The following is a 113,781-nucleotide window of genomic DNA, read 5'->3' as shown; positions in this document are numbered from 1 at the left end:
CGGCGGGCGTCACCTGTCGGCGTCGCGCCCGCCTTGCTCAGGGCTTTGTCGACGACCGGATCGGCGAGCTGGGGGATGTTGAACGAACCGTCGGAGGCGAAGTCGCTGTACAGGTACGCGGCCGGGTCGCCGGAATCGAGGACGGTGGCCCGGGAGAGGATGAACGCGTCGAACGCGCCCGCCAGAGCGTCGGACTCGATATTGGCGTACTCGCGGACCTCCAGCTTCACCCGGAACCCCGCCTTCTGCAGCTGCTGTTGCAGGGCGGCGGCCACCTCGGGCAGTTCCGCCCGGTCGGTGAACGTACCGATGGTGATGCTCTTGCCCGCCGGATCACCCGACTTCGCACGGCGCGCCGGCTCGCGCAGGTCGGCCGCCCACGGCAGCGCGGGCCCGAGCAGCCCCTCGGCCACGTCGGCTCGCCCCTCGTACACGCCCTTCACGATCGATTCGGCGTCGATCGCCTCGCGGGCCGCCGCCCGCAGCGCCGGGTCCTTGAATGCGCCCTTCCCCGTGTTGAGGTACAGCGTGTTCGTGCGCGGCATCGGGACCTCGGTGATCAGGTCCTTGTCCAGCAGTGCGGCCTGTGAGACCGGGACCGCCTCGACGATGTCGGCCTCGCCGCTGCGCAGGGCGGCGGCGCGGGCGGTGCCGTCGGGCACGAACGTCACGTCGATGCCGGAAGCCTTGGCCGTGCCGCCCCAGTAGTCGTCGTAGCGGTCGAGGGCGGCGGAAGAGGTGCCGTTGACCTTGATCAGCTCGAAGGGACCGGTGCCGGCACCGACCGGATTCACCGTCTTCCCTCCGTACGCCTTCGCCGCGAGGATCGACAACTGCGGGGAGCTGAGCCGCTGGGGGACCAACGGGTCCTCCTCGGCGGTCGTGACGATGACGGTGCCGGGGTCCCCTTCCTTCACGGTCAGCTCGACGCCGTCGAGAATGCGGGGCTTGGGGGAGGCGCCAGTGGCCTTGGTGAGGGAACGGACAACGGCCTCGGCGGTCAGCTCGGTGCCGTCGTGGAAGGTGACGTCCTTGCGGAGGGTGAAGGCCCAGTTCCGACCGGACCGCTTCCACCCGGTGGCAAGAGCGGGCTCGGCGTCGCCGTCCGCGTTCAGTCTCACGAGTGTTTCCGCCGTGGACCAACGGGACAGCTTGAACGCGTCGTCGGAGAGCGGAGACAAGCCCGAGCGGGGCGGCTGCATCATCGCGACACTGAGGCGCTCGCCCGAGCCGGTGCCGGTGGTTTCCGTGGACGCGAAGCAGCCGGTGAGCAGGACAGCGGCGGCGAGAACCGCGGGGAAGAGCAGGGGGCGGGACAGGACGCGCACGGGGTCACTCCGAGTAAAAGGCAGGTCAAAGGTTGAGCGTGCGACGACCGTAGCATGATGATAATCATTTTCAGAAAGGGCTCAGGTGTGCCGTTTGGAGGCGGCGGGTCGCAGGGGTGCCGCCGATGAGTTTGTCGTTGAGCGCCTCTCCGCTCGTCTCGTGGAGTTCGGCGGTGATCTTCGGCTCCGAGGTGCCGTCCGATTCCTGGTGCACCGCGCGTATCCGGGTGGCCGGCTTCGCGTCGGCCGCCGCGCCATGCGGCAACGGCGCCGCAGGACGTGCCTGTCGAGGCCGTGCCTCTGCCCGCTGCCGCGAGCGAGCCCCTGGCGCGGGTGCTCGGCAGCGGGCGAGTCGGGCCCTGGCTAAGGCACCTCGGTCTCCTCGGCCTCCCGGTCCACGGCGTGGTTGGCGCGGTCGATCTCGGCCATGTGCTCCTCCGCCCAGGTTCGCAGCCCTGCGAGCACGGCCTCCAGGGACAGCCCGAGCCCGGTGAGCCGGTAGAAGACCCGTGGCGGCACGGTCGGTTCGACCCGGCGCGACACCAGCCCGTCGCGGGTCAGGCTCCGCAACGTCACGGACAGCATCTTCTGCGAGACACCGGGCATCCGGCGCCTCAGCTCCGCGAAGCGCACCTCGTCCGGTGCGGCATCGGCGAGCGTCTTGACCGCCATGGACGTCCATTTCGTCCCCAGACGGTCCAGCAACTGCCGCGTCGGGCACTGGGGGTCGAACAGATCGCCGTGTACCCCACGCCCGGTGGCCCGGGGCTTCGAGGTGGTCACCTGTGGCTCACCACCTTCCCTGAAAGTGCCGTCTGGGCAACGACCAGACGGTTACCTATGGTTCTGAGGTCACCAATGGTAACCACCGCAAGGATCCGTCATGCCCGTCACCACCGCTCACCACCTGCGCCGCATCGCAACGAACGGCGTCGAACTCAACGTCGCCATCGCCGGGGACGGACCTGCGGTTCTCCTGCTGCACGGCTTCCCCCACACCTGGCGGCTCTGGAGCGGCATCATGGACCGGCTGTCCGGGCAGTACCGGGTCATCGCCCCCGACCTGCGAGGCTTCGGTGCCAGCGAACGTGCCGTCGACGGCTACGACGCGGGCACCCTTGCCGCCGACGCCGAAGGACTGCTCGACGCACTCGGTGAGACCTCGGCGGCAGTGGTCGGCATCGATGCGGGCACCGCCCCCGCCGCCCTGCTCGCGCTGCGCCGGCCCGGCCTCGTCCGGCGCCTGGTCGTGATGGAGGCGCTGCTCGGCCGTCTGCCCGGGGCGGAGAACGCTTTCGCGGGCGGTGCCCCGTGGTGGTTCGGCTTCCATGGGGTCCCCGGTCTCGCCGAGACCGTGCTGGCGGGCAACGAGGCCGCGTACATCGACTGGTTCCTCGACTCGGGCACGCTCGGACGGGGTGTACCCGACGACGTCCGTGCGGCCTTCCTCCACGCGTACACCGGGAGCGAGGCCCTGCGCTGTGCGTTCTCCTATTACCGGGCCCTGCCCACCAGCGCGCGGCAGCTCCAGGACGCCGTGGCGACGGCCCGGCTGACCATGCCCACGATGGCCGTCGGCTCGCACCCCGTCGGCACCGCGCTCGAACGCCAGCTCCGTCCGCTCGCCGACGACCTGGTCGGACACCGGCTCCAGGACTGCGGCCACATCATTCCCCTCGACCGCCCTGACGACTTGCTCGCGCTGCTTGCCCCCTTCCTCTCCGCCGATCTGCCGGGATGACCGGAGCGGGGCCGGGGAATCGGGGCCGGCGGTTCGGGTGCTCGTCCGGGCGGTGCGGTGGCCGGGCCGGCCGGCCGCGATGGCCCGGCCGCCCCGGCCCTCCTCGGGTACCGGTCAGTTCGCGGAAGCAGCCCAGCCGTTCGCCTCGATGCGCCGGGCGTCGGACGGCCGGCCCTCGTCGAAGACCGTACGTCCGCCGTCCTCGACCCTGATGGCGTCCACGTACACCCCACGGCCGACGTAGAGCTGATCCGTGGCGTACCGCCAGCGCAGCCGCAACGCCCCGCCGCCCCACTGGGCGAGGTCCGCGTCCAGCCGGTGCCAGACCCGGCCCGACCAGCCGGACACCGAGCCCGTCGGATGCGGTTCGGGCTGTTGCTGCCCGTTCGGCGAGGCCGGACCGGTGGTGAACGGGACCGGCTGCCAGGTGGTCCCGTCGTCCGTGGAGGCCTCCAGGAAGAGGAAGTCGGAAGCGGGCTCGGTGTCCCACCACAACGCGCAGCTCAGCCGGGCCCGCGACGACTTCAGGGCGAGCGGCGGGAGCGCCAGGGTGGCCGACGAGGCGCTTGCCAGGCCGGAGAACCATGCCGTACGGCCCCGGGCGGGCCGGACCGCGACCGCGCGGGCCATCTGGTTGGCGGCGGCGACACGCGGTGCGCTGCCGGAGCGCCAGCTGCGCACCGGATGGACCGAGTTGCCCAGCACGATCAGGAACGAGTCCGTGGTCGGGTCGAGCACCAGGCTGGTGCCCGTGAAGCCGGTGTGGCCCGCCGTGCGCGGGGTGGCCATCGCCCCCATGTACCAGTGCTGGTAGAGCTCGAAGCCGAGGCCGTGCGCGTCACCGGGGAACGCGGTGTTGAAGTCCGTGAACAGCAGGTCGACCGATGCCGCGGAGAGGATCCTCGCGCGGCCGTAGACCCCGCCGTTGAGCAGGGTGCGGGCGAGGACCGCCAGGTCCCAGGCGCAGGAGAAGACCCCGGCGTGGCCCGCGACGCCGTCCAGGCTGTACGCGTTCTCGTCGTGCACCTCGCCCCAGACCAGGCCGCGCTCCAGTCCGGACCAGGGGAGCCGGGCGTCCTCGGTCGCGGCGACCTTCGGCTTCCAGGAGGCCGGCGGGTTGTAGCGAGTGCGGTGCATCCCCAGCGGAGCGGTGATCTGCTCGCGGAGCAGTACGTCCTCGGTCTGTCCGGTGATCTTCTCCAGTACCAGCTGGAGCGAGATCAGGTTGAGGTCGGAGTAGAGATACGCGGTGCCGGGCGGGTTCGCCGGTACCTCGTTCCAGATCAGCTCCAGCTTTCCCTCACGGGTGGGCGCCTTGTAGAGCGGGATCCAGGCGCGGAATCCCGAGGTGTGCGTGAGCAGCTGACGGATGGTGATGTCCTGCTTGCCGCCCCCGGCGAAGTCGGGAAGGTAGGAGGCGACGGGTGCCTCCAGCTCCAGCCTGCCGCGTTCGATCTGCTGCACGGCCAGGATCGACGTGAACAGCTTCGACACCGACGCCAGGTCGAAGACGGTGTCCTCGGCCATGTCGATCTGCTGGTCGGCCGGGAACTCCACACCGGTGTCGGTCTTCTCGTCGTACGCCGCATAGCGCACCGCCTTGCCGATCGGCCGGTGCAGCGCCACGGTCCCGCCCCGTCCCGCGAGCAGGACGGCGCCCGCGTACCACGGGTGCTTGGGGGAGTCGGCGAGATATTTCTGCGCCTCGGTGACCAGTTGGTCGAGCGGCTCCTGAAGCAGTCCCGCACGGGCGGCGGACCCGCGCCGCAGGGTCGGTCCGCCCTGCCCCGAAGGCGTCCGCGCCGCAGTCCCTGTACTCATGTCCGACGACCCCGCCCCCGACTCCGTGGCAGACGCCGCCTTCGCGAACGGGATCGGCGCCAGGGCGAGTGCGCCGCCCAGGGCCAGCATCCCACCGCCCAGCCTCCGCCGGCCGATGCCCCCGCCCGCCGTGTCCTCGGTCATCCGGAACCCCTTCCCCATGCCGTGAAAGTAACTTTCGAAATCTCTTCCGAGTCTGAAACTTCCTGCCGAAGCAGAGAGTACTGTCACCCCCCGCCGTCCCGCAGGCCCCGGGATCAGAAAGAATCTGACACTGCATCAGAAAATCTCTTCCCTCGTCCGTCGGACTGCGGCATCCTGCCGCCCATGGAGACGGAGCTGAGTCAAAAACTGGGGATCGAGCACGCCATCTTCGGCTTCACGCCCTTCCCGGCGGTGGCCGCGGCCATCACCCGGGCCGGTGGATTCGGCGTACTCGGCGCGGTCCGCTACACCGCACCCGACGACCTCGCACGCGACCTCGACTGGATGCAGGAACACACCGACGGCAAGCCCTACGGCCTCGACGTCGTCATGCCGGCGAAGAAGGTGGAGGGTGTGAGCGAGGCCGATGTGGAGGCGATGATCCCGCCCGGCCACCGGCAGTTCGTCCAGGAGACCCTCGCCAGACACGGCGTCCCCGAACTCGCCGACGGCGAGGCGTCGGGCTGGCGCATCACGGGCTGGATGGAGGAAGTCGCCCGCAACCAGCTGGATGTGGCGTTCGACTACCCCATCAAGCTCCTCGCCAACGCGCTGGGCTCACCGCCCGCCGACGTCGTCGCCCGCGCCCACGACCAGGACGTCCTCGTCGCCGCCCTCGCCGGAAGCGCCCGGCACGCACGCCACCACGCGGACGCGGGCATCGACATCGTCGTCGCGCAGGGGTACGAGGCGGGCGGCCACACCGGCGAGATCGCCTCCATGGTCCTCGTCCCGGACGTGGTCGACGCCGTGGGGCCGCTCCCGGTCCTCGCCGCGGGAGGCATCGGCAGCGGTGAACAGATCGCCGCCGGACTCGCCCTGGGCGCCCAGGGCGTCTGGCTCGGCTCCCTCTGGCTGACCACCGAGGAGGCCGACATGCACTCCCGGGCCCTGACGGCCAAGCTCCTGGCCGCGGGCTCCGGCGACACCGTCCGCTCGCGCGCCCTCACCGGCAAACCCGCACGCCAGCTCCGTACCGAATGGACCGACGCCTGGGACGATCCGTCGGGTCCGGGCACCCTGCCCATGCCGCTTCAGGGACTCCTGGTCGCCGAGGCCGTATCCCGTATCCAGAAGTACGAGACGGGCGCCCTGCTCGGCACGCCCGTCGGCCAGATCGTCGGCCGGATGAACACCGAACGCAGCGTGCAGGCCGTCTTCGACGACCTGACCAGCGGCTTCGAACGAGCCATCGACCGGATCAACCGCATCGCCGGACGGAGCGCCTCATGAACCAGCCGCCCAACGGCTTCTGGGCCCAGGCCACCGCCGACCCCGACCGCACGGTCCTGATCGCGCCCGACGGCGGGACATGGACGGCGGGGCGGCTGCACGCCGAGGCCAACCGCATGGTCCACGGACTGCGCGCGGCCGGACTCGAAGAGGGCGACGCCTTCGCGGTCGTGCTGCCCAACGGCGTCGAGTTCCTCACCGCCTACCTCGCCGCCTCGCAGGCCGGCTTCTACCTCGTCCCCGTCAACCACCACCTCGTCGGGCCGGAGATCGCCTGGATCGTCTCCGACTCCGGCGCCAAGGTGCTCATCGCCCACGAACGCTTCACCGAGGCAGCGACCGCCGCCGCCGACGAGGCGAAACTGCCCACGAGCCACCGCTACGGCGTCGGTGCGGTCGACGGCTTCCGCCCGTACGCCGAACTGCTGGAGAACCGGCCGGTGTCGCCCCCGGAGGGCCGCACGCTGGGCTGGGTCATGAACTACACCTCCGGCACCACCGGCCGCCCGCGCGGCATCCGCCGCCCGCTGCCGGGCAAGCTTCCCGAGGAGAGCTACCTCGGCGGCTTCCTCGGCATCTTCGGCATCAAGCCGTTCGACGGCAACGTCCACCTGGTCTGCTCGCCGCTCTACCACACCGCCGTGCTCCAGTTCGCGGGCGCCGCCCTGCACATCGGCCACCCCCTCGTCCTGATGGACAAGTGGTCGCCCGAGGAGATGCTGCGGGCGATGGACACCCACCGCTGCACCCACACCCACATGGTCCCCACCCAGTTCCACCGCCTTCTCGCCCTCCCCGAAGGGGTCCGGCAGCGGTACGACGTCTCGGCGATGCGCCACGCCATCCACGGCGCCGCCCCCTGCCCCGACCACGTCAAACGGGCCATGATCGACTGGTGGGGCCGGTGCGTGGAGGAGTACTACGCGGCCAGCGAGGGAGGCGGCGCCTTCGCCACCGCCGACGACTGGCTGAAGAAGCCGGGCACCGTCGGCCGGGCCTGGCCGATCAGCGAACTCGCGGTCTTCGACGACGACGGCAACCGGCTCGGCCCGGGCGAGCTCGGCACCGTCTACATGAAGATGAGCACCGGCGGCTTCAGCTACCACAAGGACGAGGGCAAGACGAGGAAGAACCGCATCGGCGACTTCTTCACCGTCGGTGACCTCGGCGTGCTGGACGAGGACGGCTATCTCTTCCTCCGCGACCGCAAGATCGACATGATCATCTCCGGCGGGGTGAACATCTACCCCGCCGAGATCGAGAGCGCCCTGCTCAGTCACCCCGCCGTCGCCGACGCCGCCGTCTTCGGCATCCCGCACGCCGACTGGGGCGAGGAGGTCAGAGCGGTCGTCGAGGCCGCCGAGGGACACGAGGCGGGTGACGAGCTCGCAGCCGAGATCCTCGGGCACTGCGACGGCCTGCTCGCCGGGTACAAACGGCCCAAGACCCTCGGCTTCATCACGACGATGCCCCGCGACCCCAACGGCAAGCTGTACAAACGACGGTTGCGCGAGCCGTACTGGGAAGGGCACAGCTGACGGCCTGTCCGGGCGTCCCTCCCTGCGAGCGGGCACCGGCCGCTGCTCCGGGGGCGGCGTGCACCTGTCCGTCTTCGTCGCGTTCGTCTTCCTCGCGATCAGCCCCCGACCGGTCAACGGGCAGGGGCCGATCGCGGGCCACCGGGTCTCAGCGGTGCTCGTGCACCCGCACCACCTTCAGGGCGGGTGAACGCGCGATGTCCTCCTCGCAGAACCGCGACGTCACCCAGCGCTCACCCGAGTACAGCTCGGTCTGATCGCTGTAGTGCGGCGACGCCGGGTTCGACGACTGCGCGTAGGTGAGCAGGGTGCGCGCCACCGGACAGGGACCGCCGTCCCAGCCGACCGCCTGGATGTAGCTGGAACCGGTCGAGATGTCCGTGTACCCGCCGGCCGCCGCGTCCCACACACCCTCCGTCTTGTTCCAGATCCCCAGGGCCTCCGTCCCGCCGCCGATCGGGATACGCCGTTCACCCCGCAGTACGGACTGGTGCTCGCCCAGCGGTGCGTCCAGGGCGATGCCCGCACCCCTCAGCTCGGTCACCGCGTCGGCGAGGGCTGCGAGGACAGGCGGTGCCGAGGTGTTGAGCGTGTTCGGCGTGCCGACCGGGTCGGCCGGGGAGAACGGCACCTTCCACAGGTCGGACGCCGGCACGGCCACCGCCCGGCGCCAGAACCGGTCGAAGAGCAACGCGCCCCGGCTCCCCGTGTCGACCGTCCGGTCCCAGGCGCGCAGCACCGGGCAGGCCGCCGAGACGTCGACCGGTGTGCCCGTGCTCCCGGGAGTCGTGCCACCGGGCAGCGTCTCGCAGGCGCGTGCCAGACCGGATGCGGCCAGGTCACCGGCCGGCGCCCGGTTCGCGAACTGCTGGCGCTGCAGATCGGCGACGGTCAGCCGGCCCTGCTCCGCCATCGCCGAGACGTCCTCGACGGCGCCCCGCGTCCGCATGGAGCGCGGTGTGCCCACGTTCCCGAAGATGCGTTCGTACCCGGTCAGCGGGGCGTCGGCGTTCGTCAGCCAGGCGCTGTCGTTGGAGTTCTCGACGTACGGCGCGTTCTCCACGGTGGGCATCCGGCCCGGGCCGAAGATGCCGGGCTGCACCGCGTCCGGATCCGACCCCGGTACGCAGTCGCTCCGCGAGCCGTCGAGCACCGCGAGTCCCGACGTCGGATACGTGGCCCTGCCCAGCGGCGCCGAACAGCGCTGCACGAGCTCGTCCGTGATCCTCGGCAGCACCTGCGACTGCGAGAAGAGCGTGTGCCCGGCGGAGTCGGCCGCGATCGTGTTGACCCACGGCAGCCCCTGCGTACGTCGCAGCGCCTCCTTGATCCCGGCCGTGCTGCGGGCCTTGCTGAACCCGAGCGCGGTGTCTCCGGAGCGCAGGTTCACCGCGTTCGGGTCGCCCAGCGCGTACGCGGCCGTCTGCGTCCAGGGCAGCGGCAGACCCGCACCGAGCGAGGTGACGACGGGGCCGTACCGGGTCCACCACTGGGTGCGCGTCACCGACCCGCCGCCCTCGACCGCGACGGAGACCGTGCGCTTCGTCATCCGCTGCGGCTTCCCGTCCACCAGGTACGCGGTCGGATCGGCCGGATCGAGGGCCAGCTGATGCAGGTTGAGCGTGACGCCCGTGGCCACCGTGTGGCTCCACGCGACGTGCGCGTTGTGCCCGATGGACATCGTCGCGGAACCCAGCAGCGAACCGCCCGCCACATTCAGCTCACCCGGGATGGTCTGCTGGGACTGCCAGAACCGCCGCCCGCCCTGCCAGGGATAGTGCGGGTTGCCGAGCAGCAGCCCGCGCCCGTTCGCCGTCGTACTGCCGCGGAACGCGACGGCGTTGGACCCCATGTCCGCGTTCTGCGTCGACAGCAGCCGCGCCGCCGCGTCCGCCGCCTCGCCGGGCGCCGGGGGAGCGGGCGCCGGGGCGGCGGCGGGCGGCTGCGCGGCCGTGATGCCGTCGATGCCGCGGCCCTGGCCGCCGAGCACGGAGAGCGCGAAGGCCCGCTCCGCGACATCGAGCGTGGTCACCGGGCGCACCCAGCGGGCGCCCCGGCAGGCAGGGTCGGTGATCCGGTTCTGCGCCAGCCAGGCGTTGTAGCCGGCTGCCCAGCCGCGCTGGAGTTCCTTCGTCGCACGGCTCGGTCCGGCCGGGGCGGGCACCTTCAGCAGCTTCTCCACGGTGCGGCTGTCGCGTACCCCGCGGAAGTACAGGTCGCTGGACAGGTTCTTCGCCGCCGAGGACAGCGAGCCGTCCGGCGCCGCGTCCTGACCGAAGTACCGGGACCGCTCCCCGCGCAGCGTGACGAAGCCGTCGGCGAGCGTGCACACCTGGTCGGCGGCCTGCGCCCAGCCGTTGCCGAAGCCCAGATTCGCGTAGTCCTTCGCCACGATGTGCGGAATGCCGTACTCGGTGTAGCGGATCACGGCGGTCAGCCCGCCGCCCGACGGATGGTGAGTGCGGGTGGTGTGCGCCGAGGCCGGCGGCAGGGACGCCGACACGGTGAACAGCGCGAGACCGGATACGGCGAGAATCCTCAGACGGTTCCGGAGGGGCAACGTTCCTCCCAACTCTGCGGGTGCGAGAGACGGTTACTCAGGAGTTCGAGATGTCATGGGCCACTCAGCCAGCACGCCTGTACGTCTGTCAACATCCCGGTCGGTATCCAGACCTTGACCCCGCGGCCCCGGCCGCACAGGATCACGCCATGACCGGTGTACGCAGCAGCACAGTCGACGGCGTCGTGACCCGCAGCGCACGGCGCACCCCCGAGCGGACCGCCCTGCGGTACGCCGACCGGGCCTGGACCTACCGCGGGCTCGACGAGGCGGTCAGCACCGCGGCCGCCGTCCTCATGGACGGCCACGGACTGCACCCGGGGGACCGGGTCGCCTCCTACGCCCACAACTCCGACGCGTACCTGATCGCGTACCTCGCCTGCGCCCGCGCCGGACTCGTCCATGTGCCGGTCAACCAGAACCTCACGGGCGAGGACCTCGCGTACATCCTGAGCCAGTCAGGCAGCTCGCTGGTCCTCACCGACCCCGACCTCGCCGGCCGTGTCCCGCCGGGGCATGCCGTACGGCCGCTGCGCGACGCCCCCGGCTCGCTCCTGGCCGAACTCGGCACTCCGCGCCCCTTCACGTCCGCGCACGAACCGTCGGCGGACGACCTCGTGCAGCTGCTGTACACGTCCGGCACCACCGCCCTGCCCAAGGGCGCGATGATGACGCACGGCGCCCTCGTCCACGAGTACGTCAGTGCCGTCACCGCCCTCGATCTGCGCGCCGCCGACCGGCCCGTGCACGCCCTGCCGCTCTACCACTCGGCGCAGATGCACGTGTTCCTGCTGCCCTACCTCGCGGTCGGCGCCGAGAACACGATTCTCGACGCCCCGGACGCGGCCCGGATCTTCGGCCTCGTCGAGTCGGGGCAGGCCGACAGTCTCTTCGCCCCGCCCACCGTCTGGATCGGTCTTGCCAACCACCCGGACTTCGCGGTCCGCGACCTCGGCGGTCTGCGCAAGGCGTACTACGGGGCTTCGATCATGCCCGTCCCGGTACTGGAACGCCTGCGCGCACGCCTTCCGGAGCTCGCCTTCTACAACTGCTTCGGCCAGAGCGAGATCGGCCCCCTCGCCACCGTCCTGGGACCGGACGAGCACGAGGGCCGGATGGACTCCTGCGGCCGGCCCGTCCTCTTCGTCGAGGCGAAGGTCGTCGACGAGAACGGCAAGGACGTTCCCGACGGCACCGCGGGCGAGGTGGTCTACCGCTCGCCCCAGCTGTGCAGCGGCTACTGGGACAAGCCCGAGGAGAGTGCCGAGGCGTTCCGCGACGGCTGGTTCCACTCCGGCGACCTCGCCGTCCGTGACGCGGAGGGCTACTTCACCGTCGTCGACCGGGTGAAGGACGTCATCAACTCCGGCGGCGTCCTCGTCGCCTCCCGCCAGGTCGAGGACGCGCTCTACACCCACCCCGCCGTCGCCGAGGCGGCCGTCGTCGGACTGCCCGACGAGCGCTGGATCGAAGCCGTCACCGCCGTGGTGGTGCTGCGCGGGGAGGCCACCGAGGCCGAACTGATCGACCACGCCCGCGAGAAGCTCGCCCACTTCAAGGCCCCGAAGAGGGTCGTGTTCGTGGACGCTCTCCCGCGCAACGCCAGCGGAAAGATCCTCAAGCGCGAGCTCCGCGACCGCTTCGCCTGAGTCGAAGAGGGCGGCTACCGACGGACGAGGGCGACCCCGACATGGAGAAGCTGTCGGTGGCGTCCCTGGTCTCCGGGACGGCCGCGCCCGGGCGCGGGCGGAGCGCCGTGACCAGACGCGGGGCGGCTGTTGGGCCCCGACGTCAACTGCCCCGCTGCTCCCGCTCGTCCACGATCCTTCTGAACTTGCCGACGGACCTCTCCAGCGTCTCCGGATCGAGGATCTCGACCCCGACCGATACGCCGATCCCGTCCTTGACGGCCGCCGCGACCGAAGCGGCGGCCGCCTCCCGCTGCTCCGGTGTCGCTCCGGCCCGGGCCTCGGCCCGTACCGTCAGCACGTCCAGCCGCCCCTCCCGGGTCAGCCGCAGCTGGAAATGCGGCGAGACCCCCGGTGTACGGAGCACGATCTCCTCGATCTGCGTCGGGAAGAGGTTCACCCCGCGCAGGATCACCAGATCGTCGCTGCGCCCGGTGACCTTCTCCATGCGCCGGAAGACCCGGGCCGTGCCGGGCAGCAGCCTCGTCAGGTCGCGGGTCCGGTAGCGGATCACCGGCATGGCCTCCTTGGTGAGCGAGGTGAACACCAGCTCGCCCTCCGCCCCTTCGGGCAGCACCTCGCCGGTGAACGGGTCGACCACCTCCGGATAGAAGTGGTCCTCCCAGATGTGCAGCCCGTCCTTCGTCTCCACGCACTCCTGCGCCACCCCCGGACCCATCACCTCGGACAGCCCGTAGATGTCGACGGCGTCGATCGCGAACCGCTCCTCGATCTCGCGGCGCATCTCCTGAGTCCACGGCTCGGCGCCGAAGATCCCCACCTTCAGCGACGTCGTCCGTGGGTCGACGCCCTGTCGCTCGAACTCGTCCAGGAGCGTCAGCATGTAGGACGGCGTCACCATGATGATCTCGGGCCGGAAGTCCTGGATCAGCTGGACCTGCCGGGCCGTCATGCCGCCCGAGGCCGGAATGACCGTGCAGCCGAGCCGCTCCGCGCCGTAGTGCGCGCCCAGCCCGCCGGTGAACAGCCCGTACCCGTACGCGACATGGACCTTGTGCCCGGGGCGTCCGCCGGCCGCCCTGATCGAGCGGGCCACCACGTCGGCCCAGGTGTCCAGGTCCTTGTCCGTGTAGCCGACGACCGTCGGGCGGCCGGTCGTGCCACTGGAGGCGTGGATCCGCCGCACCTGCTCCTCGGGTACCGCGAACATCCCGAACGGGTAGTTGTCGCGCAGATCGGCCTTGGTGGTGAAGGGGAACCGGGCCAGATCGGCCAGCGAGCGGCAGTCGTCCGGATGCAGCCCCGCCCGGTCGAACGCCCGCCGGTAGTGACCGACCCGGTCGTACGCATGATGCAGGGTGGCCCGCAGCCGCTCCAGCTGCAGAGACGCCAGCTCCTCGCTGCTCATCCGTTCCGCAGCGTCCAGCAGAACCGCCATGCCGATCTCCCTCGTCCGTGCGCCGTGCAGACGACCGATCATTCGGTCGTTCCTTCCGGGAGCAGTAATTCAGGATCTTCCCCGGTGTGGCAAGAGGCGCGGCGTATCCGGAACGTGCCACCGATACGCCCCTACCGAACACGGCTGCATCACCCGGTCGGCCCTGTTTGGATGGGTCCATGCCGACCTTCCGCACGTACGACGGGACCGAGCTCGCCTATCACGTCATGGGGGAGGGCGAGCCGCTGATCTGCCTGCCGGGCGGTGCGATGAGAGCCGGCGCCTACCTCGGGGACCTCGGCGGGCTCTCCGCCGTACGGCAGTTGGTCGTCCTCGATCTGCGCGGCACGGGGGACTCCGCCGTACCGGACGACATCTCCACCTACCGGTGCGACCGGCTCGTCGAGGATATCGAGGCGTTGCGCCGGCACCTGGGGATCGACGGTGCCGACCTGCTCGCCCACTCGGCGGCCGGGGACCTCGCCGCGCTCTACGCGGCACGGTACCCGCAGGCGGTGCGGAGCCTGATCCTCGTCGCGCCCACCACCAGGGCGGTCGGCTTTCCGTTCGTCGAGCGCGAGGCCCGGGAGGCCGCCGCGCTGCGCAGCGCCGAACCCTGGTACGGGCAGGCGCTCCCGGCTCTGGAGGAGATCTGGGCAGGACGCATGACGGACGAGCTGCGCGCAGCGGCCAGGCCGTTCCTCTACGGGCGCTGGGACGCGGCCGCACAGGCTCATGCGGATCTGTCCGCGCGGCAGATCAACTCCGAGGCGGCGCAGGCCTATTACGGGCAAGGGGCGTTCGACCCGGCCGCGACGGTCGCCGCGCTGCGGACCCTTCCTTGCCCCGTGCTCGTCCTCGCAGGCGCGTACGACGGCGTGACCACGCCCGACCGCGCCGCCGAACTGGCCGCACTCTTCCCGGAATCGGAGTTCGCCGTGCAGCGCGGCGCCGGTCACTTCCCCTGGCTCGACGACCCGGGCGCCTTCGTCCGGACCGTCACCGCCTTCCTGGACCCGGACGTGCACAGCGTCCAGGCCGGCGGGGTCCGGCTCGCCCACCGCGTGTGGGGCGACCCGTCCGCACCTCCCGTCGTCCTCGTCCACGGACGGTGCGGTTCCAGCAACACCTGGACCACCGTCGCCGAACGGCTCGCCGCCCGGCACCGGGTGTACGCCTTCGACTTCCGCGGCCACGGACTCAGCGACTGGCCAGGCCGCTACTCCTTCGAGCTGTTCCGCGACGACCTGCACGCCTTCCTGGAAGTACGCAACCTCGCCGGTGCCACGGTCGTCGGACACTCCATGGGCGGCGCCGCGGCGTATCTGCTCGCCGAACGGCAGCCCGGACTCATCGGCCGCCTCGTCATCGAGGAGGCGCCGCCGCCCTTCCCGCTCGAAACGCCCCGAGCAGTCGCCGAACGCCCCGACGGGCAGCTGGACTTCGACTGGCCGCTGGTGCCCTCCATCGACGCCCAGCTGGGCGACCCGGATCCGGCAGGCCGTGAACTCCTCGGCCAGATCACCGCCCCCACCCTCGTCATCGGCGGTGGCCCCAGGAGCCGGATCGACCAGCAGGACATCGCCCGGATGGCCCGGCTGATTCCCGGCGCGCAGCACGTCACCATCGACGCGGGCCACCTCGTGCACACCGAACGACCGGAGGAATTCCTTGCGGCCCTCCGGTCGTTCGGTGTGGGCTGAGCCCGTTCAGCCGCGTCAGTCCCGGCGCAGCAGCGCCACCATGACCTCGTGCAGCGCCGCGTCGGCGTCCTCGACACCCGACTCCGCGCGCCAGGCGACGAACCCGTCGGGGCGCACCACCACGGCGCCCTCGGCGCTCGTCCCGTGCGCCTCGGCCCAGTCGGCACCCTCCTCCGGCTCCAGGTCCCCGCCCGGGCCCGTGCCGATCCCGAACGCGTCGAGCCGCACCCCCAGCCGTTCGCCGACCCGCGCGGCCGCACGGCGCCACGCCACGTCCGCCGCATCGGTCAGCAGCACGAACGACCGCTCGTACAGATCCAGCGTGGAGATTCGCTCACCGGCCCGGCGGACCCACAGGTGCGGTGCCCTGCTGCCCGGTTCACCCGCCAGCTGTACGCCCTCGGGCACCACGGGCCACTCCGGTCCGATGCCCAGCACCGCGCCGTCCACATAGCGGTAGCCCAGCGCCACGTTCAGCATCCCGCCGCGCTTCCCGCCACCCACGGTCGGCGGAGCCGCGTACCCCGGATGGCTGTGCTCACCCGAACGGGCCGAGGCCCGCTCGCTCGTCGCCCGGGCCACCGGCCGCCGCTCCGCCTCGTACGTGTCCAGCAGGCCAGGACCCGCCTCGTCGCGCAGCACGGCCGCGAGCTTCCACGCCAGGTTGTGTGCGTCCTGGATGCCCGTGTTGGAGCCGAACGCCCCGGTGGGCGACATCTCGTGCGCCGAGTCGCCGGCCAGGAAGACGCGGCCCCGTGAGTAGCGGTCGGCCACCCGCTCCGCGGCGTGCCACGGCGCCTTGCCGGTGATCTCGACGTCGATGTCCGGCGCCCCGACCGCCTTGCGGATGTGGGCCACGCACCGCTCGTCCGTGAAGTCCTCCAGCGTCTCGCCCCGGTCCGGCTGCCACGGCGCGTGGAACACCCACTCCTGCTCGTTGTCCACGGGCAGCAGCGCTCCGTCCGCCTCAGGGTTGGTCAGGTAGCACACGATGAAGCGCCGGTCGCCCAGCACCTCGGCGAGCTGCCGGGACCGGAAGGTGATGCTCACGTTGTGGAACAGGTCACCGGCACCCGAACGGCCGATGCGCAACTGCTCCCGGACCGGGCTGCGCGGGCCGTCGGCCGCGATCAGGTAGTCCGCCCGCACGGTGGTGTGCTCGCCCGTCTCCCGGTTCTTCAGGACCGCCCCGACGCCCGTCGCGTCCGGGTCGAACGAGAGCAGCTCGGTGGAGAAGCGCAGATCGCCGCCCTGCTCCCGGGCCCGGTCCAGGAGCACCGGCTCCAGGTCGTTCTGGCTGCACAGGCACCAGCCGCTCGGGCTGAAACGGGCCAGTGCGCCACCCGGGTCGATTTCCTTGAACAGCCACTCCTGGTCGTCACCGGTCAGTGAACCGGCTTGCAGAATGCCGTGGTTCTCCGCCAGGACGGACGCCGCCGCACGGATCTGCGGCTCCACTCCCGCCTTGCGGAAGATCTCCATCGTGCGGACGTTGTTGCCGCGGCCCCGCGGGTGTGTCGAAGTGGCGGCGTGCTTCTCGACCAGCAGGTGCTCGACGCCGAGCCGGCCGAGGAAGAGGGACGCGGAAAGGCCCACCAGGGAGCCGCCCACGATGAGGACCGGTACTTGGACGTCGACGTTCTCGTTCATGTGTTGCTCCTGCTCGGACGCCGTACAGATGCAGTGTCCATGCCCTTGTCGGAGCCTTGTCGGAGCGGTTCGGACGCCCGCTCACCTGAACGGTTCATAAATCTCGCGTCAGGCGGACCAGCGTTTCACGATCGGTCACGGAGACGTCGCCCACGGTCCGGGCGGACCGTGCGCATCCGCCGGGAGATTCCCCGCTCCGACCCCCCACTCGACGGTTCCCACCGGCCCGGCCGGCTCGCCTCGTCTCGAAGGAGTTCTCAAGATGACCACCACGCTCTCGGAACGGACCTCCCAGTCCGCCTTCGACGGATCAAGGCTGCGGGTCATCCTGCTGCTTGACCTGCACGACGGCGCCCAGAAGCAGTTCCTGGAGGCGTACGAGCACATGCGCAACCAGGTCGCCTCCATCCCCGGCCACATCAGTGACCAGCTGTGCCAGTCCATCGAGAACCCGTCGCAGTGGCTCATCACCAGCGAGTGGGAGAGCGCGCCGCCCTTCCTCGCCTGGGTCAACAGCGAGGACCACGTCGCCACGGTCCAGCCCCTGCACAGCTGCGTGCGCGACACCCGCTCGCTGCGCTTCAGCGTCCTGCGCGAGACCGGAGCGGCCTTCGAGGAGAGCTTCGAGCCCGTCAAGGGCGGTCTTCAGGCCGCGCCCCGTCTCGGGGACGGGGTGGTGCGCCATGCGCTGACCTTCACCGTCAAGCCGGGCACCGAGGAGATCGTCGCGAAGATCCTCGCCGACTACGACTCCCCGCAGGCCCGGGTCGACGAGCACACCCGGCTGCGCCGCACCTCGCTGTTCATGCACGGCAACCGGGTGGTGCGCGCGGTCGAGGTCGAGGGCGACCTCCTCGCGGCCCTGCGCCACGTCTCCCGGCAGCCCGAGGTCCGGGCCGTCGAGGAGGCCATCAACCCGTACCTGGAGCAGGACCGCGATCTGGCCGACCCCGACTCCGCGAGGATGTTCTTCACCCGGGCGGCCCTGCCCACCGTCCACCACGTGACGACAGGCCGCCACGCAGCCGGGGAGCGCAAGCGCCACGCGCTGTTCTACCAGGCCAAGGAGGGCTGCGGAATGGCGCTGGCCCGCCTCCTGGCCGAGCACGACGAGGAGGAGGCCGACAACACCGGCAGCCCCATCGAGAGCAGCACGATCTTCCAGCGCGACGACATCGTGGTCCGTCTGCTGGAGGTGGACGGTCCGCTCGACGCACAGCCCGCCAAGGCCCTCGGCATCCACGGCCCCGGCAAGGCCGCCCGGCTCGCCCGCCTCCTCGACGGCGAGGCGAACGCCGTGCCGGCGAGCGACGAGGACGCCGCACGCTTCCTGGCCCGGTCCGGGATGACGCTGATCACCGACCGGCGGGCCGCGGAGTCCTGAGCCGCGCAGCAGCACTCTGGGGGGTTCTCGCTCAACCCGTCGACACAACGCGCCATGCGCCAGGAGGAAAGCAGTCATGACCATGCACCGGCCACGCATCGTGGACCTCAGTGAGACCCAGCCCAACACCAGGCGCGGGGGTGACCTGCGCGCCCTTCTCACCCCGACGGCCGTGGGCGCCACCAGCGGCTTCATGGGGCTGGCCATCATTCAGCCCGGCGACCGCATCGCGGAGCACTACCACCCGTACTCCGAGGAGTTCGTCTACGTCGTGGACGGGCTGCTCGAAGTGGACCTGGACGGTGAGCCGTACGCGATGAGGCCGGACCAGGGACTGCTGATCCCCCTGAACGTACGCCACCGCTTCCGCAACGTCGGTGACGTCGAGGCGCGCATGGTCTTCCACCTCGGCCCGCTCGCGCCCCGCCCGGAACTCGGCCACGTCGACACCGAGGTCACCGAGCCGGCCGACCGGGGCGCGCCGCCAGAACGAACCGAGGCCGCCTCATGACCCGGCGTGTGGCCGTCACCGGCGTCGGCGTCGTCGCCCCGGGCGGCATCGGCACCCCGGCCTTCTGGGACCTCCTCTCCAACGGCCGCACCGCGACCCGGGGCATCACCCTCTTCGACCCGGCCGGCTTCCGGTCCCGGATCGCCGCCGAGTGCGACTTCGACCCGGCGGCCCACGGACTGGACGAGGAGGAGGTCGCCCGGGCGGACCGCTACGTGCAGTTCGCGATGGTGGCCGCCCGCGAGGCCCTCGCCGACGCGGGCCTCGACCCGGAGCGGACCGACCCGTGGCGCATGGGCGTCTCGCTCGGCACCGCGGTCGGCGGCACCACCCGGCTGGAGCACGACTACGTCGCCGTCAGCGGCAGCGGAGCACGCTGGGACGTCGACCACCGCCCGGCCGGGCCCCATCTGGAGCGCGCGTTCTCACCCAGTTCGCTGGCCGCGGCGGTCGCCGAACAGGTCGGCGCGCACGGCCCGGTGCAGACCGTCTCCACCGGCTGCACCTCCGGCCTGGACGCGATCGGCTACGCCTTCCACTCCATCGAGGAGGGCCGCGTCGACGTGTGCATCGCCGGGGCGTCGGACTCCCCGATCACCCCCATCACGGTGGCGTGCTTCGACGCGATCAAGGCGACCTCGGCCAACAACGAGGACCCGGAACACGCGTCCCGGCCCTTCGACTCCCGCCGCGACGGCTTCGTGATGGGTGAGGGCGGAGCCGTACTCGTCCTGGAGGAACTGGAGCACGCACGCGCCCGCGGCGCGACGGTGTACTGCGAGATCGCGGGCTACGCGACCTTCGGCAACGCGTACCACATGACCGGGCTGACCCCGGAGGGCCTGGAGATGGCCGAGGCCATCAACCGGGCACTCGGGCACGCCGGCATCGCCGCCGCGGACATCGACTACGTCAACGCGCACGGCTCGGGCACCAAGCAGAACGACCGGCACGAGACCGCTGCCGTGAAGCGGGCGCTCGGCGCACACGCCCATGACGTACCGATGAGTTCCATCAAGTCGATGGTGGGTCACTCGCTCGGGGCGATCGGCGCGATAGAGATCGCCGCGTGCGTACTCGCCCTGGTCCACCAGACCGTGCCGCCGACGGCGAACTACGAGTCCCCGGACCCCGAGTGCGACCTCGACTACGTGCCCCGCACCGCACGTCCCCTGAAACTGCGCAGCGTCCTGTCGGTCGGCAGCGGATTCGGCGGATTCCAGTCCGCGGTGGCCCTGACCAGAAGCGGTGGGAGGACACCATGAGCAAGGCCCGGCAGGCCAGGCAGACCGTAGTCACCGGTATCGGCGTCGTCGCCCCCAACGGCACGACCACCGAGGCCTTCTGGAAGCGGACGCAGGAAGGCATGAGCGTCCTGGACCGGGTCACCCGGGAAGGGTGCGAGGAGCTGCCCCTCCATGTGGCCGGCGAGGTCCGGGGCTTCGACCCGGTCTCGCTGATCGAGGAGCGCTACCTCGTGCAGACCGACCGGTTCACGCACTTCGCGATGGCCGCGGCCGACATGGCACTGGACGACGCCAGGCTGGGCCGCGCCGACTACGAGGACGCGCCGTACAGCGTGGGCGTGGTCACCGCCGCCGGTTCGGGCGGCGGCGAGTTCGGCCAGCGCGAGCTGCAGCGGCTGTGGGGCCAGGGTTCCAAGTACGTCGGCCCCTACCAGTCGATCGCCTGGTTCTACGCGGCCAGCACCGGCCAGATCTCCATCCGCGGCGGCTTCAAGGGGCCGTGCGCGGTGGTGGCCAGCGACGAGGCCGGCGGCCTCGACGCGCTGGCGCACGCCGACCGGTCCGTCCGGCGCGGCACCGACGCGGTGGTGGTCGGCGCGGCGGAGGCCCCGCTCGCGCCCTACTCCGTCGTCTGCCAGCTCGGCTACCGGGACCTCAGCGCCGCCGAGGAGCCGACGCGGGCCTACCGGCCGTTCACCTCGGACGCCTGCGGATTCGTGCCCGCCGAGGGTGGGGCGATGTTCGTGGTCGAGGAGGAGACGGCGGCCCGGGAGCGCGGCGCGCGGGTCCGGGCCGAGATCGCCGGTCACGCGGCCACGTTCACCACCGCGATGCGCTGGGAGGAGTCCCGCGAGGGCCTCGCCCACGCCATCGAGGGCGCCCTGCGCGAGGCCGGCTGCGCCCCCGAGGAGATCGACGTGGTCTTCGCGGACGCGCTCGGAGTCCCGGCGGCCGACCGGGCCGAGGCGCTGGCGCTGGCCGACGCGCTCGGCGCGCACGGCCGCCGCGTCCCGGTGACGGCACCCAAGACGGGTATCGGACGGGCCTACTGCGGAGCCCCCGTCCTGGACGCGGCCGCCGCCGTCCTCGCCATGGAGAACGGACTGATCCCGCCCACGCCGAACGTCTTCGAGGTGTGCCACGACCTCGACGTCGTCATGGGCAAGGCCCGCCCCGCCGAGCTGCGCACGGCCCTCGTGCTCAGCCGCGGCCTCATGGGCTCCAACGCGGCGATGGTGCTCCGGCGCCCCGTGTGAACCCACCGACACCCCCCGTGAGAAGGAGAAGCCCTCATGACCGACCGACTGACGTACGAAGAGCTCGCGTCCCTGATGAAGAAGGGCGCCGGACTGACCGTCGACCCCCGGGAGATGGAGAACCGGTCCGCCGCGGCCTTCGACGAGTTCGGCCTCGACTCGCTGGGCCTCCTCGGCATCGTCGGCGTACTGGAGAACCGGCACGGGCAGCCGCTGCCGGCCGACGCCGACCGCTGCAAGACCCCCCGCGAGTTCCTCGACCTCGTCAACAACAGCCTCATGACAGGAGCCTGAAGTGTCCGGACACACCGAGAACGAGATCATCATCGCCGCCCCCCTGGACCTCGTCTGGGACATGACGAACGACCTGGAGAACTGGCCCCAGCTGTTCAGCGAGTACGCCTCGGTCGAGGTCATCGAGCGCGACGGTGAGCGGACCACCTTCCGTCTGACCATGCACCCCGACGAGAACGACAAGGTGTGGAGCTGGGTCTCCGAGCGCACCACGGACCGCCTCGGACGCACCGTCCGTGCCCGCCGCGTCGAGCCCGGCCCGTTCCAGCACATGGACATCCACTGGGAGTACGCCGAGGCTCCCGGCGGCACGCGGATGCGGTGGACGCAGGACTTCGCCATGCGCCCCGACGCCCCGGTCGACGACGCGTGGATGACCGACAACATCAACCGCAACTCCCGTGTCCAGATGGAACTCATCCGGGACAAGATCGAGCAGCGCGACCGCGAGCGCCGTACGGCCGCCGTCCCGGCCAACTGACACACCGTCCGCCGACGGCGTCCGCCCGCCCGGCCTTCCCGGCCGGGCCCCGGACCGGGTACCAGAAAGGCACCACCTGATGCACCACGCTCTGATCGTCGCCCGGATGGCACCGGAATCGGCGCCGGACATCGCCGAGCTGTTCGCCGCCTCCGACAGCAGTGAGCTGCCGCACCTGGTGGGCGTCACCCGGCGCAAGCTGTTCCAGTTCGGCGACGTCTATCTGCACCTGATCGAGTCCGAGCGCCCGCCGGGCCCGGAGATCGCCAAGGTGACGGGTCATCCGGCGTTCAAGGACATCAGCGACCGGCTCACCGCCTTCGTCAGCCCCTACGACCCGCAGACCTGGCGGGGACCGAAGGACGCGATGGCGCAGGAGTTCTACCGCTGGGAGCGCGACTCCACGGCCTGACGGCATGACGGGGCCCCGGGCCCGGCCTTGCGGCCGGGCCCGGGGCCCCGTCATGTGCGGACGCGTCAGCCGGGGACCACGCACTCGAACGCGTGGAGGTACGGGTTGACCGGCCGGATCTCGCCGACGGCCAGTCCGGCGTCGGACAGCCGGTCGACCAGGCTCTGCCGGGTGTGCTTGGCACCGCCGACGTTCAGGAGCAGCAGCAGGTCCATGGCGGTGGTGAACCGCATCGACGGGGTGTCGTCGACGAGGTTCTCGATGACGACGACCCGGGCCCCGGGACGGGCCGCCGCGATGACGGCGCGCAGCGCCCGACGGGTGCTGTCGTCGTCCCACTCCAGGATGTTCTTGATGATGTAGAGATCGGCCGCCACCGGAATGCCCTCGCGGCAGTCACCGGCCACGATGGACGCCCGGCCCGCGAGCGAACCGCCGTCCCGCAGCCGCTCGTCGGCCCGTGCGATCACACCCGGCAGGTCCATCAGGGTGCCGCTGACCGAGGGGTGCTTCTCCAGCAGGCTCGCCAGCACATGCCCCTGGCCGCCGCCGATGTCGGCGACGACCGACACCCCGGAGAGGTCGAGCAGAGCGGCGACGTCCAGCGCGGACTGCACGCTGGACGTCGTCATCGCCCGGTTGAACACCTGGGCCGACTCGTGGGCGTCCTGGTGGAGGTAGTCGAAGAACTCCTTGCCGAACACGTCCTCGAAGACGTTGCCGCCGGAGCGCACCGCGTCGTCCAGCCGGGGCCAGACCTCCCACGTCCACGGCTCCGTGCACCACAGCGAGATGTCCCGCAGGCTGTGCGGGTCGTCCTCGCGCAGGAGCCGTGACATGTCGGTGTGGGCGAAGGTGCCGTCGGCGTTCTCGGCGAAGATGCCGTAGCAGGACAGGGCACGCAGCAGCCTTCGCAGCGGCCCCGGTTCGGTCTTCACCACGGCGGCGAGCTCGTCCGCGGTGGCCGGCTTCTCACCCAGCGCGTCCGCGACACGCAGTCGCGCCGCGGCGCGCACGGCCGCTGAGCGGGCCGCGCCGAACACGATCTCGCGCAGCCGCATGGCCGGCTGCGGGGTGGGAACCGGCTGGACGGGAGTGGTGGTGGGGGTGGTGCTCACGGTGGTCATACCGTCTCGCTTCTCCTCGTGCGGGGGGACACCGGTCAGCACATTCCGGCCGGTGCGGAGGTGGTGCAGCGATTGCCGGTGAATCGGTTGCCCGTGCCGGCGGTGTCCTGGTCGGCCAGGTCCGCCGGCTGGTTGCCCAGGACCGTGTTGTCGCTGATGGTGTTGTCGGTGTTCTTCGCTCCCACGAAGCTCTTGAACAGCACGACGCCGCCCGAGAGCGGGGTGGCGCCCACGTTGTCGCGGATCACGTTGGACCGCACCTCGGTGGACTCGGTCCCGGTGAGGACGATCCCGGAGCCCTGGATCGCCGGCAGCCGGTCGGTGGCGGCGCAGAACTTGTTGTTGCCGGTGATCCGGTTCGACCGGATGGTCATGGCGCCGGCCTGCGGCGTTCCCTCGTCGCCCACGACGAACACACCGCTGCAGTTGGCGGTGAAGGTGTTGCCGTTCACCATCAGGTTCCGCACGCGGCGGGCGGTGAACCCGATCCGGTTGTCGGTGAGGGTGTTGCCCCGGACCCGGGTCCCGCCGGTGTCGGTGGCGCCGCCCTCCTCGTCGACGCTGTTGGCGACGAAGATGCCGGCGTCCCCGTTGGAGCGGGCGGTGTTGTGCCGGAGGTCGGAGCGGGTGGACCGCTGCTGCGCGATGCCCCAGACGCCGTTGGACGCCGCGGTCACCGAACGGACCTCCAGCCGGTCCGTCCAGGACGCCCAGATACCGCTCCTGGTGAAGCCGGACACGGTCAGGGACCTGATGGACACGTCGTCCACGGTGTTCTGTGCCGTGCCCAGGACGCAGATCCCGTTGCCGGCCTTGGCGCAGGCGTTCTCGGTCCGGGCCGCGCTTGCGCCGGGCTTGATGACGGTACGGTCCCCGGAGCCGCGCAGGGTCAGTCCGGGGGTGGTGATCAGCACGCTCTCCCGGTAGGTGCCGGGCCGGACGACGATGGTGTCACCGGGCTGCGCGGCGTCCACCGCTGCCTGGATGGACTCGCCCGGACGCACCACGTGGCCGCCCGCGGCGGCGGCCGGGCCGGACGGGGCGAGGACGCCCAGTCCGGCGGCCGAGGCGGCGGCGATGCTCACGAGGCTGGTGATGTGTCGTTTCCTCATGAGCCGAAGCTATGGGCGATCACCCCCCGATGCCACGCAGGGTGCCCGGTTGCTCACGGGCCGTGCCCGAATGGCTTACGTCGTGGCGAAGGCCCCGCGTCCGTCGTGGACGCGGGGCCGGGCACTCGGGTGATTCGCCGCCTATCGGTCGGTGGCCGGGCGAGGTGCGACGACCGTGCGGGCCCACCGGTAGTCGGCCTTGCCGCTGGGGGAGCGCTGGATCTGCGGGGCGATGACCAGGTGGCGCGGGATCTTGTAGCCGGCCAGCCGGGTGCGGCAGTGCGCCTGTACGTCGTCGAGCGAGGGGGCCTCGGCGCCCTCGCGCAGCTGCACCACGGCCGCGACCCGGTTGCCCCACCGCTCGTCGGGGGCGCCCGCGACCAGCGCGTCGTACACGTCCGGATGGGACTTGAGAGCCTGCTCGACCTCCTCCGGATACACCTTCTCGCCCCCGGTGTTGATGCACTGCGAACCCCGGCCGAGCACGGTCACGATGCCCTCGGCGTCGACCGTCGCCATGTCGCCGAGCAGGACCCACCGCTCGTCACCCTTGCGGAAGAACGTCTCGGCGGTCTTGCCCGGGTCGTTGTAGTAGCCGAGCGGTACGTGACCGCGCTGGGCGATCCGCCCCGCCTCGCCCGGCACCACCGGTTCGTACGTCGCCGGGTCGACGACCGCGGTACGGGCGTTGACCCGGAGCCGGAAGCCGTTCTCCGGGCCGGAGTCGGCGGTCGCGGTGCCGTTGAAACCGGACTCGGAGGATCCGAAGTTGTTGAGCAGCATCACGTGGGGGACCAGTGCCTGGAACTCCGCCCGTACCGAGTCGGACATGATCGCGCCTGAGCTGGAGACGGAGAACAGCGCCGAACAGTCGGTGCCCTTCAGCGGTCCCTTCAGGGCGTCGATCAGCGGCCGCAGCATCGCGTCGCCCACCAGCGACACGCTCGTGACCTTCTCCTTCTCGATGGTGCGGAGCACCTCGTGCGGCACGTACTTGCGATGGACGACGACCCGCTGTCCGAAGTTGAAGCCGATGAACGCGGTGAGTGTCGAGGTGCCGTGCATCAGCGGGGGAGTGGGGAAGAAGGTGATGCCCTCCCCGCCGGCCGCCACCCGCTCGGCCAGCTCCTCGGGGGTCTTCACCGGGTCGCCCGTCGGGGCGCCGCCGCCCAGGCCGGAGAAGAACAGGTCCTCCTGGCGCCACATCACCCCCTTGGGCATGCCCGTGGTGCCCCCCGTGTAGATGATGAACTGGTCGTCGGCCGAGCGGGCCGGGAAGCCGCGCCCCGCCTCCCCGGCCGCCTCCGCCGCCGCGAACGCCACCGCGTCGGGCCCGGGCGTGCCGTCCGCCGACGCGCCCACCCGCACCAGATGGCGCAGCCTCGGTGCCTGCGGGGCGGCGGCGGCGACGCGCTCGTCGAACTCCGCGTCGAAGACGAGCGCCGCCAGATCCGCGTCACGGTAGAGGTAGACCAGCTCCTCCTCCACGTAGCGGTAGTTGACGTTGACGGGGACGATGCGTGCCTTCATGCAGGCCAGCACGGTCTGGAGGTACTCGATGCCGTTGTAGAGGTGCAGCCCGAGATGCTCGCCGGGGCCGATGCCCGCCTCGATGAGGTGATGGGCGATGCGGTTGGCCGCGGTGTCGAGCTCCGCGTACGTGAGCCTGCGTTCCGCACCTGTTCCGGGATGGTCGAGGTAGACGAGCGCCTCGCGTTCCGGGACAGCGTCGACGACCGATTCGAACAGGTCGGCAAGGTTGTACTCCACCGTTCCTCCTGACCCCGGTTGCTGAGTGGCCCGGCGGTCATTAGAGCGCCGACCGGCACAAGTGGGAAGGGGGTCCGGGAAGAAATCTGACTGACTGTCAGAAAACTATTGAACTGCCTCCCCGCTTACTGCAACCTGTTCCAGTGCCGCGTCAGCCGAGGTTCGCCCGGTAAGGAGCGGCGTCAGGTGCGTGCTCTCGGCGCCCCGGCCGGAAGCCCTCGTACTGGACGTACCCGGGCTTTCGGCCGGTGCGGCGAGAGTGCGTGCATGGCGTCGCGACGGGGCGAACCTCGGCTGACGCGGCACTGGCCTTGAGACGGGAGACAGACCATGGGCGGAACGGAACACCTCACCGTGCAGCGCGAAGGCGCCACACTGGTGCTCACCTTGAACCGGCCCGAGAGCAAGAACGCACTCTCGCTGCCGATGCTGGTCGGCCTGTACGACGGCTGGCTGGCCGCGGACGAGGACGAGGAGGTCCGCTCCGTCGTCCTCACCGGAGCCGGCGGCTGCTTCTGCGCCGGCATGGACCTGAAGGCACTCGCCGGCAAGGGAATGGAGGGCGAGCAGTACCGGGACCGGATGACGGCCGACCCCGATCTGCACTGGAAGGCCATGCTGCGCCACCACCGCCCCCGGAAGCCGGTCATCGCCGCCGTCGAGGGCCACTGCGTGGCCGGCGGCACCGAGATCCTGCAAGGCACCGACATCCGCATCGCCGGTGAGAGCGCCACGTTCGGACTCTTCGAGGTCCGCCGCGGCCTCTTCCCCATCGGTGGTTCCACCGTGCGGCTGCCGCGCCAGATCGCCCGCACCCACGCGCTCGAAATGCTGCTCACCGGCCGCCCCTACTCGGCGGACGAAGCGGCCCGGATCGGACTGATCGGCCGGGTCGTTCCCGACGGCACCGCCCTGGAGGCGGCCCTCGCCGTCGCCGAGCAGATCAACGCCTGCGGCCCGCTCGCCGTCGAGGAGGTCAAGGCCTCGGTGTACGAGACGGCGGAGATGACCGAGAGCGACGGCCTCGCTGCCGAACTCAAGCGCGGCTGGCCCGTCTTCGCCACCGCCGACGCCAAGGAGGGCGCCCGCGCCTTCGCCGAGAAGCGCCCGCCCGTGTACCGGCGGGCCTGACCGACGAGACACCCGCCCCAACCCAAGGAGGCAACCGTGCCCGAAGTCCTCAGCGCACCACTGGTGGTCGAATTCCCCTTCACCCGCTCCCTCGGCCCGGTCCAGAGCGCCTTCCTCACCGGACTGCGCGAACGCACCGTGCTCGGCGTCCGGACCGGCGACGGCAAGGTCCTGGTCCCGCCCGTCGAGTACGACCCCGTCACCGCCGAGGAGATCCGGGACCTGGTCGAGGTCGCGGCCACCGGAACCGTCACCACCTGGGCCTGGAACCCGGCCCCCCGCCGCGATCAGCCGCTCGACACCCCCTTCGCCTGGGTGCTCGTCCGCCTCGACGGCGCCGACACCGCGCTCCTGCACGTCCTGGACGCACCCGGACCCGACGCCGTCCACACCGGTATGCGCGTCCGCGTCCGCTGGGCCGGAACCCGCACCGGCGCCATCACGGACATCGCCTGCTTCGAGCCGTACGAAGGTGAGCCCGGCGGATCCGCCCCGCACGACGGCGAGTTCGCGGACCCGGTCACCGGCATCGTCACCCCCGCCCGCCTCGACTACACCTACTCGCCGGGCCGCGCGCAGAGCGCCTACCTCGAAGCGCTCGCGAGCCGGCGCGTCGTCGGGGAACGCTGCCCGTCCTGCCGCAAGGTGTACGTCCCGCCGCGAGGCGCCTGCCCCACCTGCGGGGTCGCCACCGACGAACAGGTCGAGGTCGGACCGCGCGGCACGGTCACCACCTTCTGCGTCGTCAACATCAAGGCGAAGAACCTCGACATCGAGGTCCCCTACGTCTACGCCCACATCGCCCTCGACGGCGCCGACCTCGCCCTGCACGCCCGGATCGGAGGCATCCCGTACGACCAGGTGCGGATGGGACTGCGGGTCGAACCCGTCTGGTCCGAGGGAAACCGCCACCCCGACCACTACCGGCCGACCGGTGAGCCCGACGCCGACTACGACGCGTACAAGGAGCTGGTCTAGATGCGAGACGTAGCGATCGTCGCCTTCGCGCAGACCGACCATCTGCGCCGCACCGACGAACTGTCCGAAGTCGAGATGCTGATGCCCGTCCTGCACCAGGTCCTCGACGCGACGGGCCTCAGGACGAGTGACATCGGATTCACCTGCTCCGGCTCCAGCGACTACCTCGCCGGCCGCGCCTTCTCCTTCACCATGGCGCTGGACGGGGTGGGGGCGCACCCGCCGATCTCCGAGTCCCATGTCGAGATGGACGGCGCCTGGGCCCTGTACGAGGCCTGGGTGAAGATCCAGACGGGCGAGGCGGACACCGCGCTCGTCTACGCGTACGGGAAGTCCTCGCCCGGCCAGGTTCGGGACGTCCTCACCCGTCAGCTCGACCCGTACTACACCGCCCCGCTGTGGCCCGACTCCGTCGCACTCGCCGCGCTCCAGGCGCAGGCGCTGATCGACGCGGGCGACACGGACGAGACCGCGCTCGCGGCCGTCGCCGCCCGCAGCCGCGCGGACGCCTCGGACAACCCGCACGCGCAGCTCAGCGGGCCGGTCCCGGCCGGTGACTACCTCGTTCAGCCGCTGCGGACCGGCGACTGCCCGCCCATCGGCGACGGCGCCGCCGCCGTGATCCTCGCCGCGGGGGACACCGCGCGAGCCCTGTGCGCCAGGCCCGCCTGGATCCGCGGCATCGACCACCGCATCGAGGCCCACGGCCTCGGAGTGCGCGAGCTCACCGAGTCTCCGTCGACCCGGCTCGCCGCCGAACGGGCCGGGGTCTTCGAACGACCCGTCGACACCGCCGAGTTGCACGCCCCGTTCAGCTCCCAGGAAGTGGTGCTGCGCAAGGCGCTCGGCCTGGGCGACGAGGTCAGGGTCAACCCGTCCGGCGGCGCGCTGGCCGCCAATCCGGTGATGGCAGCCGGGCTGATCCGCCTCGGTGAGGCCGCCGCCCGTATCCACCGCGGCGAGTCCGACCGGGCGCTCGCCCATGCCACGTCCGGGCCCTGCCTCCAGCAGAACCTGGTCGCCGTTCTCGAAGGGGAGAGTGCTCATGCCTAAGGAGCCCGTGGCCGTCGTGGGCGTCGGCCAGACCAAACACGTCGCCGCCCGCCACGACGTCTCCCTCGCCGGTCTCGTCCGCGAAGCCGCCGTGGCCGCCCTCCAGGACGCCGGGCTGACCTGGGCGGACATCGACGCCGTCGTCATCGGCAAGGCCCCCGACTTCTTCGAGGGCGTGATGATGCCGGAGCTCTACCTCGCCGACGCCCTCGGCGCGGTCGGCAAACCGATGCTCCGGGTCCACACCGCGGGCTCGGTCGGCGGCTCGACCGCACTCGTCGCCGCGAACCTCGTCGCGGCCCGTGTGCACCGCACCGTCCTCACCCTCGCCTTCGAGAAGCAGTCGGAGTCCAACGCCATGTGGGGCCTCTCGCTCCCCATCCCGTTCCAGCAGCCCCTGCTGGCCGGCGCGGGCGGCTTCTTCGCCCCGCATGTGCGGGCCTACATGCGCCGGACCGGGGCGCCGGACACCGTCGGCTCGCTCGTCGCGTACAAGGACCGGCGCAACGCGCTGAAGAACCCGTACGCGCACATCCACGACGCGGACATCACCCTGGAGAAGGTCCAGGCGGCGCCGATGCTCTGGGACCCCATCCGCTACTCGGAGACCTGCCCGTCCTCCGACGGGGCCTGCGCGATGATCCTCACCGACCGCGCGGGCGCCGAGCGTTCACCGCACCCGCCCGCCTGGGTGCACGGCGGTGCGATGCGCAGCGAACCGACCCTTTTCGCAGGCAAGGACTTCGTCTCGCCGCAGGCCGGGAAGGACTGCGCCGCCGACGTGTACCGGCAGGCAGGCATCAGCGACCCGCGTCGCGAGATCGACGCCGTCGAGATGTACGTCCCCTTCTCCTGGTACGAACCGATGTGGCTGGAGAACCTCGGCTTCGCGGCCGAGGGCGAGGGCTGGAAGCTCACCGAGGCCGGAGTCACCGAGCTCGACGGGGACCTGCCCGTGAACCCCTCGGGCGGCGTGCTCTCCACGAATCCCATCGGCGCCTCCGGAATGATCCGCTTCGCCGAGGCCGCACTCCAGGTGCGGGGGCAGGCGGGGGAGCACCAGGTGGACGGAGCCCGCCGTGCGCTCGGCCACGCCTACGGCGGCGGGGCGCAGTTCTTCTCCATGTGGCTCGTCGGCGCCGAGCCACCCACGGGCTGACCCGGCCGTCCCGGGCAGGCCGCCCACCGCACACCGCGGCCTGTTCGGGAACGCCCGCGGTGGCTAGGCTCTGTTCCGGCCGCAAGGACGAGCGGGAGGAGCCGACGTGGCACCCAGGACGACGCCCCAGCAGCACTTCGACCGCTGGGACAAGCCGGACCTCGACCTCAGCAACGCCCGGTGGCATTCCGGCAGTCAGGGCATCGGAGACGTCCAGATCGCCTTCGTCGAGGGATTCATCGCGATGCGCAACGCCGATCGCACCGGCAGCCCGCCGCTGGTCTTCACTCCCGCGGGATGGCGCACCTTCGTCGTGAACGCCCGGCACGGCGGGTTCGACCCGCGGTGACCCGCCCCTGAGGAGGGCCTGGGCCTCCCGGACCGGTCGTGGGGCCCCGGCCCCACGACCTCACGAGCCGCGGGGCGCGCACCTTGGGTAGCGTGGTGGCTGTGACCGGTGAGAGTGATCTTCGCGTCCTGCTGAGCGACCTGCGCCCGCAGCTGCACCCGGGGCGCTACGTCTACGCGACCGCGCCCGACGGACGGGTACCCGACGGTGCCGCCCCCGTCGTCACGGTCGGTGAGGCCGAAGGGCTCACGCTGGTGCTCCCCGAAGCCGAAGCCGTGGCGGCGGGGCTGCCGTACTCCTACGTGGCAGGCTGGATCACTCTCCGTGTGCACTCGGCCCTGGAGGCCGTCGGGCTGACCGCCGCCGTCTCGCTCGCCCTGACCGACGCGGGAATCAGCTGCAACGTGGTGGCCGGGTTCCACCACGACCACCTCTTCGTCCCGTACGAGCGGTCCGCCGAGGCCGTCGCCGTGCTGGAGGCCCTGGCCTCGGAGTCGGGCACGGGGTGACCGGGGTGTTGCCGGGGGCCGGGACGGCACAGGCCTGCCCGGGCCCGGCTCGGCGAGGCGGCCCCGGACACGTAACATGTCTGCATGTCCTTCCTCCGCCGCCGTAGCGCCGCCACACCCGCGGGCCCCGACTTCGACGTCCTGGCCATGGACCCGGGCGACTGGCCCGGAAACCTCGGCGCCGGCCTGCTGCCCGCTCCCGACGGCAGCTGTCAGGGCGTGTTCCTGCGCTACGACCTGTTCGGCGGCCGCGGCCCCGCGATGATCATCGGCAACCTCCCGGAGGGATCGCCCGCCCGCGAGACGGAGGAGGGCCAGGTCCCCTTCGAGGTCGCCCAGCTGCTGCTCGCACTGGAGAACGACGAGCCGGTCGAGGTCACCGCCACCGAGGACATGCCCGTGATGCAGGGCGACAACCTGCTGATCGTCCGCCGGGTGAAGCTCTCCGAGAGCCGCATCTCCTGCGTGCAGTTCGACCGCAGTGACGGTGTCCTCGTCACCATCGCCAGCTGGGACCGGCCGATCACCGACGATCTGTACACCCTCCTGAAGCCGCTGCCCGCCGAGCTCTTCCAGCAGGGCTAGGGCGGGTTTCGGAAGTCCCGTCTGCTGGGCGACGCCTGGCACTTCCCCGAGCTCTCGGCTTCGCTCGAGCAGGGGAGGCCCCTTGCTCGCCGCGTTGTCGGGATCACCCCGGTACCACCAGTATCGGGGCGACCCTCCGCCTTGCGACCGCACGCACCGGACGCCGCCGAGCCCGCCCTCCGGGCGGACGGCGCTCCTTCCGCAACACGCCTTAGGACCTCTCGTTCGGATCATGCCGGGCTTGCGGGGGCCGGCCTGATCCGATCGACCCCAACCCGCCCCGGCAGCCGTCCGGCCGCGCCATTTCCGTCCAAGTACACGCGGCCTCTGTCCAAGAGGCCGCTTTGTCATGCGTCTTGCCGGGTGAGTCATCGGACCTCTAGCGTCGTTCGGCATGACCTCCGGGATGACACGACGTACCACTGTGAAGACGGCCCTCGGTGTAACAGGGGCTCTGGCTTGGGGAGTTCCTGCTCTCTCCGGAACGGCAGCCGCCTCCGGTACCTCCGATGAATCGGAGCGTGCTGAACGACAGGCGGAGCTGCCGAACCCAGTGCTCCACTACCGGGCGCCCGCCGCCGACTGGGAGCGAGAATCGCTGCCCATCGGCGGCGGGGCCCTGGGCGCGAGCGTGCACGGGACGCTTGCCTCCGAACTCCTCACCCTCAACGAGAAGACGCTCTGGACCGGCGGACCCGGCTCGGCCCAGGGATACGACTTCGGCAACTGGACCGCCCCCAGGCCCGGCGCCCTCACCGGTGTGCAGGAGCGCCTCGACCGAGAGGGGGCCCTCGGTCCCGACGCGGTGGCCGCCGAACTCGGACAGCCGCGCCGGGGCTACGGCTCCTACCAGGTCCTCGGGGAGCTCCACCTCGACGTACCGACCGCGCCGGCCGCCCCCGACGCCTCCTACCGGCGGGCCCTGGACCTGCGCACCGCCCTGGCGTCCGTGACCTACACACACGAAGGGGTGGCCCACACCAGGGAGTTCTTCGTCTCCCACCCGAGTTCCGTCATCGTCGGACGGCTGGCGGCGGACAGCCCGGGGCACGTTTCCTTCACCCTGCGCTACACCTCGCCGCGCAGCGACTTCACGGCCTCCGCCGCCGGTGACCGGCTCACCGTCCGAGGCGCGCTCCAGGACAACGGACTGCGCTTCGAGGCCCAGATCAGAGTCCGCACCTCGGGCGGCGAGGTCACTGCCGGGGCGGACGGCAGTCTCACCGTCACCGGTGCCGACCACGCGTGGTTCTGCCTGGCGGCGGGCACCGACTACGCGGACACCTACCCCGCCTACCGGGGCGAGGACCCGCACCGCAAGGTCACGGCCGCCGTCGACACCGCCGCGGCCGCCTCGTACGAGAGCGTGCGCGCCGCCCATGTGAACGACCACCGCGCCCTCTTCGACCGGGTCGCCCTCGACATCGGCCAGGACCTCCCCGACCTGCCCACCGACCGGTTGCTGAGCTCCTACACCGGGTCGGCGAGCGCCGCGGACCGGGCCCTGGAAGCGCTCTTCTTCCAGTACGGCCGCTACCTGCTCATCGCCTCCTCACGGGCCGGCTCGCTGCCCGCCAACCTCCAGGGTGTGTGGAACAACGCGACCAACCCGCCCTGGTCCGCCGACTACCACACCAACATCAACCTCCAGATGAACTACTGGCTCGCCGAGGTCACCAACCTGGCCGAGACCACCGCCCCCTACGACCGCTACGTCGAGGCGATGCGCGAGCCCGGCCGCAGGACGGCGAAGGAGATGTTCGGCACCGCCGGCTGGGTCGTGCACAACGAGACCAATCCGTACGGCTTCACCGGGGTCCACGACTGGTCCACCGCCTTCTGGTTCCCCGAAGCGGCCGCCTGGCTCACCCAGCAGATGTACGAGCACTACCGCTTCAGCGGCTCCACCGGCTATCTGCGCTCCACCGCCTACCCGGCGATGAAGGAGGCCGCCGAGTTCTGGCTCGCCAATCTGCGCACGGACCCCCGCGACGGACTCCTCGTCGTCACCCCGAGCTACTCGCCCGAGCACGGGGACTTCACCGCAGGGGCCGCGATGTCCCAGCAGATCGTCCACGACCTCCTCACGAGCACGCTGGAGGCCGCCCGCACCCTCGGCGACGCCCCCGCCTTCCGCGACCGTCTCGAAACGGCCCTCGACCGCCTGGATCCCGGCCTGCGCACCGGGTCCTGGGGGCAGCTCCAGGAGTGGAAGACCGACCGTGACGACCCGGCCGACACCCACCGCCATGTCTCGCACCTCTTCGGCCTCCACCCCGGCCGGCAGATCGAGGCGGGGAGCAACTGGGCCGAGGCCGCCGCCGTCTCCCTGAAGGCCCGCGGGGACGGCGGCACCGGCTGGTCCAAGGCCTGGAAGATCAACTTCTGGGCGAGGCTGCGGGACGGCAGCCACGCCCACAAGATGCTCGCGGAACAGCTGAAGGGCTCCACCCTGCCCAACCTCTGGGACACCCACCCGCCTTTCCAGATCGACGGGAACTTCGGCGCCGCCTCCGGCATCGCGGAGATGCTGCTGCAGAGTCAGCACGACACCGTCGACATCCTGCCCGCACTGCCCGCCGCGTGGCCCGACGGCTCCGTGCGCGGACTGCGTGCCCGCGGGGGGTTCACCGTCGACATCGAATGGGCTGCCGGAAAGGCCCGCCGAGTGGTGATCACGGCGGGCCGCACCCGTGAAGTGACCGTACGCAGCACGCTGTTCCCGAGCGGCGAGAAGGTCATCAGGGCCCGGGCGGGACGCCGTTACACGCTGGCCCCCGAGAGCTGAGCGAACAACGAGGTCACCTGCGCCGCCGAGGTGCCGAGCCCCGTGGGACCGCTCAGGTGCCACGGGGCCGCGGTGCCCCGGCGCAGATCCTCCTCGCGGTAGCGCCGGCAGCCCCGGTGCCAGATCAGGATGCCCGCGATCCAGTGCTTCAGCTCCTGGACGTAACCGGCGAGGATCTCCCGCGCCTCGGCGTCCAGTTCGAAGTCGTCGTAGAGCACCGGAAGTTCGTGCTCGGCGACATGCAGGAACTGTCGCAGTCGGGACTTCATCAGGTCGTACAGGATCTCCACCCCGGTCGGGTAGTCCACCCCGAAGAAGTTCTGCACCACCAGCACACCGTTGTGCACCTCACCCTCGTACTCGATCTCCTTCTGGTACGAGAACAGGTCGTTGAGCAGCGCGGCGTAGTCGGCCGCCGCGTTCTCCAGGGAGCGCAGCGGGCCGCTCGCGTAGATCTCCGGCGGTACCTTCCTGCCGTGCCCCAGCCGGCACAGGCTCATCGTCAGGTCCGAGCCGAACGTCATGCGCCGCATCTCGACGTAGTCCACCGGGTCGGGGATCCGGTTCTGCGCCTGGTTCGCCAGCTCCCACAGCCAACTGGCCGTCATGTCCTCGATGGAGGTGCGGAACGCTCGCCTGCCACTGTCGTCCAAGGGGGTGGAGGTGCGCTCCCACAGGTCGGACAGGGCACGTTCCAGCGCGTTGACGGGCTCGGGCGGTGCGGCCCCGTCCAGCGGCATGAAGAGCGACAGCCGCTCGTTGGCCAGCCGGGCACCCGCCAGGTCACGGGCCCGCCCGTGCACCACCGGGAACCAGTCGTCCCCGTAGGTCCCCCACGCCAGCCACTGCGAGGACAGGTCGAGCGCGTCAGGGGTGGCGTCCGGGTGGATCCCCGCAGCGCACAGCGGGAGGTCGATCGCCAGCAGCCGCTCCTCGTCCCAGATGTGCGAACCGGGCACCCCGGGCTGTGCCTGGAGGATGCCCATCCGGTCCGCCCACTCGACGATGCGGAGCCGGGCCCCGTCCAGGTGCGGACTGAGCGTCGTACCGAACGGAAGATCGAAGTCGGGCAGCAGGGACGGGCCCACATGCTGGTACGGCAGATGGGCGTGGCTGCGCAGCCTGGCGGTTTCCGAGCGTGGGGTGAAGCGGATCGACGCGGCGGCCATCCCGAAGCCCGGCTCGGCCTGCCCGGCGCCGCCGTCGTTCATGTAGCGGCTGGAGCGCATGTGCCACTCATGGCCGCCGGACTGCCAGTCCTGCAGCCCTTTGACGTACGCGAGCACCGCCGCTGACTGCGCCGCGTCGAGGCCCTTCTCCGCGCAGAGCGGGCCCAGTTCGGTCAGTGCCGTGTTCTCGAACTGCTGGAGCCGGGACGTCAGCAGATCGTTGACCGCATCGGCGGCCTCCTGCGTCGAGCAGCCGAGGAAACGCTCAAGGACCAGGACGCCGTTGCTGTTCTCGCCCTCGTCCTCGACCTCCCGCTGGTACGAGAACAGGTCGTTGCGCAGGTGGACGCCGTCGGAGAACGCGTCACGCAGCACGCGCAGCGCCCGTTCGCCGGCCACCGCCTCCGGGACCTCGGTGCCCGCCGCGTATTCCACCAGCCCCGCTGACCAGGGGGCGCCGCCCACCTTCCGCCGCATCTCGATGTACTCGACCGGGTTCGCGATGCGGCCCTCGTTGATGTTGGCGAGCTCCCACAGCGACTCGTTCAGCAGGTTCTTCGTCGACTCCGCGAACCGAAGCCGCCACGCGTCCGACATGCCGGGCACCGTCCGCGCCCACAGATCCGCCAGCCCCGCCTCCACCGGGTTCTCCGGCTCGGGCGTCGGCGCACCCCGCTCCATCGGCATGAACGCGGGCAGCCGGTCCAGGTAGCGCTTGCCGCCCTCGCGGTCAGGGGTGCGCTTGAAGAGCTCCAGGAAGTGGTCGTCGAAGAAGAAGACCCACACGTACCAGTCGGTGACCAGGGACAGGGCCTCGGCCGAGCAGTCGGGATGCGTGTATGCGCACAGCAGCGCGTAGTCGTGGGAGTCGAGGTCCTTCTCCTCCCAGATGCCGGACCCCTCCAGCATCCCTATGGCCCGTGCCCACGTCTTCGTGTGCTGCCGTGCCTCCTCGACGTGCGGGTTGAGGCGCGCCGGATACGGAACATAGAAGTCCGGCAGGGTGAAGGGCTGTGCCATGTGCGTCCGGCCTTTCGGTGAGCCTCCGCGTGAGCGTCACGCGGTGCGGTCGTTCCGCGCCAGGACTACCCTTCGGCCGTTCGAGGCACGCACAGCCGCGATTAGTCACACAAGAAGTGCGCTCGTTCGAGGGACGGGCAGAGCCGTGCCGGCAGGCTCGGCCCCGCGTAAAACTCAGGTAACACGGCACCGCCACCCTCTCGTCGGCACCTTCCCTTCGCAGGTCAGAGCACCTGCCAGTGGTCTGGTCCACTGGCTCGACCCGCGGCCCCCACCACACCCTTGACGTGCCATCACCTCAGGTCGGAGAGTGTGCGCGCACAGCGGCACGCGAGATCGGAACACGCACACCTCTCGACACGCACGGCTCGGGAAACACCCAGCTCCAAGAAGGGTTGTCATGACGTCCAAGCAGAGGACCGGACGCGCACGCGCGCTGACCACCGTCGGCGCACTGAGTCTCGCGCTGCTCAGTCCCGCGGCACACGCGGGCGCGGACGGGGTACGGCCACAGTGCCCGCGCGGTCTGGACTGCGACTGGGTCCCGGCCGCCTACCAGCAGACCGGCGATCCGGCCGACAAGGAGACGTACGGCAACTACGACACCGCGGACCGGCCGCACAGCAACAAGATCAAGTTCATCGTCCTCCATGACACGGAGGAGGACTTCGACACCACCCTGAAGATCTTCCAGAACCCGCTGAAACAGACCTCGGCCCACTATGTCGTGCGATCCGGCGACGGACATGTCACGCAGATGGTGAAGAACGAGGACGTCGCCTGGCAGGCCGGCAACTGGTACGTCAACAGCCACTCGATCGGCATCGAGCAGGAGGGCGTCGCCACCGAGGGCGCGAAGTGGTACACCCCCGAGATGTACCGCTCGACGGCTGCGCTCGTGCGCTACCTCGCCGCCACGTACGACATCCCCCTCGACCGCCAGCACATCATCGGCCACGACGGGGTGCCGCCCACCAGCGCCGCCGGTACCAAGAACATGCACTGGGACCCGGGCACCTACTGGGACTGGAACCGCTTCATGGCGCTCCTCGGCAAGCCCACCGTGCCGACCGCCCGCAAGAGCAGCGAACTCATCACCGTCAGCCCGCGGTTCAAGGACAACCAGCAGGCCTTCCGTGACTGCGAGAAGGGCATCGACCTCCCCCTACAGGGCTCCAGCGCCGTGCCGCTGCACACGGAACCCTCCGAGGACGCACCGCTCTTCTCCGACCCGGGCCTGCACACGGACGGGTCGCCCGGCACCAACTGCGCCGCCGACTGGGGCAGCAAGATCAGCGCCACCCAGCAGGCGGTCGTCGCCGACCACGCACCCGGCTGGACAGCGATCTGGTGGTACGGCAAGAAGGCCTGGTTCAGCACGCCGGCCCGCACCCGCACCACCACCCCCACGTCCGGCTACGTGGTCAAGCCGAAGGCCGGCAGGACGGAGGTACCGGTGTACGGGGTCGCGTACCCGGAGAAGTCCGAGTACCCCGCCGACTTCGCGGACCGGCGGGTGGGCACGGCCCTGCAGTACACCATCAAGGCCGGTCAGTCCTATCCCGGTGGCGGAGAGGCCCCCACCGGCTTCTTCTACGCACCGACGATCGACTCCTCCTACCCCCTGGACCACGCCTACTTCCGTGGCAAGGAGAAGTACGTGACGGTCCAGATCGGCCACCGCATCGCCTTCGTGAAGGCATCCGACGTGGACATCGTCCGCGCACACTGAGCGGATACACCGCTCCGAGTGGTCAGGGCAGCACAACAGCGCGCTGCGGGCCCGGTGTGTCGGCACCGGACCCGCAGCGCGCATCCCCCGTCGGACAGGTCAGCGAGTGCCGACCGCGGCTCGGACCGCACTCCGCGCCATGGCGCAGTCGTCGTGCAGGCGGCGAAGCAGCAGCCGCTGCTCCTCACCCGAGGAGAGCGCGCCCGGACGCTCCTGCCCGGTCCGGGCCGGTGCACTGGTGTCCCGCATGGCCCGCTGCAGGGCCGTTTCGTACGTACGGATCTCCCGTGTCAGCACGAGCATCAGATTGACCAGGAACGCATCCCTCGCCGCGGGACCCGCGACCTGGGCCAGCTGGCTGATCTGACGCCGCGCCACCGGCGCATCGCCCAGGACCGCCCAGAGCGTCGCCAGGTCGTAGCCCGGCAGATACCAGCCGGCGTGTTCCCAGTCCACCAGTACCGGACCGGTGGGCGACAGCAGGATGTTGGAGAGCAGGGCGTCACCGTGGCAGAACTGCCCCATGCCCTGACGGCCCCCGGCGACGGCGAGGCCGTGCAGCAGCTTCTGCAGGTCTCCCAGATCGCGGTCGGTGAACAGACCGAGCTCGTGATAGCGAGCGATCCGTGCCGCGTAGTCCAGCGGGGCGTCGAACAGGCCGGACGGGGGTCGCCAGGCGTTGACCCGGCTGACCGCACCGAGTACCGCACGCAGATCCGCCCTCGGCGGAGCCTCCGAAGGGTGCCTCGTCAGCGCCGCCACCCGCCCGGGCATCCGCTCGATGACCAGGGTGCAGTTCTCCGGGTCCGCTGCGATGAGCCGGGGCACCCGGACCGGGGGGCGGTGCCGGACGAACGCCCGGTATGCCGCTATTTCGTGGCGGAACCGCTCCGACCACGCGGGGGAGTGGTCCAGTAAACACTTGGCGACAGCGGTCGCGCGGCCGGTGGAACCGACGAGGAGCACCGAACGGCCGCTGCGCCGCAGTACCTGTACCGGGTTGAACTCCGGGCAGATCCGGTGCACGGAGGCGATCGCCATCCTCAGCTGGGCACCCTGCGGACCGGACAGGTCCAGCCGTCCGCTGAGCGAGGGGGCGCCCGGCCCTGCCGCGCGCCGGGTCCGGCCGATGCCGGGCGCGGGCACGGCGGCGCGGGGGTCGAGATACGGTCCGCCACCCGCTCCCAGGGGACGCAGCGGCCGGGGCGGGGCGGACACGGAGGACGATGCTGTGTACATGGGCGAGACAGATCCCTTCGTGCGCCGACAAGTTGCGTGCGCCGCCCCGGCCGGCGGCCGTTCGGCACCCTGGGGAGTACCTAGGGCTGCCGGGCGGGGTGGCGCACTCCTACCTGACACCGGTGTGCCCGTGGCAGAGAACATGGCGACCCCTGGCGAAGCCTGGCGAATAGTCGCAGGGCATCTGACAGGGGGTTACTGTCAACACAGCCGAGAACCTGGGGGCTTGACGTGACCGGAGAACCCAACACCCGCCTTTCCGACCTGTTCGGCCTTGCCGGCTGGTCCAAGGGTGAACTCGCGAGAATGGTGAACAGGCAGGCGGCGGCCATGGGCCACCCCCAACTGGCCACCGACACCTCGCGCGTGAGGCGATGGATCGACATGGGGGAGTCCCCGCGCGATCCGGTGCCCGAAGTGCTGGCAGCCCTGTTCACCGAGCGGCTCGGTCGTGTCGTGACCATCGAGGACCTCGGGTTCGGCCGACGCGGGCGTGTGGGGAAGCGGCGAGAGGCCGGGACGGAAGCCAATCCCGACCAACTCCCGTGGGCGCCCGAGCGGACGGCAGCGGTCCTCACCGAATTCACGGGAATGGACCTCATGCTCAACCGACGCGGCTTGGTGAGCGCGGGCGCCGCGCTCGCCGCCGGCTCCACGATCGCCGGCCCCATGCACGACTGGCTGCACACCGACCCCGTACTGGCGGCCGACGCCCCACGTATCGACGACCCCGTGCACGCGGACCCGGCCGGCTACGACCGGTACGAGGCCGCGCCCATCGGCTCGGAGGAGATCGAGGCGCTGGAACGCTCCGTGGAGGTGTTCCGCGCCTGGGACGCCTCCCACGGCGGAGGCCTCCAGCGCAAGGCAGTGGTGGGCCAGCTGAACGAGGTGGGCGGCATGCTCGCCTACCGCCACCCCGACCACCTGCAGCGCCGCCTCTGGGGCGTCGCCGCCAACCTCGCCGTGCTCGCGGGCTGGATGTCCCATGACATCGGCCTCGAACCCACCGCGCAGAAGTACTTCGTCATCGCCGCGCACGCCGCGCGTGAAGGCGGTGACCGTCCGCGGGCGGGGGAGGCACTCTCCCGGGCAGCCCGGCAGATGGTCCACCTGGGCCGTCCCGACGATGCACTCGACCTCATGAAACTCGCCAAGTCCGGCTCGGGCGACATGGTCCTGCCGCGCACCCAGGCAATGCTGCACACCATCGAGGCCTGGGCACAGGCGTCCATGGGCCGGGGACAGGCCATGCGGCGCACCCTGGGCCGGGCGGAAGAACTCTTCATCTCCGACAAGGGCGATGTACCTCCGCCCAGTTGGATGCAGATGTTCGACGAGGCAGATTTGCACGGCATGCAGGCCCTGGCCTTTCGCACGCTGGCCGAGCACGACCCCTCGGCCGCCGTCACCGCCCAGCGCCACGCGAAGCAGGCGCTGGAACTGCGGCGCAACGGACGCCAGCGGTCGAAGATCTTCGACTACATCTCGCTCGCCTCGGCCTGCTTCATCGCCGACGACCCCGAACAGGCCGACCGCTACGCACGACTGGCCCTGGTGACGATGGGGGAGACCTCCTCCCACCGCACCTGGGACCGGCTGCGCGAAATGTACCGGCTGACGGGTCAGTTCGCGGGCTACGCGAAGATCGAGGACCTGCGTGAGGAGATCCAGCTCTCGCTGCCCCAGAGCTCCATCATCAAGAGGCCCAGGAGTTCGGAGATCTGACCCTTGGCGACACGAGGACGAGGTGCTGTCAACAAGAGGCGCCCCGTGGGAATGCCGTCGTCCCCTTCAGCGCCCGTTCTTCCCCGTCGCTGCGGCTACGCGCCGATGCGGGCGATCAGCACGCACGCATCGTCCAGTCGCTCGGTGCCGCCGAACTCCTCGGCGACCGTGCGTACGCACTCCTGCGCCGAGCGGGCCTCGGCGAAGCGCGGTGCGAGTCCGAGCAGCGTTTCCGTGCCCGGACGGAGACCGTTGTGCGCGCTCCCGGCGCCCCGGGCCAGCCCGTCGGTGTGGAGCACCAGCACATCACCGGGCAGCAGGTGTACTTCGTCCTGCTCGTACGCGACCCCGGACGCCGCTCCGAGGAGCACTCCGTCCGGCGGGGGGACCGGGCGCCCGACGCCGTTGCGGAAGAGCAGGGGCGCCGGGTGTCCGGCCTGCGCCCAGTCCAGCCTGCGGGTGGCGGGGTCGAACCGGCAGCACACCGCGCTGCCCAGTGCGGGCTGGATCGATGTCTCGAGTAACTGGTTGAGGTGCCCCATCAGGGCTCCGGGCTCGATACCGGCCACCGCCATGCCGCGCAGCGCACCCAGGATCATCGCCATGGTGGAGGTCGCCTGGATGCCGTGACCGGTCAGATCGCCGACCGTGAGCAGCGTCCGGCCGTCCGGAAGCTGCATCGCGTCGTACCAGCCGCCGCCGATCAGGGCGCTGGAATCCGACGGCAGGTAGTGGGCCGCGATGTCCAGCGAGCCGGGCCCCTGGCCGGGGAGGGTCAGCGAACCCCGCCACGGGGGAAGCACGGCCTCCTGCAGTTCCACGGCCATCCGGCGCTCGGTCCTTGCGATGTGCTGCTGTCGCTGGAGCGAGTCCTGGGTGCGGTGCACCACCTGCTGGCTGCGGCGCAGCGCGCTGACATCGCGCAGGACCGCCCACATGGAAGCCGTGCAGCCGTCAGCATCCAGGACGGGTTCACCCATCATGTGCAGGGTCCGCATCTGCCCGTCCGTGCGCAGGATGCGGAACTCGCCGTCTATCGGTTTGCCGTCGACCAGGCAGTCGGTCACCAGGGCCGTGAGCACGGGCTGGTCCTCGGGCAGGAGTACGGAAGGCAGGTCGTCCAGTGAGAGCGGCCCCGCCTCGGGTGTGCGGCCGAAGATCTGGAGCAGTTCGTCGGACCAGCTCACCTCGTCGGTCAGCAGATTCCATTCGGCGCTGCCCACCCTGCCGATCAGCGAACCCGGCTGCTCGCCGGGGGCCGGGACATGGCCGGCGGGGTGCGCCGCCCCGGCTGAGAACTGTTCCGCGGCCCCGGAGAGCAGTCCCTGCTTGAGCTGTCCCAGATGTGCGCCGAGATCATCGAGCTGATGGACCGCCAGGTCGCACAGTGCGCGCTGCCAGCGCAGCTGCGGGTCGTCCTCGTCGATGAGGACGGTGTCACGCCGCACCGCGTCCACGTCTCCGCGCAGCCGGTGCGTCCGGTTGATCAACGCGTCGACGGCATCACGTTCGGACGGCTGGGGGGCGGGGTGGTCCGCAGGCGGGTGGGGCGGCATGTCGTACTCCGATACAGGCGCGGTACAACCAGGTCTGAGGGTGGACCGGATACGACTGTGGCACAGCCGACACGAGCCCGTAAGTGGTTTGGCAACACTCGACGCGTTCTTGCATCCGGCATATGTCAGCGGCTGATCGGAACCCGATTCCATCGAACACCCTTGCTGTCTGCGGGCGTTGATGCAAGTCACCCGGCGCCCGATGGCTGTTGTGCGTCCGTGCGCGCCGTCCTCGCGCGGTGTGCGCGGGTCGCGTACGGGCATATGCGGGCGGAGCCCCCGCCTGGGCGGGGGCTCCGGGGTGATGCTTGTCTCCGTGGTGTCAGCAGAGGGCGATGCGGCCGTACGAGCCCATCTTCCACTTCCACTCGAGGGTCTCGCCGGGCGAGGTGGTCCAGCAACTCCTGTCGGGACCGTTGTTGATCACCAGCTGGATGTGCATGTTCCGGCCGCAGTTGTTGGTCGTCCAGGCCGTCTTGTTCTGCTTGATGACCTCGCGCGCCACGCAGGCGGGTGCCGTGTCGCCGGCGGCGGCCGCCGGGCCTGCCGCGGTCATGCAGGAGGCGGTGATCATCGCGGTGGCCGCGAGAGTGGTCAGGGTGTTCTTCAGGCGCATGGCTCACGTTCCTAGGGAGTCGGCTGAAGTGCCGGGCACAGCGATCAACGAGCGTCGAGGTCCCACGTGACGGCTGCCGAAGGGTGCTCGGGAGCCCCGCGGGAGGTGGTGGGCGGTCCGGGAATGCGCCGGTGTGCGCCCGCGTTACAGGAGCAGAACGAAAACGAATCCCATTGCCATCAAGGCGTGGGATCGGTACAGGAGCCGGAGGTGCCCATGGCCCGCAGTGAGACCCGTCCCGTCGTCACCCTTCGCTCGACCGCCGGAACCGGTCAGAGCTATGTGACGCGCAAGAACCGCCGCAACAACCCCGACCGTCTGGTGCTGCGCAAGTACGACCCCGCCGCAGGCCTGCACGTTCTGTTCCGCGAGGAACGCTGACCGTCGTTCGACCGCTGCCGGACGGCCCCTGTCGTCCAACCGATCTCGCACCAGGGAAGGAATGCCCATGAAGTCCCGAATCCACCCCGTCTCCCGTCCGGTGGTCTTCCGTGACCGCGCTGCCGGGGAGGCCTTCCTGACCCGTTCCACCGCGGACTCCGATCAGCGGGTGACGTGGGAGGACGGCCGGAGCTACCCGGTCATCGACGTGGAGACCTCGTCGGCGAGCCACCCGTTCTACACGGGGACCCGTCAGGTGCTGGACACGGCCGGCCGGATCGAGCAGTTCAACCGCCGTTACGGCAGCGGAGTGCCCGCCGCCGGTGAGTGATGCCGCGGTCCTCGTGGCCGGTGGGCGAAGCCGTGCCCACGCGGGCTGTGAACCGTGCCCTGGATCACAGCCCGGGCCGCGGATTCCCGGGAACACGGCCAGATGATTTATCGTTCACCTATACGTGGACGACGCGCTGAGCGCCCACACCAGAACCGCCCCGGCTGGAATCCCCCGATCCGGCCGGGGCTTCCCCTTGTCCGGGGCGTACCCGCCCTACGCCCGGACGGCCCGCCGCCCGGCGGCTTCCACGAGGAGCGCAGCGGCCGCCAGTCCCGCCGCAGCCACGGCACCGGACGCAGGCCACAGGCGCACCGTCAGCGCGGCCGCAGCAGCGCCCGCCACGACGGCGAGCAGCCGGCCGACCACCCAGCCGTCACCCGGACGCCACGACCCCAGGGCCAGCCGTCCGACGAGGGAGGTCAGCGTTCCGGTGAAGTAGTTCGTGGGCGTCGCCCGGACACGGCCCTGGATGCCCATCGCGAGCCCCATCACGACCAGGAGGCCCAGCCGGTCCGCGTCCGACGTGATCAGGCCGCACGCCCACAGCACGGCGCCGGCCGTGAGCAGCACCACCTCGACCAGCAGCATGACGGGCAGCCGCCACCACGTCCGCTCGCCCGTCACCGCGCCCCAGGCCACCCCGCACCCGTACGAGACCAGCGCGGTGATCACGCGCAGCGCGACTCCCTCCTCGCCCGCCCCCGCGGCCGCGGCGCCCAGCAGGACCAGGTTGCCCGTCATCACACCGGCGAAGACCTGGCCGACGCAGATGAAGACGAAGGCGTCCGCCGCCCCGGAGGCCGCCGACAGCAGCAACAGCGCCGCGTGGGCGCGGGGACCGTCCGCGGTGTCACGGGCGGCCGGTTCGGTGGATGCGGGGGAAGTCGGCACGACAGCATCCTCGCCGCCGTCCGTCCGGCCGTACGGTGTTGCTCCCGGCTCGGCGCGGCGGATGCGGCACCGGGGCCGGACGCCCGCACGGCCCTCAGTCCAGGCCCCGCGCCCTCCTGAAGCGGGCCAGCCCTTCCGTCAGCTCCACCACCGGTTGTGGGTAGTCCGGCCGGTCGTGCGCCGGCCCCCGTAGCTTCCACGGCTCGTGCACGGCGGCCCCGGCCACCGCGGCCAGCTCCGGCACCCAGCGCCGGACGTAGCTGCCGTCCGGGTCGTACCGCTTGCCCTGGACCACGGGGTTGAGCACCCGGTTGGGCCGGCTGTCCGTCCCGGTCCCGGCCATCCACTGCCAGTTCAGCTGGTTGTTGGCGACATCGCCGTCGACCAGCAGGTCCAGGAAGTGCTGTGCACCGATGCGCCAGTCCACGTACAGCGTCTTGGTGAGGAAGCCCGCGGCGAGGAGCCTGCCGCGGTTGTGCATCCATCCCTCGTGGCGCAGCTGGCGCATCGCCGCGTCGACCACCGGGAAGCCGGTGCGGCCCTGCTGCCAGGCCTCGATGTCCTGGCCCGCCTCCGCCCCGGAGCGCCAGTGGTCGTGCCGGGTGCGGTAGTCCTGGCGGGACGCGGCGGGCCGGGCCGCGAGGACCTGATGATGGAACTCGCGCCAGCACAGCTGCCGTACGAAGGCGTCTGCCCCCGCACCGCCGGCGGAGCGGGCCCGGTGGATGAGCTCGACGGGGGACAGGGTGCCGAAGTGGAGATGCGGCGAGAGCCGTGACGTGGCGTCTCCGGACAGGTCGTCGTGACCTTCCTCGTACCCCGCGAGCCCTTGGCGCCGCCATGCGGTCAGCTGCCTGCGGGCCTGCCGCTCACCGCCCTCGGCCAGGCCCTCCGACACCCCGGACACCGCGCTGCGGGCCGGCACCTCCTCGGACCCCGGGCCGTCCGGGACCCGCACGGTGCGTGGCGCGGCGAAGGCATCCCGTACCCGCTGTGCCGACCAGCGCCTGAAGTACGGCGTGAACACGGCGAAGTGGTCGGATCCCGCGGGAGTCACGGCACCGGGCGCGACGGCGGTCACCACGCCGTCGTGGACGTGCAGCCGCCGGCCGCCGGACTCCAGCGCCTCGCGCAGCCGCTCCTCACGCCGACGTGCGTAGGCGCTGACGCCGGCCGCGAGATGGACGTCCGCCGCACCCGTCTCCGAGACGATCCGGCCCACCTCCCCGACGACGTCGCCCGAGCGGATCACCAGCCGGCCGCCCCGCTCACGCAGCCCGGCGTCCAGATCCCGGAGACAGTCGGCGAGGAAGGCCAGACGGTTCGGGGCGGCGAACCCGGACTCCTCGATCCCGCTGTCACGGACGAACAGCGGCACGATCTCGTCCGAGGAGGCAAGGGCGGCTCGCAGGGGCGGGTGGTCGTGCAGCCGGAGGTCGGAAGTGAACAGGACGACCGCAACGGTCATGGCGCAACTCCTGGGGAGGCCGGGGACCTGCCATGCTGCCGTCCCCGGGACCGTCCGCGGACCCACCGGTCAGCGCGTCACCTCGGCGCTCGCCGGTTCGGGTGACGCCGCACCCGCCGCCGTACGGGCGATGTTGCGGGCCATCCCGCCGAAGACGAGGGAGTGGAAGGGCCACACGCTCCACCAGTACGTGTGACCGAGCAGCCCGCGCGGATGGAACAGGGCTCGCTGACGGTAACGCGCCCCGCCCCGGCCGTCGGGTTCCACGGACATCTCCAGCCACGCCAGGCCCGGCAGTCGCATCTCCGCGCGCAGCCTGAGCAGACGGCCCGGTTCGATCTCCTCGACGCGCCAGAAGTCCAGTGAGTCGCCCACCCGCAGCCGGTCGGTGTCCCGCCGTCCGCGTCGCAGACCCACCCCTCCCACCAGCCGGTCGAGCCACCCGCGCACCGCCCAGGCGAGCGGGAACGAATACCAGCCGTGCTCGCCGCCGATCCCCTCGACGACGCGCCACAGTGCCTCCGGGGACGTGTCGACGTCGCACCGGCGGACATCCGTGTACAGGCTTCCGCCGGCCCAGTCGGGGTCGGTGGGCAGCGGGTCGCTCGGCACCCCGGGAACCGACGCGGACGACCACCTCGTGGTCACCCGGGCCTCCCGGACCCGTTGCAGTGCCAGCCGCAGCGCCTTGTCGAGGCCGAAAGGCTGCCCCGGGCCGTCGGGAACGTACGCCGCGATGTCGTGCTCCCGGCACACGACCTCGTACCGCAGCGACTCGGCGAGCGGGCGGGCGATCGACCGCGGCACGGGTGTGACCAGGCCGATCCAGTGGCTGGACAACCGGGGGGTCAGCATCGGCACGGGCAGGATCAGCCGGTGCGGAAGGTCCGCGACCTCCGCGTACCGCTGCATCATCTCGCGGTACGTGACGATGTCGGGCCCGCCGATGTCGAAGGTGCGGTTCACCTCATGCGGCATCCGGGCACTGCCCACCAGGAGGCGCAGCACGTCCCGGACCGCGATCGGCTGGATCCGTGTGGACACCCAGCTCGGCGTCACCATGACGGGCAGCCGTTCCGTCAGATAGCGCAGCATTTCGAAGGAGGCCGATCCGGATCCGATGATGACGGCGGCCCGCAGCGCGGTGGTCGGGACGCCGGACGCCAGCAGGATCCTGCCGACCTCGGCCCGCGACCGCAGATGGGGTGACAGCTCCTCTTCCGGTACGTCGGACGGAATGAGGCCGCCGAGGTAGACGATGCGGCCGACCCGCGCGTCCCGCGCCTGCTCGCCGAAGACCGTGGCGGCCCTGCGGTCCGTCTCCTCGAAACCACCGCCGGACGTCAGGGCGTGAACCAGGTAATAGGCCACGTCGACGTCCCGCATCGCGGGGGCCAGCGACCGCGCGTCGGTGACGTCGCCGCGCACGATCTCCACCTCACCCGCCCACGGGTAGTCCCGCAGCTTCTCCGGGCTGCGCGCCAGGCAGCGCACCCGGTACCCCGCCGCGAGCAGTTCCGGGACCAGGCGCCCACCGATGTAACCGGTGGCGCCGGTGACCAGACAGTGCAGAGGCTGATTCCCGCGGTCGCTCGTCATGAGACCTCCGGATCGGTTTCGTCCCGTCGTGTCCGCCGGGCCGTATCCGTACCCGCACGTGCAGTCAGTCTGGCCCGCGCCCTTCCGCGCCGCACCACGCCGGTCCGAGCGGCCGGTGCGCAGACGTCAGGTGTGGTGCGGCCGCTCGGGGGCACCTGTCGCCCATGGACGCAGAGGCGGAAAGAGACGCGCGCAACGGGACACGGCACCGGGCATGGAGTCATGTGCTGCTTCAGGTCACCATTCTGGTGGCGGTGTTCCTGGCCATGGTCGGGTTCTCCGTCGTGCTGGCGAAGGTGACACTCACACCGTCGCCCGCCTCGCAGGATCTCGTCACGTCGAATCTCCGCCCGGGGCGTTCGCTGCGGCAGTACGCCGAGGACTACACCTTCCTCGCCGCGTGCAAGCAGGCCGGGGGCAACCTCGTGCTGGGCATGCCGTTCGGCGTGCTGCTGCCCGTGCTCGTGCCACGACGGCTGCGCATGGTCCGTATGGTCCTGCTGACCGTGCTGGTCATCGTCGTCGTCGAACTGGTCCAGGGAGCGCTGGTCGCGGGGCGGGCCTTCGACATCGACGACGTCATTCTCAACACGGCGGGTGCGCTGCTCGGCTATCTGGTGCTGGGGCGGCGTCTGAGCCACCGCTACCACGTGCTGGCCGCCGAACCGTGGCGCGAGACCGTCCCGGCCCCGGCCCGGCGGCAGAAGCCCGCACGTCCGAGGACCGCGAAGCCGACCGCGAAGCGAACCGGACGGGCTGCCACGTCCTGGACGAGGGCGCGGCAGGGAGTACGTACGCGTCTCACCCGCAGGCGCGGCCGTAAGCGCTGACCGGCGGCAGGGGGAAGGCCGGCGGGCACTCGATCGGCCCGTCGCCGATTGCGGGCCGTCCCGGGTGGTCCCAGCGTGAGATGACGCCGTATGGACCCGCCGGCGTACGGATCACCCGCCGAAGGGGAGCGACATGGCCGACGCGCAGTGGAGCCCGGGGCGCAGGGCCGGCGACGCCGATGAATTCCTGCCGGTGCTGGATGTCATCGAACCGGCCCGCCAGCGCCGCCTCACCGTGCTGTTCCGTCTCCTCCTGCTGGTCCCGCACTTCATCGTGCTGTTCTTCCTGGGGATCGCGGCGTTCTTCACCGTCGTGTTCGGCTGGTTCGCAGCCCTCGTCCTGGGACGGCTGCCCGAACCCGTCTTCCGCTTTCTCGCGGCGACCCTCGCCTACCGCACCCGGGTCGCCGCGAGCAGCATGCTCCTCGTCGACAGCTACCCGCCGTTCACGCTGACCCAGCCGTCTGCCTATCCGGTCCGGATCGATGTCCGGCCGACCCGGCTCAACCGGCTGGCCGTCTTCTTCCGGCTGATCCTGGTCATCCCCGCCGCCATCGTGCAGAGCCTCGCCACGTACGGCTGGTGGGCCCTGGCGATCGTGTGGTGGATCATCACGCTGGTTCTCGGACGTATGCCCCGCCCGCTCTTCGAAGCCACGGCGGCCACCCTCCGCTACGAGATGCGTGTGTCCGCCTACGTGACGATGCTCAGCCCCGCCTACCCCAAGGGCTTCTTCGGCGAGGACGCGCTCTCCGTTCCGGAACAGCAGGGGCGTTCCGCGACCAGGCCCCTGGTCATGAGCACCGCGGGCAAGGCGCTGCTGGTGCTCTTCCTGGTCCTCGGGCTCATCGGCAGCATCACGACCTCCGTGACCCGCTCGTCGTCCGACGAAACGGATTACGGGATGCAGGCGTAAAACAGTCGTGCGAACCGCGGGTCGACCGGCATGATCGTCGGATGACATGGACAGCACCTGAAGTCACCCGTACCGACGGTTCGCTCGTCGCCGCCGAGCGGGAGATGCTCACCGGGTACCTGGGATGGTTCCGCGCCACCCTTCTCCAGAAATGCGCCGGCCTGACCGGCGAGCAGCTCGCCGAGCGGACCACCCCGCCCTCGAACCTCTCCTTGCTCGGACTGCTCCGCCACATGGCCAAGGTCGAACGCACCTGGTTCCGGCAACGGTTCGCCGGCCAGGACCTCGCCCCCATGTACGACCCGGAGAAGGGCAAGGACGCGGACTTCGAGGACCTCGATCCGGCCCGGGCCGCCGAGGACTACGCCCGGCTGGTCGAGGAGTGCCGGCTGGCGGACGAGATCATCGCCGGTGCGTCGTTCGACGACACGTTCGTCCACAACGGCGAGGTCTTCTCGCTGCGCCTGGTGCACGTCCACATGATCGGCGAGTACGCACGCCACATCGGCCACGCCGATCTGGTGCGCGAGCGCCTCGACGGAGTGACCGGGGACTGAGGCGGGCCGCGGACGGAGGGCTTCCTCCTCAACGGGATGACCGGGGTGAGGGACTCCTGCCGGGGCCGCGGTATCGCCTTCGCCATGAAGACGTTCGGGATGCGGATCGCCACGGTGTGCGGGGGCGCAGGATCCGTACGTTCCGTCATCCGGCGAACGACAGCGCCATCGGAATGAACCGCGCCAGGGGGCGCACCGACACCGGATGAGCCGGGCCGGAGCGTTCGCGCGGACCGACACGTCGGGGGAGCGGAGTTTTCCGGCGGCCGGTGATGTTGAAGCCATGATGAAGGGACGCGGCCGATGAGCGCCGCGACCGGATGTCGACGACGGGACAACTGCCATGCCGCTTCAGGGCGAGTACGAACCGAGCCCCACCCCCCAGGTCCGTGACCAGGTCGAGCAGTACGAGAGCTCGGGCGGGACGGAGGGGACGACCATGCGGGGGATGCCGGTCATCGTCCTGACGACGCTCGGCGCCAGGAGCGGAAAGATCCGCAAGACGCCCCTGATGCGGGTCGAGCACCACGGCTCGTACGCAGTGGTCGCCTCACTGGGCGGGGCTCCGCGCCACCCGGTCTGGTACCACAACCTCACCGCCGACCCGCGTGCCGAACTGCAGGACGGCCCGGTGCGCCGGGACATGACCGCCCGTGAGGTGACCGGCGACGAGAAGGCGCTCTGGTGGGAGCGCGCCGTCGAGGCGTACCCCGACTACGCCGACTACCAGGAGAAGACCGACCGGGAGATCCCCGTTCTCGTACTGGAACCCGTGGACGCCGGCCACTGAAAACCAGGGGCACAGGCGGCCGGGCCGGGTGCATCAAGCGATACGGGTGCGGCCGGCCCGGAGGGTCCGTCCCGTCGTACGGGCGGTCCCGGGGCGGACAGGGCGACGGGATACGCTCCAGCACGGCTCCTGAGGCGTGGGGCCGAGCGGAAGGATGCACAACCACATGACAGACAACTCCGAGCTGGTCGCCTTCGTCCGGGCGCGCCTCGACGAGGAAGAAGACGCCGCACGTGCGGCCGGCGGCCAGGGGTGGCGGTGCCCGGCCGAGGTGCCCGGCGAGATCCACGACCGGACCGGCGCCATCGCGTTCACCCTGAGGACGCACGGCTACGACCGCCACATCGCTCTGCAGGACCCCGCGCGAACCCTCCAGCGCATCGAGACCAACAGAGTGCTCCTGGACGAGTACGCGGAGGTCGCCGCGCTGGACGTCGACCGCCCGCAGCGGGACTTCGCCTCGGGCAGGGCCTTCGGCCTGGGGTTCGTGGTCCGGCAGATGGCCGCGGAACACGCCGGGCACCCCGGTTACCAGGTGAAGTGGCTGCCCCGGTTCACGCAGTAGGCACGTCGTGCCGGGAGACGGCTCGCCTCTCCCGGCACGGGGAAGCGCCCGGGCCGACCGCTGCCGTCCACGAGCGGTCGTCGTCCGGTCAGAGCGGGTTCGTGCCGCCTTCGCCCTTGGTCGACACCTGATCGCTCCGCTCCTGGAGCCGGCGCGCCTTGTCCTCCAGACGCCGGCGCTCCTGCGGATCGGAGACCCGCTCGGCCGCCTCCTTCATCTCCTGCGCCTTGGCACGAATGCGCTCCGCTCGGCCGCCGGTTTCGTCCGCAACACTCATGATCACTCCTGGGTCTCGGGGGAGAGCCGACCCCACCAGCGAATCAGCGCGCCCACACACCTGCATCTCGAACGGTCACGCGTCGCTACGGAATGCGGTGCGACCTGTCCTGTCGGACAGTGGTATCCATCGACGACGGCACGGGAGCGCACCATGAACGCTCGCTTGAACCTGTTCGCCAACGCGGCCGGGGCCAAGTTCTTCAAGTACATCAACTCGGCGGACAAGGTGATCGTGGGCTCGACCCTGCCCGCCGCCACGCAGGAGCTGGTGAAGCTCCGTGCCAGTCAGATCAACGGCTGTGGTTTCTGTACCGACATGCACACCAAGGACGCCACACACGCCGGGGAGACCGCGATCCGTCTCCATCTGGTCGCCGCCTGGCGGGAGGCGACCGTGTTCACCGACGCCGAGCGCGCCGCGCTGGAGCTGGCGGAGCAGGGTACGCGCATCGCGGACGCGGCGGGAGGCGTCACGGACGAGGCCTGGGCGAACGCCGCCAAGCACTACGACGAGGACCAGCTCGCCGCCCTGGCGATGCTCATCGCCCTCATCAACGCCTACAACCGGGTGAACGTCATCGTCCAGCAGCCCGCGGGTGACTACCAGCCGGGCCAGTTCGGGTAGTCGGCACCGGTGATCCGGCACGGACGGAGGCCGGACGCCGCCGTCCGCTGAGGCATCATGGGGTCAGTGATCACCATTCATCTGAAGTACGAGATCGACCCCGACCGCATCGAGGACTTCGAGGAGTACGGCCGGAGATGGGTCGCCCTCGTGAACCGGTTCGGCGGCACCCACCACGGCTACTTCCTGCCCAGCGAGGGTGACAGCGACATCGCCTACGCGCTCTTCTCGTTCCCCGGCTTCGCCGCGTACGAGCGTTACCGCACGGACAGCGCCACCGATCCCGAATGCCAGGCCGCGTTCGAACTGGCTCGCCGCACCGGATGCATCCGCCGCTACGAACGCCGGTTCCTGCGTCCCCTGGACACGGGGACGGCGGAGGCCCCCGGTCTTGTCTCCTGACGGCAGGCCTTCCGCGCAGTAACGGTGCGGGCCGGCTCCGCGCTACTTGCCGAGCTTCTCGGCCAGGGCCGCGCGCCGGGCGAACAGCTCGTCCTTGGACGCCGCCATCTCGCGGAGGGCCGTCTTCCGATCCCGCTGGGCGAGCCGGTCCAGATACAGCCGGCCGCGAAGGTGATCGGTCTCGTGCTGGAGGCACCGCGCGAAGTATCCCCGGCCCTCGATGACCAGGGGCTCACCGTTCCTGTCCCGGCCGCGTACGACGGCGCGGTCGAGGCGGGGCACCATCCGGTAGGGCCCCGGGACCGACAGGCACCCTTCGGACTCCTCGATCAGGCGGCGCTGCCCGGCCGGAACCTCCACCAGGACCGGGTTGGCGATGTGCCCGACATGCCGCACCCCCCACTCGTCCGTGATGTCCCACACGAACAACTGCAGGTCCACGTCTACCTGGTTGGCGGCGAGACCCGCGCCTTCGGCCACCTGATTCGTGGCGAACATGTCGTCGATCAGGCGCGACAGCTCCGGCGTGCCGAACCGCGTGACCTCCCGGCAGCGGCGCCCCAGGATCTCCTCGCCGACGACGGTGATGCGGCGTACCGAACCCCGTGCTGCCTCCGGAGCGACCCGCGGGTACGCATCCACCGGCTCTCCCAGCAGCCGCACCCTGCGGTCCTGTGCAGTGTGGCCGAACCCAACCGCCATGGAGCATCAACGCCTTCCGTGCATGCCGCGGCCCGCCGGGGTCCGGGCCCCGGCCGGCCTGGCGCCACTTGACCGAATGCTTTGCAAAGTAGCACCCTTTGCAAAATGAGCGACGAGAACCGCCAAGTCCCCTGCGTGGACCCCCTGCTGCACCGCGCCCGCCCGCGCCTGCCCGACCACCCGGTGCGCGTGGCGCTCCTGGACCTGCTCGCCGAGGTCGGCACGGTCACGTCCACCCAGGCGGCCGCCCGGCTCGGCCACAGCTCCGGGCTGTGCTCCTTCCATCTGCGGCAGCTGGCCCGGCACGGCCTCATCGAGGAGGCGCCGCACAGCGGCGGTCGCGTGCGGCCGTGGCGGCTTCGCTGGGCGCCTGCGGAGGAGGGACCCGAGGAGTTCGCCGTGACGGCACGCGGACTGGAGGACGAGAGTTACCAGCACTGGCTGGCGCACCGGGACGATGCACCGGGCGAGTGGCGGCACGACGAGTCCTTCAGCGCCGTCGTCCACCTCACCCCGGCGGAGACGGCCGAACTCGCCGCCTCGATCCGCCGCCTGCTGGACGGCTACCGCGACCGGGACGAGGACCCCGCGGTTCGGCCCGCCGGTACGGTGCCCGTCGCCGCGATCACCCGGCTGTTCCCTCTCCTGGGCAGCTGAACTCCCGCGCTCGACCGCGCGGCGCGGCAGGTCCGGCGTGCGGGGTCATCATGAGGGTGGAGGTCTCAGGCTCCGCCCAGATCGGCGCTGAGCCAGTGCTCGGGCCGCAGGTGGATGACCACCTGCTCACCGTGCTCCCGCCACGCGAAGTCGACGTAGCCGTCGACCTTTTCCGGCGGGAGATAGCGTGACGAGATCTCCACCAGCTGCTCGCGGGTGGCGTCGCGGGTCGCGATGACACTGCCCTCGACGGAGACGTAGCGAACGGTCGGCGTGACCCGTTCGACCATCATGGAGAACCGGCCGGCCGCGGCGATCGAGATTCCCTTCAGGGAGTCGCGGCCCGTCATGATCCACAGGTCGCCACCGGGTTCGTACATGTACCAGATCGGCACGACGAGAGGCGCCCGGCCCTCCTTGGCGGAGGCCACGGCCAGCGCCGCCACATGCGGCTCGGCCAGGAACTGCTCGCGTTCTTCACGGGTCAGAGGCACGGGGAACTCCTTCTGGTTCGTACCGGTTCCTGTCCGGCTCCGCGGGGGCACCGCCTGCCGCCGTGTCGATGACGTCGTTCAGTACCTCGCGGGAGCGGAGGAGGTCGTCGATCATGCCGTCGATCCGGGTCCGCTCGGAGGTGAGCTCGTCGACCAGGGCGGGGGTGGCCCGCAGGGAGGGACCGCCGTCCTCGTCGCGCATGCAGGGCAGGATCCGCGCGATCTTCGTACTGTGCAGACCGGCCGCGTAGAGCTCCTGAATGCGGATCACCCGGTCGACGGCCCTCTCGGGGTAGTCGCGGTGACCGCCCGGTGTCCGGTCGGCTGCCAGCAGCCCCTGCTCCTCGTAGTAGCGCAGGGAACGCTCCCCGACACCGGTACGAGCCGCCAGCTCCCCGATCCGCATACGCACCCCAGGACTTGAATCTCACATCAATGTCAGGTTCTACGTTACCGGCATGACGTACACACGGCAGGAATCCTCCGCATCCCGACTCTTCGAACCTGCCCGGCTCGGTCGCATCGGACTGGCGAACCGGCTGGTCATGGCTCCGCTGACACGCAATCGCGCCGGGGCCGACGGCGTACCCGGCGAGCTGATGGCCACCCACTACGCGCAGCGCGCCTCGGCCGGTCTGATCATCGCCGAAGGCACGACCCCGAACGCCGTCGGACAGACCTATCCGCATATCCCGGGTATCCACAGCCCCGCGCAGATCGCCGGATGGCGTCGGGTGACCGACGCGGTGCGTGCGGCTTCCGGCGGGAGCCCGATGTTCCTCCAGTTGCAGCACGGCGGCCGGGTCGGTCACCCCGACACCAGCGGTCACCTCCCGCTCGCACCGTCCGTCGTGCGCTTCCCGGAGACGCTGCAGACACCGGGCGGGCTCCGGCAAGGCGTCGCACCCCGTGAGATGGCGGCGCGGGACATCAGGTCCACCATCGCCGACTTCGCCGCGGCGGCCCGCAACGCGGTCGAAGCAGGCTTCGCCGGAGTGGAGGTGCACTCCGCCAACGGTCATCTGCTGCACCAGTTCCTGGCCGGGAACACCAACCGCCGCACCGACGCGTGGGGCGGCCCGGCAGCGAACCGCATCCGCTTCACGGTCGAGGTGACGCGGGCCGTCGCGGAGGCCATCGGTCCGGAGCGGGTCGGCGTACGCATCTCGCCCGGAGCGGGCGTCAACAGCGTCGAGGAGGGCGACACCGAGGACCTCTACGCGGCCCTCCTGCCCGCACTCGCGCGCATCGCCCCCGTCTATCTGCACGTGGTCCACGCCGACCCGGACCAGCCCCTCTTCTCCCGGCTCCGCAAGGCCTGGCCGGGCACGCTGATCGCCAACCCGGCGCTGTCGCGGGAGGAGGCAGCGGCCGACGGCGGCATGGAGCGAGGGGAGCGGCTCCTGGGCGAGGGCGCCGAACTGATCGCCCTGGGACGCGGATTCCTCGCCAACCCCGACTTCGTCGAGCGACAGCGCACGGGCGCGCCGCTCAACGAGATCCGCCCCGAGTTCCTGATGCACGTCCACGGGGAGGAGGGGTACAACGACTATCCCGTGCTCGCACGGATCTGAACGGTACGAGCCGGGAGTCAGCCGGCCCGTACCGTTCCGGGAGTCAGCCGGCCCGTACCGTTCCGGGAGTCAGCCGGCCCATCCCGTTCCGGGCGGAGAGCGCGGCGTGCAGGCGTTCATCCAGTCCGGCCGCGATGAGCCGGCCGTCGCCCGCGGCCACCGGGAGCGTCTCCACCACCTGGCCCCGCTCACGGTCGGATGCCCGAAGTCCGGCCGTTCATCACGCCCTGAGGAGTCGTCGGCCGACGGCAGTTCACCCGTCAAGCCCGCATGCCGGCCCGGGGGCACGGGGCACCGCGACGTTGTCGATCGCGAATTGGGACAAGGCCTGGGCGGGCGACGGAGTCTGTGCCCGCATTCGGGAACTGCGGGCCGGATCAACGAAGTCGAAGGTGCTTCATCGGGCCGGCCCGTGCACCGTGTCCCGGGTTCCGGCCGCGGCACGCAGCAGGTCGCGCAGCTCCAGGGCGGCCGGGAGCGGGGTGGTGGGCAGTGCGACGTGCACGATCCGGCGCAGGGCGGGGTCGGTGAGCCGGCACAGGACCAGCGTGTCAGGGACCGCGCGGGCGGCCAGCGAAGGAACGAGTGCCACCCCCAGTCCCGCGGCCACGTAGCCGAACTTTCCGGTCCATTCCGCGATGCGAATGACCTTCCTGGGGGTGAAGCCCGCTCGGGCACAGGCGTCCGCGAGCATCGTGGGGCGGTCACCGTATGCGCTCTGCAACCATGCCTCGTCGCGTAGTTCGCGCAGGTCGAACGTTCCGGCTTCGGCCAGTCGGTGTCCCTGGGGCAGTACGACGAACAACTCGTCATCGCACAGCACCGTCGTGGTCACACCGTCGGTCTGCGGCAGACCGGACGGGTAGTCGCTGACGACGGCCAGGTCGAGGGCGCCGTCCGTGAGCCGCCGCATGAGGGTTTCGGTCGGGCCCTCGGATGCCGCGACCTCGACCCCTGGACGGGTATCCCGGAGCAGCCGCAGGGCGCCGGGTACCAGAGAGATGTTGGCGGTGGCGAACGCGCCGACGTGCAGCAGTCCGCCCTGCCCGGCGTGGAGCACGGCCAGTTCCCGCTCCGCCCTCACCAACCGGTCCAGTACTTCGGTGGCGTGCCGGTGCAGTGCGCGGCCGGCGGGAGTGAGCCTGACGCCCCGGGGCAGCCGGTCGAACAAGGGGCCGCCCGCCTGCTGCTCCAGCGCGGCGATCCGCCGGGACACCGCGGACTGCGTGTAGTTGAGCCGGACAGCCGCCTGCGTGAACGAACCACACTTCGCCACGGCCACGAGCAGCCGAAGCGCATCGTTCTCGAACACCCGCTCACCACCCCCAGTTGCCGACGACCTTGTCCGTCATTCTTGCTCTCCCATTCCTCGGACGCATGGCTTTCATGCAATCCAGTCGCTAGTGGTATGCCGGGCTCCGCCCTAACGTCGTTCGCACGGCGGTGTCGCAGCGGTCATACGTGCCCCGTCGCTCATCTGTGGTCCAAATAGCCCTAGGGAGACATGTGTTGACACACAGGAAAGTGATGACGGGGTGGTCCCGGTGACGGGGGAGGGAGTCCTCTCCCTGCCGACGATGCTGAGCGATGCGGAGACACTCGTACGGTGCGAGTCCTTCTCCTCCGACCTGGAGGCAGTGGCGCGCAGCGCGGGGGTGGTCGCCGCCCTCGGGACGAGGCTGCTGGGGGCCGCACCGGAACGGATCGTGATCGGGGGCGTGAGCCACCTGCGGTGGTCCTTCGGTGTCCCGAAGGTCCTGCTGGTCGGGCATCACGACACGGTGTGGCCCATGGGCTCGATCCGGACCCGTCCCTGGTCGGTGGCGGGCGGCAGAGCGCGCGGTCCCGGAGTTCTGGACATGAAGGCGGGGCTGGTGCAGATGTTCCACGCGCTGGCGTCCCTCCCCTCACCGGAAGGGGTGTGCGTCATCGTCAACGGAGACGAGGAGGTCGGCTCCACGACCTCCCGGAGGCTGATCGAGGAGTCCGCCGCGGGGTGCGCCGCCGCGTTCGTGCTGGAGGCATCGGCCGACGACGAGGGCGCGCTCAAGACCGCCCGCAAGGGCACGTCGCGCTACGAGATCGTGGTGCACGGCAAGGCCGCGCACGCGGGCCAGGAGCCCGAGAAGGGGGTCAACGCCACCATCGAGGCAGCTCACCAGGTGCTGTCCGTCGCCGGCCTGGGAGCATCGGCCGCCGCAGCTGCGGGCGGCGGCCCCCTGGGCGCGGCGACCATCACGCCCACCCTCCTGTCGGCGGGTAGCGCACGCAACACCGTTCCCGCACTGGCGCGGCTGACGGTCGACGTGCGGGCGCCCAGCGCGGAGGCGCAGGAGACGATCGATGTACTGGTACGAGGGATGACTCCCCGTGTTCCGGGTGCGCGACTGGAGGTACGGGGCGGAGGCCAGCGGCCGCCGATGGGCCCGGAGTCGTCCGCCGCCCTGTTCGCACTGGCGTCCCGGGTTGCCGCCGATCAGGGTCAGGAGCCGCTGAGGGGGATGGCTGTCGGCGGTGCCTCCGACGCCAACTACACCGCGGCGATGGGCTGTCCGACGCTGGACGGACTCGGGGCCGTGGGCGCCGGAGCCCACGCGGATTCCGAATACGTGGACGTCACCCGGATGGTTCCCCGGGCCCGGCTGCTGGCCGAACTCATCGCGCGCACGAGGCGATGACGTGCTGGAACGTACCGGCCGAATGGGCCGTGGCCTGATGGCCTTTCACCGCTTCGAGGTCGAGCGGCGAGGGGCCGGACGCCTGGCGTTTCTGGCCATGGGCACGCAACCCGCCCTGGTCGGACCTCTGCTGCGCCGGGCGGCTGCGAACGGCGTGCGGAGCTGACCCCGGCCTCGGGCGCGGTCCCGCGCCCCCTCCGGGCACCGTCGTCCGCTCAGCGGGCCAGGTTGCGCAGGAACCGTGCGGCGACCGGGCCCGCGTCGGCGCCGCCGGACCCCCCGTCCTCCAGGAGGACCGCCCACGCGAGGTCGGAGTCGCCCTGATAGCCGATCATCCAGGCGTGGGTGCGGGGCGGCTTCCCGGTTCCGAACTCGGCCGTTCCGGTCTTCGCGTGCGGGTGCCCGGGCAGGTCGCGCAACGCGCGGGCGGATCCCGAGGTCACCGTGGCACGCATCAGCTCGCGGAGCTGACGGGTGACCTCGGCATCGAGCGCCGCCGGAGCGGTGAACCTCTTCTTCACCGCGTCCGGCACCAGAACCGGCTGGCTGAAGGCGCCGTTCTTGACGGTGGCCGCGATGGAGGCCATGACCAGCGGCGATGTCTGGACCCGTGCTTGGCCGATGGTGGCCGCCGCCTTGTCGTTGTCGCTCGTCGTGACCGGCACACTGCCGTCGTACGTGGTCGTCCCCACGTCCCAGCTGCCCCCGATCCCGAACGCCTGGGCGGCATCCCGCAGATCGGTGGCGGAGAGCCGGCTGCGGGCGTTGACGAAGTAGGTGTTGCAGGACTGGGCGAAGACGTCGGTGAACGTCGAGCCGGCCGGGAGCGAGAACTGTCCCTGGTTCTCGAAGCGCTGGCCGTTGACGTGAGCGAACTTCGGGCAGGCCGCGCGGTCTGCCGGCCGGGTGCCGCCCTTCAGCAGAGCCGCCGTGGTGACCACCTTGAACGTGGAGCCGGGCGGGTAACGCCCTTCGAGGGCACGGTTGAGGCCGCCGGGCCGGTTGACCGCGGCCAGAATATGGCCGTTGCGCGGATCGATGGCGACGAGGGCCGCCTGGTGATCCGTCCCGGCCACGGCGTCGGCTGCCGCCGTCTGGATCCGTGAGTCGATGGTGGTACGGACCGGACGGCCCTCGGCGGACCCGGCTGTGCCGAGGTTCCTGAGAGCGAGTCCGCTCTGCCGGTCCGCCACCACGAGGGACTTGCCCGCCTTCCTGCCTCCGGAGAGCACCTTGTCGTACCGGGCCTCAAGACCCGAGGTTCCCTTGCCGCTGACCGGGTCGACGGTGCCCACGAGCGACGCGGCCCGCAACGGCCGGCCCCGGCTGTCGAGCACCTTCGCCCGGGTGTCGTCCGCCTTGAGCGCGAGTGTCTGCCCCGGCTTCAGCTCCGGGTGGATCATCGGCGAGGTGAACTCGACCTTCCATGTCCCGGAGATCCGGTTCACCTGTGCCCGGGAGCGCCAGGTGACCTCACCCGCACCGGGAACCTCCATGGCCACGGAGAAGGGGAAGCGGACCTTGCCGTCGCCCTCCTTCCGGCCGCTGTCGTTGACGATGGTGGTTCGCGAGGGCTTGAGGTTGGTCAGGACCGAGGTGAGCAGTGACGCGGCGTTGTCGGGCGTGTCCGTGTGGCCCGCGGCCCCCTTCGCGTCATGTCTCTCCCATGCCTCGAGGAACCCGGCCAAGGGCTTCCGGGCGGCGGCGACCTGCGGATCGTCCCCTTCCGTATCGCCGCCCCAGAGGCTGTAGGCGCCGTAGCCGCCTCCGGCGAGCAGGGCAAGGGCCACGAGGATGCCGAGCGGCCGCCGTCCGCGGCGCCTCGGCTCGTAGCCCGTGTACGTGTTCCGGCTGCGGGCACGCCTCAAGGTGCTCTCCGTTCCGATTCCGTCCGACCGCCGGCCGGGGTCCACCCCGGCGTCGGCGGGGGCACACATGTGCGGGCAGACCGTCAGCCGCCCCGCCGAAGCCCTCGTGGGCAACCCCCGCCGGGAGTCAAACCCGCCGCCTGGTCGTATGTCGAATACGCTCTCGGCATCAGGGTGATTCGCAGACCGTATCGCCGCACGTCAGGAGGGGCTGTGCTGACCGAACGGCATCTGGAAATCTTTGTCGCGCTGGCGGAGGAGGAGCACTTCGGTACAGCCGCTCAGCGTGTGGGCATCACGCAGCCACCACTGTCGCAGGGCCTGCGCCGGCTGGAGGCCCTGCTCGGAGTCCGCCTGTTCGACCGCGAGCGCGGGGTGTTCCTCACGGAGGAGGGGGCGCTGCTGCTGCCACACGCCCGCCGGGCCCTGGCCGCCCTCGCCGAGCTGCGGGAGACCGGTGCCCGTGAGCACGCGGACGGGCGGCGCCTGCGGCTCGGGCTGGCCCCCGAAGTGCCGGCACCCCTGGCAGCCGATGTGGCATCCGCGCCCGTCCGGGCCGGCGAACGGACCCGGATCGGGATGGTGACCGGGTCAACGGCCGCGCTGCTCAGTGATGTCGAGGCCGGGCGGCTCGACCTGGCGGTGATCCGGCACCCCTCCGTACTGCACGGGCTGGCCGCCGGTCGCGTGATCCTGCTGCCGACCTGGGTCCTTGCCCCCACCGGCCGCCAACAGGCAGGCGGTGGCGTGCCGTTGGACCTTCCCTTCGCTGTGCGTCCGCGCGCCGAGGCGCCGGCGGCCCACGACCTGTTCATCGACACGCTGGCCAGCCGCGGGCGCCGGGTGGACACCGTGGCGGTCGCCGATGAGCGTGCGGGTCTCGCCCTGGTCGCGTCGGGCCAGGCGGTGCTGGTCACGGCGGACGACGCGCTGACAGCCTCCGGGGTCGTGCGCCGGGCGGCGACGGATCCGCCACTGCCCCTGCGGCTGCGCGTGGCCTGGAACCCACGACGTTCCGGTTCGGACGAGACGGCCTCGACGGCGCGACTGCTCGAGGACGCCCTGGACCGGAAGGCGGCACGGTGACGGGCCTGCGGCGCGGCAGTGGCGTGGAGCGCACCATCCGCGGCATGTTCGACGACGCGGGAGTCCGCGGCTGGCTGCACGTGGCGGAACTGCACCGACCGTCGGCCGGAGTCACGATCGATCCCGACGTCCCACTGCCCATCGGATCCGTCTACAAGGTGCCGCTCATGGCCGCCTTCTGCCGGCTCACGGATGCGGGTCTGATCGACCCCCGCCGTCGGCTGACCCTGGATCCGGCGGACCGCGTCCCCGGCCCGACCGGCGTCTCGCTCCTGCGGGACCCGGTCACCATGTCACTGCGCGACCTCGTGACGCAGATGATGAGCATCTCCGACAACACCGCGGCCGCCGCCGTTCTCGGGGAGGTCGGCGCCGACGCGGTCGACGCCATGTGCCAGGAACTGGGCATGCCAGGCACCCATATCCACGGAGGCGTCGTCAGCACGTACAGCCGGCTCGTCGCCGAAACGGGCGCCCGGTCGCTGGACGCCGCGCTGGCACGGGTGAGCGACAACGACGCCGTCGTACCGGCGGGCGTGTACGACCCGGCGTTCAAGGCCTCCAGCACGGCGTCGGACATGGCACGCCTCCTGCGCGCGATCTGGACCGGACAGGCCGCCTCCGAGGACAGTTGCGCCTTCATGCGCGAGGTCATGCGCAGCCAGCCGTGGACGCACCGGCTCGCCTCCGGCTTCCCCTACGACGACGTCACCGTCTACGGGAAGACCGGCACCTTCGGCGCGTTGCGCCACGAGGCGGGCGTCGTCGAACTCGCGGACGGCAGCGCCTATACGGCGGTGGTGTTCACCCAGGCCGCCCGGGCCGACAACAAGCTGCCCCGCGCCGACGCCGTGATCGGCGCAGCGGCGCGGGCCGCCGTGGAGGAACTGCGGGGAACCCGGGGCACCTGAGCGGAGATCCCCCTCGTCGCTGTGGTGCCGGTGTGACGGAGCGATGGCCGCCGCCGGGCTTCCCCGGACACCGCGAACCGGGCTCCGAACGGCGTCAGGCGAACAGCCGGCTGGGGTGGGAAGCGCGACGGGCGGCCGTCAGCAGGGCGTGGATCCGGGGCGCGGCCTGGTTCATCCCGGTCACCGGCGTCGCGAACGGCAGCCGTACGTCGCGCCGCTTGCGGGGGTACTCGAGGCGCAGGGTGATGCCGTACCGGTCCAGCGCCACAGGGAGAGCGCGCAGCATGCTCCTGTCCGGCGCGGGGCGCACGAGGCGCAGCAGGAGCGGTACGAGTTCTGCATGACTGTCCATCAGGTGAGTCAGCATGTCCGCCTCGTGCGGGGCGACCGGATCAGGGGTGGCGGTCTGGAGAGCGGACAGCGGAACGAACGTGCGGCCCCCGCCGTCGTCGAGAACCGCCTGGCCGAACTCCATGCAGACGCTGCCGGCGGCTTCCGCGTCGTACGGTGCGGCCAGCAGCCCGGTCATCGTGACCCGGGCGCGCAGCCGGTCGCGTACGGGTGTGGGCGCGACATCCGTGAACTCCAGCCGGACCGGGACGGGTGCGGCCGGATGCGCGGGGCCGGTCCCGGACGGCTCGTGGAGGTGGACATGCCCCATCGCGGGCGTGCCGTCGAGGCGATGGACCTCGACGGGGTCGAGGCCGTCACTCACCACCGTCATCGAATGGGCGCCGGTGAGGATCGACAGCATGCGCTCGGCGGGAGTCGGCTGCGTGATGCGGGCGCTGAAAGGGCGCATCCAGGGTCTCCTGAGGGAGGGTGGCAGATCTTAGTAACTAAGGCATGCCTAACCTAACCTAAGTGATGGGGTTGCGGGGCAGGGGGAGGGGATATGGCCTGAACGCGACCGGGGGCGAAGGCGGGTCCGCGCGTGGGGGTGCTGACGTGCCGTGAGGGTCGCGCGGGTGCTGCTCCATTCGGCGCCGGCCCGGCAGGAGCCGAGTGGCGAGCCGTTCGGGCGGCGCTTAGCGTCACCCGGGCCGAGGGGCATTGCTCGCTTGTGAGGACAAAAGGCCCACAGCTGCTTCTCGAGAATCCGGAGAACCATCATGCGCGTGATACGTGTCGCTTCTGTCGCCCTGCTCGGTGCCGCCGCTCTGGGAGTCGCCGCTCCGGCGGCCCTTGCCGACGACGGGAACCACAACATCACGTCGTTCGGCTTCACCGTCTCCCCGTCGACGGTGGCCCCCGGCGGCACCGTGACCCTCAACGCGACCGGGTGCGAGGTCCCGTCCGTGACCGTCAGCTCGGGAGTGTTCGACACCGTCACCCTTGAGGAGGGTCACTCGGCCACCGCGCGCGTCGATGACGACGCCAAGCCCGGCGCCGAGTACGACGTGACCTTCGACTGCAAGGGGGAGAAGGGCACCACGCCGCTGACGATTCGCGAGGGATCGGGCCGCAACGACCACACGGGCCCGGTGATGCCGGGCAATGGCGTCCGGGCCGGAGCCGGCGGAAGCCTCTCCGCCATGAGCCCGGGTGAGATCGGCGCGGGAGCCGCCTTCGTCGCGGGCGCGCTCGGACTCGGTGCCTACAAGATGCGCCGCCGTTCCGGCAGCAACGCCTGACCGGGCGAGCGCTGAAGGACCGGGTCCTGCCGAGGGGCCCGGTCCGGGAACCACAGGACAGAAGGCGGAGAAGACGTGCACAGAGCCGTGTGGCACGAGTGGATCGAACCCGCCGAACCCCCGGAACCGGTACGCCAGGGCCTGTTCGGCCGCCGCAAGGCCGTGGAAGGCCGGGGTGGCGGGGACCGCGGGGCCGACGGGGCCGGCGAGGGCAGCCGGGACGGCAGCAAGAAGGACGGCGGTCGTAAGGTGCCGGGCTGGGGCACCCTCGTCATCGCCCTGTTGCTCGGTCTGTCGCTGATCCGGCAGGGCCTCGGCGGCGACGGCCCCCCGCAGCCCGCGTCGGCGGCAGGCGCCCGGTCCGGCGACTCGGCTGCGGGCACCTGGCCGGAAGGACCGCTTCCCGAGCCCCTCACCCGCTCCCTGCCCGAACGGATCACGATCCCCTTCCTGGACGTCGATGCTCCCGTCGGAAAGGTGGGTCTGAGCGCGGACGACTGGATCGACGCACCGCCCCTGGCGGACAACAACCTGGCAGCCTGGTACGACGGTTCCGTCACTCCCGGCGAGTCGGGCACCTCCGTGCTCGTGGGCCATGTGGACAACAAGGCGGGCCCTGCCGTCTTCTACGGACTCGGCGCACTCGAGAAGGGACGCCGCATCGAGATCGCCCGCACCGACGGCACCACAGCGGTCTTCTCCGTGTATGCCGTAGAGGTCGTCAGCAAGGCCGAATTCCCGGCCGACCGTGTCTACGCGAACACCTCGGATCCGGAACTGCGCGTACTCACCTGCGGCGGCGGCTTCTCGCCGAAGGCCGGATACGAGGGCAATGTCGTGGCCTACGCGCGCCTCACGTCCGTCCTGGAGAAGGGGCGGCAGGGAGCGCAAGGGCCCAGCCGCTAGAAGCGGCTGCGGCGTACACGCGGCGTCTTGGGGAGGACAGCCGCGCGGCGGCCTGGGTGCGGCCGGCCGAGTCCGTTTTCTTCAAGAAATGAGGGAAGCGACCCGATATTCTCGCCGCCATGAAGAGCACCGAACACGAATCGCGCCACATCAGTATCCATATCGCCGGCCCGGCCGAGACCGTTTACGCCTTCGCCTCCGACCCGGCCAACCTCCCTGCGTGGGCCCAGGGACTGGGAGGCTCCATCGAGCAGATCGACGGCCGATGGGTCGCGGAATCCTCACCCATGGGACGGGTCGTCGTCGCCTTCACGCCCCCCAATGACTTGGGCGTACTCGACCACGACGTCACGCTGCCGTCCGGGGAAACCGTGCACAATCCCGTCCGCGTCATCGCGGACGGCACCGGCAGCGAGGTCGTGTTCACCCTGCGCCGACGGCCGGGGACGAGCGATCCCGACTTCCGGCGCGACGCCGACATGGTCGCCGCCGACCTGGAGCGGCTCAAGGAACTGATGGAGTCTCCGCAGGGCTCGTGACCACCGGCGTGCCGTGCGGTGCGGACAGGACCGGGTGCCGCGTGCTGTCAGGCCCCTCCGTCCGGCCATGGTTCCGGCGCGAGTGCCCCGAGGTCGTACTGCGGGCACGGCGTCGTGAAGCACTGCTTGGGTGCGGGGACGCGCCGGCACCCCTGGCCGAACTGGCCCTGATCCGGCGCACCGCCCCCGCCCTGAGCGGGGCCTCCCAATCGGGCCCGCAGCGGAGGTCGGCGGCGGTGAACACCGCCATGATCGGGAACGAACCACTCCGTCGATCAGCGCGCCACAGGGCATACGCGTACCGGAGGCCGGCTTCTGCTGTTGTCAGCCGAACTGCTCAACCACGCTGTGCAGCGGCGTCGGTCACCAGCTGCCACATCTCATAGTTCCCGCATTCTGCCGTGATCCCAGCCGTCGCCTGAGCCGCGGCGAAGAAGTCGTCGGCCAGCGGCGAGGTGCGCGACGCTGCCATCGCGACGAATACCTGGTCGGGCGCCAGGTCCAGGACGGGCACGTACCTGATGTCCGGCCGTGAGTAGAACACGGTCTCCGAGCGCCCCACGAATGAGATGCCGCGGCCGGCCGCGACGTGCTCGAGTTTCTCCTCCACTCCGCGCACCCGGAGCCCGGAGTCGGGGTGCGGACGTCTGGTGGGCTGCGTGCTCGGGTCGGCATGCCAGATCAGCGGCTCACCGGCCAGGTCCGCCTCGGTGACCTCCTTCTCGCCGGCCAGCCGGTGGCCCGCGGGCAGCGCCACCATGAGCGGCTCGGTGTAGAGCGGCATCAGGCGCAGGCCGGTCTCGTCGATGGGCAGCCGCACGTAGCCGACGTCGACGCGGCCGTCAAGCAGCATAGGGACCTGGTCGTCCCATTCCATGCGCTGCACGTCCACGACCACGTGGGGATGGCGGCCACCGAACTCTCGCGCCGCGGGGATGACCGGGATCCCAGCCCGAAAACCGACCACCAGCCGCTGGCCGCCACGGGCAGCCGCCGTCACCCGGCGCCTGACTGCTTGCGCGGAGGCGAGCAACGGACCGGCGTCGTCCAGGAGTTGCCGGCCCGCGTCCGTCAGCGTGACGCCGTGGCTGTCCCTGGTGAACAGAGGGGCGCCGAGGTCCTGCTCCAGCGCGCGGATCTGCCGGCTGAGCGCCGGCTGCGCGATGTGCAGGTACTCGGCGGCGCGGCCGAAGTGCAGTCTGTCGGCGACGGCGACGAAGTAGCGCAACTTGCGGAGATCCAGATCCATGGGGCCCCTCCCGGTCCGGCAATGCCTTGAGGTTATCACCACGGTTGAAACGGGTCTTGGACACCCGCCCAGGCGAATGGCATCGTTCATGGGGCCGAGAGAATTCGGTACAAGAATTCAGACTCGGTAATTACTGATCATCAATTCAATGGAGTGATCGTGGGAAAGCTCGATGGCAAGGTAGCGGTAATTACCGGTGGATCCACCGGATTGGCACTGGCCGGGGCCAAGCTTTTCGTCGAGGAAGGAGCGCATGTCTTCATCCAGGCCCGGCGGCAGGAAGCACTGGACGAGGCCGTCGAACTGATCGGCCGCAACGTCACGGCCGTCCAGGGTGACGCGTCGGACCTTGACGACCTGGACCGCTTGTACGACACCGTCAAGCGGGAGAAGGGCTCGATCGACGTGCTGTGGGCCAGTGCCGGGACGGGTGAGCCCGCCATGCTCGGCGAGATCACCGAGGAACAGTTCCACCGCTCCTTCTCGCTCAACGCCCGCGGCACCCTGTTCACCGTGCAGAAGGCACTGCCGCTGATCAACGACCACGGATCGATCGTGATGACCGGATCCAACGCCTCCCTCGGCGCCTTCCCCGGCTGGAGCCTCTACGCGGGAAGCAAGGCCGTCCAGCAGGCCTTTGCCCGTGTCTGGCTCAACGAGCTCCGCGACCGCAAGATCCGGGTGAACGTCCTGACCCCCGGCCAGGTCGGCACGGCCAAGCAGGAAGAGCTGTTCGACGAGGCGACCAGGACTGCCTTCGAGTCCCTGATCCCCCGCGGAAAGATGGGCCGCCCCGAGGAGATCGCCACGATCGCCCTGTTCCTGGCCTCCGGCGACTCCAGCTACGTCAACGGTCTGGAGCTGGTCGCCGACGGCGGCACCACCGCTATCTGAACCACGCACGAACGCGACAGAGCGGTGCCCGGAGAAAAGGCGCCCCCGAGAACAGGAAGAGAGCACAGATCATGAGCAGCATCACCTTCATCGGTGCGGGGAACATGGCCCGCACGATCGGCGCGCTCGCGGTAGCGGGCGGCAACACCGTCGAGATCATGGCACGCGATCAGTCCAAGGCCGAGGGCCTGGCCAAGACGCTGGGCGGCGGCACGACGACGGGTGAGTGGGGCGCCGTCCCGGCCGGGGACATCGTCATCACGGCCATGTTGTACGACGGGGTCGTTCCGACCGTCGCCCAGTACGGGGACGCCCTCGCGGGCAAGACCATCGTCGATATCAGCAACCCGTTCAACACCACGGGCGATGGCCTGGCCCACAGCGAGGAGACCTCGATCGCGCAGGAGGTCGCCAAGGTGGCCCCGGCCGACGCCAACGTGTTCAAGGCCTTCAACACCATCTTCCGCGGCGTTCTGGAGAACGGCCGGCCCGATGTCTTCTTCGCCGGTGACGACCCGCAGGCCAAGGCGGATGTCGCGGCGTTCATCGAGAGCCTCGGACTGCGCCCGCTGGACGTCGGAGGCCTGAAAATGGCGCATTGGCTCGAAGGAGCGGGCGTTCTCACGGTAGGCCTCGCCGGTAACGGGATCGGCCACGGGAACTTCGCCCTGGGCGTCAACGAGTTTACGGACTGACCCCCGGGCCGGCTGACCAGGCAATCGGAAAGCAGGGCGCCGTGCGCTCTGGCTCATTGGTGGAACCACCGACTCGTCGATTTCAGATTTCAGAAGTCAGATGTCAATAGTGGCGAAATAGTTCGCCCGAGGAGGCCCAACGCAATGCAGCTCGGTGTGGTGATTCCCCTTGTCGGGCCTGCGATCAGCGACGCCCCCGCCCTGAGCGCTTTCGTCTGCGGACTCGAGGACCTCGGCTACGACACCCTGTGGGTCGGCGATCGCCTGGTCACGCCGGTTGATCTGGGCAACGGCTATCTGGACCGGGGGCCACAGATGGCCCGCTCCTTCGATCCGATGCTGCTGTTGACCGTCGCTGCGGCGGCGACCGACCGGGTGCGCCTGAACACCAGCACGCTCAGCACGTTCTACTACGAGCCGCCGCACCTGGCCCGGCAGTTGACCACGCTCGACGTGCTCAGCGGCGGCCGCCTCGGCGTTGGTGTGGGGGTGGGGTGGATGAAGCAGGAGTACGACGTCGCCCGCAGCGCGGACTGGAGCCGGCGCGGCAAGATGCTCGATGACATGCTGGCGTTCCTGCGGGCGTGGTGGACCACGAGTCCCGTGTCCTGGGACAGCGAGTTCTTCACCATGCCACCTGTACACGCCGACCTCCGTCCGGTCCAGGCGGGCGGGCCGCCCATCTGGATCGGTGGTGCCAGCGAGGCGGCGATGCGCCGGGTCGGCCGCAGCGGGGTCGGCTGGCTCGGGGTCGAAGGGCCGGCGCCCGCCGCGTCGGTCAGTAGTCAGGACGAGGGCGCAGGCCGCCTGTGGTCGATCGCGCGTCGAGCGGCGGAGGAGGCCGGCCGTGATCCCGACGCACTCAAGACGGCCATGCGGATCAACCTCGAGCCGGGCACATCCGTCGAATCGGTCGCGGACCAACTGAAGCGGTACGCCGAATCCGGTGTCGATGAGGCGTACTTCGATGCCTTCACGATGTTCGCCGGCCTTGACCAGCTGCTCGACTTCGCCGGCCAGGTGATCGAGCGTACCGGCCGGCTGTGACCACCGAAGAAACGACGGGCGGGCAAGCCGCTCGATTCGGATCAGAGGAAGAGAGTCTCACCATGAGCAGTATCAGTTTCATCGGTCTGGGGGGCATGACCCACGCCATCGCCTCACGTGCGGTAGCGGGCGGCAACTCCGTCGAGCTGATCGGCCGCGACGCCGCCAAGGCCAAGGGCCTGGCCGCCGAGCTCGGCGCCGGGGCCACGGTGGGGACCTTCGGCGCCGTCCCTGAGGGCGACATCGTTGTCCTCGCGGTGCCCTACACCAGCGCCGTTCCGGTCGTCGCCCAGTACGGGGATGCCTTGGCCGGCAAGGTCATCATCGACATCTCCAACACCTTCGACGCCGACGCCACCGGAGTGGTCACTCCCGAGGGCACGTCCGGTGCGCAGGAGATCGCCAAGGCGGCCCCGGCGAGCGCGCACGTGGTGAAGGCGTTCAACACAGTGTTCGGCCATGTCCTGGTCCAGGAGCGTCCGTTGGACGTGCTCTTCGCCGGAGACGACGCACGGGCCAAGGCCGACGTGTCGGCGTTCATCGCGAGCCTCGGACTGCGTCCCCTCGATGTCGGCGGCCTGGAGATGGCCCGCTGGCTGGAAGGGATCGGGCCGCTGCTGATGGGCCTGGCCCGGAACGGCGCGGGGACCTTCGACATCGCCCTCGGCGTCGACCTCCGCGGCTGAGCACACCCGCACCACCACCCCGCACCAGCACTTCGCGCACCACATCACTGACAAGGAGCAGTACCTTGCGTGTCTTCGTCACTGGCGGGACCGGCCATTCCGGGTCGTACATCATCCCCGAACTCATCGCCGCAGGACACGAGGTCACCGGCCTCGTCCGGTCGGACACGGCCGCCGCGGCACTGTCCGCGCTCGGCGCGAAGATACGCCGCGGCGACCTCCAGGACCTCGACGGGCTCAAGGAAGCGGCCGCGGACTCCGACGGCGTCATCCACGTCGCGCACCGGCAGGACCTGCTTCCGTCCGGCGGGATGGCGGCCGTGGCCGCCGCGGAGCTCCCGGTCATGCTCGCGTACGGCGAGGCCCTCGCGGGGACCGGTAAGCCGCTGGTCGCGGCGGGGAGCATCGGCTCGCCCGGGACCGGGACGTACCTGGGCCGGCCGGGTACCGAGGAGGACCCGGCACTGCCCGTCGGCGACGAGCACAAGGGCACCCTGCGGGCCCGTAACGTCGTGGAGTCCGCCGTCATCGGACTCGCCGAGCAGAAGGTACGGTCCTCGGTCGTGCGGATCGCCAACATCATGCACAGCACGACCGATCGTGGCTTTCTCCCCATGCTGATCGCGCTCGCGAAGGAGAAGGGCTTCGCCGGCTACCCCGGAGACGGCGCGAACCGGTGGAACGCCGTGCCCGCCCGCGATGCCGCCTCCCTGTTCCGACTGGCGCTGGAGAAGGGCCCGGCCGGCAGCTACTGGCACGCGGTCGAGGACGGGGGCGTCCCGTTCCGCGAGATCGCCGAGGCCATCGGCAGCCGCCTCGGCCTGCCCGCCGTGAGCGTTCCCCTGGACGAGCTGATCCTGCCGGCACATTTCGGCTTCCTTACGAACGTCGTCACGCAGAGCTACCCGACGTCCAACCTCATCACCCGCCGGACCCTCGGCTGGGAGCCGGCTCAGCCCCGCCTCCTCGCCGATCTGGACAACGGCCACTACTTCCCCGCCGGCTGACAGCAGGGGGCCCGGGTCGCGACGAGTCCGGCGCATGGCAAGAGCGAGGCTCTTACGACGAGGCTCGTACCAGGACAAGGTTCTTCCGGAAGGACGCCGAGAACATGATGACTGTGGGATTCATCGGAAGCGGATCCATCGGCAGCACCCTCGCGCGGCTCGCCGTCGAGGCCGGACATCAGGTCGTGCTCAGCAACTCGCGCGGTCCCGGGACGCTCGCGGACACGGTCGCGAGACTGGGTCCGGGGGCATCCGCGGCGACGAGCGAGGAAGCCGCGGCGGCCGGTGACATCGTCGTGGTCACCGTGCCGGTCGCGGCCTTCCCCGACCTTCCCGCCGCACCACTGGTGGGAAAGACGGTCATCGACACGTGCAACTACGGCCCCGAGCGTGACGGACACATTCCCGAGCTCGACAGTGGGTCGCTCACCTCGAGCGAACTGCTGCTGCGCCACGTCCCGGACGCCGGACTCGTGAAGGCGTTCAACACCATCTACTTCAAGCACCTGCTGTCACTCGCCCGCCCGGCGGGGGCGGCCGACCGGTCGTACCTGCCGATCGCCGGGGACTCGGTGCCGGCGAAGGCGGCGGTCACCGACTTCATCGACTCCATCGGGTACGGCGTGGTGGATGCGGGGCGGCTGGCCGACAGCTGGCGGCAGGCGACGGGCACACCGGTGTGGGGCAGCCCTTATGGGCCGTACTCGAACGAGAAGGGCCGGCCCGCCGGCGACGACGTCATCCGCGCGGCACTGGCCATCGCCACGCGGTGACCGCGAGTCGGCGACGGCGTCGACCAGGTCCAGGCGCTGTCGCACGACCAGCACATGAGCACGGCCAGGAGAGGCACATGACCGACCACCCGCCGCTGATCGCTGTGACCGATGAGGAACTCGAAGACCTGCGCGCGCGACTGCGCGCCACCCGGTGGCCCACCCGGTGGCCCGTCGACGGCTGGGAAGCGGGCGCCGACACCACTGAGGTGCGCCGCCTGGCGGAGTACTGGGCCGCAGGCTATGACTGGCGCGCCCACGAGGCGCGGATCAACGCCCTGCCGCACCACACGGCCGTCATCGGCGGCACACCCGTCCATTACCTCCGGTTCGACGGCGAGCGACCGGGCGCCCTGCCGATCGTGCTGAGCCACGGCTGGCCCAGCACCTTCCTGGAGCTCACCGACCTCGCCCGGCGTCTCGCGGAGCCGTCGCAGCACGGCGGCGACGCGTCCGACGCGTTCACGGTCGTCGTCCCCTCGCTGCCCGGCTACGGGTTCTCGCCGCAACGCCCGGACCTCCCGCCGACGCTCCAGACCCACCAGATCTGGCACCGGCTCATGCGGGACGAGCTCGGCTTCGACCGGTACGCCGCCCACGGCGGGGACCTGGGCGCGGGCATCACCTCGCGTCTGGGTGAGGCCTACCCGGAGTCGCTGGCCGGCATCCACCTGCTCGCCGTCGCCGCACCCGAGGAGTACGACGCCGCGGGCCTCACCCTGGACGAACAGGCCCACCTCGACCAGGTCGCCAACTGGAGCGCGGAGGAGGGCGGTTACCAGCACCAGCAGAACACCCGGCCCTCACCCTGGCCCACGCGCTGTCCGACTCTCCGGCCGGCCTGCTGGCCTGGATCGTGGAGAAGTACCGCGCCTGGAGCGACTCGGGCGGCGACCTGTCGTCCCGGTTCACCGACGACTTCGTCCTCACCCAGGCCTCCCTGTACTGGTTCACCGGCACGATCTCGACGTCGTTCCGGCCCTACTACGAGTACGCCCGCAATCTGACCCGGCGCGTCGAGAAGGTCGAAGTGCCCACCGCCGTCGCCGTCTTCCCCGCCGACCTCACCTGGCCCCCGCGCTCCTGGGCCGAACGCACCTACAACATCACCCGGTACACGTTGATGCCGCGCGGCGGACACTTCGCCGCCCACGAAGAGCCCGGACTGCTCGCCGACGACATCACCGAGTTCTTCCGCCAACTGCGCTGAGACCGACCCGGCAGCAGTCCAGGAGCGGGCCGGCCACCCTCAGGTCACCAGACCGCTGCGATAGACGTGGACCACCGCCCGCACACGGTCCCGCAGGCCGAACTTGGTCTGGATGCGCGACACGTACGTCCTGACGGTCTCCGGGGTGATCACCGGCGTTGCGGCGATCTCACCGTTCGAAGGGCCGTTGGCGATCAGGCGCAGCACCTCGAGCTCGCGGGGCGTCAGTCCGGTGTTGCCGGCCGGGCTCTCGGCGGGGCGGATCCGCGCCGCGTACCGGCCGATGACCCGCCGGGTCACCTCGGGCGCCAGCAGCGCCTCCCCGGTTGCGACCGTGCGGATGCCGTTCAGGAGCGACCACCTCGGGGCCGGGCTGGGCGTCGATGATCGTCGCGATTCCCGCCCGCGATCGACCCGCTCGGTCCGCCGAACGGATCGATCGCGGGCGGGGCCTCAGGGCGTGCGGAGCTTGAGAGCCCGCACCGAGGCGTAGAACGCGGCGACGTCCGCCGGCCGGAACAGGGAGCGGCCGGTGAGGCGGGAGACGCGGTCCAGCCGGTTGCGGACGGTGTTGCGGTGGCAGTACAGGGTCTCCGCGATCTCCGTGGTGGAACCGGAGTCGGAGTCCAGCCATGCGGTGAGCGTCTCCATGAGGTCCTTGCGGTCCGGCGCCGCCAGGACCGGGTCCAGGAGGGCGACGGCCAGCCGCAGCGCCAGATCGTGCCCGGCCGCGACCAGGGCCGCAGCCGGATCGTGATCGAGCGTGACCGCCCGGTGCGTGCCGACGGGCAGCGACGCCTGGGCCAGCGTGGCCAGCCGCAGCGCGTCGGCGCTCTCGCGCAGTCTCCCGTACGCAGGGCTGAGACCCGCACGCCCCATGACCGCGGCGCCGACGACTCCCAGCACGAGCGCCGGTCCCGGCACACGGGACGAACCGGAGACGACAGCCGGTTCCGGCAGCGCGACGATGCCCGCGAGGCCGTCGGGACGAGGGCGCCAGGCGGAGCGCACTCCGTTCCGTAGCAGCGCCTGTTCCATCGCGGTGACGTCGCTGTGCTCGGCGACGACGCAGATGTACGGCCCCTGTTCGGGCAGGCCCAGGGAGGCGCCGGTGCCACCGAGCATCGCCCAGTCGGCGGTCTTGCCGTTCAGGAGCGCGTCGAGCAGCAACAGCCGCTGCAGTTCATCGGCTCGCGCCAGCCCGACCAGCGTGTCCCGGTAGACGTCGTTGACCGTGTGCGACGCGGCGTCCAGCAGGGACCAGATCGACATGGAGGCCTGCGCGATGTCGTCCATCGTCGTGCCGGGCTGCCCCTTGGCGCAGTCGATGAGGGAATGCGCCAACAGGCGGTAGCCGATACGGAAGGCATGCAGGACCGCATCGACCGGAACGCCCTGCGTGGCCCGCCGCCTTACACACTGCCTGGTGGAGTCCGTACGTATCGGGCGGCGCTCGGCCATGCACGTCAGCTGCTCGTGCAGGTTGCGCTCGTTGAAGTCCCGTACGTCGGCCTGGACCTCCCGGCTCAACCGGGCGTAGGGAGGGATCTCGGCGGTGATCGTGCGGAACAGGTCGTCAGCGAGGACGTCGACCCGCTCCAGCAGCTCCGCGGCGCATACCGACAACAGCGGAGGAACGGTCAGACCGCCATCGGCGTGCTGCTCTGGCATGCCGGTCAGCATACGGTTCACCGCCCGGTCCGCAATTGTGCGGTCGCACAAGACGGAGGCCGTACCCGAGGTCGTCCGCCCACCGCTTACCGCGCCTGTTGTGCCTGAGCATTTCCTCACGAGCCGCTGAGGAGAACTGATGCTGAACCTGTCGTCCCTGCTGGAGCACAGCGCCCGGGAGCACCCCGGCCGAATCGCGCTGGTCCTCGGTGACACCCGCCTGACCTACGCCGAGCTGCTGGCACGATCCCAGGACATCGCCGGAGCGCTGCGGCTCCGCGGGATCGGCAAGGGCGACAAGGTGGCGCTGTCCTGCCCGAACGTGCCGGACTTCCCGGCCGCCTACTTCGGCATACTCAGCGTCGGAGCGGTCGTGGTGCCGCTCAATGTGCTGCTGCGGCCGCAGGAGGTCGCGTACCACCTCACCGACTCCGGAGCCAGGGCCCTCCTCTGCTTCGAGGACACCCCCCAGCTGCCCCTGGCCGAGGTGGGCAAGGCGGGATTCGACCAGGCGCCCGACTGCGAACACCTCCTCCCGCTGCACCGGATCGGGCACACGGGGACCGCCGACGCCGGGACCGCCGACGCGGTGGCCACGGCGGCGGAGGACACCGCGGTGATCCTCTACACCAGCGGCACGACGGGACGGCCCAAGGGCGCCGAACTCACCCACCGCAACATGGTGATGAACGCCATGGTCGCCGACCGGCTGTTCACGGCGGCCGACGACGAGGTGATGCTCGCAGCCCTCCCGCTGTTCCACGCCTTCGGCCAGAGCGCGGTGATGAACATGGGCCTGCTCAGGGGCGCCACGCTCGTTCTGCAGCCGCGCTTCGACGCCGAAGAGGCCCTCCGGCTGATGCACCGCGAGGGCGTCACCTTCTTCGCGGGCGTCCCGACGATGTACTGGGCCCTGCTCGGCGCGCTCGGCACCCAGCACGAGGCGGCGACACCCCCACGTCTGCGCACCGCCGTCTCCGGGGGAGCCGCGCTGCCCGTCGAGGTGCTCCAGCAGTTCGGGAAGACCTTCGGCGTGGGAGTGCAGGAAGGGTACGGCCTTTCGGAGACCTCGCCCGTGGCCTGCTTCAACCCGCCCGGAACGCCGCCGAGGCCCGGGTCGATCGGCCGGCCGGTGTGGGGCGTGCAGATGAAGCTCATCGACGATGCCTGGCAGGACGTTCCGGCGGACGGCCGGGGTGAGATCGCGATCCGCGGACACAACATCATGAAGGGCTACCACCGGCGGCCCGACGACACGGCCTCGGTGATGAACGACGGCTGGTTCCGTACCGGAGACATCGCCCGGCGTGACGCGGACGGCTACTACTACATCGTGGACCGGGTCAAAGACCTGATCATCCGAGGCGGGTTCAACGTCTACCCGCGCGAGATCGAAGAGGTACTGATCACGCATCCGGCCGTGAGCATGGCCGCCGTGGTGGGCGTACGACACGCCACACACGGCGAGGACGTCAAGGCGTTCGTCATCCCGGTGCCCGGCACGGAGCTGAGCGAGGCGGAACTGATCGCCTGGTGCCGCGAGCGCATGGCTGCCTACAAGTACCCGCGCAGCGTGGAGTTCCGCGACAGCCTTCCTCTGACGTCCACCGGCAAGATCCTCAAGCGCGGGCTGACGGCCGGGACCGCCGGGGAAGCCGGCCCGGCCTGATCAGCAGCCCGGGCGCAGAGACCGTGCACAGCCGCCCGGGCGCAGAGACCGTGCACAGCCGCCCGGGCGCGGAAGCCGTGCACAGCCGCCCGGCGCAGAGGCCGGCCGGTGGCAGGCGCGATCGCACAGAAACGGAAGGCCGGTCTCGCCCCAAGGACGTGCCATTGCGCACCGATTGTGATCCGGAAGAATCCCTCAGTTCGCCCCGACGTCAGGAGACGCCCATGTCGTGGAGAAGGAAACTGCTCGTCCCGTTGGCCGCACTCACCCTCGTCCTGTCCGCGTCGGCCGCTGCGGGCGCAGCGCCGGCCCCCCTGTCCACCGGTCCCGCCACGGCCACGAGTGCCTTCGGCGCCCCCGGGCCCTACGCCACCGCTGTGGAAGTCGGGCTGATCACCACCCTGTACTACCCGCGTGACATCGCGAGCAGCGAGCGTCGCCACCCCGTGATCGTGTGGGGCAACGGCACCAGCGGTATCCCCCTCGTCTACCGGGACCTGCTGCTCCACTGGGCAAGCCAGGGGTTCATCGTCGCCGCGGCCAACACTCCGCAGTCCAACCTCGGCATCTCCATGCGCGCAGGCATCGACATGCTCACCCACCGGAACGCCGACCCGGGCAGCATCTTCCACAACCGCGTCGACCTGGAACACATCGGCGCGTCGGGGCACTCCCAAGGGGGCGCTGCCGCCATAGTCGTGGGCGCGGACCCCCGCATCGACGCCATCCTGCCCATCCAGCCCGGCCCGCTCGCCGACATCGACGCCGTGCACGTCCCCGCACTCCTCCTGGCCGGTGAGAAGGACAGCATCGTCTTCCCCTTCCTGGTCAAGGCCTTCTACAACGCAGCCGATCACATCCCGGCTCTCTACGGAGAGCTGCGCGGGGCCGACCACTTCACGATCGTGGGCGACCCCGGCCCGTTCGCCGCGCCGACCACCGCCTGGTTCCGTGCCCAGCTCATGGGCGACGAGACTGCCCGCGCCCAGTTCTTCGGCCCCGGGTGCGGGATCTGCACCGATAGCACCACGTGGTCCGACGTCCGCCGCAACAGCCTGGCTCTGAGCATTCCGGCGACGACGACCCCGTAACGGGCTGCCGCCGCCCACCGGGCACCGCCCTGCCTGCGGTGCCCGGTCTCCCGTATCCGCCTCCCCCGTGCGCCTCCGGCGACGGGGGAGGCGGGCACATCTCGTGAAAGGACAGACATGGACGCCATCGCGACCACCTGCCGAGGCCGGGTCCGGGGCCGCGGCCGGGACGGAATCGCCACCTTCCTCGGCATTCCCTACGCCGCCGCCCCGTTCGGGCCCCATCGCTTTCGCGCCCCTGCGCCCGTCGAGCCGTGGGAAGGGCTGCGCGACGCGCTCGGCTACGGGCCGACCGCGCCGCAGCGCCCCTACCGTCCGCCCCTCGACCGGTTGATTCCCGACGTGGACATCCCGGGGGAGGAGTGCCTCAACCTCAACGTCTGGACGCCGGACCCGGGTGGGGGACCGCTGCCGGTGATGGTGTGGATCCACGGAGGGTCCCTGCGCAACGGCTCGGGGGCCCTGCCCCTGTACGACGGCCGGGCCTTCGCACGCGACGGCATCGTGCTGGTCACCGTCAACTACCGGCTCGGGGTGGAGGGGTTCGGGGTGTTCCCCGACGCACCCGACAACCGGGGCCTGCTGGACCAGATCGCGGCCCTGGGCTGGGTCAAGGAGAACATCGCGGCCTTCGGCGGGGACCCGGAGAACGTCACGGTGTGCGGCGAGTCAGCCGGGGCTGTCAGCATCGCCGCCCTGATGACCAGCCCGCGCGCGGCCGGCCTCTTCCACCGGGCCGTCCTGCAGAGCGGCCCGCCGCAGACGGTGTCACGCAGCCGGGGAGCGAAGACCGTGCGTGCGATGGCGAAGGCGCTGAGGGTGCCCGCCACGGCGGAGGCGTTCGCGGCGGTGGACCGCGAGTTGCTGCTGGACGTACAGACCGAAGTCGTCGGCAAGGCGGATCCGATCAGTGGGGGGCTCGGCTTCCACCTCGTGGTCGACGGCGACGTGGTTCCGGCCGAGCCGTCGCTGCCCACCGTCGATCTGCTGATGGGCTGCAACCGGGAGGAGTACCGGCTTTGGTTCGTGCCGAGCGGGATGGTGGACCGCGTCAACGCCCTCTCGCTCCGGCTGGCCCTCCTGAAGTTCCGGGTCCCGTGGAGCGTCGCCAGGCTGTACAAGGCCTCCAGGCCGGGCGCGAAGCCCGGGGTGATCCTCGGCGAGATGGCCACCGACCTGCTCGTGCGCGGACCGCTCAACCGACTGGCCGACTCGCGGCCGGCCCGGACGTTCCTGTACGAGTTCGCGTGGCCCTCGCCCGTACTCGGCCTGGGCGCCTGCCATGCACTGGAGATCGGCTTCGTCTTCGACAACCTCCACCACGGTGAAGCGCTCACCGGCCCGGATGCTCCTCAGCCGCTGGCCGACGCCATGCACCGGGCCTGGGTCGCGTTCGCTTCCTCGGGTGACCCGGGGTGGTCCGCCTGGGACGCGAGCCGGCCGGTGATGGTCTTCGGCCATCCCGAGGCGGGGGTGGCCCTCGCGCCGCGCCAGGAGGAACTGCGGGCCTGGCTCCAGCGGTGGGAACCGTCCGGACCCTGATCCACGGCACCGGGCCTGTCCGGCCCCTCGCGGCGTGTATCAGGGTCCGGACAGTTCCCGGAGGCGCTTCACCCGTCGGTTGACCCTGCCCAGGTCGATGCCGACCACCCGCGCCGCCTGCCCGAACGGGGTGCAGAGGACGGACCCGTCGGCCTGGCATGCTCCGGCCCAGTGCGATCGGACCGCCCACGATAGAACGCGCTTGCTCTCGTGGGATCACACGCTCGTGAGACGTTCCCGGCGACTTCGGTGCTCGCCGGATGTGCCGCTCATTCTCCTCTAAATCAAGCGAACATAGGGCAGTTGGCCAGTCAGTTGAAGCGCTTCACCCGGTGAGGGTGTCCAGAGCCTTGCCAGCCCAGCGCACGCAGTCCTATTCTCACAACGAGAAAGCGCTTTCCATTCAGTCAACCCCGTTCCGGTGGCAGTGGAGTCGTGGCAGGGCAGTTGCTGCGACCTCATGAACGAGCCGCCAGTGATCCGGAACGGGACTGCACTCACGGTGCCGGCACGTCATGGGGTCACGAACCACGCCATGGTGACGACGCATCGAGCCGTCCTTGGGGAGTTCGAGGGCGACGACCCTTTGCGGCAGCGGTGATCCCGCGGCCGGCGCCGACACAGCTTCAGGTCGCAAGAGCGCGGCCCGCCCCATCGCACCGACAAGAGCACGTGCCACCACGCCGATCGGGCCTGTCCAGTGAGAACGGCAGTCGACGGACGGACCGCCGAGATGACATGGGCATGCCATTTTGTATCCGGCATCGAAGACGAACAAGGAGATACCAGCGTGAAAAGACGAGTCGCACTGCGCCTGTACGCGGCGCTCACCACGGCCACCCTCGCCGCCGCGACCGGTGTCGTCGTGTCGATGCCGTCGGCATCGGCCGCGACCACCGGGGCCACCGGCTACGCGACGCAGAACGGCGGGACCACCGGCGGTGCGGGCGGACAGACGGTCCGGGCCACCACGGGCACCGCGATCCACCAGGCCCTGTGCAGCCGGGCCAGCAGCAGCACCCCCATCACCATCGAGGTCGAGGGGACGATCAACCACGCCAACACCGCCAAGGTGTCCGGCGACAGCTGCAACACCGCGGCCGGCGTGATCGAGCTCAAGCAGATCAGCAACGTCACGATCGTCGGAGTCGGCAGTGGGGCCGTGTTCGATCAACTGGGCATCCACATACGCCAGTCGAGCAACATCATCATCCAGAACGTGACCGTCCGGAACGTCAAGAAGTCGGGGTCGCCCACGTCCAACGGCGGTGACGCCATCGGCATGGAGAGCGACGTCCGCAACGTCTGGGTCGACCACAGCAGCCTGGAGGCGTCGGGAGGAGAGTCGGAAGGGTTCGACGGCCTCTTCGACATGAAGGACAACACGCAGTACGTGACGTTGTCCTACAGCACCCTGCGCAACTCCGGCCGCGGCGGACTCATCGGGTCGAGCGAGACCGAACTCTCCAACGGCTTCGTCACGTTCCACCACAACCTGTACGAGAACCTCGACTCCCGCACCCCCCTGTTGCGGGGTGGAATCGCCCACATCTACAACAACTACTACGTGAAGCTGAACGAGTCCGGGATCAACTCCCGTGCCGGGGCTCGCGCGAAGGTGGACAACAACTACTTCAAGGACTCCAAGGACGTCCTGGGCACCTTCTACACCGACGCGGCCGGATACTGGCAGGTCAGCGGGAACACGTTCGACAACGTGACCTGGTCCGCCCCCGGCAGTGAGAACAACCCGGCCGGTCCCGACCCGAAGTCCAACACCACGGTCAGCATCCCCTACGCCTACAGCCTCGACGCGGCATCCTGCGTGCCCGGCATCGTGGCCCAGACCGCGGGCGCCAACAAGGGGCTGAAGGTATCGGACGGCAACTGCTCGACGCAGACGCCGACCCCGGACCCGACCGACCCGACGCCCGACCCGACCGACCCCACCCCGGACCCGACCGACCCGACACCGGACCCGACCGGGACCAACCTCAGCATCGCCGCCGGCGCCGACGGGTCAAGCAAGGCCGACGGGACGAGCTACGGCAACGTACGGGACGGTGACCTGAGCACCTACTGGTCGCCCGCCGGGGCCACCGGCTCGGTCTCGGTCAAGTGGGGGACCGCGACCTCCGTCTCGTCCGTCAACATCCGGGAGGCTTCCGGTTCCGCCGGCAGCATCGGGACCTGGAAGGTGCTGAACGGGGACACCGGCGCGGTGCTGGCCACCGGAACCGGAGCGGGCGCCATCTCGATCCCGCGGACCTCGCTGCGCAAGATCACCTTCCAGATCACCGGCTCCACCGGCACCCCGAAGATCGCCGAGTTCGAGACCTACGCCGGATAGCGGCGCGCGCACCGTCCGTCCGGCTCCGGTGCCGATGGTTCCGGACGGACGGTGCGCGGCGGCAGTGTGCCGTCGGCATGACCGCCGCCGCGGGGGCCGTGCCGACGCCGTCACGGGCTGGTGAGGACGACAAGCCGCTGGGTCGCGCGGGTCATGGCCACATAGCGGTCGACCGCTCCTTCGATGCCCGTTCCGAATTGTTCCGGGTCGACGAGGACGACCAGGTCGAACTCGAGGCCCTTCGACAGCTCAGGGGTCAGCGAACGGACCCGGGGCCTCGCCCGGAACGTGGGATCGCCGATGACGCAGGCGATCCCTTCGGCGTGTGCGGCGAGCCATGTGTCGAGGACCGCGTCGAGCTCGTCAGCGGATCCGCGGACCACGGGAATGCCGCTGCTGCGGACGGAGGCCGGCACGTTGGCATCGGGCAGCGCGGCCCGGATGACCGGCTCGGCCTCCGACATGACCTCTTCCGGCGTCCGGTAGTTGATGCTCAGGGATGCCCGGTTGATCCGGTCGAACCCGACGCGTTCCAGTCGTTCCTGCCAGGACTCCGTGAATCCGTGCCTGGCCTGCGCGCGGTCCCCGACGATGGTGAAGCTCCGGGACGGGCAGCGGAGCAGCAGCATCTGCCATTCCGCGTCGGTCAGTTCCTGGGCCTCGTCCACGACGATGTGCGCGAACGGCCCGGCAAGCAGGTCCGGTTCACCGCCCACCCGTGCGGATCCGTCGACCAGGGTGTCCTTCAGGTCCTGGCCGTGCAGCATCGTGACCGCGCCTTCACCGTCGGCATCGGCTTCGAGCAGGGAGTCGATGACATGGGCCATGTGCTCACGCTCGGACGCGACCTCCGCGGCGTGCCGCCGTCTGCGCAGCGATGTCTCCGGGTCGCCGAGCCGCTGGCGTGCCGCGTCGAGCAGGGGCAGGTCGGACACCGTCCAGGCCCGGGCGTCCCCGCGCTGGAGCCGGGACACGTCGTCGCGGCTCAGCCAGGGAGCGCAGACGCGCAGATAGGCGGGTACCGACCACAGGTCCCCGACCAGATCGGCCGCGTCGACCAGCGGCCACGCACCGTCGAATTCCGCGAGCAGCTCCCGGTTCTGCAGAAGGGATTTCCGGAGCAGGTGCTCCGGAACGTCGCTGTTGTCCCGGTCCACCAGGATCGTGACCAGCTCCTCCAGGATCTGGTCACGCGCCTCGTTGTGCGGGATTCCGGGTGCCGATTCGAACGCCACCGCCCAGTCGGCCGCGCTCAGCCGGATGTCGGACCACTGGGTCGTGACCGTCATGCTCTTGGCGGGGGGATCCTCGTAGAACCTGACAGCGGCCTCGATGGCCTTCACCAGATCCGCGGACGACTTGAGCCGGGCCACGTCCGGGTCGGCCTCGACCCCTGCCGCGGCTCCCTCGGTGACCAGGTTGCGCAGGGTGCAGGTCTGCACGCCCTCCTCGCCGAGGCTCGGCAGGACGTCGGCCACGTAGCCGAGATACGGCTCGTGCGGACCGACGAACAGCACGCCGCCGCGGTGGTGGCCGAGGCGCGGATCGGAGTAGAGGAGGTACGCGGAACGGTGCAGGGCGACGACGGTCTTTCCGGTACCCGGGCCGCCGTCGACGACGAGTGCGCCGCGGGATCCCGCACGGATGACGGCGTCCTGGTCGGCCTGGATGGTGCCGAGCACATCGCGCATCCGTGCCGACCGGTTGCCGCCGAGCGTGGCGATGAAGGCGGACTGGTCGTCGAGCGCCGCGTGCCCGGCGCCCCCGTCCGGCGTGAACACCTCGTCCCAGAAGTCACTGACCCGGCCGCGGGTCCAGCGGTACCTGCGGCGGCTCGCCAGGCCCATCGGGTTGGCATGGGTGGCTCCGAAGAAGGGCTCGGCCGCGGGGGAGCGCCAGTCGGTCAGCAGGCGACGGCCCGTGCTGTCCGTGAGGCCCAGCCGCCCCACGTACACGGGCTCGGGATCGTCCGCGCCGACCATGTGCCCGAGACAGAGGTCCAGGCCGAACCGGCGCAGTGTACGCAGCCGGGCGGTCAGCCGGTGGATCTCGATGTCCCGGTCCATCGCCTGGCGGCCCATGCCGCCTGGCGACCTGCGTTCGGCATCGAGGCGTGCGGAGAGTTCGGCGACCGACTGTTCCAGGCACTCGGCGATGGCCGCGAAGTGCTCTTCGTCAGCGGCGATCAGATGGGGGTCGGCCTTGACGGCGAGCCGGTCGGGCAGATCGAACGCGCTGGTGCTCAAGGGGTTCATGCCATCAGCTCCGATCCGCGGTCGAGCCCGGGAACCGGGGCGGTGCGCATTCCCGCACCTCGTCGTGCGGTGCCCGCGACCGCACGCCGGGTTCCACCAACGGGTCGCCGTCGTGGCGCAACCCGTGAACCGGCACACACATATGCACTGAGTGAATCTCCTGTTTCCGCAGCTTCCGGCGTCACCGGCTTCGGACGCCGACGAGTGATTCTGCGGTACGGCGGGGGCCTTGCGGCAAGCCCCCCACTGCGCTATAAGTTAAAAGTGGCAAGAGGTGGAGCATCCCTCTTGCCTTCTCCCCGGGCAGTGTCCCGGCTGCACCGCAATCCCTCCTCAGGCCCCCGTGGTGGCGAGCCCGGCTGTCGCTGTCCGTGTCGCCTGTTCCGGCACCCATGGCGTCATGTCCGCCACGGTGCCGACGGCGCGCCGGCGGTAGGCGTGGGGCGGCATGCCCACCAGCTCGGTGAAGTGCCTGCGGAAGACACCCGGCGACGAACAGCCGACCATGCGGCGGATATCGGCGTCGTCGAGGTCGCGGTGGAGCAGCAGGCCGCCGGCACGCTCGATACGACGGGCCATCAGATACGCGTACGGGGACTTGCCGTAGGCCAGCCGGAACTGACGGCTGAGCTGCCCGGCCTGCATGGCGGCGCCGCGGGCGAGCGCTTCGACGTCCAGTGGCTGCGCGTACTCCCGGTCGATGCGGTCGCGTACGCGACGCAGGCGTGCGAGGTCGTTCAGGCGCTGTGCCGTGATGCGGGCACGCCCCCACGCGGGGAGACACATACGAGCTCCGTTTCGTCGGCTTCGGGTGCGTGCCTGGAGTGCGGCGTTGCCCCGTAGGGAGCGGGGCGGTCCGTCAGCCCGACGGTTCAGCGGAGCTCCTGAATGCGGACCAGGTTGCCTGCCGGGTCACGGAAGGCGCAGTCGCGGATGCCGTACGGCTGCTCGGTCGGCTCCTGGACCACCTCGGTATCGCTCGACTGCACCTTCTCGAACACGGAGTCGAGGTCCGGGGTGGCCAGCAGGATCCATCCGTAGGTGCCCTTGGCCATCATTTCGGTGATGGTGCGGCGCTCGTCCTCGGTGATGCCGGGGTCGACGGCCGGCGGCGCCAGCAGGATCGACGTGCTGGGCTGCCCGGCGGGCCCCACCGTGATCCAGCGCATCTTGCCCTGCCCGACGTCGCTGCGGACCTCGAAGCCGAGAACGTCGCGGTAGAAGGCCACGGACGCGTCCGGGTCGTCGTGCGGAAGGAAGCTCGTGTGAATGCTGATGTCCATGGCGATCATGCTAGATCCGCCCCTGCGACCCGCGCTTCTTGATTCCTGACCGATTCTGCCGGATCCTCCTTCCGCGCCCAGGCCGATGCGGCTGCTCCGCGCGAGGTCACGGGCGCCGCCCCCACGCGGAGATCATGGGAGCGGTGGCGAGGTCGAGGCGGCCGGTGGCGACGTTGGCCAGGTGGCGCTCGATCTCGTCGTCGGTGGCGAGCCCCTCCGACACCAGAAGGCCGCGGATCTGCCGCACGGTCGCGGCCTCCAGGACGGAACACGCAGGCGAGGTGATCGGGAAGTACGCGTCGGCCTGTACGTCCTCCAGGCCGGCTTCGCGCAGCAGCCTGGGCAGGGTCCGCCCGTACGTGAGGTCCGCGCCCCGGGCCGCCATCAGCGAGCGGAACCCGGAGCGCAGCCGGTTGGCGAGCCGCTGCTGCGGACCGGACTCGTCGGGGCAGAGCAGCGGCTGCAACCCCGGGTCGGCGTCCTCCAGGAGCAGTCGCCCGCCCGGCCGGAGCGCCTGGACCATGCGGCGCAGCGCCTCGGCCCGGTCGGTGACGTGCACCAGGACCAGCCTGGCGTGGACCAGGTCGAAACCGCCGGGAGGCGGCGGGTCGGCCGCCACGTCATGGCGCAGCACCTCGACCACGCCGTCGGTGACGCCCTCGGTCCACGACACGTCGATGTCGGTGGCGACCACCGCTCCGGTCGGGCCGACCCGCTCGGCCAGCCCCAGGGGTACGGAGAGAGAGCCGGCGCCGACCTCCCAGCACCGCATGCCGGTGGTGATGCCGAGCCGGTCGACATGCCGGAACGTCCCCGGATCGAAGAGCTCGCTGAGAGCCCCGAAACGGATGCCCGCCTCCGACTGCCGGTTGTCCAGAAGGTAGCCGCGCTCCGCGTCGTGTTCAGCCATGGCGCGATCCTGTCAGAGGCCGCAGTCCGGGCACGGGCTGCCCGGCCCGCGTCGGAGGTGCCCGCCGGCCCTGTCAGCCGAGGCGGGTCAGATCCGGTCGCAGCCGTTGCCAGACCGGATGGCGCAGCCGGCCGGCCCTGGTCCATTGCGTCGCGGTGACCTCCGCGACCAGCCGCGGCTCCACCCAGTGCGCGCCGGCCACGTCGACAGGGTCGGTGAACGGGGACGACGCTCGTGCGATGACCGCGAAGTACGCCGTGAGTTCGCTCTGTTCACGCTCGGACATTCCCGACCCCACCGATCCCGCGTACCGCAGACCGGTGGGCCCGGTGACGCCGACGAGTACTGCTCCCGGCACACCGGCCGCTGCGCCCCGTCGCTGGGTCCAGCCACCGATGACCACGTCCAGGGTCTCCACCCGCTTGGTCTTGCGCCAGTGAGCCGATCGGGTGCCGGGCAGGTACGGGGAGGAGAGCCTCTTCGCGACCACGCCCTCCAGGCCTTCACGGACCACGGCGTCCCACACCTGTGATCCGCGCCCGTGCACGTTCGACGGTGCCGACCAGTGCGCCCCGTTCAGACCGAGGGCGGACAGCATCTCGCGGCGCTCCCGGTACGTCGCACTCAGCAGACCGAGCCCGTCGACGTACATGACGTCGAAGATCATCAGATGGGCGGGACAGTCCAGCGCAAGGCGGCCGGCGCGCCGTGCGTCGGCCACGCCCATCCGGCTCTGGAGCAGGCCGAAGTCGGACCGTCCGGCCGCGTCGAGGGCCACGACTTCACCGTCCAGGACCACACCGCGCCCCCGCAGTTCGCCGCCCAGGGCCTGCAGCTCCGGATACGTCACCGTGATGTCGTTGCCCGCCCGCGAGGCCAGTCGCACCGATCCGTCACCCGTCGTGGTCAGGACGCAGCGGACACCGTCCCACTTGGTCTCGAACGCCCAGTCCGCATCGGGCTCGGGAAGCGGGCCCGGCACGGCCAGCATCGGGGCGATCGACGGCGGCGACCAGAGGGTGCCGGGAGGAATCGGAGCCATAGCCTCGATGATCGAACCTCCCGCAGAACCGCGCAGAACTATGCAGATCCACGCAGACCGGCCCGGCAGGCATCCGTCCGCAGGTGGTTGCGGGCACCGCCGCCCCGCCGCGATTCGGTACGTGGCGCTGAGCAGCACAAACAGCGGTGCGCGGGGGATGTCGGTGTGAGGACCGTTGACAAAAGCGTGACCTGCTAGAAACCTGTCACCGCAGCGCCGCAAAAAATGAATCAGATCGCTCAAAAAGCGAAGCTAGATGCGCGAGTTTCCGGCGGGCGGCCTGCTTTCCCTCCTGCCGGCGTCCCCGATCGCCCCCATCGGTGTACCGGCAGCCCGCAACCCGGCCTTGTCCCGCCGTACGACGCCGCGCGCGTCGTACGGCCGGCGACGCCTTCACGCGCGCTCCCGGTCCCGTGGCCCCACGGAACAGAGGACAGCATGAGATGGAAGCAACTGGGACGGCGGCTGGCCGTCGGCGCGGTGACCGCCGCGCTGATGACCGTCGGCCTTCTGCCGGTCGCCGCCTCGGCAGCCGTACAGGTCCCCGACCTCGCCCTCGGCAAGCAGGTGACGACCAGCGGTGCGCACGGCGCCTACCCGGCCGCCAACGTGGCCGACGGCAGCCAGCAGACGTACTGGGAGAGCACCGGCACACTCCCGCAGTGGGTTCGGATCGACCTCGGCAGCCGGTTCGACGTCGACCAGGTGGTGCTGAAGCTGCCGGCGACCTGGGAGGCCCGGGCCCAGACCATCGGGATCCAGGGCAGCACGGACGGGAGCACCTTCAGTACCCTGTCCGCCTCCGCGGCCCGGGAGTTCAGCCCGGCAGCGGGCAATACCGTGACCCTCGGATTCGCCGCGACGGAGGCCCGGTACATCCGTGTGCAGGTGACCGCCAACAGCGGCTGGAACGCCGCGCAGCTCTCCCAGGTCGAGGTCCGCGGTGAGGACACCGGGAGCGACCCCGGCCCGTCGCCCGCCGTCGGGTCCAACCTGGCGCTGAACAAGCCGATCGAGGCGTCGTCGTCCGTCCAGACGTACGTGGCGTCCAACGCCAACGACGACAAGACCGGCACGTACTGGGAATCCGGCGGCCACCCGGCCACGCTGACGGTGAAGCTCGGCGCAGACGCCGACATCGAGGCCGTCGTCGTCAAGCTCTCCCCGGACCAGGCCTGGGCGACACGTACCCAGAGCATGGAGGTGCTCGGCCGCGGCCAGTCCGCCACCGGCTTCACCCAGCTGAAGGCCCGGGCCGACTACGTCTTCGACCCTTCGGCGAACGAGAACACGGTCACGATCCCGGTTACCGGACGGTACGCGGACGTGCAGCTGAAGTTCTCCTCCAACTCGGGCGCCCCCGGCGCCCAGGCCGCCGAGATCCAGGTCGTCGGCACCGCCGCACCCAACCCGGACCTGACCGTGTCCGAGCTGACCTGGTCGCCCGCGTCGCCGTCCGAGAAGGACGACGTCACGGTCGACGCCACTGTACGCAACACGGGCACGGCGGCGGCCGCGGCGACGACCGTCGACGTCAGCCTGGAGGGCGCGGCCGCCGGCAGTGCGCCGGTGGCCGCCCTCGCCGCCGGCGCCTCGGCCACCGTACGGATCGACGTCGGCAGACGGGCCATGGGTGCCTACAGCGTCTCGGCGGTCGTCGACCCGGCCGACACGGTCGTCGAGCAGGACAACAGCAACAACAGCCGCACCGCTGCCACGAAGCTCGAGATCGGGCAGAGCCCGGGCCCCGACCTGGAGGTGCTCGGCATCACGTCCACCCCCTCCAACCCCGCGGTGGGCGCCCCGGTCACCTTCTCCGTTTCCGTGCGCAACCGCGGTACCACTGAGGTCGGTTCGCCCACCGTCACCCGCCTTCTCGCGGAGAGCACCACCCTGAACGGGGCCACGGGCGCGATCCCCGCCGGGGGCACGGTCACGGTGGCCGTCAGCGGGACCTGGACCGCGAAGAGCGGCGGCGCCAATCTGACCGCCACGGCCGACGCCACGGGTGTGGTCGCCGAGACCAACGAGAACAACAACGTCTTCTCGCGCGCCATCGTGGTCGGCCGCGGGGCCGCGGTCCCGTACACCGAGTACGAGGCGGAGGCAGGCGACTACCGGGGCACGCTGCTGACATCGGACCGTGAACGCACCTTCGGGCACACCAACTTCGCCACCGAGTCCTCCGGCCGGCAGTCCGTCCGGCTGGACTCCACCGGCCAGTTCGTCGAGGTCACCTCGACCGTGCCGTCGAACTCCCTCGTGGTGCGCAACTCCATACCCGACGCCCTCGGCGGCGGTGGGACACAGGCCACGATCAGCCTCTACGTCAACGGCACCTTCGCCCGGAAGCTGACGCTCTCCTCCAAGCACAGCTGGCTCTACGGCGACACGGACAGCCCGGAGGGCCTGACCAACACGCCGCAGGCGGACGCCCGCAGACTGTTCGACGAGTCCCACGCACTGCTCGGCCAGTCCTATCCCGCCGGAACGAAGTTCCGTCTCCAGCGCGACGCGGGCGACGCCGCATCCTTCTACGTCATCGACCTCGTCGACCTGGAGCAGGTGGCTCCCGCAGCCGCCCAGCCGGCCGGATGCACCTCGATCACCGCCTACGGGGCCGTCCCGAACGACGGGATCGACGACACGGACGCCATCCAGCGGGCGGTGACGGCCGACCAGAACGGTGACATCGGCTGCGTATGGATTCCGCCGGGGCAGTGGCGGCAGGAGCAGAAGATCCTGACCGACGACCCGCTGAACCGGGGGCAGTACAACCAGGTCGGCATCAGCGACGTCACGATCCGCGGCGCGGGCATGTGGCACTCGCAGCTGTACACGCTGACCGCGCCTCAGGACGCGGGCGGTATCAATCACCCGCACGAAGGGAACTTCGGCTTCGACATCGACGACAACACCAAGATCTCGGACCTGGCGATCTTCGGCTCCGGCACCATCCGGGGCGGAGACGGCAACGCCGAGGGCGGCGTCGGCCTGAACGGGCGCTTCGGCCAGCACACGGAGATCACGAACGTGTGGCTGGAGCACGCCAACGTGGGTGTGTGGGTCGGCCGGGACTACAGCAACATCCCGGAACTCTGGGGACCCGGTGACGATCTCCGGTTCACCGGCATGCGGATCCGCAACACCTACGCGGACGGCATCAACTTCGCCAACGGCACCCGCAATTCGACCGTGTTCAACTCGTCCTTCAGGAACACCGGAGATGACTCGCTGGCCGTGTGGTCGAGCAAGTACGTGAAGGACCCGTCGGTGGACATCGGCCACGACAACCACTTCCGCAACAACACGATCCAGTTGCCCTGGAGGGCCAACGGCATCGCGGTCTACGGCGGTTACGGCAACACGATCGAGAACAACATCATCTCCGACACCATGAACTACCCCGGCATCATGCTGGCCACGGACCACGATCCGCTGCCCTTCTCCGGGGAGACGCTGATCGCCAACAACGCGCTGCACCGCACGGGCGGAGCATTCTGGGGCGAGGCCCAGGAGTTCGGCGCCATCACCCTGTTCGCGGCCTCGCAGAACATCCCGGGCGTCACCATCCGCGACACCGACATCCACGACTCCACCTATGACGGAATCCAGTTCAAGTCGGGCGGGGGCTCCGTGCCGGGAGCGCAGATCAGCAACGTCCGCATCGAGAACTCCGTCAACGGGGCGGGAATCCTCGCCCACGGCGGCGCGCGCGGCAGCGCGACGCTGACCGATGTGACCATCACGGGTTCCGCCGACGGCGACGTGGTGGTCGAGCCCGGATCCCAGTTCGTCATCAACGGCAGCGCAGGGAAGGAGACGACCCGCAGGTAGCCGCCGCCACCCGCCGCCCGCGACCCCGCCACCGGTCTCCGTTCCGCAGCCACCGGACGGGAACACGGCGCGGCCACCCGACCCGGCCCCGCCGGCACGCCGTCCGGGCGTGCCGGCGGGGGAGCGGAGCGGGGTTCCGCCGGCCGCGAGCGGCGGATACGGACCCACGGTGCCCCGCGAGGCTGCACAATTCGGTGGTGATCAACGATGACCCGTACCTGTGGCTGGAAGACATCGAGGGCGAGGCCGCGCTCGCCTGGGTGGCGGAGCGCAACGCCGAGACGGACGCCGCTCTGGCATCCGGCGCGGCGTTCGCCTCGCTGAAGGAGCGCCTGCTGGAGGTGCTGGACGCCCCGGACCGGATTCCGTATGTCGCGCGCCACGGCGAGTTCCTCTACAACTTCTGGCGTGACGCCGGGCATGCGCGGGGTGTGTGGCGGCGCACGACGCCGGAGCAGTACCGGACGGACGCTCCCCGGTGGGAGATGCTCCTCGACGTCGACGCGCTCGCCGCCACGGAGGGAACGAAGTGGATATGGGCCGGCGCACGGGTACGCCACCCCGACTGCGGCCGCGCCCTGGTCAGCCTCTCGCGTGACGGCGGAGACGCCGTGGTGGTCCGCGAGTTCGACCTCGGCACCCGGACCTTCGTCGAGGACGGGTTCCAGGTGGCGGAGGCGAAGACCCGGATCGGATGGATCGACGCCGACACCGTGTTCGTCGGCACGGACTTCGGGCCGGGCTCCCTCACCGAATCCGGCTATCCGAGGACGGTTCGCCGATGGCGCCGCGGTACGCCCCTGGAGGATGCCGAGCCGGTCTTCGAGGGCGAGGCGCGGGACGTGGCGGCCGGCGGCTGGCACGACTCCACGCCAGGGTTCGAACGGGACTTCGTCGTCCGGTCGATGGACTTCCACCACAGCGAGATGTATCTCCTCACCCCGGAGGCCTCGCTCATCAGGATCGATGTCCCGGACGACGCCGACGCGTACGCCCATCGCGAGCACCTGATCGTCAGCCTGAAGTCCGACTGGCTCGGACACCGCGCGGGTTCCATGCTGGCCTTCGGCTTCGATTCCTTCCTGGCGGGCGACCGGACCCCGGAGGTGCTGTTCACACCGGACGCCCGGACCGCCCTGGCCGGGCACGCGTGGACCCGTCACCATCTGATCCTGGAGACGATGCACGACGTCAGCACCCGCATCGAGGTACTCACCCCCACCCCCGGCGCCGGGTGGGCGCGCGAGCCGCTCGCGGACGTCCCGGCGCTGTCCGCCGTCAGCGTCGTGGACACGGACCCGGACGTCTCCGACGAGTTCTTCCTCGACGTGTCGGGGTTCCTGCAGCCTTCCACGCTCTACCACGGGCGGGTCGGGGGCCAAACGGAGATCATCAAGCAGGCCCCGGCCCGCTTCGACGCGGCCGGGCTCGGAGTGGAGCAGTTCTTCGCCCTCTCGCAGGACTGCACGAAGGTGCCGTACTTCGTGATCGGCCCCCGCGACGCCTCCGCGGGCCCCGGCCCCGCCCTCCTCTACGGCTACGGCGGCTTCGAGGTCTCGCTCACCCCCTTCTACGGCGCGGTGACGGGCCGGGCCTGGCTGGAGCGCGGGGGCACCTATGTGATCGCGAACATCCGGGGCGGCGGCGAGTACGGCCCCGGCTGGCACCGGGCGGCACTCGGCGCGGACCGGGTACGGGCCTTCGAGGACTTCGCGGCCGTCGCCGCCGACCTCGTCCGACGAGGCATCACCACCCCGGCCATGCTGGGCGCGGCGGGCGGCAGCAACGGCGGACTGCTCATGGGCGCGATGGTCACCCGGTACCCGGAACTGTTCGGCGCCGTCGTCGCCCAGGTCCCCCTGCTGGACATGCTCCGCTTCCACGAACTCCTGGCCGGTGCGTCCTGGATCGCCGAGTACGGTGACCCGGACGACCGGGCCGATCGCGTGCACCTGAGCGCGCTGTCCCCGTACCACCGGCTCGCCGCGGACCGGTCCTATCCGCCCCTGCTCCTGACGACCTCCACCCGTGACGACCGGGTCCACCCCGGCCACGCCCGCAAGGCCGCCGCACGGCTGCGCGAACTCGGTCACCGGGTCCTGCTTCACGAGAACACCGGCGGCGGCCACGCGGGCGCGGGCGACAACGAGCAGGCCGCCCACAACAACGCCCTCATGCACACCTTCTTGTGGAGTCACCTCGCACGGCCTGCCCCGCCCGCCCCCGGCTGACCCGGCAGGCCACGCGTCCCGGGCGGAGCGGCGCCCGGGACGCGCTACGACGTGCAGGCTTCGGCGATCGACAGACTGTTCTCGTAGAGGTGGTGCCGGGTGACGCGGCCGTCCTCGACGGTGAGACGGAGAGCGAACGGGCCCGCGAAGGACTTGCCCGTCGCCCGTACGGTTCCCGAGAGATGCCCCATCAGGACGGCATCGGTGCCGTCGACGAGAAACGTGTCGACGGACGCCCGCGCGTCCTCCGGCACCGTGTGCGCCGCCAACTCCGCGGACTGGGCGGCGCATTCGGCGGCCGTGGACCGCGGTCGGATCCACGGGACCGCAGGGTTCGGCGCGAGCAGCCAGTCGACCTCGTCGGCGAACAGCGCGGCGATCTGCTCGGTGTCCCCGGCCAGCCGGGCCGCGAGGAACGCGTTCACGACGGCCCGGGTGGTCTCGGCGACGGAACGTGCGTCGCCGGCCGGAATCGGGTTGCCGGTAACGGGCTTGACGGCCATGGAGGGCTCCTTGCGGTCAGTGGGCTGCCGACGGGGTCCCCGTCGGTATGCCCGATCCTGCCGCGGGGGAGAGGAGCGGTCGATTACCCCGGAGGTAATCCGCGGGCGCGCACCCGTCGCGCAGCTCAGCCGACCTCCGCACCCAGCAGTTCCCGGAACGACTCGGCCCCCACCGGCGTCACCTTCACCGCCCGCCCGGAGCCGATCCGCCGCACCCACTGCCGCTCCAGCGACGTGGCGCACAGGGCCGCTCCCACCGCTCCGGCCAGATGCGACCGGCGCTCCGTCCAGTCCAGGCAGCTCCGCACCAAGGGCCGGCGCGCACCCGTGGGGTGCCGGTAACCCAGGGCGTCCGCCAGCCACTCCCGGCCCGCCGGGGTGACGGAGAGACCGGCGTCCTCGGAGACCAGGCCCCGGGAGATCATGGCATCGGCCAGCGCCACACCCAGCTCACCGGCCAGATGGTCATAGCACGTCCGGGCTCGCGCCTCGGCACCCGCCCGGCCGGACTGGCGCAGGTTCCGCGGGCGGGCGGAAGCGTCGGGGGCGTATGAGGCGACGGCCTCGATCAGGGCGGCGGCCTCCGGGCCCGCCAGCCGCACATAGCGGTGCCGGCCCTGCCGCTCCTCGGCCAGCAGGCCGCCGTCGATCAGTCGGGACAACTGCTCGCTGGCCGTGGACGCGCTGACCCCGGCGCTCCGTGCGAGCTCGCCCGCGGTCCAGGCCCGGCCGTCGAGCAGGGACTGGCAGAAGGTGGCCCGGGTGCGGTCGGCGAGCAGGGACGCGGTCTCGGCGATGGAGGACATGCAGCCATGATGCCGCCATGACGGTTCGGGCCGCGCCGAACCGTCGAGGCCCTAGCGTCGGAACCATGACGTACACGACGCACCACTTCGACCGCTTCGAGGACGTACGGTCGGCCCTCGCCGATCCGGCGCTCGTCCCGGAACGGCCGGCCGCGGCAGACGGCCCGCCCGGGGCGAGCGTTGCCTGGCTGCGCGCCACTGTGGCCCGGTTCAGCCACGGAGAGCCACACCGGCGGCGGCGCGCCCTGGTCGAGGCCGAGGTGGCCCGTCTCGCTCCGGAGTCGCTGCGCGAGGCCGCAGCCGTGGTGCCCGGCGAAGACACCCGGGTCACGGTGGTGCGTACGCTCGCCGGGGCCCTGGGGATGGCGCAGCCCGCAGCCGTGGCGCAGGCAGTGATCGCGGTGGCCGGGGTGTACTTCGGCGGGGAGGACGCAGCTGCCGACGAGGCGGTGGCGAGGCTGGTGAGGTGGCCGGCCGCTCCCACACAGGACGGCCCTGGCTCCACACAGGACGGACCTGGTTGTCCGTCGGACGAGCCTGTGTCCACACAGGGCGGACCTGGCACTCCGTCGGCCGGATCCGAGGCCGCCACCGAACCGGTGCGTCCTTCGGACGACGCCGCCCTGGAGTCCGCAGCCGGTCGCATCGGTCTGCTCGTCCAGGCATGCGAGGCGACGGCCGCGCTCGTCGAAACCGCAGCCGGCAACGAACGGCTTCCGCTGTCCCGGGTCCTGCGGGACCTGCCTCCCGTACGGAACATGCGTCGCGTCGCCGCCGGAGCCACCCGGGTCGCAGGCCGCGCGATCGCCGAGGGCGACGTGGTGCTCCTCGACCTGGCGGCCGCCAACCGCGCGCACCCGGTGCCTCTCACCTTCGGCGCCCCGCCCCGCATCTGCCCGGGCAGGGCCCACGCCCTCGCGCTGGCCGACGGACTGCTCCGGCGCCCGCTCACTCCGTTCGCCCGGCTGCACCACGGGGCGCACCCACTGCTGCTGCCCAACGCCTGGGACTGCGCCTCCGCCGCCGCGCTGGCCGAACAGGGCTTCGCCGCGGTCGGCACCACCAGCCTGGGTGTCGCCGCCGCGGCCGGTCTGCCGGACGGGGCAGCCGCCACGGCCGAGGCGACCGTGAGTCTGGCCCGTCGCCTCGGAACGGGCCGATTCCTGTTCACCGTCGATGCCGAAGGCGGGTTCAGCGACGACGTGGCGGAAGTGGCCGCACTGGCACGGGCCCTGTACGAGGCGGGCGCGGCCGGCATCAACCTGGAGGACGGCCGACCCGACGGCACACTCGCGCCGATGGAGCTGCACGCGGCGAAGATCGCCGCGGTCAAAGAGGTGGCACCCGCGCTGTTCGTCAACGCACGTACCGACACCCACTGGGCGTCCCGCCACGAGGACGAGACCGAGATGCGCCTGGCCCTCTACGAACAGTCCGGTGCCGACGGGGTGTTCGTGCCCGGGCTCTCGGATCCGGCCGCGATCGCCGAGCTGACCTCGGCGCTCGTCGTCCCGTTGAACATCCTGTACAACCCGGCCGGGCCCACGCTTGCCGAACTGGCCTCGCTGGGCGTGCGCAGGGTCAGCCTCGGCTCGCTGCTCTACCGCAGGGCACTGGCGGCGGCCGTCGGCGCGGCGACCGGCATCCGGGACGGGCGGCCGACGGATCCGGCCGCCCCGTCCTACGCCGAGGTCCAGGCACTGGCGTACGCCCGGCGGGTGCCCGATCCCGCTGAGGCGCCGTGAAGGACCTGCGGCCTTTCCGCAGGCGGGGGTTGCTCCGCAGCGCCAGGCGTCGCCGTGCGGGGCGTCCGGCCGGAAGGTACGGTGCCGGGACCGGCTAGGAGGAGGAACGGGACATGGCCAGTACGGTGACCGAGGGCCTGCAGCACATACGCGAGGACCTTGCCGACTTCTACCGGGACCTGCACAGCCACCCGGAGCTCTCGCTGCAGGAGACCCGGACTGCCGCGTTGCTGGCGCAGCGCCTGCGCAAGGGGGGCTTCGACGAGGTCGTCGAGCAGGTCGGCGTCACCGGCGTGGTCGGCGTCCTGCGTAACGGGGACGGCCCCGTGGTGATGCTGCGCGCGGACTTCGACGCGCTGCCGGTGGAGGAGAACACAGGACTGCCGTACGCCAGCACGGTCCGCGCCGTCGACGGCGACGGCCATGACGTGCCCGTGATGCACGCCTGCGGTCACGACATGCACGCCGTCTGCCTGACGGGTGCCGCAGACCTTCTCGCGCGGGCCCGCGAGCAGTGGAGCGGCACACTGCTGGTGGTGTTCCAGCCGGCCGAGGAACTGGCGGTCGGCGCCCGGGGCATGGTCGACGACGGCCTCTTCGAACGCTTTCCCAAGCCGGACATCGTCCTGGGCCAGCACGTCGGACCGCTGCCCGCCGGATTCATCGGTCACGGCAGCGGGCCGGTGATGGCGGCCGCCGACTCGGTGAACATCACCCTCCACGGCCGGGGCGGCCACGGATCCAGGCCGGAAGCGTCCATCGATCCGGTGCTCATGGCGGCCAACGTGGTCACTCGGCTCCAGGGCATCGTCGCCCGTGAGGTACCGCCGGCGGAGACGGCCGTGGTGACGGTGGGGCGCCTGAAGGCCGGTACGAAGGACAACATCATCCCGGAAACCGCCGAACTGGGCGTCAACATCCGCGCTTTCACGCCTGCCGTACGCGACCTGGTCCGCAGCGCGGTGGAGCGCATCGTGACGGGGGAGTCACGGACGAGCGGCGCGCCGAAGCCGCCGGACCTCGCCTGGTTCGCCGCCGCCCCCGCGCTCGTCAGCGATTCCGAGGCCACGAAGACGACGGTGGCGGCGTTCTCCGAGCACTTCGGCGCCCAGCGGCTGCTGCCGATGCCGCAGGTGAACGCGAGCGAGGACGTGGGTGTGTTCGGTGAGGCACTCGGCGTGCCCACGGTGTTCTGGTTCTGGGGCGGGCTGGAGGCGGAATCGGCGATCGCGGCGTTCAAGGAGGGACGCATGGACGAGCTGCCGAGCAACCACTCGTCGGCCTTCGCACCGGTCGTCGAGCCGACGCTGAGCACCGGCGTGGAAGCGCTGGTGGTCGCGGCGTTGACCTGGCTCGACACAGTGTGACGGCAGCGCACCCGCCCACCGGGCCGGGCGCTCATCGCGGAAAACCGGCTCGACCCGGCTGCCTCGGTTCAGAGATCCTTCGGTCATGGAGTTCCTCTGCTACCACCGCGACCGGCCCGGCTCCCTTCCGCTGCGGGAAGAGCTGCTGGAAGAACACTGGTCCTACATGGACCAATATGCGAAGGAGCTGATCGCCAGGGGCCCGACCTTCGCGCACGACAACGACGAGGTGCCCACCGGAAGCGTGCACATCGTCGACCTGCCCGGCCCCGCCGCCGCCCGCGCGTTCGCCTTCGACGAGCCGAACTACCAGGCGGGCGCTTACCGCGACGTGCTGCTGAGGAGGTGGCGCAACCTGCTGGGGCGCACCATGTGGGACTTCCCCGGTGGACACAGCGGCGGCAACCGGTACCTCGTGATCGGCCTCGGCGCGGGGGATCCCGCCGACCTCGCGGTGCCGGCCGGCCGGGACGACCTGATCGCTTACGGGCCGCTGCTCTCCGACGACGGTACGACCTGGCTGGGCACGGCGGCACTGGTAAGGGCGCCGGATCCGGACGCGGCACGCGCCGTCCTCACGCCGGACCGGTACGCCGGGATCGAAGTGCATGCCTGGGAGTTCGGCGGACGGCGCTGACAGCCCGCGGGCGCGGGCACCCCGCACCACGTCACAGCCCCGCGAGGGGCGGCGGCTGCGTGGTCTCGGCTGGATGGAGCAGGGCGACGGGCGGCTCGCGGAGCAGCGGGCGAAGCTGGATTCTCCACCGGGCTCACGTCTCAGGAGTACTTCCGTGCTGCTTCCAGGCCTCCCGCAGGTCCGCCTGCCCCTCGCCGCCCTGCTGGCCGCTGCCTGCGCGGCCGGGCCGATGCTTTCCCCCGCCCACGCCGCGGACGCCCCCGCCGACCACGACCGCGCGCTGCGCGTGCAGTTGCAGGAACTGACCGATGCGCCCGGCGGGCCGCCCGGCGTGATCGCCGTCCTCGAACGAGAGCACCGCACCGAGGTATTCCGGGCGGGTGTCGCCGACACCGGCACCGCCCGCCCGATCCGGACGACCGACCACATGCGTATCGCCAGCACGGCCAAGGCTTACAGCGGCGCGGTCTCCCTCCAACTCGTCGACCGGGGGAGGCTTCGGCTGGACGACACCATCGGCCGGGTGCTGCCCCGGCTGCCCCGCGCCTGGCACCGGGTCACACTGCGGCAACTGCTGAACCACACCAGCGGGCTGCCGGACTACAGCGCGGACCCGGAGTTCCTGTCCCTGGTGACCGCGGACCCCCGGCGCCGTTTCGACTCCCGGCGGCTGCTGGATTTCGTCGCCGCCGAGCCGCTGGCGTTCCGCCCCGGGACCCGGTACGCCTACTCCAACTCCGACAACATCGCCGTCGCGCTGATGGCGGAGGCGGTGACAGGTCGCCGCTACGAGGAGTTGCTCGCCCGACTCGTGTACCGCCCGCTCGGTATGCGCGGCACCAGCCTGCCGCAGGGCTACCGGATGCCCGAGCCGTACATGCACGGCTACGACGTCACCCCGCCGAACCCGCCCGAGGACGTCAGCGAGGTGCTCAGCGCCTCGGGTGTGTGGGCGTCGGGCGGGATCATCTCGACGCCGAAGGACATGACGTCGTTCATCCGCGGTTACGCCGGCGGGACGTTGATCTCCGACCGGACCCGGCGTCAGCAGCTGAACTGGGTGAACGGGGCCTCCGAGCCGGCGGGCCCGGGCGCGAACAAGGCAGGTCTGGCCCTCTTCCGGTACACGACCCGTTGCGGTGTGGTGTACGGCCACACGGGCAACTTTCCCGGCTATACGCAACTGGTCGCCGCCACACCGGACGGCAAACGGTCCCTGACCTTCTCCCTCACCACCCAGGTGAACAAGACGAACAAGCCGGAACTGCTGCAGCGGCTGCGCACCGTGGAGGAGAACTTCGTCTGCGCCCTCCTGCGCAAGCGGTGACCCGGGCGGGACGAGACCTCCCCGGCTCCCGTGAACGCACCCTGCGTCGGAACCCGCGGGCATACCCGGCACAACCATCCCTGCCGCCCGCGGGTCCTATCAAGTGGGAGCAAACCGCTCCTGGAGACACAAGGGGGATATATGAGAAGCCTGCGTAATGTCGCGGTCGTCGGGGCGGTGGGCGCGCTGGTGGCGGGTGCCACGGTCATGGGCGCCACGGCAGCCTCTGCCGCACCCAACGTCACACCTCAGGGCGTCTGCGGCAGTGCCTACAAGACCGTGAACTCGGTGCCCGTCGGCTCACTGGGCACCGTCTACCTGACGTACAACTCCACGAACGGGAGGAACTGCGTCGCGACCATCCGTACCAACCCCGGTACGGCCAAGGACATGTCCACGTACATCTACGTGCCCGACACCGACGAGTGGGCCGGCGACTCCGGGAACTACACGTCGTACGCGGGGCCGGCCTACGTCTACGGCAAGGGCCACTGCGTGAGCTGGGGCGGCAACATCGCCAACGTGTACGTGTCCGTGGACAACTCCAACTGCGCCGCGCGCACGGAACACCGGGTCACGGAAATCCGCTGACCCGGTCGTACGAAGGGGACGCTCCGGCCCACGGACGGTGCGGCTGATGCCCGCCTTCCCGCCGGGTCCCGGCCGCCGCCTCGCACCGTCCGGTCGACGGGATGCGAGGCGGCGGTCACGACCGGCGGACCGCCGCCTGCTGGAACCGCCGCTTACAGTTCGTCCCCGAAGGCCTCGGCCAGGGCGCGCCACTCGGCTCGCGGCAGGCCGGCGCCGCCCTGGCCGGCGGTGAGTACCTGGAGAGCGACGTGATCGGCACCGGCGTCGAGGTACTGCCTCGCCCGGGTCTTCACCTGCTCGGCGTCGCCCAGGGCGAACAGGGCGTCGAGGAGGCGAATGCTTCCGCCGTCCTCGAAGTCGCTCTCCGAGAACCCCAGCCGCAGCAGGTTGTCGGTGTAGTTCGGCAGCTGCAGGTACATCGCCAGCATGGTCCGCGCGGTGGTGCGCGCCCGGTCGAGGTCGGTGTCGAGCACGACGGAGAGTTCCGGGGCGAGCAGAGCGTCGGGGCCGAGCGCTTCGCGGGCCTCCGCCGTGTGCTCGGTGGTGACGAGATAGGGGTGGGCACCCAGCGCCCGCCCCGTCGCGAGCTTCAGCATCTTCGGGCCGAGCGCGGCCAGCACACGATGTCCGGCGTCCACCGGCAGGGTGGCGGAGTCCAGCGCGTCGAGGTAGGAGACCATCGCGCTGTACGGCTTCGAGTACTGCGGCACCATCGGACCGTGGCTGACACCCAGGCCGAGGACGAACCGCCCGCGGGCGGCCGCGTCGAGCCGCGCGATGCGTGCCGCCACATCCGCGGCGGGGTGGTCCCAGATACTGAGGATTCCCGTGGCGACGGTGATCGAACGGGTGGCCTCGACGACAGCGGCGGCATCGTCGGGCGAGGGACTGCCCCCGATCCAGAGCGTGCCGTACCCGAGGTCTTCGAGCTCGGTGACCGCCTCCGTGATGGCAGCCTTCCCCGCGTCGTCCGCCCGCGACCGGTGGAGGGCCCCGCTCCAGATGCCGATCTGCCCGAATGCGTCACGTGTGTCAGAAGTCATGCCGTGATCAACAGTGACTGGCGCCGACTATTCCCACAGGGTGTGCGATGTCGCCCGTTCGGCCGTCAGAGGGTGTTGTTGGCCAGGGCCAGAAGGCGGCCGCTGTCACCGCTGAACCGGTCGCGGTCCACCGCCCCGGAGACCCCGCCCACCGAACCGGAGTCGGTGTACTGCCAGAAGGTCCAGTACGGGAAGCCGCCCGGGATGGAGGGACTGGAAGCGCCGGTCCAGTGCGCGACGAACAGAGGGCTCCGGGCGGCCATGCCGCTCCACCCGCCCGTACAGGTGTTCCACCAGCTCGGGCCGGTGTAGATGACGACGTCACGTCCGGTCTTCGCCTTGTACGTGTTCGAGAAGTCCAGAATCCATGACCGCATGGCCGAGACCGATTTGCCGGAGCAGCCGCCTTCGAGATCGAGCATGCCGGGCAGCGTCAGGTTGTCCCGCGACCAGCCCCCGCCGTTGGCGGCGAAGTACGTCGCCTGCGCCGCGCCGCCGGACAGACCGGGACGGGCGAAGTGGTAGGCGCCTCGGATCACCTTCGCCTGGTGGGCGTGGAGGTAGTTGGCGCTGAACGTGGGGTCCTTGTACGTGGTCGACTCCGTGGCCTTGATGTAGGCGAACCCGATGCCGGCCGACTTCACCGACGGCCAGTTGATCGTTCCCTGGTAGTGGGAGACGTCGATGCCTGCCTGGGTGGCCCGAGTGGACGCGCTGCCCTCGGCACCGAACTCGATCTGCCGCGTGTCCGCCGTGAAGTTCTTTGCATCCGCAAGATATCCGGCCCCCATGTATCCGTCGCCGAGGGGGATGGTGTCGCCGGACGGCCGCGGTACTGCTGCCGCTGCGCCGGAAGGAACTCCTGGACCGAGGGCCATGACCAGGCTGAACGCGCCGGCCACCATCAGCTTGTGCCGCATGGATCCGGGGCGGTGGATTCGGGATGACAACGCAGTCCTCCTGGTGACGGCCGATTTCGGGGAGTCGTGCGCCGCGTGTTCTCGTCCTGCCGACGTCACGTCCTGATGCAAAGAGTTACGAACGAGGAGAGGTTCGTCCCCCGGCGCGCCGCGGACGGGCGCCCGACGTGGCATTCGGATGACCCGCGTGCGGGAGCGATGTGGGGGCACATGCGGAAGAACGGCGTTGCATCCCGGGTGCTTCGCAGGGATGCTGACTGGCCGGAGGCGATGAGGATGATCAGCGTGGAGTTGAAGCTGTCGGTGCGGGACCTGGTGCATGCGGACCTGGCGTCCTGCGGATGGGCGGGGTCCGCACACCACCTGGCGGGCGTCGCGGTGCAGCTGGAGCGTGCCCGGCTCGGCGAGGTCGACTACCTCGTGGTCTGCACCCCCACGGACGTTCCCGTCGCGAAGGCCGGCATCGACTACCGGGTCAAGGAGGGGGCCGGCACCCTCTGGCAGCTGGCGGTCCACCCGGCCCTGCAGTCGTGCGGGATCGGCACCTTCCTCGTCGAAGCCGCGGAACTCCGTATGAGGAACCGCGGCCTCCGCCACGCCGAGCTCGGCGTGGAGGAGAGCAACCCCCGGGCGCGGGCGCTGTACGAACGACTGGGGTATGTCGCCTACGACCGCAGTCCCGACACGTGGGACGAGCAGGCGCCGGACGGATCGCTGCGTCGCTACGAGACGATGTGCACGCTGATGCGCAAGGAGCTCTGTCAGGGCGTGTTTCGGACGTAGCGCCGGCCGCCCGGAGGGCGGGCTCAGCGCGTATGGTCTGTGCGCGTCCACGGCACCAGGCGTCGCTGGAGGCATGGAGAGGCCGAGTTCGCCTGTCCGTGTTGTGGTGAGGGCTGGGCTCGGGACAAGCTGCAAGAAGTTCTGCTCATGCTGCCGGCGAGCGCCGTTGCCGAGCTCCGGGTGCACGTCGAGCGCCTGGACGAGGTGCTGCTCGGGCGAACGCATCACGAGCCCATGGCAGATCCGGAGTCGTCGTGGTGGCATCGCAGATGCCGACCGTGTCGCTCACGGACGGCGCGCCAGGAACACGAACTCCCTTCCCGGCCGGTCGGGTGCATCGCGGACTTCATCCACCACGTACCCTCGTCCGATCAGGTCCTGCTCGACCTCCTCCCGCTCCCGGAAGCGCAACGTCGAATCCGAAGTGAGGACCTGCCCGTCCGCCGCGAACCCGTAGGTCCAGCGGAACGTCACCAGCGGCCCGCTGACCTCGACCAGCTCGACCCAGCTCTCGACCTGGCCGACGGCCGGAATCTCCGTCACGCGGTATGAGTGCTCGCGGGTCCACTCCTCCCAGGCCCGCCGGGCGGGATCGCGGGTCTCGAAGACCAGGCGGCCGCCGGGCCGGAGCGCTTCGTAGGCCCCCCGCAGCGTCCCCTCCCACGCCTCCGGGGCCACGATGGCCTGGGCGACGTTCGCGGTCATCGTCGCGAGATCTGCCTGGAGCGGGGGGAGACCCGTCGCGTCGCCATGGATCCATCCCACCCGTGCACTGCCCTGCTTGGCCCGGGCGACTTCAAGCGAGGCCAGGGCGGGATCGACGCCGACGACGTCGATCCCGCGGCCGGCCAGGAGAAGTGCGAACACCCCGGTTCCGCAGCCGATGTCCAGGACACGGCGTGCCTCGGACTCCTCCGCGATCCTGAGGTATGCGGCGAGATCGGTGCGGTCCGGATCGAGTGCATCGTAGATCGCGGCGAGTCGTGGATGCGCGAAGCCGTCGTCAGCCATGCGTGCGAACGTACGCAGAACAGGGCCCGGACGGCCACCGGGTTTCGCCCGGGCGACGACGGCCCGGCGCACCCGATCAGGACAGCCGGTCGGTCCCGGGAGACGTGCGGGCGAACCAGGCCCGGGTCTCGTCCGCGCCCAGGACACGGATGAGCTCGGCCTTGCCCGGCAGATGCGGGAAGAACCGGTCGGCGTTCCAACTGCGCCGGTACGCCGGCTCGTCGAGCACGAGCAGGCGGTGGCCCTCCACCACGGGGATGTCGTCGGGCAGTCCTTCGTTCCAGATGGGCGTGCCGTCCGGGGCGAGGAGTTCGAAGGATCCGGTTGCCACGGTCCGGGTACGCCCGGCGGCGGGCTCGGGATCCGTGGCCAGGCGCACGCTCTCCACGGACGGCGTGGTGCCGGCCACGTGGCCGCCGCCCACGAGGACGTGGGCCAGCAGTGTGTGCAACTGGAAATTGTCCCCGATGCCGCCGATGCGTACTTCGAACCCCGTTCCGGTCGGCCTGTGCAGCACGATCACGGGCTCGTCGTCCAGAACCGCCAGCGCGTGGGAAAGACACTTCAGGTCGTGCCGCTCCAGGGCCTCCAACGCGCGGTGTCTGGACGCTGTCGCGGTGATCGCGCCGACGGTCCGACCGCAACACTCCGTCAATCTCTGGTGGCAGCGGGCTTCGGCATGTAGCGTCTTTTCCAGATGCCGTGGTTCCCCAGCTGCCCGCGCTCCGCCGCGGGCGCTTTGCTGTGCGGGGCCAGGGCATTCGCGGGTCCGTGTGGTGCGGATCCTGGAACGAACGAGAGGCACCGGCATGGCCAGCGGAACCGTCAAGTGGTTCAACGCCGAAAAGGGTTTCGGCTTCATTCAGCAGGACGGCGGCGGGCCGGACGTCTTCGCGCACTACTCGAACATCAACGCCACCGGCTTCCGTGAGCTTCAGGAAGGCCAGGCGGTGACCTTCGACATCACGCAGGGCCAGAAGGGCCCGCAGGCGGAGAACATCACGTCCGCCTGACCTCAGGGGTGACACGCGGGCCGCCGGAGCACGCTCCGGCGGCCCGTCAGGCGTTCCGGAGTACTTTCACGTAGGACGCTCGCCGTCGACGGTCCTTGAGTTGGAGCGCGATCCAGCACCCGGCGTCACCGCCATGACGACACCTCAGCACAAGATCGGGTCGGGTTCCGGTGCTAGCGGCACACCCGGGCAGGATCCTCACCCTCTTCAGCGCTCACCTCGCCAAGGCGGACATGGCGGACGCGGACCGGACCGACGAACACGGAAACCCGACCGGTCCCACCTTCACGAGGGAAGCGGAGAGCCCCGAACGGCCGTCGATATGATCACGGCCATGACCGCACCGGAACCCACGATCCTCGCCACCTCCGGCGGACACCGTGCCGGAGGACGTACCAGCGTGATGTTCGATGCCCTCGTACATCACGCCGTCGACCTCTCCGGGGCACACGGCCGGCGCCCGCGTGTCATGTACGTCGGCACCGCGATCGGGGACGCCGAACACTTCACCGCCCGCATGGGGGAGGCCGGCCGGACCGCAGGCTTCGATCTGACGCCACTGAACCTGTTCCCCATGCCCAACATGGAGGACGTCGAGGGTGCGGTTCTCGATCACGATGTCGTCTGGGTCATGGGCGGCTCGGTGGCCAACCTGCTCGCGGTGTGGCGGGTGCATGGCCTGGACCGGATCATGTACCGGGCCTGGCAGGCCGGCGTCGTACTGAGCGGGGTCAGCGCGGGATCCATCTGCTGGTTCGAAGGGGGCGCGACCGACTCGTTCGGGCCGGAACTGCGCCCCCTCACGAACGCTCTGGGATTTCTTCCCTACGGCAACGGGGTGCACTACGACGTGGACGAGGGCCGGCGCCCGCTGATCCACCGGCTCGTGGCGGACGGCACCTTGCCGACCTCTCACTGCACCGATGACGGAGTGGGTCTGGTCTACCGCGGAACGGAACTGGTGGAGGCGGTGACCGAGGTCCCGGGCAAGGGCGCGTACGTGGTCGGGCGCGAGGGTGACAAGGCGGTGGAGGCGCGCGTCGAGCCCCGCAGGCTGCCCGCTGTCGCCCGTTGACGCATGCGCCCGGGTCCCCTCGGTGTACGCCAAACGCTCGAACAATGTGCGGCTAAAGTTCGTTTGGGGAGTGCTTTGGTGTAGCGTCCGAGAGTGATCGGGGAGGTTTCTGGTGTCTGAACTGTTCGATGCGGTCGATGCTCTCATCGCGGACCACTCACCTCTGCCGCCGCCGCAGGAACGGGAGCGTCTGCGCAAGGCTCACGGTCTGACACAGGAACAGGTGGCCGCCGCACTGGGCGTGCGCAGGGCGACCGTGGTGAGCTGGGAGAACGGCAGGACGGAACCGCGCCCGCCGCAACGCGAGGCCTACGCCCGACTGGTGAACAAGCTTGCCGAGCTGTACCCCGAGATGCCTGCCCCGCCGACGGCACCGGCGGCCGTCCCGGAAGCACCGGGAGCACCGGCACCCGAACTGCTGTCTCCGACGGCACCCGCACCCCCGCCCGAAGCGCCCTCCCCGCCCGCGCCCACGCCCCCGCCCGAAGTGCCCTCTCCGGCCGCACCCGCGCCCGAAGTGCAGTCTCCTCCTGCCCCCGGCCGGACCGCGGCGACGCGCACGGCCCCGCGACGTCCGGTGCCCGCGAAGACCGCCACACCACCGGCGGAGACCGATCCGCGTTTCGCGAACGGCCCCCTGGCCGTCATCGACGTCGAGGACGGGCACGCTGCGGCGTACTGCGTCGGCGGCCTCGTCCTGGACGTGCCCGCCAAATCCGCCCCTGCCCTCGTCGAGTGGGTTCTGAGCGAAGCGAAGCTGGGCGCTCCCCGGCTGAGCCGCAACGGCAAGGACGCCGACCCCCTGATCGTCCTGACGCCCGCCGCGTGCGAACGCTACGGTCTGCCCCCGCAGCTCAGCGAGGAGGAACGCACGGCAGGGCGGCTCCCCGAAGGCCACCGGGTGATCCAGCAGCTGTCCCGGGCGAACTGGCAGCTCACCCGCCGGGGGTTCGGCCCGTGGGCCCGAATCTACCGCCCCGCCCAGGGCGGCAACCGCGCCTGCGTCCAGCTGTGCATTCCGTCATGGAACGCGCTCGACGCCCGCAGCTGGGGCAGTGCCGGGCAGCTTCCGGCCCCCGAACTCGCACGCCTCCTCGGCACCTACGCGACTCGTGTGATCACCCCCCGCGGTTCGACGGCGGTCACCGGCCTGGAGCTGATGACGGCGCTGCACCCGCCCACCCGGGCGAGCGAACCCGACCGCGCCGGCAAGCGGCACAGCGAGCACAACCCCGGCTCCCTCGGCAACGACCCCGTGGACTGCGCCCCGTGCGAAGCACCCGACGGGCACCCGCTCCTGGCCGATCTGCCGCGCTTCCATCAGCGCACCCCGGATCAGATGCTCATGGAAGAGGCGTACGACTGGGCGCGCCCGCTCACCGACGAGGAGTGCACCAGGCGGTACGTGGTCGGCATCGACGTCAACATGGCGTTCGCCGCAGCCGCCAACGGCACCACGGTGGGCCTCGGTGCACCCACTCACCTCCATCACCCCGCCTTCGACCCGAAACTGCCAGGCTCCTGGCTCGTCGACCTCTCGCACATCGAGCTGGACGACCGCCTTCCCTCACCCTTCACGCCCCGGGGTGATCGCCCCACCGGGCCTGCCTGGTACGCGACGCCGACCGTGGCCTACGCCGTCGAACTCGGCTACCGGGTCGCCCCGGCGGAGGCCTACGTCCGTCACGACAACGGCCGCTACCTCGACGCCTGGTACAACCGCCTTCGCGACGCCTACATCGCGACGATGGCCGACCTCGGCGTCACCACCGCCCTCTCCCCGGCCGACTTCCTCACAGCGATGGACGGTTACTGGGAGCACGACCCGCAGATGGCGACCGTCCTGACCGCGGTGAAGGCCACCGTCAAGGGCGGCCTCGGCAAGCTCCGTGAACGCCCCCGCGGCGAAGGCTGGAAGCCGGGCCGACCCTGGCGGGCCCTGTCCCGCCCCACCTGGCGTCCCGACATCCGTGCTGCCGTCATCTCCAAGGCCCGCACCAACATGCACCGCAAGATGCTCAAACTCGCCGACGCCACGGGCCAGTACCCGATCGCGGTCCTTTCCGACTGCGCCGTCTACGCCAGCGACGGCCCCGGCCCCCTCGACTTCCTCCCCTACGAGGGCGGCAAACCGCTGCCGGGCGGCTTCCGGCTCGGCGTCAGCCCCGGCATGGTCAAGCACGAAGGCACCCAGACCACCCTGTGGGCCGAGAGCGTCCACGAGGAACACGGCCGGGACGAGAACCTCGCCCGGTACATCAAGGACGGCCATGTCACCCGCACCGACAACGGGGAGTAACCGATGGGAAAGCTCGCCGACGGCCTCGACAAGGCCGTTCACGAAGCGTTCACGCGCCCGATCCCCAAGTCGGCCGGGGCGCGCATGCGTTACCTCGTCAGACAGCTGAAATCCACCAGAGCCGCCGCCCGCCAGCTGGGGATCAGCCAGCGCACCGTCGAGCGATACGTCAAGGACCAGATCAGAACACCACGCAAAGAACTCGCCGCACGCCTGGAACGTCAGGTCGCCGCACGATGGCAGCCCCAGATCCGCGCGCAGGCCAAGCGGAGGGCCGCCACCACCGACGGAATCGTGATCGACACCCGCGCACGCTTCGGCTACACCGCCGCCCCCGGCTCCACCGACGACGCCCGGCTGCGCCATCTCACCGTGGCGCTCCCGCCCGCCTACGCAGCCCGCCTCTTCGACGCACGCGACCAGGGCGCCACCGACGAACAACTCCAGAACATCGCGGCCGAAGCACTGCAGGAGACCTACTTCAAGGACGGCGGCCGCCGGGCGTCCGGGCTCCTGGTGGAGTACACCGACGTCGAGCACATCGAGTTCGGTCTGTAGGTCTGTAGGTACGGCCGCCGCGCGGTACAACCGGATCCTCGTCCGGGGCGCGCCCCGGCTCACGTCCCTCTCGGCACCTCGATGTCGTGGACCAGCGCGTACACGATGTCGCGGGCCTGGCGCAGGTCGTAGCCCGTCGCGTCCAGGATCACCTTGAGCGCCCGCATGGTGTCGCCGCCCAGCATGAACATGCGCGCGTCGGCCTGTGTCTCGGCCGGAACCGGCAGACTGCGGGCCCGTCGCGGATCCACGCTCCGCGGGATCTTCGGCAGCCCGCCCTCCTTCTTCCTGCCCCCGAACACTCCGGTCCCCAACTCCTCATGCGTACGACCTGTTTGTGGAGCCCATTCTATGCGGTCGGGCCCTCGGGCAGATTCGGCTTCCCCCGAAGACGACAGAGGCGGTTGCGTCAGGAAGACACGAGTGAACGCGGAATTACGGGGCACGAGGATGGTCGCGACAGGAACCTTATGGCTGTCAATTCCAGCTCAGCCAGGTAGTACCGGTCGAGTGCGAAGGAGCCGCTGCGGAGCGACGTCCTCGTAATCGCCTAAGAGACTTGATGATGGGAACTGACATGATTCTTCTCGGTGCGATACTGCTCATTATCGGCCTGCTGGTCGGCATGTCCTTGCTGACGACCATCGGCGGTGTGCTGGTCGTGGTGGGTGCCGTTCTGTGGATCCTTGGTGCCAGCGGGCGCAAGGTCGGCGGACGCAGGCACTACTTCTGATCCCCTCCTGCCGGCAAGCAAAGGCTGAAGGCAGTGGCGTGCGGCTGGGCCGCGACGGCGAATCGTCGCGGCCCAGCCGCACGCCACCGGTCATTGTCCCGGAATGAGTGAAGCAGAATTGCTTATGGCCGCGCGATCAAAAGTCGCTCATCGAGGAAGAGGTGCGTAGTGAGCCTCTTCCTCTCGTCGCCGGCGGTCACACCATCGTCTCCGCACCGATCAAGGGTTCCTTCGGCCGGACCATCACGTTCGCCGACCCCGACGGCCACCAGGTCACTCATCACGACCGCACCTGATGGACCGCGACGACACCGGACTCCGTCACCCGTTCACGCAGGCCCGGCAGCCGCCTCACCGACGGCGATGCCCAGTTGCCCGGCCACGGTCGTCAGGGCCGCTCCGAGCGGGAGCGCGATGCGGGTGACGGCATGCCGATCGCCCCGGGTGAGGTCCTGGTTGACGATCAGTACGGGTTTGCCTTCCTGGGCTGCGTAGCGGACGAACCGGAGCCCGGACATCACGGTCAGGGAGGATCCCAGGACCAGCAGCGAGGCCGCTTCACGGACCAGACCGCGGCAGTGCTCGACGCGCTGTGGGGGCACGGCTTCGCCGAAGAACACCACGTCCGGTTTGAGGATGCCGCCGCAGTCCGTGCAGGACACCACGTGGAAGTCCCCGACCTGATCGTCGGTGAGGTCGGCGTCACCATCCGGATTGATCGCTGCGGCCACCGGCTCGAACCCCGCATTGGCTTCCTCCAGCCGCCGGGCGAGGTCGCGGCGCAGGCTCACAGCGCCGCAGGACAGGCATACGACCCGTTCCAGGCTTCCGTGGAGTTCCACCGCGTCCTCGCTGCCCGCGGCCTGGTGCAGTCCGTCGACGTTCTGGGTGATCACACCCGAGAGCAGGCCGTGCCGCTCGAACGCGGCCACGGCCCGGTGCCCGGCGTTCGGGCGGGCCCGGCCGAACGTACGCCAGCCGAGGTGGCTGCGTGCCCAGTACCTGCGACGGGCCTGGGCACCGGCGGTGAAGTCCTGGTACGTCATCGGAGTGTGCCGGCTCAGGCTCCCGCCCTCGCCCCGGTAGTCGGGGATGCCCGACTCCGTGGAGATTCCCGCCCCGCTGAGCACCAGCACACCGCCGGTGCGGAGCGCATCGGCGACCGGCTCCAGGTCGGTGGTGGCGGGAGGCAGGTCTTCGGTGGGGGCCCAGCTCAGGGTGGGGCGCATACGCATCTCTTCAGGGTACGGAAAAGGAGGCGGCACTCGCTGGCCCGCCCAGCGGCCCCCTCCTCCCCGCCCGCCCGACCACCGGCAGGCGTGACAGCGCGTACACGGTCCATTGCCCGGTGTGCGCAAGGGGTGCTCCGCGGTCCGACGCGGCGCGCCTCAGCCGGGTCGGCGGCCACAGAGGGAGGATCGGCAGGGTCGGAGGGCCCGGCAACTTCGGGACGGGCCGCCCGGACCACCCCACCCCATGAAGAGGTCATGCCTTGAAATCATCGAGCGACCCGCTGCTCCAGCCCCTCACCGCCCGGGCGCCGGGACTCATCGAGGACGACCCGGCCGGACGGGCGGAGGCGTGACCGGCACGCCCCGCGGGGCTGCGGCAGGCGACGGCCGCTACGGGGAGGCGTTCTTCCGTCCCGAACAGGCGGGGGAGGGGGAGCGCATCGACTTCGGAGCCCTCGCCTACGACGACATCACCATGGCGCGCCTGAGGGCCGTCGGGGCCGGCGCGGGCTGGCGCTGCCTCGACGTCGGTGCCGGTACCGGCACGGTGTCCTGCCGGCTGCTGCAGGAGGCCGGGGTGGCGAGCGTGCTCGCCGTGGACCGCGACGTACGGTTCCTCGGAGACCGCTCCCTGCCCGGGCTCGACGTACGGGAGGCCGACATCACACTCCCTGACTTCGCCTCCGGCCCGTTCCAGCTCGTCCACGCACGCTTCGTGCTGATGCACCTGCCCGAGCACGACCGCATGATCACGGCATTGGCCGAACTCGTCGCGCCCGGGGGAGTGCTGGTGCTCAGCGACGCGGTCGACCTGACGTGTGACCGGACGCCCGGCACGCCGTACACCTCGGTGATGCGCGCCATGTGGCAGGGCCTGAAGACCGCGATCGGCACCGATATCTCCTGGGTTCCGTCGTACCCGCAGCTGCTGCGCGGGGCGGGTCTCGAGTCCGTCGCCGCCGAGATCCACGTGCCACCGCTGCTGCCGGGCAGTGCCATCAGCCGCTTCTGGGAGGACACCTGGGAGCGCAGCAGGGCCGCGATGCTCGCCACCGGTCTGGTCGACGACGCGGCCGTCGACGCCGCGGTCCGCTACGTGAGGTCGGACGAGTGTGCCGCCTTGTCCGCCGGCATGCTCACGGCCTGGGGGCGGAAACCCGGGCAGGGCGCGGCATGAGGCGCCCGACGTCGCGCCGCCGACTGCCGCTCGCGGTCGGAGTGCGCGGGTGTGCTGCCTCGGGACGCGGGTAGTCGGAACGACGTCCGGAACTCGGACGCCCGCGAAGCAGGAGGAGGAAGGCCATGGCAGTGCCGAAGACGAGCGTGCTGGTGCTGGACTGCGCGGAGCCGAAGGAACTGGCCGACTTCTACGCCATGTTGCTCAACGCGGAAGTCCGCGTCGGCAACGATCCCGATTTCGTCGAGGTCGTGGGTCACCGGGGGGTGCATCTCGCGATCCGCAGGGACCACGGTTACGCGCCGCCGAGCTGGCCGCGGCCCGATGATTCCCAGCAGGCTCACCTGCGCATCCTGGTGGCACGGGAGGATCTCGACGAGGCGGAGCGCGAGGCCGTCGGCCTGGGCGCGCGTCCCCTGGGCGCGAAGGACAACGAGGGCGCCCGTGACGCGCGCCTCTATTCCGATCCGGCCGGACACGCGTTCACGCTCGCCCCACCCGGCTGATCCTCCCGGGCAGGCCCCGAGCGCTGCTGACGAACCCGCGAACCCACGAACCCCGAACCCCGAACCTCGAACCCACGAAGGAGTCCGCATGTCCTCGTCGATCGTCGAGACCGTAGATATGAAGGCCCCGGTGGCCATCAGCTGGGCACTGTGGAGTGATGTGACGCAGTGGCCCACATTCCTGAGCCATGTCCAGCGTGTCGATCCGCTGGACGACCGCCGGTTCGCCTGGCAGCTCGCCCTGCCAGGGGTCGAC

At 70.7% G+C, this 113,781-nt stretch carries 105 protein-coding genes and 4 pseudogenes (2 of these 109 cut by a window edge); 68 read left to right on the top strand and 41 right to left on the bottom strand.

Going from position 1 to position 113,781, the window contains the following annotated elements:
* The 3 genes from OG446_RS00805 to OG446_RS00795 form a co-directional block, all read right to left on the bottom strand.
* Positions 1-1,328, bottom strand: the 5' portion of a protein-coding gene (locus OG446_RS00805) for an ABC transporter substrate-binding protein (RefSeq protein ID WP_328892146.1). It extends 160 nt beyond the left edge of the window; 1,328 of the gene's 1,488 nt are visible here — the first part of the coding sequence; it begins with the start codon at positions 1,326-1,328; its stop codon lies beyond the left edge, outside the window.
* Positions 1,329-1,398: 70 nt separating this feature from the next.
* Complete coding sequence (locus OG446_RS00800) at positions 1,399-1,542, bottom strand: hypothetical protein (protein ID WP_328892145.1); 144 nt, start codon at positions 1,540-1,542, stop codon at positions 1,399-1,401.
* A gap of 149 nt (positions 1,543-1,691) precedes the next feature.
* On the bottom strand, positions 1,692-2,111 hold the full coding sequence (locus tag OG446_RS00795; RefSeq protein ID WP_328892144.1) for a winged helix-turn-helix transcriptional regulator: 420 nt from the start codon (positions 2,109-2,111) through the stop codon (positions 1,692-1,694).
* Positions 2,112-2,211: 100 nt separating this feature from the next.
* Between OG446_RS00795 and OG446_RS00790 the strand changes: the two genes are divergently transcribed.
* Positions 2,212-3,069 (top strand): alpha/beta fold hydrolase, encoded by an 858-nt coding sequence (locus OG446_RS00790; protein ID WP_328892143.1) that lies wholly within the window; start codon positions 2,212-2,214, stop codon positions 3,067-3,069.
* 114 nt (positions 3,070-3,183) lie between these two features.
* On the opposite strand, the gene OG446_RS00785 is transcribed toward OG446_RS00790, so the two are convergent.
* A complete protein-coding gene (locus tag OG446_RS00785; protein ID WP_328892142.1) occupies positions 3,184-5,034 on the bottom strand; it encodes a serine hydrolase in 1,851 nt (616 codons plus the stop codon).
* 183 nt (positions 5,035-5,217) lie between these two features.
* Between OG446_RS00785 and OG446_RS00780 the strand changes: the two genes are divergently transcribed.
* Together OG446_RS00780 and OG446_RS00775 are read left to right on the top strand one after the other, a co-directional pair.
* Positions 5,218-6,327: an NAD(P)H-dependent flavin oxidoreductase gene (locus tag OG446_RS00780; RefSeq protein ID WP_328892141.1), complete on the top strand. Its 1,110-nt coding sequence runs from the start codon at positions 5,218-5,220 to the stop codon at positions 6,325-6,327.
* On the top strand, positions 6,324-7,865 hold the full coding sequence (locus tag OG446_RS00775; RefSeq protein ID WP_328892140.1) for an acyl-CoA synthetase: 1,542 nt from the start codon (positions 6,324-6,326) through the stop codon (positions 7,863-7,865). Before OG446_RS00780 ends, OG446_RS00775 begins: the two co-directional genes overlap by 4 nt.
* 148 nt (positions 7,866-8,013) lie before the next feature.
* On the opposite strand, the gene OG446_RS00770 is transcribed toward OG446_RS00775, so the two are convergent.
* On the bottom strand, positions 8,014-10,425 hold the full coding sequence (locus OG446_RS00770) for a penicillin acylase family protein (protein WP_328892139.1): 2,412 nt from the start codon (positions 10,423-10,425) through the stop codon (positions 8,014-8,016).
* A 149-nt stretch (positions 10,426-10,574) separates the two neighbouring features.
* On the opposite strand from OG446_RS00770, the gene OG446_RS00765 reads away from it, so the two are divergent.
* The gene (locus tag OG446_RS00765) at positions 10,575-12,074 is read left to right on the top strand and encodes an acyl-CoA synthetase (RefSeq protein WP_328892138.1); all 1,500 of its coding nucleotides are present in this window, start codon (positions 10,575-10,577) and stop codon (positions 12,072-12,074) included.
* A 142-nt stretch (positions 12,075-12,216) separates the two neighbouring features.
* On the opposite strand, the gene paaK is transcribed toward OG446_RS00765, so the two are convergent.
* A complete protein-coding gene (gene paaK, locus OG446_RS00760) occupies positions 12,217-13,512 on the bottom strand; it encodes a phenylacetate--CoA ligase PaaK (protein ID WP_328898163.1) in 1,296 nt (431 codons plus the stop codon).
* A 179-nt stretch (positions 13,513-13,691) separates the two neighbouring features.
* On the opposite strand from paaK, the gene OG446_RS00755 reads away from it, so the two are divergent.
* Entirely contained in the window at positions 13,692-15,215 is a 1,524-nt protein-coding gene (locus tag OG446_RS00755; RefSeq protein ID WP_328892137.1) for an alpha/beta fold hydrolase, read from the top strand.
* Between the two features lie 15 nt (positions 15,216-15,230).
* On the opposite strand, the gene OG446_RS00750 is transcribed toward OG446_RS00755, so the two are convergent.
* Positions 15,231-16,865 (bottom strand): FAD-dependent oxidoreductase, encoded by a 1,635-nt coding sequence (locus OG446_RS00750; RefSeq protein WP_328892136.1) that lies wholly within the window; start codon positions 16,863-16,865, stop codon positions 15,231-15,233.
* 262 nt (positions 16,866-17,127) lie between these two features.
* Here OG446_RS00750 and OG446_RS00745 point away from each other — a divergent pair, with 262 nt between their 5' ends.
* From OG446_RS00745 to OG446_RS00715, 7 genes are all read left to right on the top strand, one after another.
* Positions 17,128-18,249, top strand: coding sequence for a SchA/CurD-like domain-containing protein (locus OG446_RS00745; RefSeq protein WP_328892135.1), 1,122 nt, complete (start codon positions 17,128-17,130; stop codon positions 18,247-18,249).
* A 76-nt stretch (positions 18,250-18,325) separates the two neighbouring features.
* Positions 18,326-18,760, top strand: a complete 435-nt coding sequence (locus tag OG446_RS00740) for a cupin domain-containing protein (protein WP_148018245.1) — start codon at positions 18,326-18,328, stop codon at positions 18,758-18,760.
* Positions 18,757-20,025 (top strand): beta-ketoacyl-[acyl-carrier-protein] synthase family protein, encoded by a 1,269-nt coding sequence (locus OG446_RS00735; RefSeq protein ID WP_328892134.1) that lies wholly within the window; start codon positions 18,757-18,759, stop codon positions 20,023-20,025. Before OG446_RS00740 ends, OG446_RS00735 begins: the two co-directional genes overlap by 4 nt.
* The gene (locus tag OG446_RS00730; RefSeq protein WP_328892133.1) at positions 20,022-21,263 is read left to right on the top strand and encodes a beta-ketoacyl synthase N-terminal-like domain-containing protein; all 1,242 of its coding nucleotides are present in this window, start codon (positions 20,022-20,024) and stop codon (positions 21,261-21,263) included. Before OG446_RS00735 ends, OG446_RS00730 begins: the two co-directional genes overlap by 4 nt.
* 36 nt (positions 21,264-21,299) lie before the next feature.
* The gene (locus OG446_RS00725) at positions 21,300-21,557 is read left to right on the top strand and encodes an acyl carrier protein (RefSeq protein ID WP_328892132.1); all 258 of its coding nucleotides are present in this window, start codon (positions 21,300-21,302) and stop codon (positions 21,555-21,557) included.
* A 1-nt stretch (position 21,558) separates the two neighbouring features.
* Positions 21,559-22,038 (top strand): SRPBCC family protein, encoded by a 480-nt coding sequence (locus OG446_RS00720; protein ID WP_328892131.1) that lies wholly within the window; start codon positions 21,559-21,561, stop codon positions 22,036-22,038.
* Between the two features lie 79 nt (positions 22,039-22,117).
* A complete protein-coding gene (locus OG446_RS00715) occupies positions 22,118-22,450 on the top strand; it encodes a TcmI family type II polyketide cyclase (RefSeq protein ID WP_148018250.1) in 333 nt (110 codons plus the stop codon).
* A gap of 65 nt (positions 22,451-22,515) precedes the next feature.
* On the opposite strand, the gene OG446_RS00710 is transcribed toward OG446_RS00715, so the two are convergent.
* The 3 genes from OG446_RS00710 to OG446_RS00700 form a co-directional block, all read right to left on the bottom strand.
* Entirely contained in the window at positions 22,516-23,577 is a 1,062-nt protein-coding gene (locus tag OG446_RS00710) for a methyltransferase (protein WP_328892130.1), read from the bottom strand.
* A gap of 35 nt (positions 23,578-23,612) precedes the next feature.
* On the bottom strand, positions 23,613-24,689 hold the full coding sequence (locus tag OG446_RS00705) for a right-handed parallel beta-helix repeat-containing protein (RefSeq protein WP_328892129.1): 1,077 nt from the start codon (positions 24,687-24,689) through the stop codon (positions 23,613-23,615).
* A 141-nt stretch (positions 24,690-24,830) separates the two neighbouring features.
* Positions 24,831-26,459 carry an acyl-CoA synthetase gene (locus tag OG446_RS00700; protein WP_328892128.1) on the bottom strand — a complete coding sequence of 543 codons (1,629 nt, stop codon included), beginning with the start codon at positions 26,457-26,459 and terminating at the stop codon, positions 24,831-24,833.
* A gap of 330 nt (positions 26,460-26,789) precedes the next feature.
* Between OG446_RS00700 and OG446_RS00695 the strand changes: the two genes are divergently transcribed.
* The 8 genes from OG446_RS00695 (at position 26,790) to OG446_RS00660 (ending at position 35,011) form a co-directional block, all read left to right on the top strand.
* Positions 26,790-27,590, top strand: coding sequence for a crotonase/enoyl-CoA hydratase family protein (locus OG446_RS00695; RefSeq protein ID WP_328892127.1), 801 nt, complete (start codon positions 26,790-26,792; stop codon positions 27,588-27,590).
* Between the two features lie 36 nt (positions 27,591-27,626).
* Positions 27,627-28,568: a Zn-ribbon domain-containing OB-fold protein gene (locus tag OG446_RS00690; protein WP_328892126.1), complete on the top strand. Its 942-nt coding sequence runs from the start codon at positions 27,627-27,629 to the stop codon at positions 28,566-28,568.
* Positions 28,569-29,621 carry a thiolase domain-containing protein gene (locus OG446_RS00685; protein WP_328892125.1) on the top strand — a complete coding sequence of 351 codons (1,053 nt, stop codon included), beginning with the start codon at positions 28,569-28,571 and terminating at the stop codon, positions 29,619-29,621.
* Positions 29,614-30,780, top strand: coding sequence for a thiolase domain-containing protein (locus tag OG446_RS00680; protein ID WP_328892124.1), 1,167 nt, complete (start codon positions 29,614-29,616; stop codon positions 30,778-30,780). Before OG446_RS00685 ends, OG446_RS00680 begins: the two co-directional genes overlap by 8 nt.
* A gap of 106 nt (positions 30,781-30,886) precedes the next feature.
* Complete coding sequence (locus OG446_RS00675) at positions 30,887-31,129, top strand: DUF397 domain-containing protein (RefSeq protein ID WP_328892123.1); 243 nt, start codon at positions 30,887-30,889, stop codon at positions 31,127-31,129.
* Between the two features lie 101 nt (positions 31,130-31,230).
* Entirely contained in the window at positions 31,231-31,638 is a 408-nt protein-coding gene (locus OG446_RS00670; protein WP_328892122.1) for an ACT domain-containing protein, read from the top strand.
* Between the two features lie 84 nt (positions 31,639-31,722).
* Positions 31,723-32,223, top strand: a complete 501-nt coding sequence (locus OG446_RS00665) for a hypothetical protein (protein WP_018524499.1) — start codon at positions 31,723-31,725, stop codon at positions 32,221-32,223.
* A gap of 553 nt (positions 32,224-32,776) precedes the next feature.
* Positions 32,777-35,011, top strand: coding sequence for a glycoside hydrolase family 95 protein (locus OG446_RS00660; protein WP_328892121.1), 2,235 nt, complete (start codon positions 32,777-32,779; stop codon positions 35,009-35,011).
* Here the strand turns inward: OG446_RS00660 and OG446_RS00655 are convergent.
* Positions 34,987-37,200, bottom strand: coding sequence for a terpene synthase family protein (locus OG446_RS00655; RefSeq protein ID WP_328892120.1), 2,214 nt, complete (start codon positions 37,198-37,200; stop codon positions 34,987-34,989). The genes OG446_RS00660 and OG446_RS00655 overlap by 25 nt on opposite strands.
* A 400-nt stretch (positions 37,201-37,600) precedes the next feature.
* On the opposite strand from OG446_RS00655, the gene OG446_RS00650 reads away from it, so the two are divergent.
* Positions 37,601-38,932: an N-acetylmuramoyl-L-alanine amidase gene (locus OG446_RS00650; protein WP_328892119.1), complete on the top strand. Its 1,332-nt coding sequence runs from the start codon at positions 37,601-37,603 to the stop codon at positions 38,930-38,932.
* A 99-nt stretch (positions 38,933-39,031) separates the two neighbouring features.
* Here OG446_RS00650 and OG446_RS00645 read toward each other — a convergent pair whose 3' ends face one another.
* Positions 39,032-40,171 (bottom strand): aminoglycoside phosphotransferase family protein, encoded by a 1,140-nt coding sequence (locus OG446_RS00645; RefSeq protein WP_328892118.1) that lies wholly within the window; start codon positions 40,169-40,171, stop codon positions 39,032-39,034.
* A gap of 231 nt (positions 40,172-40,402) precedes the next feature.
* Here OG446_RS00645 and OG446_RS00640 point away from each other — a divergent pair, with 231 nt between their 5' ends.
* Entirely contained in the window at positions 40,403-41,899 is a 1,497-nt protein-coding gene (locus tag OG446_RS00640) for a DNA-binding protein NsdB (protein WP_328892117.1), read from the top strand.
* A gap of 95 nt (positions 41,900-41,994) precedes the next feature.
* Here OG446_RS00640 and OG446_RS00635 read toward each other — a convergent pair whose 3' ends face one another.
* Both OG446_RS00635 and OG446_RS00630 read right to left on the bottom strand, forming a co-directional pair.
* Positions 41,995-43,455, bottom strand: coding sequence for a PP2C family protein-serine/threonine phosphatase (locus OG446_RS00635; RefSeq protein ID WP_328892116.1), 1,461 nt, complete (start codon positions 43,453-43,455; stop codon positions 41,995-41,997).
* 322 nt (positions 43,456-43,777) lie between these two features.
* On the bottom strand, positions 43,778-44,071 hold the full coding sequence (locus tag OG446_RS00630) for a hypothetical protein (RefSeq protein ID WP_328892115.1): 294 nt from the start codon (positions 44,069-44,071) through the stop codon (positions 43,778-43,780).
* Between the two features lie 216 nt (positions 44,072-44,287).
* On the opposite strand from OG446_RS00630, the gene rpmG reads away from it, so the two are divergent.
* Together rpmG and OG446_RS00620 are read left to right on the top strand one after the other, a co-directional pair.
* Positions 44,288-44,452: a 50S ribosomal protein L33 gene (gene rpmG, locus OG446_RS00625; RefSeq protein ID WP_328898162.1), complete on the top strand. Its 165-nt coding sequence runs from the start codon at positions 44,288-44,290 to the stop codon at positions 44,450-44,452.
* A 67-nt stretch (positions 44,453-44,519) separates the two neighbouring features.
* On the top strand, positions 44,520-44,783 hold the full coding sequence (locus OG446_RS00620) for a type B 50S ribosomal protein L31 (protein ID WP_328892114.1): 264 nt from the start codon (positions 44,520-44,522) through the stop codon (positions 44,781-44,783).
* Between the two features lie 114 nt (positions 44,784-44,897).
* On the opposite strand, the pseudogene OG446_RS00615 reads toward OG446_RS00620, so the two are convergent.
* From OG446_RS00615 to OG446_RS00605, 3 genes and pseudogenes are all read right to left on the bottom strand, one after another.
* Positions 44,898-45,602: pseudogene (locus OG446_RS00615) on the bottom strand (DUF1275 family protein).
* Between the two features lie 169 nt (positions 45,603-45,771).
* Positions 45,772-47,145, bottom strand: coding sequence for a cryptochrome/photolyase family protein (locus tag OG446_RS00610; RefSeq protein ID WP_328892113.1), 1,374 nt, complete (start codon positions 47,143-47,145; stop codon positions 45,772-45,774).
* 69 nt (positions 47,146-47,214) lie between these two features.
* A complete protein-coding gene (locus OG446_RS00605; RefSeq protein WP_328892112.1) occupies positions 47,215-48,744 on the bottom strand; it encodes an SDR family oxidoreductase in 1,530 nt (509 codons plus the stop codon).
* A gap of 224 nt (positions 48,745-48,968) precedes the next feature.
* Between OG446_RS00605 and OG446_RS00600 the strand changes: the two genes are divergently transcribed.
* From OG446_RS00600 to OG446_RS00580, 5 genes are all read left to right on the top strand, one after another.
* Positions 48,969-49,574, top strand: a complete 606-nt coding sequence (locus OG446_RS00600) for a VanZ family protein (RefSeq protein ID WP_443050014.1) — start codon at positions 48,969-48,971, stop codon at positions 49,572-49,574.
* A 133-nt stretch (positions 49,575-49,707) separates the two neighbouring features.
* A complete protein-coding gene (locus OG446_RS00595) occupies positions 49,708-50,490 on the top strand; it encodes a DUF4389 domain-containing protein (RefSeq protein WP_328892110.1) in 783 nt (260 codons plus the stop codon).
* A gap of 41 nt (positions 50,491-50,531) precedes the next feature.
* On the top strand, positions 50,532-51,047 hold the full coding sequence (locus tag OG446_RS00590; RefSeq protein WP_328892109.1) for a DinB family protein: 516 nt from the start codon (positions 50,532-50,534) through the stop codon (positions 51,045-51,047).
* A 343-nt stretch (positions 51,048-51,390) separates the two neighbouring features.
* The gene (locus OG446_RS00585; protein WP_328892108.1) at positions 51,391-51,837 is read left to right on the top strand and encodes a nitroreductase family deazaflavin-dependent oxidoreductase; all 447 of its coding nucleotides are present in this window, start codon (positions 51,391-51,393) and stop codon (positions 51,835-51,837) included.
* Positions 51,838-52,003: 166 nt separating this feature from the next.
* Entirely contained in the window at positions 52,004-52,402 is a 399-nt protein-coding gene (locus OG446_RS00580) for a DUF6221 family protein (RefSeq protein WP_328892107.1), read from the top strand.
* Between the two features lie 88 nt (positions 52,403-52,490).
* On the opposite strand, the gene OG446_RS00575 is transcribed toward OG446_RS00580, so the two are convergent.
* Positions 52,491-52,679, bottom strand: coding sequence for a DUF6381 family protein (locus tag OG446_RS00575; RefSeq protein WP_219566791.1), 189 nt, complete (start codon positions 52,677-52,679; stop codon positions 52,491-52,493).
* A gap of 153 nt (positions 52,680-52,832) precedes the next feature.
* Here OG446_RS00575 and OG446_RS00570 point away from each other — a divergent pair, with 153 nt between their 5' ends.
* The gene (locus OG446_RS00570) at positions 52,833-53,306 is read left to right on the top strand and encodes a carboxymuconolactone decarboxylase family protein (RefSeq protein ID WP_328892106.1); all 474 of its coding nucleotides are present in this window, start codon (positions 52,833-52,835) and stop codon (positions 53,304-53,306) included.
* A gap of 66 nt (positions 53,307-53,372) precedes the next feature.
* A complete protein-coding gene (locus tag OG446_RS00565; RefSeq protein WP_328892105.1) occupies positions 53,373-53,708 on the top strand; it encodes an NIPSNAP family protein in 336 nt (111 codons plus the stop codon).
* A 42-nt stretch (positions 53,709-53,750) separates the two neighbouring features.
* On the opposite strand, the gene def is transcribed toward OG446_RS00565, so the two are convergent.
* Positions 53,751-54,365, bottom strand: a complete 615-nt coding sequence (def, locus tag OG446_RS00560) for a peptide deformylase (RefSeq protein ID WP_389257168.1) — start codon at positions 54,363-54,365, stop codon at positions 53,751-53,753.
* Between the two features lie 150 nt (positions 54,366-54,515).
* Between def and OG446_RS00555 the strand changes: the two genes are divergently transcribed.
* Complete coding sequence (locus OG446_RS00555) at positions 54,516-55,067, top strand: ArsR/SmtB family transcription factor (protein WP_328892103.1); 552 nt, start codon at positions 54,516-54,518, stop codon at positions 55,065-55,067.
* Positions 55,068-55,132: 65 nt separating this feature from the next.
* Here OG446_RS00555 and OG446_RS00550 read toward each other — a convergent pair whose 3' ends face one another.
* Positions 55,133-55,561 (bottom strand): pyridoxamine 5'-phosphate oxidase family protein, encoded by a 429-nt coding sequence (locus OG446_RS00550; RefSeq protein WP_328892102.1) that lies wholly within the window; start codon positions 55,559-55,561, stop codon positions 55,133-55,135.
* The gene (locus OG446_RS00545) at positions 55,545-55,967 is read right to left on the bottom strand and encodes a MerR family transcriptional regulator (protein ID WP_328898161.1); all 423 of its coding nucleotides are present in this window, start codon (positions 55,965-55,967) and stop codon (positions 55,545-55,547) included. Before OG446_RS00545 ends, OG446_RS00550 begins: the two co-directional genes overlap by 17 nt.
* Before the next feature lie 52 nt (positions 55,968-56,019).
* On the opposite strand from OG446_RS00545, the gene OG446_RS00540 reads away from it, so the two are divergent.
* Positions 56,020-57,135, top strand: coding sequence for an oxidoreductase (locus tag OG446_RS00540; protein ID WP_328892101.1), 1,116 nt, complete (start codon positions 56,020-56,022; stop codon positions 57,133-57,135).
* A 43-nt stretch (positions 57,136-57,178) separates the two neighbouring features.
* Here OG446_RS00540 and OG446_RS00535 read toward each other — a convergent pair.
* A pseudogene (locus tag OG446_RS00535) lies at positions 57,179-57,331 on the bottom strand (DUF1707 domain-containing protein); the annotation flags it as partial.
* Positions 57,332-57,532: 201 nt separating this feature from the next.
* Positions 57,533-58,447, bottom strand: a complete 915-nt coding sequence (locus OG446_RS00530; RefSeq protein ID WP_328892100.1) for a LysR family transcriptional regulator — start codon at positions 58,445-58,447, stop codon at positions 57,533-57,535.
* Between the two features lie 265 nt (positions 58,448-58,712).
* Here OG446_RS00530 and OG446_RS00525 point away from each other — a divergent pair, with 265 nt between their 5' ends.
* The gene (locus tag OG446_RS00525) at positions 58,713-59,813 is read left to right on the top strand and encodes a M20 family metallopeptidase (RefSeq protein ID WP_328898160.1); all 1,101 of its coding nucleotides are present in this window, start codon (positions 58,713-58,715) and stop codon (positions 59,811-59,813) included.
* A gap of 215 nt (positions 59,814-60,028) precedes the next feature.
* Here OG446_RS00525 and OG446_RS00520 read toward each other — a convergent pair whose 3' ends face one another.
* Entirely contained in the window at positions 60,029-61,681 is a 1,653-nt protein-coding gene (locus tag OG446_RS00520) for a penicillin-binding transpeptidase domain-containing protein (RefSeq protein ID WP_328892099.1), read from the bottom strand.
* Between the two features lie 213 nt (positions 61,682-61,894).
* Between OG446_RS00520 and OG446_RS00515 the strand changes: the two genes are divergently transcribed.
* On the top strand, positions 61,895-62,767 hold the full coding sequence (locus OG446_RS00515) for a LysR family transcriptional regulator (RefSeq protein WP_328892098.1): 873 nt from the start codon (positions 61,895-61,897) through the stop codon (positions 62,765-62,767).
* The gene (locus OG446_RS00510) at positions 62,764-63,678 is read left to right on the top strand and encodes a serine hydrolase (protein ID WP_328892097.1); all 915 of its coding nucleotides are present in this window, start codon (positions 62,764-62,766) and stop codon (positions 63,676-63,678) included. The genes OG446_RS00515 and OG446_RS00510 overlap by 4 nt, the downstream gene beginning before the upstream one ends.
* A 94-nt stretch (positions 63,679-63,772) precedes the next feature.
* Here OG446_RS00510 and OG446_RS00505 read toward each other — a convergent pair whose 3' ends face one another.
* Positions 63,773-64,480, bottom strand: a complete 708-nt coding sequence (locus OG446_RS00505; RefSeq protein WP_328892096.1) for a DUF2470 domain-containing protein — start codon at positions 64,478-64,480, stop codon at positions 63,773-63,775.
* A 310-nt stretch (positions 64,481-64,790) separates the two neighbouring features.
* On the opposite strand from OG446_RS00505, the gene OG446_RS00500 reads away from it, so the two are divergent.
* The 3 genes from OG446_RS00500 (at position 64,791) to OG446_RS00490 (ending at position 66,757) form a co-directional block, all read left to right on the top strand.
* The gene (locus tag OG446_RS00500) at positions 64,791-65,312 is read left to right on the top strand and encodes a hypothetical protein (protein ID WP_328892095.1); all 522 of its coding nucleotides are present in this window, start codon (positions 64,791-64,793) and stop codon (positions 65,310-65,312) included.
* A 249-nt stretch (positions 65,313-65,561) separates the two neighbouring features.
* A complete protein-coding gene (locus OG446_RS00495) occupies positions 65,562-66,218 on the top strand; it encodes a class F sortase (RefSeq protein WP_328898159.1) in 657 nt (218 codons plus the stop codon).
* Positions 66,219-66,337: 119 nt separating this feature from the next.
* Positions 66,338-66,757, top strand: a complete 420-nt coding sequence (locus OG446_RS00490) for an SRPBCC family protein (protein WP_328892094.1) — start codon at positions 66,338-66,340, stop codon at positions 66,755-66,757.
* A gap of 337 nt (positions 66,758-67,094) precedes the next feature.
* On the opposite strand, the gene OG446_RS00485 is transcribed toward OG446_RS00490, so the two are convergent.
* Positions 67,095-68,006, bottom strand: a complete 912-nt coding sequence (locus OG446_RS00485) for a LysR substrate-binding domain-containing protein (RefSeq protein WP_328892093.1) — start codon at positions 68,004-68,006, stop codon at positions 67,095-67,097.
* Positions 68,007-68,165: 159 nt separating this feature from the next.
* On the opposite strand from OG446_RS00485, the gene OG446_RS00480 reads away from it, so the two are divergent.
* From OG446_RS00480 to OG446_RS00445, 8 genes are all read left to right on the top strand, one after another.
* A complete protein-coding gene (locus OG446_RS00480; RefSeq protein WP_328892092.1) occupies positions 68,166-68,900 on the top strand; it encodes an SDR family NAD(P)-dependent oxidoreductase in 735 nt (244 codons plus the stop codon).
* A gap of 71 nt (positions 68,901-68,971) precedes the next feature.
* The gene (locus OG446_RS00475; RefSeq protein ID WP_328892091.1) at positions 68,972-69,595 is read left to right on the top strand and encodes an NADPH-dependent F420 reductase; all 624 of its coding nucleotides are present in this window, start codon (positions 68,972-68,974) and stop codon (positions 69,593-69,595) included.
* Between the two features lie 144 nt (positions 69,596-69,739).
* Positions 69,740-70,642 carry a TIGR03619 family F420-dependent LLM class oxidoreductase gene (locus tag OG446_RS00470; protein WP_328892090.1) on the top strand — a complete coding sequence of 301 codons (903 nt, stop codon included), beginning with the start codon at positions 69,740-69,742 and terminating at the stop codon, positions 70,640-70,642.
* 62 nt (positions 70,643-70,704) lie between these two features.
* Positions 70,705-71,328 (top strand): NADPH-dependent F420 reductase, encoded by a 624-nt coding sequence (locus OG446_RS00465; RefSeq protein WP_328892089.1) that lies wholly within the window; start codon positions 70,705-70,707, stop codon positions 71,326-71,328.
* A gap of 65 nt (positions 71,329-71,393) precedes the next feature.
* Positions 71,394-72,335 carry an SDR family oxidoreductase gene (locus OG446_RS00460; RefSeq protein ID WP_328892088.1) on the top strand — a complete coding sequence of 314 codons (942 nt, stop codon included), beginning with the start codon at positions 71,394-71,396 and terminating at the stop codon, positions 72,333-72,335.
* A 104-nt stretch (positions 72,336-72,439) separates the two neighbouring features.
* Positions 72,440-73,108: an NADPH-dependent F420 reductase gene (locus OG446_RS00455; protein WP_389257146.1), complete on the top strand. Its 669-nt coding sequence runs from the start codon at positions 72,440-72,442 to the stop codon at positions 73,106-73,108.
* A 77-nt stretch (positions 73,109-73,185) separates the two neighbouring features.
* Complete coding sequence (locus OG446_RS00450; protein WP_328892087.1) at positions 73,186-74,115, top strand: epoxide hydrolase family protein; 930 nt, start codon at positions 73,186-73,188, stop codon at positions 74,113-74,115.
* A 23-nt stretch (positions 74,116-74,138) separates the two neighbouring features.
* Positions 74,139-74,318, top strand: a complete 180-nt coding sequence (locus tag OG446_RS00445) for an alpha/beta fold hydrolase (protein WP_328892086.1) — start codon at positions 74,139-74,141, stop codon at positions 74,316-74,318.
* 39 nt (positions 74,319-74,357) lie between these two features.
* Here the strand turns inward: OG446_RS00445 and OG446_RS00440 are convergent.
* Positions 74,358-74,687: pseudogene (locus OG446_RS00440) on the bottom strand (response regulator transcription factor); the annotation flags it as partial.
* Positions 74,688-74,771: 84 nt separating this feature from the next.
* Positions 74,772-75,989, bottom strand: a complete 1,218-nt coding sequence (locus OG446_RS00435; protein ID WP_328892085.1) for a PucR family transcriptional regulator — start codon at positions 75,987-75,989, stop codon at positions 74,772-74,774.
* 139 nt (positions 75,990-76,128) lie between these two features.
* On the opposite strand from OG446_RS00435, the gene OG446_RS00430 reads away from it, so the two are divergent.
* The 4 genes from OG446_RS00430 to OG446_RS00415 all read left to right on the top strand — a co-directional run bounded on the left by OG446_RS00430 (position 76,129) and on the right by OG446_RS00415 (position 82,641).
* The gene (locus OG446_RS00430) at positions 76,129-77,658 is read left to right on the top strand and encodes a long-chain-fatty-acid--CoA ligase (protein WP_328892084.1); all 1,530 of its coding nucleotides are present in this window, start codon (positions 76,129-76,131) and stop codon (positions 77,656-77,658) included.
* A gap of 224 nt (positions 77,659-77,882) precedes the next feature.
* Complete coding sequence (locus tag OG446_RS00425; protein WP_328892083.1) at positions 77,883-78,749, top strand: alpha/beta hydrolase family protein; 867 nt, start codon at positions 77,883-77,885, stop codon at positions 78,747-78,749.
* Positions 78,750-78,866: 117 nt separating this feature from the next.
* Positions 78,867-80,291 (top strand): carboxylesterase/lipase family protein, encoded by a 1,425-nt coding sequence (locus OG446_RS00420; protein ID WP_328892082.1) that lies wholly within the window; start codon positions 78,867-78,869, stop codon positions 80,289-80,291.
* A gap of 790 nt (positions 80,292-81,081) precedes the next feature.
* Positions 81,082-82,641: a pectate lyase family protein gene (locus OG446_RS00415; RefSeq protein WP_328892081.1), complete on the top strand. Its 1,560-nt coding sequence runs from the start codon at positions 81,082-81,084 to the stop codon at positions 82,639-82,641.
* Between the two features lie 110 nt (positions 82,642-82,751).
* On the opposite strand, the gene helR is transcribed toward OG446_RS00415, so the two are convergent.
* The 5 genes from helR to ligD all read right to left on the bottom strand — a co-directional run bounded on the left by helR (position 82,752) and on the right by ligD (position 88,131).
* Positions 82,752-84,896: an RNA polymerase recycling motor ATPase HelR gene (helR, locus tag OG446_RS00410; protein ID WP_328892080.1), complete on the bottom strand. Its 2,145-nt coding sequence runs from the start codon at positions 84,894-84,896 to the stop codon at positions 82,752-82,754.
* 333 nt (positions 84,897-85,229) lie between these two features.
* Positions 85,230-85,682 (bottom strand): AraC family transcriptional regulator, encoded by a 453-nt coding sequence (locus OG446_RS00405; protein ID WP_328892079.1) that lies wholly within the window; start codon positions 85,680-85,682, stop codon positions 85,230-85,232.
* An 86-nt stretch (positions 85,683-85,768) separates the two neighbouring features.
* Positions 85,769-86,179 (bottom strand): VOC family protein, encoded by a 411-nt coding sequence (locus OG446_RS00400; RefSeq protein WP_328892078.1) that lies wholly within the window; start codon positions 86,177-86,179, stop codon positions 85,769-85,771.
* A gap of 106 nt (positions 86,180-86,285) precedes the next feature.
* Positions 86,286-87,089 carry a methyltransferase domain-containing protein gene (locus tag OG446_RS00395; RefSeq protein ID WP_328892077.1) on the bottom strand — a complete coding sequence of 268 codons (804 nt, stop codon included), beginning with the start codon at positions 87,087-87,089 and terminating at the stop codon, positions 86,286-86,288.
* Positions 87,090-87,162: 73 nt separating this feature from the next.
* Positions 87,163-88,131, bottom strand: coding sequence for a non-homologous end-joining DNA ligase (gene ligD, locus OG446_RS00390; RefSeq protein ID WP_328892076.1), 969 nt, complete (start codon positions 88,129-88,131; stop codon positions 87,163-87,165).
* Positions 88,132-88,569: 438 nt separating this feature from the next.
* Between ligD and OG446_RS00385 the strand changes: the two genes are divergently transcribed.
* Both OG446_RS00385 and OG446_RS00380 read left to right on the top strand, forming a co-directional pair.
* Positions 88,570-91,968, top strand: coding sequence for a CARDB domain-containing protein (locus tag OG446_RS00385; protein ID WP_328892075.1), 3,399 nt, complete (start codon positions 88,570-88,572; stop codon positions 91,966-91,968).
* A 197-nt stretch (positions 91,969-92,165) separates the two neighbouring features.
* Positions 92,166-94,199 (top strand): prolyl oligopeptidase family serine peptidase, encoded by a 2,034-nt coding sequence (locus tag OG446_RS00380; RefSeq protein WP_328892074.1) that lies wholly within the window; start codon positions 92,166-92,168, stop codon positions 94,197-94,199.
* A 44-nt stretch (positions 94,200-94,243) separates the two neighbouring features.
* Here OG446_RS00380 and OG446_RS00375 read toward each other — a convergent pair whose 3' ends face one another.
* Together OG446_RS00375 and OG446_RS00370 are read right to left on the bottom strand one after the other, a co-directional pair.
* A complete protein-coding gene (locus OG446_RS00375; RefSeq protein WP_328892073.1) occupies positions 94,244-94,702 on the bottom strand; it encodes a nuclear transport factor 2 family protein in 459 nt (152 codons plus the stop codon).
* Between the two features lie 125 nt (positions 94,703-94,827).
* Complete coding sequence (locus OG446_RS00370) at positions 94,828-95,508, bottom strand: ArsR/SmtB family transcription factor (protein WP_328892072.1); 681 nt, start codon at positions 95,506-95,508, stop codon at positions 94,828-94,830.
* A gap of 65 nt (positions 95,509-95,573) precedes the next feature.
* Between OG446_RS00370 and OG446_RS00365 the strand changes: the two genes are divergently transcribed.
* From OG446_RS00365 to OG446_RS00345, 5 genes are all read left to right on the top strand, one after another.
* Complete coding sequence (locus OG446_RS00365; RefSeq protein WP_328892071.1) at positions 95,574-97,253, top strand: isocitrate lyase/PEP mutase family protein; 1,680 nt, start codon at positions 95,574-95,576, stop codon at positions 97,251-97,253.
* Between the two features lie 113 nt (positions 97,254-97,366).
* The gene (locus OG446_RS00360) at positions 97,367-98,620 is read left to right on the top strand and encodes an amidohydrolase (RefSeq protein ID WP_328892070.1); all 1,254 of its coding nucleotides are present in this window, start codon (positions 97,367-97,369) and stop codon (positions 98,618-98,620) included.
* A gap of 85 nt (positions 98,621-98,705) precedes the next feature.
* Positions 98,706-99,257 (top strand): YciI family protein, encoded by a 552-nt coding sequence (locus tag OG446_RS00355; RefSeq protein WP_328892069.1) that lies wholly within the window; start codon positions 98,706-98,708, stop codon positions 99,255-99,257.
* A 154-nt stretch (positions 99,258-99,411) separates the two neighbouring features.
* Positions 99,412-100,584: a serine hydrolase domain-containing protein gene (locus OG446_RS00350; protein WP_443050012.1), complete on the top strand. Its 1,173-nt coding sequence runs from the start codon at positions 99,412-99,414 to the stop codon at positions 100,582-100,584.
* 141 nt (positions 100,585-100,725) lie between these two features.
* On the top strand, positions 100,726-101,175 hold the full coding sequence (locus OG446_RS00345) for a spore-associated protein (protein WP_328892068.1): 450 nt from the start codon (positions 100,726-100,728) through the stop codon (positions 101,173-101,175).
* A 152-nt stretch (positions 101,176-101,327) separates the two neighbouring features.
* Here OG446_RS00345 and OG446_RS00340 read toward each other — a convergent pair whose 3' ends face one another.
* Both OG446_RS00340 and OG446_RS00335 read right to left on the bottom strand, forming a co-directional pair.
* On the bottom strand, positions 101,328-102,218 hold the full coding sequence (locus OG446_RS00340) for an LLM class F420-dependent oxidoreductase (RefSeq protein WP_328892067.1): 891 nt from the start codon (positions 102,216-102,218) through the stop codon (positions 101,328-101,330).
* A gap of 65 nt (positions 102,219-102,283) precedes the next feature.
* A complete protein-coding gene (locus OG446_RS00335) occupies positions 102,284-103,123 on the bottom strand; it encodes a GH25 family lysozyme (RefSeq protein WP_328898156.1) in 840 nt (279 codons plus the stop codon).
* A gap of 291 nt (positions 103,124-103,414) precedes the next feature.
* Between OG446_RS00335 and OG446_RS00330 the strand changes: the two genes are divergently transcribed.
* Positions 103,415-103,921, top strand: a complete 507-nt coding sequence (locus tag OG446_RS00330) for a GNAT family N-acetyltransferase (protein WP_328898155.1) — start codon at positions 103,415-103,417, stop codon at positions 103,919-103,921.
* A 285-nt stretch (positions 103,922-104,206) separates the two neighbouring features.
* On the opposite strand, the gene OG446_RS00325 is transcribed toward OG446_RS00330, so the two are convergent.
* Together OG446_RS00325 and OG446_RS00320 are read right to left on the bottom strand one after the other, a co-directional pair.
* On the bottom strand, positions 104,207-104,932 hold the full coding sequence (locus OG446_RS00325) for a class I SAM-dependent methyltransferase (protein WP_328892066.1): 726 nt from the start codon (positions 104,930-104,932) through the stop codon (positions 104,207-104,209).
* Between the two features lie 76 nt (positions 104,933-105,008).
* Complete coding sequence (locus tag OG446_RS00320) at positions 105,009-105,524, bottom strand: hypothetical protein (protein WP_328892065.1); 516 nt, start codon at positions 105,522-105,524, stop codon at positions 105,009-105,011.
* Positions 105,525-105,741: 217 nt separating this feature from the next.
* Between OG446_RS00320 and OG446_RS00315 the strand changes: the two genes are divergently transcribed.
* The 4 genes from OG446_RS00315 to tpg all read left to right on the top strand — a co-directional run bounded on the left by OG446_RS00315 (position 105,742) and on the right by tpg (position 109,877).
* Positions 105,742-105,945 carry a cold-shock protein gene (locus OG446_RS00315; protein WP_136326921.1) on the top strand — a complete coding sequence of 68 codons (204 nt, stop codon included), beginning with the start codon at positions 105,742-105,744 and terminating at the stop codon, positions 105,943-105,945.
* Between the two features lie 334 nt (positions 105,946-106,279).
* Entirely contained in the window at positions 106,280-107,020 is a 741-nt protein-coding gene (locus OG446_RS00310) for a peptidase E (protein ID WP_328892064.1), read from the top strand.
* A 112-nt stretch (positions 107,021-107,132) separates the two neighbouring features.
* On the top strand, positions 107,133-109,319 hold the full coding sequence (gene tap, locus OG446_RS00305) for a telomere-associated protein Tap (RefSeq protein ID WP_328892063.1): 2,187 nt from the start codon (positions 107,133-107,135) through the stop codon (positions 109,317-109,319).
* Between the two features lie 3 nt (positions 109,320-109,322).
* The gene (tpg, locus tag OG446_RS00300) at positions 109,323-109,877 is read left to right on the top strand and encodes a telomere-protecting terminal protein Tpg (protein WP_328892062.1); all 555 of its coding nucleotides are present in this window, start codon (positions 109,323-109,325) and stop codon (positions 109,875-109,877) included.
* Positions 109,878-109,936: 59 nt separating this feature from the next.
* Here the strand turns inward: tpg and OG446_RS00295 are convergent, their stop codons facing one another.
* Positions 109,937-110,179, bottom strand: a complete 243-nt coding sequence (locus OG446_RS00295; RefSeq protein WP_328892061.1) for a hypothetical protein — start codon at positions 110,177-110,179, stop codon at positions 109,937-109,939.
* A 275-nt stretch (positions 110,180-110,454) separates the two neighbouring features.
* Here OG446_RS00295 and OG446_RS00290 point away from each other — a divergent pair, with 275 nt between their 5' ends.
* Positions 110,455-110,610 carry a hypothetical protein gene (locus OG446_RS00290; RefSeq protein ID WP_306106244.1) on the top strand — a complete coding sequence of 52 codons (156 nt, stop codon included), beginning with the start codon at positions 110,455-110,457 and terminating at the stop codon, positions 110,608-110,610.
* A 182-nt stretch (positions 110,611-110,792) separates the two neighbouring features.
* Positions 110,793-110,906 (top strand): annotated as a pseudogene (locus OG446_RS00285) (VOC family protein); the annotation flags it as partial.
* Positions 110,907-110,939: 33 nt separating this feature from the next.
* On the opposite strand, the gene OG446_RS00280 reads toward OG446_RS00285, so the two are convergent.
* A complete protein-coding gene (locus OG446_RS00280; protein ID WP_328892060.1) occupies positions 110,940-111,845 on the bottom strand; it encodes an NAD-dependent protein deacetylase in 906 nt (301 codons plus the stop codon).
* A 346-nt stretch (positions 111,846-112,191) separates the two neighbouring features.
* Between OG446_RS00280 and OG446_RS00275 the strand changes: the two genes are divergently transcribed.
* The 3 genes from OG446_RS00275 to OG446_RS00265 all read left to right on the top strand — a co-directional run.
* Positions 112,192-113,019 (top strand): class I SAM-dependent methyltransferase, encoded by an 828-nt coding sequence (locus tag OG446_RS00275; RefSeq protein ID WP_328892059.1) that lies wholly within the window; start codon positions 112,192-112,194, stop codon positions 113,017-113,019.
* 125 nt (positions 113,020-113,144) lie between these two features.
* A complete protein-coding gene (locus OG446_RS00270; protein ID WP_328892058.1) occupies positions 113,145-113,525 on the top strand; it encodes a VOC family protein in 381 nt (126 codons plus the stop codon).
* Positions 113,526-113,613: 88 nt separating this feature from the next.
* On the top strand, positions 113,614-113,781 hold the 5' portion of the coding sequence (locus tag OG446_RS00265; protein WP_328892057.1) for an SRPBCC family protein. It continues 288 nt past the right edge of the window; the window shows 168 of its 456 coding nt (coding positions 1-168); it begins with the start codon at positions 113,614-113,616; its stop codon lies beyond the right edge, outside the window.

The organism is Streptomyces sp. NBC_00236 (assembly GCF_036195045.1).
In the GTDB taxonomy this organism is placed as follows: domain Bacteria; phylum Actinomycetota; class Actinomycetes; order Streptomycetales; family Streptomycetaceae; genus Streptomyces.
The sequence above is the reverse complement of the archived record's forward strand: the minus strand, read 5'-3'. Positions and strand labels throughout refer to the sequence as shown.

Excerpts from the sequence above, each read along its gene's own strand:
- OG446_RS00605 (WP_328892112.1), bottom strand. The coding sequence starts at position 48,744 with ATGACGAGCGACCGCGGGAATCAGCCTCTGCACTGTCTGGTCACCGGC.
- paaK (WP_328898163.1), bottom strand. The coding sequence starts at position 13,512 with ATGGCGGTTCTGCTGGACGCTGCGGAACGGATGAGCAGCGAGGAGCTG.
- OG446_RS00655 (WP_328892120.1), bottom strand. The coding sequence starts at position 37,200 with ATGGCACAGCCCTTCACCCTGCCGGACTTCTATGTTCCGTATCCGGCG.
- OG446_RS00450 (WP_328892087.1), top strand. The coding sequence starts at position 73,186 with ATGACCGACCACCCGCCGCTGATCGCTGTGACCGATGAGGAACTCGAA.
- OG446_RS00405 (WP_328892079.1), bottom strand. The coding sequence starts at position 85,682 with ATGTGTCTCCCCGCGTGGGGGCGTGCCCGCATCACGGCACAGCGCCTG.
- OG446_RS00680 (WP_328892124.1), top strand. The coding sequence starts at position 29,614 with ATGCCTAAGGAGCCCGTGGCCGTCGTGGGCGTCGGCCAGACCAAACAC.
- OG446_RS00485 (WP_328892093.1), bottom strand. The coding sequence starts at position 68,006 with ATGGATCTGGATCTCCGCAAGTTGCGCTACTTCGTCGCCGTCGCCGAC.
- OG446_RS00385 (WP_328892075.1), top strand. The coding sequence starts at position 88,570 with ATGAGATGGAAGCAACTGGGACGGCGGCTGGCCGTCGGCGCGGTGACC.
- OG446_RS00775 (WP_328892140.1), top strand. The coding sequence starts at position 6,324 with ATGAACCAGCCGCCCAACGGCTTCTGGGCCCAGGCCACCGCCGACCCC.
- OG446_RS00375 (WP_328892073.1), bottom strand. The coding sequence starts at position 94,702 with ATGGCCGTCAAGCCCGTTACCGGCAACCCGATTCCGGCCGGCGACGCA.
- OG446_RS00545 (WP_328898161.1), bottom strand. The coding sequence starts at position 55,967 with ATGCGGATCGGGGAGCTGGCGGCTCGTACCGGTGTCGGGGAGCGTTCC.
- OG446_RS00665 (WP_018524499.1), top strand. The coding sequence starts at position 31,723 with ATGTCCTTCCTCCGCCGCCGTAGCGCCGCCACACCCGCGGGCCCCGAC.
- OG446_RS00505 (WP_328892096.1), bottom strand. The coding sequence starts at position 64,480 with ATGCGCCCTTTCAGCGCCCGCATCACGCAGCCGACTCCCGCCGAGCGC.
- helR (WP_328892080.1), bottom strand. The coding sequence starts at position 84,896 with ATGAACCCCTTGAGCACCAGCGCGTTCGATCTGCCCGACCGGCTCGCC.
- OG446_RS00705 (WP_328892129.1), bottom strand. The coding sequence starts at position 24,689 with ATGAGGAAACGACACATCACCAGCCTCGTGAGCATCGCCGCCGCCTCG.
- rpmG (WP_328898162.1), top strand. The coding sequence starts at position 44,288 with ATGGCCCGCAGTGAGACCCGTCCCGTCGTCACCCTTCGCTCGACCGCC.
- OG446_RS00315 (WP_136326921.1), top strand. The coding sequence starts at position 105,742 with ATGGCCAGCGGAACCGTCAAGTGGTTCAACGCCGAAAAGGGTTTCGGC.
- OG446_RS00465 (WP_328892089.1), top strand. The coding sequence starts at position 70,705 with ATGAGCAGTATCAGTTTCATCGGTCTGGGGGGCATGACCCACGCCATC.
- OG446_RS00695 (WP_328892127.1), top strand. The coding sequence starts at position 26,790 with ATGGGCGGAACGGAACACCTCACCGTGCAGCGCGAAGGCGCCACACTG.
- OG446_RS00325 (WP_328892066.1), bottom strand. The coding sequence starts at position 104,932 with ATGGCTGACGACGGCTTCGCGCATCCACGACTCGCCGCGATCTACGAT.
- OG446_RS00540 (WP_328892101.1), top strand. The coding sequence starts at position 56,020 with ATGACGTACACACGGCAGGAATCCTCCGCATCCCGACTCTTCGAACCT.
- OG446_RS00270 (WP_328892058.1), top strand. The coding sequence starts at position 113,145 with ATGGCAGTGCCGAAGACGAGCGTGCTGGTGCTGGACTGCGCGGAGCCG.
- OG446_RS00500 (WP_328892095.1), top strand. The coding sequence starts at position 64,791 with ATGCGCGTGATACGTGTCGCTTCTGTCGCCCTGCTCGGTGCCGCCGCT.
- OG446_RS00400 (WP_328892078.1), bottom strand. The coding sequence starts at position 86,179 with ATGGACATCAGCATTCACACGAGCTTCCTTCCGCACGACGACCCGGAC.
- OG446_RS00360 (WP_328892070.1), top strand. The coding sequence starts at position 97,367 with ATGGCCAGTACGGTGACCGAGGGCCTGCAGCACATACGCGAGGACCTT.
- OG446_RS00355 (WP_328892069.1), top strand. The coding sequence starts at position 98,706 with ATGGAGTTCCTCTGCTACCACCGCGACCGGCCCGGCTCCCTTCCGCTG.
- OG446_RS00595 (WP_328892110.1), top strand. The coding sequence starts at position 49,708 with ATGGCCGACGCGCAGTGGAGCCCGGGGCGCAGGGCCGGCGACGCCGAT.
- OG446_RS00745 (WP_328892135.1), top strand. The coding sequence starts at position 17,128 with ATGACCACCACGCTCTCGGAACGGACCTCCCAGTCCGCCTTCGACGGA.
- OG446_RS00730 (WP_328892133.1), top strand. The coding sequence starts at position 20,022 with ATGAGCAAGGCCCGGCAGGCCAGGCAGACCGTAGTCACCGGTATCGGC.
- OG446_RS00780 (WP_328892141.1), top strand. The coding sequence starts at position 5,218 with ATGGAGACGGAGCTGAGTCAAAAACTGGGGATCGAGCACGCCATCTTC.
- OG446_RS00570 (WP_328892106.1), top strand. The coding sequence starts at position 52,833 with ATGAACGCTCGCTTGAACCTGTTCGCCAACGCGGCCGGGGCCAAGTTC.
- OG446_RS00750 (WP_328892136.1), bottom strand. The coding sequence starts at position 16,865 with ATGAACGAGAACGTCGACGTCCAAGTACCGGTCCTCATCGTGGGCGGC.
- OG446_RS00470 (WP_328892090.1), top strand. The coding sequence starts at position 69,740 with ATGCAGCTCGGTGTGGTGATTCCCCTTGTCGGGCCTGCGATCAGCGAC.
- OG446_RS00335 (WP_328898156.1), bottom strand. The coding sequence starts at position 103,123 with ATGGTGGCCGGCGCGTTCAGCCTGGTCATGGCCCTCGGTCCAGGAGTT.
- OG446_RS00345 (WP_328892068.1), top strand. The coding sequence starts at position 100,726 with ATGAGAAGCCTGCGTAATGTCGCGGTCGTCGGGGCGGTGGGCGCGCTG.
- OG446_RS00365 (WP_328892071.1), top strand. The coding sequence starts at position 95,574 with ATGACGTACACGACGCACCACTTCGACCGCTTCGAGGACGTACGGTCG.
- OG446_RS00395 (WP_328892077.1), bottom strand. The coding sequence starts at position 87,089 with ATGGCTGAACACGACGCGGAGCGCGGCTACCTTCTGGACAACCGGCAG.
- OG446_RS00610 (WP_328892113.1), bottom strand. The coding sequence starts at position 47,145 with ATGACCGTTGCGGTCGTCCTGTTCACTTCCGACCTCCGGCTGCACGAC.
- OG446_RS00425 (WP_328892083.1), top strand. The coding sequence starts at position 77,883 with ATGTCGTGGAGAAGGAAACTGCTCGTCCCGTTGGCCGCACTCACCCTC.
- OG446_RS00785 (WP_328892142.1), bottom strand. The coding sequence starts at position 5,034 with ATGACCGAGGACACGGCGGGCGGGGGCATCGGCCGGCGGAGGCTGGGC.
- OG446_RS00645 (WP_328892118.1), bottom strand. The coding sequence starts at position 40,171 with ATGTACACAGCATCGTCCTCCGTGTCCGCCCCGCCCCGGCCGCTGCGT.
- OG446_RS00555 (WP_328892103.1), top strand. The coding sequence starts at position 54,516 with ATGAGCGACGAGAACCGCCAAGTCCCCTGCGTGGACCCCCTGCTGCAC.
- OG446_RS00330 (WP_328898155.1), top strand. The coding sequence starts at position 103,415 with ATGATCAGCGTGGAGTTGAAGCTGTCGGTGCGGGACCTGGTGCATGCG.
- OG446_RS00630 (WP_328892115.1), bottom strand. The coding sequence starts at position 44,071 with ATGCGCCTGAAGAACACCCTGACCACTCTCGCGGCCACCGCGATGATC.
- OG446_RS00765 (WP_328892138.1), top strand. The coding sequence starts at position 10,575 with ATGACCGGTGTACGCAGCAGCACAGTCGACGGCGTCGTGACCCGCAGC.
- OG446_RS00455 (WP_389257146.1), top strand. The coding sequence starts at position 72,440 with ATGATGACTGTGGGATTCATCGGAAGCGGATCCATCGGCAGCACCCTC.
- OG446_RS00290 (WP_306106244.1), top strand. The coding sequence starts at position 110,455 with ATGATTCTTCTCGGTGCGATACTGCTCATTATCGGCCTGCTGGTCGGC.
- OG446_RS00490 (WP_328892094.1), top strand. The coding sequence starts at position 66,338 with ATGAAGAGCACCGAACACGAATCGCGCCACATCAGTATCCATATCGCC.
- OG446_RS00755 (WP_328892137.1), top strand. The coding sequence starts at position 13,692 with ATGCCGACCTTCCGCACGTACGACGGGACCGAGCTCGCCTATCACGTC.
- OG446_RS00620 (WP_328892114.1), top strand. The coding sequence starts at position 44,520 with ATGAAGTCCCGAATCCACCCCGTCTCCCGTCCGGTGGTCTTCCGTGAC.
- OG446_RS00735 (WP_328892134.1), top strand. The coding sequence starts at position 18,757 with ATGACCCGGCGTGTGGCCGTCACCGGCGTCGGCGTCGTCGCCCCGGGC.
- ligD (WP_328892076.1), bottom strand. The coding sequence starts at position 88,131 with ATGGCTCCGATTCCTCCCGGCACCCTCTGGTCGCCGCCGTCGATCGCC.
- OG446_RS00585 (WP_328892108.1), top strand. The coding sequence starts at position 51,391 with ATGCCGCTTCAGGGCGAGTACGAACCGAGCCCCACCCCCCAGGTCCGT.
- OG446_RS00685 (WP_328892125.1), top strand. The coding sequence starts at position 28,569 with ATGCGAGACGTAGCGATCGTCGCCTTCGCGCAGACCGACCATCTGCGC.
- OG446_RS00740 (WP_148018245.1), top strand. The coding sequence starts at position 18,326 with ATGACCATGCACCGGCCACGCATCGTGGACCTCAGTGAGACCCAGCCC.
- OG446_RS00790 (WP_328892143.1), top strand. The coding sequence starts at position 2,212 with ATGCCCGTCACCACCGCTCACCACCTGCGCCGCATCGCAACGAACGGC.
- OG446_RS00420 (WP_328892082.1), top strand. The coding sequence starts at position 78,867 with ATGGACGCCATCGCGACCACCTGCCGAGGCCGGGTCCGGGGCCGCGGC.
- OG446_RS00340 (WP_328892067.1), bottom strand. The coding sequence starts at position 102,218 with ATGACTTCTGACACACGTGACGCATTCGGGCAGATCGGCATCTGGAGC.
- OG446_RS00650 (WP_328892119.1), top strand. The coding sequence starts at position 37,601 with ATGACGTCCAAGCAGAGGACCGGACGCGCACGCGCGCTGACCACCGTC.
- OG446_RS00590 (WP_328892109.1), top strand. The coding sequence starts at position 50,532 with ATGACATGGACAGCACCTGAAGTCACCCGTACCGACGGTTCGCTCGTC.
- OG446_RS00580 (WP_328892107.1), top strand. The coding sequence starts at position 52,004 with ATGACAGACAACTCCGAGCTGGTCGCCTTCGTCCGGGCGCGCCTCGAC.
- OG446_RS00710 (WP_328892130.1), bottom strand. The coding sequence starts at position 23,577 with ATGACCACCGTGAGCACCACCCCCACCACCACTCCCGTCCAGCCGGTT.
- OG446_RS00310 (WP_328892064.1), top strand. The coding sequence starts at position 106,280 with ATGACCGCACCGGAACCCACGATCCTCGCCACCTCCGGCGGACACCGT.
- OG446_RS00715 (WP_148018250.1), top strand. The coding sequence starts at position 22,118 with ATGCACCACGCTCTGATCGTCGCCCGGATGGCACCGGAATCGGCGCCG.
- OG446_RS00280 (WP_328892060.1), bottom strand. The coding sequence starts at position 111,845 with ATGCGTATGCGCCCCACCCTGAGCTGGGCCCCCACCGAAGACCTGCCT.
- OG446_RS00430 (WP_328892084.1), top strand. The coding sequence starts at position 76,129 with ATGCTGAACCTGTCGTCCCTGCTGGAGCACAGCGCCCGGGAGCACCCC.
- OG446_RS00725 (WP_328892132.1), top strand. The coding sequence starts at position 21,300 with ATGACCGACCGACTGACGTACGAAGAGCTCGCGTCCCTGATGAAGAAG.
- tpg (WP_328892062.1), top strand. The coding sequence starts at position 109,323 with ATGGGAAAGCTCGCCGACGGCCTCGACAAGGCCGTTCACGAAGCGTTC.
- OG446_RS00475 (WP_328892091.1), top strand. The coding sequence starts at position 68,972 with ATGAGCAGCATCACCTTCATCGGTGCGGGGAACATGGCCCGCACGATC.
- OG446_RS00525 (WP_328898160.1), top strand. The coding sequence starts at position 58,713 with ATGCTGAGCGATGCGGAGACACTCGTACGGTGCGAGTCCTTCTCCTCC.
- OG446_RS00635 (WP_328892116.1), bottom strand. The coding sequence starts at position 43,455 with ATGCCGCCCCACCCGCCTGCGGACCACCCCGCCCCCCAGCCGTCCGAA.
- OG446_RS00435 (WP_328892085.1), bottom strand. The coding sequence starts at position 75,989 with ATGCCAGAGCAGCACGCCGATGGCGGTCTGACCGTTCCTCCGCTGTTG.
- OG446_RS00575 (WP_219566791.1), bottom strand. The coding sequence starts at position 52,679 with ATGAGTGTTGCGGACGAAACCGGCGGCCGAGCGGAGCGCATTCGTGCC.
- OG446_RS00370 (WP_328892072.1), bottom strand. The coding sequence starts at position 95,508 with ATGTCCTCCATCGCCGAGACCGCGTCCCTGCTCGCCGACCGCACCCGG.